Source organism: Nocardia nepalensis, from assembly GCF_048910785.1.
GTDB classification, from domain to species: Bacteria; Actinomycetota; Actinomycetes; order Mycobacteriales; family Mycobacteriaceae; genus Nocardia; species Nocardia nepalensis.
Window position 1 is genome coordinate 287,318 of sequence record NZ_JBKBET010000037.1, and the last position, 115,343, is coordinate 402,660.

The following is a 115,343-nucleotide window of genomic DNA, read 5'->3' on the forward strand; positions in this document are numbered from 1 at the left end:
ATCGCGGCGATGGAGTTGGGAATGGCGGTGGCTTCGACGCTGAGGATTCGATAGCCCTCCAGCTCGAGACCCGTGACTCGCAGGTCGGTGCTGAAGTCGGAGGCGTCGCGAACGATGACCTCCAGGAACAGGATCGGGGCATCCGCGGGAATGTGGCTCTCCAGACGCTGGTCGGCCTCCTTCTCCCGGTACTCCTCGGGCCGACGCTGGTCGATGTCATGGGTGACGATGCGGATCATGCCCTCGGCCGCGGCCTTATCGATCATCGCGGCGGCGGTGTCGTCGAAAGTCACCTCGATGGCACGCAATTCGAAGGAGCGTCGGGCGCGGGAGGCGAAGGACACCGTGATGATCGTGAGGATGAACAGCGATGCCAGCTGCACGCCCTCGGGTCGTTCGAAGATATTGGCGATGGTTGTGTAGACGAAGACCGCCGATATCGCGCCGAAGCCGATCACCTTGTTGCGCTCGCCTTTTCGCGCCGCCGACAGGGTCACCGCGACCGCCGCGGAGGTGATGAGCACGAGCACACCGGTCGCATAGGCACCACCCTGCGCGTCGACGTCGGCGTCGAAGTACCAGGTGATACCGAAGGCGATGACCGCGAATACCAGCACCAGGGGCCGCACCGCGCGCGCCCATTCCGGCGCCATGCCGTACCGAGGTAGGTAGCGCGGCACCAGATTCAACAATCCGGCCATGGCCGACGCACCGGCGAACCAGAGGATCGCGATGGTGCTGATGTCGTAAGCGGTGCCGAATACGTCGCCGAGGTATTGGTGCGCCAGGTAGGCCAGCGCCCGACCGTTCGCGGATCCGCCGGTTTCGAACTCCTGCTCCGGAATCAGCACGACCGTGATGAAGCTGGTCACGATGAGGAAGGTGCTCATGATCAGGGCGGAGGTGGTCAGCAGCTTGCGCGCTCCGGCGATGCGGGTGACCGGATTCTCCTCGGAATCCCCTGGTGCGCCCTTGATTTGCGGCATTACGGCGACACCGGTCTCGAATCCGGACAACCCCAGCGCCAACTTCGGGAAGACCAACAGCGAGACGCCGATCATCGCCGCGACATTGCCGTGCTCGGCGGTCAGCGCATGCGTCCAATCCACGACCAGATCACCGGCGGTGAGTACGTGATACAAACCGACAACGGCGACAACAACATTCAGCGAAAGGTACACCCCGACCAGCGCGACCGCGATCTTGATGGCCTCGGCGAAGCCCTTGAGGAAGATCGCCGCGAGCAGCGCCAGCAGGGCCAGCGTGATGAGCAGATTGTGGTCGTGCAGAGACGAAGGGACATAAGGGTTTTCGACGATATGCGCGGCACCGTCGGCCGCCGAGAGCGTCATGGTGATGACGAAGTCGGTGGCCGCGAATCCCAGCAGCACCAGAATGAAGATCTTGCCGGTCCAGCGCGGCAGATGCTCGCTGAACATGGCCAGCGAACCGCCGCCGTGCGGGCTTTCCCGCGCCACCCGCCGATACACCGGCAGCGCGCCGAACAGGGTCAGTGCGACCAGCACCAGCGTGGCCAGCGGGGACAGTACACCGGCCGCGACCGCCGCGATGCCGGGCTGATAACCCAGGGTCGAGAAGTAATCGACACCGGTCAGGCACATCACCTGCCACCAGGACCGCTCGTGTTCGGCATCGCCCGGCTTGCGCATCGGACCCGCATGCTGGGAATACCGCTCGTCGGTCGCACCCTGCAATAGCCAGGATGCGAAGGGCGAGCGCGTTCGCTCCTCGGTTGTGGTCACTGCGTTTCCCCTGAGAGATTCGTCCGGTTGCGCCGGATTGTCTCCGACGCGCGCAAATCTACGGGAAACCTCCGCCGGACAACGCCCCCGGTCGGGTCCGGCGGGTCGGCACCCAGCGCCGCTGGACACTCATGACGCGCTCGATCAGGAGCAGGAGTCCGACCACGATCATCGCCGCTCCGGAGATTCGCGAGATCGTCCTCGACATGGTGGGCTTGGTCGACAGGATGGTTCGCGCGCCGAGGCCGACGAGTGTGTAGAAGACGCCGCGCTGCCGGGGGTGCAGCGGCTGAACTCCACGCTGGTGATGAAGCAGGTGGTCATCGACCGAGCGATCCCCACGTGATCACCATTCGGCGAAGGAACCGTCCTTTCGATGCCAGATCGGGTTGCGCCAGCGATGGCCCTGCTCGGCGGCGCGGGCGACCGCTTGCTCATCGATCTGGATGCCGAGGCCGGGGGCTTCGAGCAGTTCGACGTAACCGTCGCGGTAAGCGAAGACGGTGGGGTCGACGAGGTAATCGAGGAGATCGGAGCCGGTGTTGTAGTGGATGCCGAGGCTCTGTTCCTGAATGAGCAGGTTGGGGGTGGCGAAGCCGACCTGGAGACTGGCGGCGAGGGCAATGGGGCCGAGCGGGCAGTGCGGGGCCAGGGCGACGTCGCGGCTTTCGGCGAGTGCGGCGATGCGGCGGACCTCGGAGATACCGCCCGCATGCGACAGATCGGGTTGGACGACCGCGATGCCTTGATCGAGCACGGCGTTGAAATCCCAACGCGAATAAAGCCTTTCACCGGTCGCGATGGGAATGCTCGTCGCGCGGGTGATCTCGCCGATCTGAGCGCTGCACTCCGGGACGAGTGGTTCCTCGACGAAGAACGGCAGATACGGCTCGAGCAAGGGCAGCACTCGCCGCGCCATCGGAATGGACAGGCGGCCATGGAAATCGACGGCGATATCGAATTCGTCGCCGGTTGCCTCGCGCACGGCGGCCACCCGATCAACGATGCTCCGGGTGGCACGCGGAGTATCGATCAGCTCCAGCTCGGCCGAGCCGTTCATCTTGATCGCGGTGAAGCCCTGGGCTTTTCGTTCCAGCGCGGCCTGGGCGACATCGTCGGGACGGTCGCCGCCGATCCAGCTGTACACCCGGATCCGATCGCGGACCGCACCGCCGAGCAATTGCCAAACCGGTACGCCCAGCGCCTTTCCGGTGATATCCCACAGCGCCTGGTCGATGCCCGCGACCGCACTCGACAGGATCGGCCCGCCGCGATAGAAACCGCCCTTGGTGAGCACCTGCCAGTGCGCCTCGATGCTCATCGGGTCCTTGCCGATGAGATAGTCCGCCAATTCGTCGACCGCGGCGGCGACGGTGTGCGCGCGGCCCTCGAGTACCGGCTCGCCCCAGCCGGTGATGCCCGCATCGGTCTCGATCTTCAGGAAGCACCAGCGCGGCGCGACCAGGTAGGTGGTGAGTGCGGTGATTTTCACCGGGACTCCTTTCGCACACTCCAGCCGCCGTCGACGACCAGGTTGGCGCCGGTGATGAAGGAGGCGTCGTCGGAGGCGAGGAAGGCGACGGCGGCGGCGACCTCCTCGGGTGCGCCCATCCGGTCCAGGGCGGTGGCCTGGGCCGATAGCCGCCGACCCGCCTCGTCGACGTCATCCCATACGGGGGTGAGGATCGGGCCGGGCAGTACGGCATTGACCCGCACGCGGGCGCGTCCGTACTCGACGGCAAGTTGCCGGACCAATGCGGTCAGCCCGCCCTTCGCCGCGGCGTAGACCGGGTAGCCGGGCAGTCCGAATTGTGCGTGCACGCTGGAGATGGCGACCACATTGCCGCGGCGGTCGCGCAGATCGTCGATGAAGGTGTGCAGACCGAGGAACAGCGGCGTCAGGTTGACCGCGAGGCCGTCGTCCCAAGCCTGGCGGGTCAGCTCGTGTGCGGGGATGGTGGCCTGGTGGGATGCGTTGCTGCACAGGAAGTCCAGCGGTCCGAACAGTTCGTTGACCCGGCGACGCAGTTCGATCCAGGATTGCTCCAAAGATACGTCGCACCAGACGAATTCGGCCCGATGGCCCGCGGCGCGGATCTTCGAGGCGACCTCGCGCCCGGCCGATTCGGCGATATCGGCGATGACGACCGCGGCACCATCGGCGGCGAGCCGGTGGGCGGTGGCCGCACCGATGCCGGATGCGGCCCCGGTGACGACCGCGACCCGGTCTGCCAGACGACTCATGCTCTATCCCTTCATCGATTGATGTCGGCGCCGGTGATCAGGCCGAGTTCGTGCCGGAACGGCAGACCCGCCCAGTCACCGGGTACGGATACGGCGAACGCGCCGCAGGTGGCGGCCATTTGCAGGCTGTGTGTTGCGGACCCGTTGTCGAGCACTCCGGCGAGGTAGCCCGCGACGAACGCATCGCCCGCTCCGACCGGGTCGACGCTGCTGACGTCCAGCGCGGGCTGTCGGATCAGCTCGCCATTGTGCAGTGCGAGTGCGCCGTCGGATCCGAGTTTGATCACGACTTGCGAAGGGCCCAGTGCGGCAAGAGATTCGGCCATCTCGGCAGGGGGTGCGGCCGGTACCAGGATGGCCGCTTCGTCCGTACCGGCGAAGACGATATCGGCGCGGGACGCGAGCTTCGAAAGTTCCACGGCCGCATCGGATTCCGACCACAGCGCGCGGCGGTAGTTGATATCGAGGGAGATGGTCCGCCCGGCATCGACGGCGGCGTCGAGGGCCGTGTGGACGGCGTCGCGGGCGGATGGGCTCAGAGCCGGGGTGATGCCGGTGAGATGCAGGACCCGTGCGGCGGCTATCTGAGTGGGGTCGATATCGGCTGGCGACAGTCGCGAACCTGCGAAACCCTTGCGGTAGTAGGTGACTCGCATGTGGTCGGCGGTGCGCCGCTCGCGCAGCATCAGCCCGCTCGGCAGTTCCGGATCGATACGGCAGCGCGAGATGTCGACCTGTTCGGCGCGGAGTCGATCGAGCACCATGGTGCCGATGGCGTCGGCACCGACGCTACCCACCCACGAGCTTTCGTGGCCGAGCCGGCGCACGCCGATAGCGACGGTTGCTTCCGCGCCCGCGAAATCCATGCGCAGTGCGGCACCGGGAGCCAACGGACCCGGTTCGGTGGTGGCGACGACACCGAGTGCTTCGCCGAGAGTCACCAATCCGCCCATCATCGCAGCGACTTTCGCGCGTTCGGAACCCCGATGAGTGCGATCGGATCCTGCGAATCAGACCTCATAGCAACGCCTTCCGCACCGCGGACGCGCGCTCACGCAGCGCATCCAGATCACCGCCGGTGCACGCATCACCTACGAGCGGCGAGCCCATGCCGAGTGCTCTGGCGCCCGCATCCAAATACGCTCTGACATCCGCGAGCCCGATGCCGCCGGTCGGCACCAGCGGGATCTCGTTCAGCGGGCCCCGAATCGCCTTCAGATAGCCGGGACCGCCGACCGATGCCGGAAAGACCTTGACCATCGTTGCGCCCGCCTGCCACGCACTGTGGATCTCGGTCGGTGTGAACGCGCCGCAGATCACCGGGACACTCATGCGGCGGCCCTCCGCGATCACCTCGGGGCATACGGCCGGCGTGATCAGGTACGCCGCACCCGCATCGACGGCTCGCGCGGCATCGAGGGCGGTCAGAACCGTGCCCGCGCCGACCCGGTGGGCGAAGCCGGAGCAGTCGCGCAATGCGTCCAGTGCGCCGGGACTGTTCAGCGTGAACTCCACCGCCGTGATGCCCGCCTCGTGCAGAGTGGCGGTCACCTCGGCGAACCTGGCGGCCGTTGGGGCGCGCAGAATCGCGATCACCGGCGGATCCAAGGTCAGGCCGTGTTCTGTCGTCATGGGTGGCTCACAAACCTCGCGTCGGAGTAGGTATTCGTCGGGAGTCCGGTCACACCGGGCCTACAGGTGAACAAGCAACCAGCACCGGGCGCGGCGGAACCTTCTGCGGCAGTGGTGATTACGAGGACGTCGAGATCGGGACCGGCGAAGGTACAGCTGGACACCTGCGCCGGGCCGACGTCGATGACCGCATGCGGTCGGCCCGATGGGTCGAATGCGCGGACCTGTCCGGCGCCCCACACCGCGACCCAGACGAAACCCCGCGCGTCTACGGTCAATCCATCGGGCAGACCGTCCGGGAATTGCGCGAAGGTGCGGCCATTGCCGAAAGTGCCGGTGGCCGAGTCGTAGTCGAAGGCCTCGACCCGATGAGTCGGGCTGTCGGCGTAGTACAGGGTGGTGCCGTCCGGGCTCCAGCCGAGACCGTTGGAGATCGTCACCTGCTGACGCACGGTACGCAGCGTCCCGTCGGGGTCGAGTCGATAAAGTGCCGCGCTGCCGGTGATTTCGTCCTCGGACATGGTGCCCGCGAACAGCCGACCCCAAGGATCGGCCTTGGCATCGTTCATGCGTCGCCGCACCCCGTCGTCGGGCAGCGACAGCCCGGCGACCTCGGTGCACGTGCCGTCATCAGCGATATGCAGGAAGGTCTCGACGGCGGTGGCGATCAGCCCGCCCGATGCGCACGGCACCACCGCGCTGACCCGCTTGCCCACCGCCACCGTCGACCGCTGTTCGAGATCGCCGTCGCGCAGTGCCGCGCGGTGGATGCGCCCGGCCGCAATGTCCACCCACAGCACCTCATCGGTGCGGTCATCCCAGACCGGTCCTTCACACAGCCTGCCCGGCCGCGGCGAGCACCGCTCGGCCTTCAGTTCGATCATCATCGGCTCCTGGCGAGTCTAGGTCGGCAGTCCGACCGCACGTTCCCCACTGCGCCGCTGCTGAATAACGACCGCGGCCACCAACAACGAACCCTGAGCGACGTTCTGCCAGAACGTATTCACGCCCACCACGTTCAACCCGTTGTCCAGGGCACCGAGCAGCACGACCGCAAGCAGCGTGCCGCCGATGGTGCCCTTGCCGCCCTTCAACGCACATCCGCCCAGCGCCGCCGCGGTGATCGCCTTCAGCTCGAGCCCTTCACTACCCGACACCGGCTGTCCCGAGCCGGTCCGCGCGGTCAGGATGATCCCGGCGATCGCCGCCACCGCCCCGGCGAGCACGAACACCGCGATCAGGTACTTGTTGATATTGATTCCGGAAAGCCTTGCGGCCGTGTCATTTCCGCCGATGGCATAGATATTGCGGCCGATATCGGTGTATTTGAGCAGCACATGCATGCCGATCGCGACCACCGCGAGAATGACCACCGGCACCGGCAGACCGAGGATCTTGCCGCGCGCGATGAAGATGAACACATCGTTGCCCAGCACGAAACCCTGTGCCTTACCACCGGATATCAACTGCGCGACGCCCTTGAACGCGGCCAGTGTGGCCAGCGTGGCGATCACCGGATTGACCCGGCCGTAGACGATGATCAGCCCGTTGATCGACCCGAGCACCAGCCCGACACCGATCGCGGCCAGAATGCCCAGGAAGGCATTGTCGGCGGTCGCGGTGAACGCCATCGCACTGATCACCGACGCGACACCGGCCTGCGAGCCGACCGAGATATCGAGCGCGCCACAGATGATCACCACGGTCTGTACCACGGCCAGCAGGCCGAAAACCGTTACCGCTTCACCGATTCCGGCCAGATTCGCCGGATCGAGATAGCCGTCGTTGAGCCAGGCGAAGATCGCGACGACCACGGCGAGCGCGCCGATCAGACTGAGATTGCCGGTGCCGATCGCCTGCACCACACGCCGCGGCGTGAGCGAGGCCGCGCCGCGCGCGAGCAACGACGGCGGTGCGGCGACCGCGGTCTCCACGGGGAGTGAGAGTTGTTGGTCTGTCATGGGTTTCCTCGAGATGTATGCGACAGGTCTGCGGCCATGGCCAGCGCGAGAATCGCCTCTTCGCTGGCCTCGCTGCGGTCCAGCTCGCCGGTGACCCGGCCGTGCTGCATGACGACGATCCGATCGGCCAGGCCGAGCACTTCGGGTAGCTCCGAGGAGATCACCAGCACCGCGACACCGGATTCGGCCAGTTCCTCGATGATGTGGTAGATCTCGATCTTCGCGCCGACATCGACACCGCGGGTGGGCTCGTCCAGGATCAGCACCTTGGGTTTGCGGGCCAGCCAGCGGGCCAACACCACCTTCTGCTGATTGCCGCCGGAGAGCTTGCGCACTTCCTGCTCGATCGAAGGCGTTCGCACCCTGAGGGATTCGACGTATTGGCGGGCCAGCCGCCGTTCCGCGCCGCGCCGGACGAACCGCAGTCGCCGCAGCCGGTCGAGCATGGCGAGCGAAATATTGTCGCGCACACCGCGATGCAGCAGCAGCGCCTGCGCCTTACGCTCCTCCGGCGCGTAGCCCAACCCGGCCCGCACCGCATCCCGCGGCTGACGCAGGCGCAGCTTCTTACCGTCCACCCGCACCTCACCCGAGCGGATCGGCAGGTCACCGGCCAGCGCACCGGCCAGTTCCGAGCGGCCCGCGCCGACCAGTCCGGCCAGCGCGACCACCTCACCTGCGCGCACCCGCAGGCTCACCTCCCGCACGTCGTCGGTGGTGACCGCGTCCGCGTCGAGCACGACCCGCCCCGGCGTATTGTGCTTGCGCGCGAACAACGTCGATAGATCCCGGCCGACCATCATCCGGACGATCTCGCGATCGGTGGTCTCGTCGGTCGCGCGTTCGCCGACGAGCGCGCCATCGCGCAGTACCGCGACCCGGTCGGCCAGCCGGAAGATCTCGCGCATCCGGTGCGACACATAGATGACCGCGAGTCCCTGCTCGCGCAACCGACCGATCAGCGCGAACAGCGATTCGGTCTCATGGTCCGACAGCGACGAGGTCGGCTCGTCGAATGCGATCACCTTGGCATCGGTGGTCAGCGCTCGCATGATCTCCACCAATTGCCGTTGTGCGGCAGTAAGTTTCGAACCGAGCGCGCCGGGATCGAGATCGCGGTCGAAGCCGAGCCGAGCGAGGTCGGTGCGCATGCGCGCACGCAGAGCCGCCCGGTCGAGCAGGCGGCCCGCGCGCCGCGGCAGCGATCCCAGGTAGACGTTCTCGGCGACGGAGACATGCGGCACGATCTCCGGCTCCTGGCCGATCACCCGGATCCCGGCCGCCCGCGCGGCGGCCGGGGTGGCCAACTCGAGTCGCACGCCATCCAGCTCGAGGTGGCCACCGTCCGGGCGGTGATCGCCACCGAGGATGCGGATCAGGGTGGATTTCCCCGCCCCGTTCTCACCCATCAGCGCGGTCACCGCACCAGCGGGAAAATCCAGGCTCACCTCGCGCAGGGCCGGCACCCCGGCGAAGTTCTTGCTCAGCCCGGACACCCGCAGTCCGGTCAGCTGCATGTGACGCCCGCCTGCTGCCAGTTGGTCGAGTCGACCATCTTGGTCGGCGCGTACGCCTCGGGCGGCATCTGCTTGCCGTTCTTAAGGTAGTCGTAGATCGTCTGAACCGACAGTGCGCCAACGTCTTTGCCATTGATGAACAGTGCCGCCTTGAAGCCGGTCGGCTTGCCGCCGCGCCATTCCTTGCAGGCCAGGTAGGCGCCGAGGCCGACGCCGAGCACGTTATCGGCGGAGTATCCGGCATTCTGGATCGCCGCGACGCCGCCGCTGACGTTCTCGTCGTTGCAGCCCATGACGATCCAGTTCTTCACCGACCGGTTGCCCGACACCGTTGCCGAGATCTTGTTCTGCGCATCCGACGGGGTGTTGTCGGTACCGACCTCGATCACCTTGACGTCGACACCGGCGGCCTCCTTGAAGGCCTTCTGATTGGCCTTGACCCGGTCGGTGCAGACGGTCACGTCCTGTTTCCAGGCGTCGATGATCGCCGTCTCCTCCGCCTTCCATCCGGCCTTCTTGAAGTCCTGGCCGGCGCGGGTGCCGACCTCGGTGCCCATCTGGGTGCCGCTGAAGCCGACCCGGGGCACGAGATTGTCCTTGGCGCAGGACGATGGATCCGGACCATTCGTGCAGACCTGGTCGTCGGAGGTCAGCAGTGCGACGCCGCCGGCCTTCGCGAGCTGGGCGACCTGCGGGCCGACCGACGGATCGGGCACGACCACGATTACGCCGCTGGCCTTCTGGTTGACCGCGTTCTGCACCTCGGTGACCGCCTTGTTCGCGTCATTGCCGAGGTTCACCACCTTCAGGTCGACGCCCAACTCCTTGGCCTTGGCCTTGGCGCCCTCGGCCTCGCCGATGAAGTACTCCTGATCGCCCTGCTTCTGGGCGTAAACCAGGCTGATCGGGCCGCTGGTGTGTTGCGGCCCGGTCCCCTGCGAGCTGTCGTCCTTGCCGGATGAGCAGGCCGACGCGGCTAGTGCGAGCGACACCCCGCAGAAAACGGCTCTGGTCCAACGGCTTTGGTGGGTCCAGGACATGGGGTGCTCCTTGTGTGATCTGCCGCGCACTCGGCGTCTGGTGGTGACCTGGGTTACAGTAGGACTTCGGATAACTGTTGTAAATACTGTTGTCAGAATCGCTCGGGTAGCGTCTGCGAATATCAATCGGAAGGAGATGGCCCGACCGTGTACCAGCTGACCGCACGCGATATCCGACGGCGGAATCGGTTCTACGTACTGCAGGCGGTCTACGCCGCCGAGGGCCACACCAGCCGTCAGGAGATCGCCCGCGCCACCGGACTCTCGTTCGCGACGGTGGGCAATATGATCGCCGAGCTGCTCGATGTCGGCGTGCTCGCCGAACTCGGCTACGACGCGCCGGGCATCGGGCGGCCGCGGGCCCAGCTCGCGATCAATCCGGCGCGCGGCACGCTCGTCGGGGTCGATATCGCCGAAACCAGCATCCATTTCGACCTTTTCGACCTGGCCATGTCGGTGTTGCGGTCGGTGGAGATTCCGGTGGATCCCGCGGCCACGCAGCCCGATGACGTGACCGAACTGATCATTCGCGGTATCAGCGAGCTGACCGCCGAGGATGCCGAGCGGGTGCTCGGCGTCGGACTGAGTGTGCCGGGCCTGGTCGAGCCCGAGGGCGGTGTGTCGGTGTTCTCGCCGTACTGGCACTGGCACGACGTGTCGTTGAAATCCCTGCTGCAACCGCGCGTGCCGCATCCGCTGTATCTCGACAATCCGCTGAAAGCCAGTACGGCAGCGCATCTCTGGTTCGGCGCCGGACGCGATGTGGACGATCTGATCGTCGTCACGCTGCGGGCCGGTGTCGGCATCGGCGTCGTCATCGACGGCACGCTCTACCGCGGCGTCACCAATAGCGCGGGCGAATGGGGCCACACCAACCTCGTCCTCGACGGGCGCGAATGCCGATGCGGACGCCGCGGCTGCGTCGAGGCGTATGTGAGCGCACGCGGCATCGTGCAGACCCTGCGCGAACTCGCCCCATCCAGCCCACTGCTCGCGGCCGACGACGCCGCCACCATCGCGGCCATAGCCGCCAGCGACGACCCCATCGCTGTCGAGGTCATCGAAAAGACCGGCACCTACCTGGGTGTCGCGGTAGCCAACCTGGTCAATCTCTTCAACCCCCGCACCATGGTCTTCGGCGACCTCGTCGCGAATGTCCTCGGCGAACGCCTCCTCGAAGTAACCCGCCGAGTGGCCGCCCACCACGCCATGTCCGACCCCTACGCCGCCGTAACCCTGCAACTCTGCGCGCTCCCGCACAACCCCTCCAGCCTCGGCGCCGCCACCTTCGCCCTGGAAGGCTTCCTGGCCGACCGCGAAACCTTCGGCTCCATAGCCGCCCGCCGCGCCATCCGCTCTACGACATAGCTCGATCCACCGGCGCGGCGACGTCCCCAACCGCGCGTCTATCGCGCGTCACGTGGCCGTGCTGTCACAAGGATCGGGTCTGCGCCAACAAGCAGGTTCCTACGAGCCCGGCATGTTCGCCGGCCGACATCGCGTCGGGCCATCTGTCCCGAGCGTTCGGATGTTGTGTTGCGCGCCATGCTGTTCGGCATGATCACGCCATTACCCGCCGCAACCACTGCGGACTAGGTCGCGCCCCTGGCCCGACACATCTGGGCCGACCAGAGGGCGCCGCCGACAGCCCCCGGGTATCGCTGCTGTGGGGACAGGAAAAACCCCGCCCGGGGTAAGGATTCGGGCGAGGTCGGGTGTCCCCCAACGAACGCCGTTGGGTTCTTCTTCGACAGCGTCGGAATGTGGTTGCGCGCGAGCATCGCTCGCGACGACCGAATCGTTCGAGGGTCGGTGCGCGATCGCCGAAGCTATTCTTTGAGCCTGGCCTACCGCTGAGGAGGGCATGGTGGCCAAGGTCTTCATCAGTCATGCCAGCCTCGACCGGGAGTGGGCGGGCCGGATACGCGGGTGGCTGGTGGCCGACGGGCACGAAGTCTTCCTAGATCGGGATCCGGACGGCCTGGTACTCGGCGAGGAGTGGGAGCAGCGGCTCTACGAACGGCTGCGGTGGGCCGATGCGGTCGTCTGCGTCGTGAGCACCGACTATCTGAAATCGGTCTGGTGCTTCGCCGAGATCGGGATAGCGAAGACCACCGGCAGCAGATTGCTGCCGATCCGGGTTACCAAGGACGCGAAACATCCACTGCTGAAGGCGATCCAGCAGGCCGACGCCAGCACCGATCCGATGCTCGCGCGGGCGAGTCTGGCCACGTCGTTGCGCGCCGTCGACGCGGGCGGCGGACTCGGCTGGCCCGATGACCGCTCGCCGTATCCGGGACTGCTGGCCTTCGACACCGATCAGCATCGCGTGTTCTTCGGGCGCCGCCGGGAAGCCGTGGAGATCGCCGAGCTGCTGCGGACACCGGCCGCCCGAATGGGGCGCTCGCTGCTGCTGGTCGTCGGGCCGTCGGGATGCGGGAAGTCCTCGCTCGTGCGGGCCGGTGTCATCCCACTCATCGCCGACGAACCGTACTGGCTGCTACTGGATCCGATCGCGCCCGGCACCGATCCGGTCGGTGCGCTGGTCCGGTCACTGGTGGTCGCCGGTCGGCGGGCCGGTCTGGACTGGCTGCCGTCGGGGGTGCGAGATCGGCTGGCCGCGGACGGACTCGGCACCCTCGCCGAGGACATCCTGCTCGCCACCGATCCGAACACACAGCGCAAACTGCTCGTGGTGATCGATCAGTTCGAGGAGCTGCTCGGCCGCACCACGCCGGAGAATCGTACGCAGTTCATCGAGTTGCTCGCACCCGCCGTCGGTCAGCAAGTTCAGGTGCTGGCCACACTACGGCTGGAGTTCCTGGATCAGACCGTGATGGATCCGGCGCTGTCGCGGCTGGCCACCCGCTCATATCCGTTGCTGCCCTTGCGAAGAGAGGCACTGCGCGACGTCATCGCCGAACCTGCCCGGGTAGCCGGGATCGGCGTCGATAACGACCTGGTCGCCGAACTGCTCGCCGACACCGACAGTGGTGCAGCGCTCCCGCTGCTCGCCTTCGCACTCGAGCAACTTGCCGACGGACTGCACCGGGGTGCGGTGCTTTCGCATCAGCGCTACCGCGAAACCGGCGGTGTGCGAGGCGCTTTGGTCAGGCAAGCCGACCTCGCGCTCGACGAAGCGCGCACCGCGACCGGCCGGTCGACCGACGAAATCATCACCATGCTGCTGCGGCTGGTCACCGTTGACGAGCGGGGTCTGCCGACCCGGGATCGGATACCGCGCGACGAACTGTCCGCCGAGGCCACCGCCGCCTTCGACGCGTTCATCGCCCATCGCCTGCTCACGACAGATCGGGAGAACGACCGAATCGTCATCTCGGTGGCACACGAGGCGTTCCTGCAGAACTGGGTGCCGCTGCAAGCCGCCATCGGGGAGCAAGTGAGCGCATTGCGCGCGCGTCGTGCCGTCGAGCACGGCGCGGCGGAATGGGATGACGACGAACGCTCGGTCAAGCGGCTGTGGGAAGGCGGGCGCCTCGACGCGGCGATGTCGGACACCGGGTCGAGATTGCGGCTGATGGCGAAACCACGCTGGCACGGTTGGTCGCCGAGATTGCGGCGGATGGTCGCTGAACGCGTCGAAATCAGTTCCCGCGCACTGGAATTTCTGGAGCAGAGCTATCGGCGGGATCGGTTCCGGCGCCGCCGGGCTACAGTCGTACTGTCCATGCTGTTGGTCGCCGCGTTGGTCGCCGCCGGTGTTGCCATCGTCCAGCAGCGTGCGGCCGTCCAGCAGCAGCACACGGCGGTCGCGCGACAGTTGCTGGCGCAGGCGGACAAACTACTCGATGTCGATCCGCGCAGTGCGATACGACTCGGATTGGCGGCCGACAATATTCACCCGAGTGACGAGACTCGGCACTGGCTGGTGAACAGCCTTTCCACAACGCGGTATATGGCGGCGCTGGACGGCCCGGCGGAAGAGGTGTCCCGGATAGCGTTCTCGCCGGACGAACGACTGCTCGCCGTAGTGCACAACGAGGGAACTCTTGTGTTATGGAACTTGGCGGATCCGGCGGGCCCACGCCGGATGGGTGAACCGATACGAGGCGCGAGTCACCTTGCAGGCCTGGCCTTTACATCGGACAGCAGAAGATTGCTGGCCGGTGCGGGCGCGGATGACGGCGTAGTCGGTGCGAGCAAGCTGGCGGGCCTGCTCGAGGTGGAGCTCGACGACCTACTGCATCCGCGTATCAGCAGGTATGCCATACCGGATCTCGGGGAGGATGCGCACCTGATATTCGGGCCGGGTGCCGCGCTTGCCGTTACCACCGGTACGCAGCAGCCGTTTCAGCTGTGGGATCTGACCGACCTCGGGCGGCTACGTCGAGTCGGCGCGTTGTCGGCTCCCGGTGACGTGTCGGAGTCCGTGGCATTCGCACCGGACGGGCGCTTGCTTGCCGTCGGCAGGTCCGGGGTGATCGCCCTGTGGGATGTGTCCGTGCCTGCCCAGCCCCGTCGAGTCGGCGAACTCGGCACGGAGAGACCGGGATTCCCTGACCGGTTGGCATTCGCCGCAGACGGGCGCACATTGGCGGTCGACAAATGGACTGAAGGAGTTGTGCGGTGGGACATTTCGGATCCCACCCGGCCACGGCAGATCGGCAGCGCCATTGTCGACGACAGCTGGGGCTATGACCTCGTTGCGTTCTCGCTACAGGAGTCGATTCTCGTCACGGCCCCGCAGAACGCCAACCAGGTGATCCTGTACGACTCGACGGATCCAGCGAAGCCCAGCTACATAGCGACGCTGACCGGCCAGCCGAGTCCCGCGACCACCCTCGCATCCTCGGCTGGACTGATTGCCGTCGGAGGCGCGGACGGCCGCACCACGCTGTGGACAACCGGACTGCGCGCCCAGCTGCGGTTGCGAACGCCGCCGCTCGTGGGAAGCATCGACAAGGTGGTCGCGCCGTGCGGCATTGCGACCGACAGCGATATCGTCGCCGTCGGTGGAAACAATGGGAATGTCGATCTGTGGGATATCTCGGCGCAGCGCGCTCCGGTCCGAACCGCGACGTGGAACACCGAGCACATCGACCTAACGAACAACCTCAGAATCTCATGCCTCGCCTTGTCTCCGGACGCAAGGACATTGGCCACCGGAAGTCCGGATCGCACTGTGTCGCTGTGGGACATCAGCGATCGCCAGCACCCCCGGCGGCTGGGACAACCGCTGACCGGCCTGGATGGGGCAGTGCGCGCCATCGCCTTCGCGCCGGACGGAAAACGCCTGGCGGTGGGCAGTGAGCGGAATACCCTGGTATGGGAGATCACAACACCGAGTGCACCGCGCCGGCTCGGGCGGGGACTATATGACGAGACTGTCCAGGGCCTGGCATTTGCCGACGACAACCGCCTGCTGGCCTTTTCGATCACAGGCAAAGAGCTGAGACTCTGGGACATCTCCGACACCGATGCCCCCGAGCAGATGGGCCGTGTGCCCGTCGGCTTCTTTGGGAGCGCCGCATACTCCGCCGCCGTCGATGTCCTGGTCACGGTTGCCGATAACGAGACCGGACAGCTCTGGGACGTACGGGATCTCGCGCATCCGCGACGGGTTGGCGACACGCTGCGCCCGAGGGTCTCGAAATTCACCGCGACATTCGACCCGACCGGAGGTCTGCTCGCAGCGTTAGGGCAAGACCTGGAAGGACAGATCGTCCTGTGGGATATCACCGATCGCGACCATCCTATCCAGATCGGTGAGCGAGTCGACACCGATTCCGATGCGGTGTACGCGGCACAATTCAGCACTGACTCGCACCGCCTCGTCGCCGGATACGACTCTGGCGTGGTAAGGATCTGGGATCTGGGCCCACTGAACGATCTGCGCTCACGACCCGCTGAAACCGCTTGCGCCACTGTAGGATCCGGCCTCGACGAGGCAGGGTGGGGACAGTATGTCCAGGAGATTCCGTATCGCCGGACTTGCCGGTGAGATCGTGGTCAACGCCGCGGCAGTCGCAGCACCCGACTACCCTCGCTATCAGTGATCAGGATGTTGTCGTCCGGGTCGACCGCGATGCCTGCGATCTCACCGAGATCGGTGAACGGCAATCGGGTCGGCGTCGTCGAGGCGGCCGGGATCGTCCACAACCTGCCTTCGGAGGTCCAAGGACGGTCTGTGTCGCCCGGATTGTCATGCGTGATGTTGTCCGCCAGCAACAGATTTCCGCGATGGTCGAAGGCTATCGCGGCGATGCTCCGCAGATCGGGCACCGTCGTTTCGACGAATGCGGTCGTTCCCGTCCGGAGGATGAGAAGTCGGTCACCCGAGCCCACACCACTGGCCGTAACGACCAGATCGCCGTTGTCGGACATTGCAATCGGTGCGCCGAGATGCTCGACGGTCAAAACCACGACCTGACTGTCCGACCCCGTGGAGAGTTTCACAACGCGGGAATTGTCCGGGTCGGTGACGAATACGGAACCGGTGCGGTCGACCGCCACCCCGGCGGCAATCGACCGCACGGTAGCCGCCGGATCCTGCACGCCGAGCCCGGTGAACGGCAGTACGGACGACGCTGTATCGGGGCCCACCCGAAACACCCGCCCATTGGTGTAGTCGCCGACGAATAAATCGCCCGTGGGGCCGACCGCGACACCGTATGTGTGTGACAGGCCAGGGATATTCACACGTTCCGGCGTGAATCGCCCGGCGGGCAATTTCTGAATGTGCTCGTACTCGGCTACGTATACGTCGCCGTTTTTCGAAACGGCTATCCCGGCCGGACTGAACACCGGCATCGGCAGGTCGACCTGCACCTCCCACCCGGCGAGCGCGGGGCCGCTCTGATGCGGTCGTGGCCATAGTCCCCATACCGCGGCAACGACTACGACCGCGACGGCCACCAATACGCCCACTGCCCACCATCTTGTCGGCCGCCGCCTCATGCGCTGATTATCGACCTATCGGGCCGTGCGTGACCAGCATCGCCAGCCGAATCCCCGCCCACCCCAGCCCCATTCGATCCAGAATCGCCCAGCGCAACTCATTCGCGGCGCGTCGCACTCCGTTGCGCCGCCGCCACACACTGGACATGTGATCACGTGGAACTGGTGGCGGCACTCTCTCGGCCGATGCCGCCACCAGTTCCACCTGATCAGTCGACCAATTGGGGGGGGGTTAGAGGTTGGTGGTTTTGTGTAGTAGGTCGGAGAGTTTGTCGAAGTCGGCGTCTATGAATGGGCCCGGGCGGCCGAGTACGATGTGGTCGATGCCGACCTCGGCGAAGCGGGCGAATGAATCTGCCTGCTCCGCAATGGATTTATCGGGGTACCAGTACGCGACCATGGTTTTCTCGATGTCCTCGTATGGTCGGCCGACTGCTTCGCAATGTTCTTGCAGGACGGCGAGTTTGGCTGCCACGGTGTCGACGGATGCACCGAAGAGATTGCAGGCGTCTGCGTACTGCGCGACCAGCCGCAGTGTCTTGCGTTCGCCCTGGCCGCCGATGATAATCGGCGGGTGGGGGCGGGTCAGCGAATTGGGTACGTTTAGCGGGCGTTCGAGCGTGTAGTGCTTTCCGTGGAACGGCTTTTCGGAACCATCCCACATCTGCTTCGCGATACGCAGGGTCTCCTCTAGTCGTTCGTACCGCTCGGAGGTCGGCGGAAAGAACAGGCCCAGGCCCGCGGATTCATCGGCATTCCAGGCCGCGCCGATGCCGAGCCAGGCGCGGCCACCGGAGAGCACGTCGAGGGTCGTAACGCTCTTGACCAGCAGGCCCGGATCCCGGTAGCTGACGGCGGTGACCAACGCGCCGAAGCGAATTCGTTCGGTCCGGGCCGCGATAAACCCGAGCGTGGCGTATGCCTCGAGCATGTCGTTCTCCGCCGGGCCGTTCGGGCCGATCTGGAACAGGTGATCCATGACGAATACCGAGTCGAGCCCGATCTGATCGGCGGCGCGCACGATCCGGTCGACCCGCGGTCCGATCGCGCCCGGCGAATCCGGCCAGGTGAAGTCGGCAAGGGAAATACTCAGTCGCATAACCCGAGCGTGGCACGACCGGCACACGCCGGGGAGGCACCGTCGGTCCTAGGACACCTGCGGCAGTGGCGGCGATTCAGGGAAGACCACTGGTAGCGCGGCCAGTGCCCGGTGGAACGGCCCCGGTCGCCAGGCCAGTTCGGCCGGCGGCACCGCAAGGCGGATCTCGGGCAGCGCGTCGAGCAGTTGATCGATGGCGTCCTGCGCGATCAGATACGCCATCGAACTGGCGGGGCACACATGCGGCCCGGCGCCCCAGGCCAGATGCGAGCGGTTGCCCGCGTATTGGTTCGCGGTGATCGCCGGATCGGTATTGCAGGCGGCGATGCTGATGACGACCGGCTGGTGCGCGGGTAGCCAGACGTCATCGATCAGGATGGGCTGGCGCGGAAAACTGATGCAGAAGTTGGCCATCGGCGGATCGTTGAACAACACCTCGTCGAGCGCGTCCCTGGTGGACAGGGTCCCGCCGAGCACACTGCCGCCGAAGCGCTCGTCGGTCAGGATCAACAGCAGAGTGTTGACGATCAGATTCTGCTGCGGCTCGATCCCCGCGCCGTACAGCGTCCCCAGCTGGTGCACCATCTCGGTATCGCTCAGCCCCGCCGGATGCCGCAGCATCCGCGTGGTGACATCGTCGCCAGGCTCGACGCGCTTGAGCTGGGTCAACTCCAGCATCGCGCCGACGAGCAGCTGGTTCCCGTGGTCGGCGTCGACGCCCTCGAAGATCGCGGCCATTCCGGTCGCGGCCTTCTGCGCGATCTCGGCCGGACAGCCGAGTACGGCGTTCAAAACCGCGAAGGCGAGCGGAAACGCGTACTGGCGCACCAGATCCGCGGATCCGTCGGCACAGAACGAATTGATCAGCGGTACCGCGAGCTTGGCCACCGTATCGTGCAGGCCGTACTGATCGACCTTGTCCAGACCGGCGGTATTGGTCTGCCGATACCTGGCATGCTCGTCACCGGCATTGCGCAGGGCATTCGGCCGCCACTGCATCATCGGCAACACCGGACAGTCGGCCGGCACGCTCTTCTGCCAAGTGCGCGGATCCGCCGGAAAATGGTCCGGATCGTTGAAAATCCGCACCGCCGTGTAATACCCCACCACCAATGTCGCGGGCACCCCCGGCGCCAAGTCCACCGGCACCAAGGCCCCGTACCGCTCCCGCATCTCCCGATACGCTCCGTGCGGATCCGCCGCGAACTCCGGCGTATACAGCGAAACCCGCGGCCCATCCGTATCGATCGGCGAGGTGAGTGGGGCGCGACCGGATCGGCTGTGTGCTGGTAACGGCATCGTCATCGAGAAGACTCCAGGTGATCGAACATACAAGCTCCGTGAGCCTAAGCACCCGCCCGACCACGTGCACATCGAACGCGAAAACCCCTGGGCCGCCGCCCAGTTGATCCGCGGATCTTCCGATACGCAGGAGTGGCCGATGGGCGCGGGCGGGGTTTCGAGTAGTCGTTTACTCGCGAAACCGGAGCGGCGGCCGCGCATACTAATTCGGCGGGCTCGGATATCAGAATTATTCAGAAACAGGGGCGGATATGTCCGAAGAATTCACGCTGCCACCACCCGGAATAGGCCGAGTGGAGATCATGAACCTGGGGCCGGTCATAGACCCGAAGTTCACCGACGCGCGGGACTGGAGCGAATTCCTCCCGCAGATCGAGAAAACTCCGGTGCAGTTCGACGAACACGATATGCGAGCCTTCGACGACGCCGCCGCGGCGGCACCCGAAATCGCCCTCGCCGCAACGGATGTCGGCGAACTGCTGAACGGCAAACGCTATGCGGTGCTCAGCGTCGGGACACGGGCGCTGGCGGACGACTCCGAGCATTCGGTCGTCGTGATCTACAACTACTCCGACGATACGGTCGTCGAAGCCATCACCGACACCACCGAGCGCAACGTCGTATCGGTCACCACCTCCACCACCTCCCAGCCGCCGGTCTCCGCGGCCGAGGAGCAGCGCGCGATCGAGTTGGCCCGGCAGGTCGGTCTCCTGGCCGACAACGGAATTGATGTCGACACCGGCGCGGGTCTGATTGTCGAGGAGGTCGATTCCCGCAGCCCACGGTATGGCCATCGGCTGGTGGACCTGCGGTTCGGACCGGCCGACCGGCGCCTGCCCACCGCCTTCGCCATTGTCGATCTCAGCGCCGAGGAGATCGTCGAATCCGGCCTCGTCCCGAGGGAACGATCATGAGCGCATCAGGAACGGTGAGTTGGCCCCCGGAAGCTCCGGTCTGGAGATTCAATTGGGAAATCATCGACGGCAATAGTGAGGCCATCGCCTTCCGCGATGTCTTCTATCGCGGAATAAAGGTGTTGCACAAGGCGAGTCTGCCGATGATCCGCGTCCAATACGACAGCGGCGACGGTCCGTACAAGGACGCGTTGAGCGCGGGGAATATGCGGCGACCGGTCGCGGTGTACGAGGGATCACCCGCGCCGAATTTCCGATTCCTGGTGGTGGAGAGCTATCACACCATCGGCCGGTATCGCTTGCTCAACCGGTGGATATTCCGCAGCGACGGCATCATCCTGCCGCAGTTGTACAGCGCGGGGCTCCAGCATCCCGCCAACCACCGGCATCACGTGTACTGGCGCTTCGATTTCGATATCGATGGACTCGCGAATAATCTCGCCCTCCAGCACGCGCTGACCAGCCAGAACTGGGGCTACGGTCCGGGTTGGATCCCACGAACGGTGGAACTGTCCACCATCCATATCGGCGACAACCGCTGGGCGGTGTTGAAGAAGGGCACCAACCGGGGCTATCTGATCGATAAGGGACCATTCGACGGCGCCAGCGACTGGTTCTCCAGAATGGACGTGGCGATCACCCTCTACCACGGACCGGAAGACCTTCGCGGGGCACTCGGCACCTCGAACGACGACCAGCTGTGGCAGCACGTCAACGGCGAGAACGTGGACGGGCAGGACGTCGTCATGTGGTACGTCGCGCATCTACGGCACGAGGCGCACGACGGCGGCGACGAATGGCATGTCTGCGGTCCGATCCTCCAGTCCTTCGGCTACTGAGAATCCGATCGTTGCATGGCGGCCATTACCGGAGCCGAGCCGTGCCATCGGTGGTGCTCGGCCCCGGCGGGGTCGGCGGTCCGGATCCTCTGATCAGGCGAGCAGCGCGTGGGTGGTGGTGTAGCCGAACAGAGTTGCCGCGAGGCCGGTCAGGACGCTGGCGGTGACGTTGAGGGCGGCGTAGAGATAGGCGCGTTGTTCGGTCAGGCGGATGGTTTCGTAGCTGAAGGTGCTGTAGGTGGTGAGCGCACCGCAGAGACCGGTGCCCAGTAGCGCGAACAGCGGGGTCGGCAGGGCGGTGCCGGCGCCGGTGAGCGCGCCGAGGAGCAGGCAGCCGATGATGTTGACTGTGAATGTGCCCCAAGGGAATAGGCTGTCGTGGCGGGTCTGCACGGCGCGGTCGGTGAGATAGCGCAGGGGTGCGCCGACTGCCGCGCCGAGGATGACGAACAGGGCGGTCATGCCGAGGTCGCCTCCTGTCGATGGCGGATTCGGTATTCGTAGGCGGCTCGGGTGAGGCGTACCGCGGTCAGCGTCGCCAGCAAGGCGCACAACAGCGTTCCGGCCAGGTACCCGAACGCGATGCCAATGGTGTTGGGCTGCAATAGGTTTCGAGTTTCGCCCAGGTAGGTGGAGAAGGTGGTGAACCCACCGAGAACGCCGACGCCGAGAAAGGGGCGCAGCAGGTGGTGGGCGACCCAGATGTCGGTGATGGCGACCATCAGGATGCCGATAAGGAAGCAGCCGGTCACGTTGGTGATGAAGGTTGCCCAGGGGAAGCCAGCGGGGTGCGTTGGTAAGAGCCGTGCGAGTTCGTAGCGGGCGAAGGCGCCGAGACTACCGCCAGCGGCGATAACGACCAGGACCGCGCCATGGGTGCGCAGAAGTTCGCGGCGTTGTCCTGCCGCGTGCAGGTCGATATCGGAATCGACCGGCTCGGCGAATGCCGGTTCGTCGGTTGTCCGCAGCTCACCGGTCACACACGTCTCCTACTCGAACCACCCCACACGGGGTGCTGGCCGGGTAGGGACTGTTGGCGATCGGTTCCGCGGTTGTTCCGGACTGGTCCGGAAGCGGCGAGCCCCACCGCCGCATCCGCTATAGATTAGCCATCGAGACACTGGTCCCGCGCCTACCGCCGGGGAATGTGTGCGGGATCACCAGCGGTTCTACCGCGCGACCTGCTGCTCGCCCGCGACATAACGGATGACCTCGACCTCGTCGATGATGATCATGCCCTCGCCGACGAGCTCATCGAGTTGCGGCAGAAAGTCCCGGATGCGTTGTTCGTCGTCGACAATGATGATCGCCACCGGCAGATCCTCCGACAACGACAGAATCCGGCTGGTATGGATCCGCGAGGCCGCCCCGAACCCCTCCACACCATGGAACACCGAGGCGCCCGCCAGCCCCGCCCGATGGGCGCGATGCACGATCTCGTGCGACAGCGGTTTGTGATGCCACTGGTCACTGTCACCGATGAAGATCGTCACCCGCAGCGCTTTACCCGCCAGCCGCATGCGGCTCAGCTCTTTCCCTGAATCGGCACCCCTCCAGTGTGCGCCCTCGACATCCGATTCGGTGCGTGCGAACCGCCGAACGCCGCATCGGTCCAGGTCGATGGCGTGGCGCGGGATCGGCTCACCGTCGGCACGGGACCAAGCGATGTACGTCTTCTGCAACCACGCTACGAAGGCACATCGCTCACCAATCGACGCGCCGAGCCCCTATGCGGCCTTCGGCGGCAAACAAGAGCTGTTCTTCGCGGCCGTCGAGCACTACAGCGCCACCCAAGGCAGCTTCATCACGAACTTCCGACCATCCCGCAGGTCCGGTGGACCGGACTTCCGTTCACCCCGCAGTGGATTCCGGGGACCGAGCGAACCGGAGGGTGACGAGCTGGAAAGGCCGCAGCCGCAAGCGAACTCCCGCGTCCTCAGCGATCGCGGCGGTGTCCCCGGGCAGCGGACGCTCCAGCAGATCGCAGACCTCGAACCCGGCGACCGCGAACTCGGCGGCCACCAGCGCCGAGGCCCGACCTCCGTGTGCCTCGTACACTCGCAGCACCACATCGCCGCTTCCGTCGTCCGCGAGTTTGACGGCGCTGGTCACCACGGCGTCGTTGTCGATGATGAACAGCGGCGCAACGGCTTCGGCGACACCCGACGTCGACGGCATGAGGTTGATGCGGTAACCCGCACACACCGCGTCCCCGATCGAAGCACCGGGGACCAGCGCGTGCCGGAAGTGATGTGCACCGTGGTCGGTGTCCGGATCGGGAAATCGCGGCGCCCGCAACAGCGAAAACCGCAGTGTGGTGGTCGTTCCGCCATCGGCACGGACCGCACGGGTGACGTCGTGACCGTAGGTGGAGTCGTTGACGAGCGCCACGCCCCAGCCCGGCTCGGCGAAGTGCACGAACCGGTGGTTGCAGGCCTCGAACTTCGCGTACTCCCAACCGGTGTTGCTGTGGGTAGGTCGGAACAGGTGTCCGAACTGGGTCTCGGCGGCATAGCGGTCGGTGTGGATGTCCAGGGGGAAGGCGAGTTTGAGGAATTTCTCGGTCTCGTACCAGTCGACACTGGTGTCGATGTCCAGGCCGCGCGCGCCCGCGCGCAGCACCAAGGACTGCTCGACTTTGGAGGCCCCGAACGTTCGACCGACGCGCACCACGGCTGTGTCTATCGAATCTCCCTCTGCCACAACGAAATCCGCCTCGACAAGGTCGACGACCCGGTTTCGGTAGAAGAGGTCGACGTCCCAGGCGTCCCAGGCGTTGGGGTGATCCGGGTGCAGCTGCAGCAGGTTCGCGGCCGAATCAGGCGGCAGTGTCTCGCGCTGATGCTCGAGATCGAACACCGACACGACGAGCCCGCGCGCGTCCACTTCGACCCGCAACAGACTGTTGTCCAGGATGAATCCGCCTCCGGCGCGCTCGACCACCGAGCATGGCCGCTCCGGCTGCGCCACCGGAGCCGCGGCACCGGCCGGAACCGATCGCCAGGTGTGCGGTGCGGAGTTGAAGATATTCGGTCCCACCCTCGCACCGCCGAGCACCCATTGCGCCCGCTCGATGATTGTCGCCAACTCCTCGGCCACCGCCCGGTAGGTCTGCTCCGCCTCCCGATGCACCCACGCGATCGACGATCCCGGCAAGATGTCGTGAAATTGGTGCAGTAACACCGTCTTCCAGATTCGATCCAGTGCCGCGTACGGGTACTCGAGGTTCTTTCGCACCGCCGCCGTTGCGGCCCACAGCTCGGCTTCCCGCAGCAGGTGCTCGCTGCGCCGGTTGCCCTGCTTGGTCTTCGCCTGACTGGTCAGCGTGCCGCGATGCAACTCCAGATACAGCTCCCCAACCCACACCGGTGGGTTCTCGTACTCCGCCTCGGCCTTGGCGAAGAAGTCGGCGGGCTTATCCCACAACACCTTCGGCGAGCCCTCGAGGTTTCGCATCCGGGCCGCCTTCGCGACCATCTCCCGCGTCGTCCCGCCGCCGCCGTCGCCCCAGCCGGTCGGTGCCAGTGACATCGAGGCGCGGCCCTTTTCCTTGAAGTTCCTTGCGGCGTGGGCGATCTCGCGGCCTTGCATGGCGCAGTTGTAGGTATCGACCGGCGGGAAGTGGGTGAAGATCCGGGTTCCATCGATGCCCTCCCACAGGAAGCTGTGGTGTGGGAACTGGTTGTGCTGGCTCCAGGAGATCTTTTGTGTCAGTAGCCATTTGGACCCGGCGGCCTTGATGATCTGGGGCAGCCCGGCGGCGAAACCGAAGGTGTCGGGCAGCCACGCCTCCTGGTTCTCGATACCGAACTCCGTCAGGAAGAACCGCTTGCCGTGCACGAACTGCCGCGCCATCGCCTCGGAGCCCGGCATATTCGTATCCGACTCGACCCACATGCCACCGGTCGGCACGAACCGTCCCTGCGCCACCGCCCGCTCGACCCGCTCGTAGACCTCGGGGCGGTACCGCTTGATGAAGTCGTATTGCGCGGCTTGCGACATCGCGTAGATGAACTCGGGCTCCTCGGCCAGCAGTGCGGTCATATTCGCGGTGGTGCGCGCGACCTTGCGCACGGCCTCACGCAGCGGCCACAGCCATGCGGTGTCGATATGCGCATGCCCGACCGCGCAGATCGTATGCGCGGACGGTATCGCCGGCTGGGCCAGCACATCGGCCAAGCACGCGCGCGCCGCCGCGGCGGTGGCGTTCACGTTCTGCAGATCGACGGCGTCGAGCGCGCGTTCGATCGCGCGCACGATGTCGTAGCGGCGAGCGGGATCCTCGGGCATCTCGTGCATCAGCTCGCCGAGCACTTCCAGATCCAGCACCAGCTGCCAGACCTCCTCGTCGAAAACCGCGAGATCCAGCCGCCCCAGCCGGTATTGCGGCTGGTCGCCCGCGGTGGACTTGTCGCCGAGCGCGGTCGGCGGGAAGAAGGGGATGATCGGGTTCGAAGCCGCCTCGACATGCAGCACCACCTGCTCGCCACCTACCGCCGGGGACGCCACCCGCACCCACTGGTTGCGCGGGTGCAGCCCCTTGACCGGCGATCCGTCCGACCGATAAATCAGGCCCTCGCACTGGAAACCCGTCATGTTCTGGTCGAAACCGAGGTCGATGATCGCCTCGACGGTTCTGCCCGCCCACTCGGCCGGAACCGTCCCCTCGACCGTTAGCCAACTGGTCCCCCACGGCGCACCCCACGCGGCGCCGGATCGGATAGGCGTCCGTGGCGCGGCCAAGCCCTCGGCGACCGGCACCGGCTCATCCGGCGCGACCCAAATGGACGCCCGCAGCGGCACCGAATCCGGATAGATCGCCGGAGCGATCCGCTCGGTAAGGACCCGCCCGAGGCGATTTTCGATCAACCGACGGTCATCGTGCACAGCGCTGGCTCCCATCGGACCGGAGGAGTGATCAACGAACCACCCCATTCTCCGACAACGCGATGAATTCTCTGCGGAAAAGCGGCCCCGCCATCAGGCACACCCGCGCAACGCTCGGCCTCGGACACGGACCGGATCGAATTCATCGGAATCGCATGCGGCACAGGACATCATCCCGTGGGCGGGCAGCGATATCCGCTCGCGGCACGACGCGCGCGGCGGCGTTCGGCCGTAGCGTCGCCCGACGTGACCGACGAACTCGACGCTGTGCGCCGCACTGCGATACGCACCGCACACCGGTTGAGCTACACGGTCCCGGTTCGTATGGCGGACGGTCGTCGGCGCGGTGACGCGGGTCGGACTCGAGCGGGCCCGTCGCGACGGGCTGCCGTCATTGCCGCGCCGGATCCCGCACACACGAACTCCCACGTCGGCTACTGCGACGGGGTAGGGCCCTCACGCATCCGGGTCGCCGTAGCGTGCGGCGATTTCTTCGGAGCCGCTCCATCGGCTGTAGGTGGGGTCCTGCGGCCACCCCTCGGGCGAGTCCTGCCACTGCTCCTGCCGCCCGTAAGGCAACAGGTCGATCAGCGCGAAGGTGTGAGTCAGCTGCTCGGTGCCACGGCCGTTGGTGTGCCAGGTGCGGTAGACGGTGTCACCGTCGCGCAGGAATACGTTGACCGCGAACCCTGCGCCGGGCGCAGCGCCGACATCGGCGCCGAAAGGACTGTTCGCCGTGGAATACCAGTCCATTTTGTTCCCGACCCGCCGTTTGTACGCGAGTGCCTCGTCGATCGGCCCCTGGGTGACGATGACGAACCTGGCATCGTAGTTGTCCAGGAACTCCAACCGGGTGAATTGCGAGGTGAATCCGGTGCAACCCCCGCACTGCCACCGCTCACCGGGAAACCACATGTGGTTGTAGACGATCAGCTGTGACATACCGCCGAACAGGTCCACCAGCCGGACCGGTCCGTCCTCGCCCTCGAGGGTGTAGTCGGGCATCTCGACCATCGGCAGGCGCCGGCGCTGGGCGGCGATCGCATCGAGTTCGCGGGTCGCGGCCTTCTCCCGAACACGCAGCTCTTCTAGTTGACGATGCCAGGTCTCGGCGTCCACGACGGGTGGCAGTGCATCAGTGCGCATGAGGTTCCTCACTGGTCATGTTCACAACTTGCGGTCTGCCGGTGTAGACGCTGTCCGGTCGTCGAATTCATCGGTGGTCGGGCACGCCGTTGCGTCTCAACGTGGTGCGCAGCAGATGAGTTGCCGAGTTCAGACGGTTGCGCAAGGGCGTGTGCGCGTGGGGATCGATGTCGTTGAGTGCCTCGGTGAGCAGGCTGATCGGTTCGGTGCACGAGCCGTAGCGGGCGCTCGGATCTTTCGCCAGCGAACGGTGCAGGATCGCGTCCGCCTCGGGCGGGATCCAATGTTGGCGCGCGGAGATTTCCGGGGGCGAATCGTGCAGTTGCGCGTCCGCGGTGGCCATGAGGTTCGGGTGCGGGAACGGCGGGCGGCCGGTGAGCAGTTCGATAGCCGTGCAGGCCAGCGCGTACTGGTCCGTCGCCGGTGACACCGCGCCCGCATGCAGCAGTTCCGGCGCGGCATACGGCACCGATACGACGACGAAACCGTTGGTGGCCAGCGGCGGTTCGGGCCGGTGCAGCCACCGGGCCTGATCGAAGTCCGAGAGTTTCATCGTCGCGGACTCGTCCGCACCGACCAGCAGGTTCGCCGGTTTGACGTCGAGATGAACCACGTCGCTGGCGTGCACGAAATCCAACGCCGCCGCGACACCGGCCAGCACATGCAGCACCCTCGGCAGGTCCGGACGCCGGTGCGGCATCGGCACCAATGCCGAACCTGTTGTGCCCGCCACGTACTCGTGCGCCGACCACAGCCTGCCGTCGGTTTCACCGTGTGTGTACATCCGCACAACATTGGGATGCCGCAGCGCGGACAAGATGTCGAACTCGTGCACAAATCGCGCACGCGCCTCGGGTGACCTGCTGTCCTCGGGCCCCAGAATCTTCAGCGATACCAGCCGCGACCGTTCCCGATCCTCGGCCAGATACACATCGCTGCTACCGCCATGACCAAGCCGGGCCCGCACAACGAATCCAGCAAACTGGTCATCAGGCTCTAGTACCACCGCCTCACCGTAGTTCGCCGCCCTCCGGCATCGGCAGCGCTACCTCTCGCTGCTGGGAAACCATGCCGGGTAGCGCACCACGCGGTTCAGAACTGGACCGAGCGCGCAGAGCTGGTCGCTCGATCCGGACGAGTCGAAATATCGTCTCCCAGCCTGCGACCGAGGCGTTCCACGCCGCGGATGCGGCGGTGCGCGGTGTACAGCGCCAGGGTGTGCGTCGCAATGACGACGACCAGCAGATACAGGCGCACGTTTGTCGGATGCAAGTCGGTGACCACTGTTTCGATGAGCAGCGCGAACCAGAACGCTACGAGTACCGCGTGGAAGCGGCGCTGCCGCCGCGCGGCCAGCTCGCCCTGTGCGAGCCGGGCGGCCCAGTCCGCGGCCTCGGCGCCGGCGGGGAGCTCGCCGATCGTCATGGCATGCGATATTTCGCGACTCGCCTTGATGTCGGCCGCCTCGAATTCCCGCACGGGACGCAGGTATCTGCGGGCCATCAAGCCCGAGGCGAGGGCGATGCCGGCGCAGACGGTCAGCGTGACGATCATGACAAGAACCATGCAAATAGATTCGACTCCGCAGCCATTGCGCGGAACCGACCCATGGGTGGGGATCACACCCCCCACTGCCATCACCGGCGCACCCGGCGGTCAGCAGGACCGCGCACGACTGCCACAGATGCGTCTCGACATGAGCTCCCGCAGCGATTCGGGTTGTGCATCGGGAACGAGTCCGGTAATGCCGTAATCGCAGGACACTCATCACACGCGGACAACGCCCAGGCAGGAGTCCCATGTGTCGCTTGTTCGGTTTGTCGGCCGCACCGCAGCGCGTGCGGGCCACGTTCTGGTTGCTGGACGCGCCGGACAGTCTGTCGATACAGAGCCGACGTGAACCCGACGGCGTCGGCCTTGGCACCTTCGCCGCCAACGGGGTCCCGCTGGTGGAGAAGCAGCCGATCGCCGCATACGAGGACGTCCAATTCGCCCGGGAGGCGCGGGAACGAGAATCGATGACGTTCGTCGCGCACATTCGCTACGCCACCACAGGTGGCCTGCAACCTCTCAACACCCACCCGTTCGAACAGCGTGGTCGCCTGTTCGCGCACAACGGGGTGCTGCACGGCCTCGACGAATTGGATTCCGAACTCGGCGACTACCTCGATCTGGTGCACGGCGATACCGATTCCGAACGGTTCTTCGCCCTGATCACCCAGCGCACCGATCGGCACGGCGGCGACGTCACCGCCGGCATCACCGACGCGGTCGGGTGGATCGCGGACCGGCTGCCGGTCTACGCCCTCAATCTGGTGCTCACCACGGCAACGAACCTGTGGGCGCTCCGATACCCCGAGACGCACAGCCTTTTCGTGCTCGAACGCACGGCAGGCGGCCCGCGGGGCGATCGGCATCTGGACCAGGCCGGGCGGGCGGGAATCCGAGCACGCAGTGGACACCTGCGCGAATACCCCGCGGTCGTCGTGGCCAGCGAGCGCATCGACGAGGACCCGCGCTGGCGGGCACTGGCACCGGGCGAGCTACTGCACGTCGACGACCATCTGCGCGTCCGATCGAGCACGGTCCTGGATTCCGCGCCGCGCCATCCACTGTCGCTGGCCCAGCTCGATAGCCGCGCGGCGGCGGCGCAGTCGGGGCGATGACCGCGCCCGGCCGCGGAGCGGACAGAATCCTCTCGGGTGGCAGCGATTGCCCCCTGCAGACGGCGGCATACCGGGGATACACTGCCGACTAAATGCGCGCGGCTCTCGTCGATCGCTGAAAACACCAGCGGCACAGACCGATCCGACAGGTGGACTTGAATGACCAAGGGACTGTTCGACATCGAGGGAAAGACCGCACTGGTGACAGGCGGGTCCCGCGGCATCGGATTCATGATCGCGCGCGGCCTGCTCACCGCGGGCGCGCGGGTGATCATCGCCTCCCGCAAGAGCGCCGATATCACTGCGGCGGCAAGCGAATTGGCCACCCATGGTGACTGTGTGGCGGTCACGGCCGACCTGTCCGCCCCGGCGGGAGCGCACGCCCTGGCCGACGAGGTCGCCGCCCGGTTCGACCGGCTGGACATCCTGGTGAATAACGCGGGCGCCACCTGGGGCGCACCGCTGGATGAATTCCCGCCCGCCGCATGGGATCGGGTGATACACACCAACGTCGAAGGCGTCTTCCACCTGACCGTCGCCCTGCTGCCGCTGCTGCGCGCCGCCGCCGAACCGGACGACCCGGCCCGTGTCGTCAATATCGGCTCGGTGGACGGAATCCGACCGTCCGGTATGGACAACTACAGCTACGGCGCGAGCAAGGCCGCCGTACACATGCTCACCCGCCACCTTGCCAAACGCCTTGCCGCCGAAGCGATTACCGTCAACGCCATCGCCCCCGGCCCGTTCGAGAGCAAGATGACCGCCTTCCTGCTCGACACGGACGCCGCCCGCATGCACATCGCCCAGACGATCCCCCTGGGCCGCATCGGCAGGCCCGACGATATCGCCGGACTGGTCACCTTCCTCACCTCTCGCGCGGGCAGCTTCCTCACCGGCACCGTCATCCCCCTCGACGGCGGAATCACCGGCTGCACCTAGATCCCCTTCGGCGACGCGTGTCCAACTCCAGCTAGTGCCCCGTCCACATAGATCGCTGCGCAACCCACTCCGGCTACTCGCCGAGCGTAGTGATAGGGCGGCCGAATGCGGCGTGGGTGACGACCGTTCGACGGGACCTCCCGGGAGCAAGGCGCGATACAGCTCGCTTCAGATGTGACCAAAGTGTTCGGTCGGGGTGGGTGTCGGATGCCGATGCGAGACTCGGGGACGTGAGATGGGCGGTGGCGGAAACAGGCGACGGAGGTGCGCGTCTGTGTCCACTCGATCAGGATGGTCGGCCCGCCGGACCAGTCGTACGTGAGCCCTCGCTCGCCGAGGCGGTGCGCTCACGCCCCGAGGTCGAGCGGTGGGTCTGGCGATCCACGGCCGAGATGTACCGATCGTTGCTGGCAGCGGGCGTGCGGGTCGAGCGCTGTTATGACGTGCAGGCCGCGGAGGCGCTGCTGATCGGCCATGAGCAGGGCCAGTCGGGCCAGGCCCGCTCGCTGGCGGCCGCTTGGGCGCGACTGCACAACCTGCCCGTCCCGCCGGACGCACCCGCGCGTGCCGCCGACACCCAGCCGTCGCTATTCGATTCGGGCCCGGTACCGCTGCCACCCGGCACGGACGAGTTCAACGCCCTACTGGAGGTCTACGCGAGCCAGCTCGCCCGCACGGCGAAGACCGAACATCCGCAGCGAATGCGGCTGCTGCTCGCGGCCGAATCGGCGGCCATGCTGGTTGCCACGGAAATGTCGCGATCCGGGATCCCCTGGCGCGCGGACGTCCATCGCGAGTTGCTGGACAAGCTGCTGGGTGAGCGCTTTCCCGGCGGGCTGGAGCCGCGCCGGATGGCGGAGTTGGCCGACGAAGTGTCCCGAGCCTTCGGCGAAGGTGTACGGGTCCGACCAGACCTGCCCAACGACATCATCAGAGCCTTCGCCCGCGTCGGGATCTCGTTGTCCTCCACCCGAAAATGGGAGCTCCAGCGGATCGATCACCCCGCGGTGAAACCATTGCTGGCCTACAAATCGCTTTACCGGCTCTACACCGCCCACGGCTGGTCCTGGCTCGAGCAGTGGGTACACGGCGGCCGCTTTCGTCCCGAATACCTGCCCGGCGGTACGGTTTCCGGCCGCTGGACCACCAACGGCGGCGGCGCCTTGCAGATCCCCAAGGTGATCCGTCAAGCGATACGCGCGGACCCGGGATGGCGTCTGGTGGTCGCCGACGCCGACCAAATGGAGCCGCGAGTACTTGCCGCGGTCTCCCGCGACCCGGGATTGATGGAGGTGGCCGGTCGGGGTGAAGACCTGTACGCGGATCTGGCGGACCGTGCCTTCGGCGGTGACCGCGCCCAGGCCAAAATCGCCCTACTGGGCGCCATTTACGGCCAGACCTCCGGCGATGCCCTGACCCACATGGCCGAACTCCGCCGACGTTATCCGGCCGCGGTGGCGTATGTCGATGACGCGGCTCGCGCCGGTGAAGAGGGCCGCTTGGTGCGCACTTGGCTGGGGCGCACCTGCCCGCCGGTCTCCGTCGCATCACCCGACCAGGCGGACCTATCCCAGGAGGGGCAGCATTTAAGCGGGTATGGCAGCACCTCCGCGACGCGCGCCCGCGGCCGCTTCACACGTAACTTCGTGGTGCAGGGCAGCGCCGCCGACTGGGCCCTGCTGGTACTGGCTGGGGTGCGTCATGCGATGACGCGTGCCGGGCTTCGCGCCGAACTGGTCTTCTTCCAACACGACGAGGTAATCGTGCACTGCCCGGCCGAGGAAGCCGCGACGGTTGCCGAAGTGATCGCGACCGCGGCAGAGACCGCAGGCCGGATCGCCTTCGGGCCGACACCGGTGCGCTTCCCGTTCACGACAGCGGTGGTGGAGTGCTACTGGGACGCCAAATGAGGATGCGCGGTGCGGCGCCCACCCCGACCGACCGGCTCACGCAGGGACTACCTCCCACGCGAACCCGTCCGGGTCGGAAAAGGCTCCGGCACTGCCGCTGATGACGATCCGGTGCGCCCCGGAGCCCTCCGGCGGCACACCGGCATCCTTGGCGGCGGCACGGCGCCCGTAGAGCGCCAGCTTGATCGAGGACGCGGGGGTCTCGAACTCGACGTACTTGCTGCCGAAGCTCTTCGCCACGGTCAGACCGCGATCGACGTAGAACTGCTTGGTCGCCTTGACATCGTCGACCCCGAGCAGGACTACGAAATCATCGATCTCGCGGGTGGCGGGCCCGGTGTCCTTCTTCGACGACGTCGCGATCTTCCAGATCGCCCCGTCCGGGGCCTGGACGACGCCGCCGTAGCCCCAGAAACTCTTCTTGGCGGGCTTCAGTGTCGTGGCGCCGGCGTCGACAGCGGTGCCGATGAGGCTGTCGACGGTGCTCGGCTGAGACACGACGAGCGACAGGATGAAGCCACGAAAGCCGCTCGTCGGCGCCTGCGAGGCGCGGACGCGCAACTTGTCGCCGAGACCGAACGCGGCGCTGTAGAAGGCCGCGGCGGTCGCGGCGTCGGGCACCTCGAGGATGACGGATTCGATGGCGGCTTGGTCAGTGGTGATGTTCATGGCAGCAACGCTATTGCCTGCTCGATGACCTGCGCTTCTCGATTCCTGATCGGTTTGGTCTTGGGTTTCGCCACGTCGGGGCGTCAGATGCTGGCCACGGACCGCGAGCGGACGAGCCGCAGCCGCTCATCCGGGGCGTGACTCGGTCGATCAGGCGATCTTGGGAGGCGCCGGCGATCCGTTGGAAGCGGTACCCGGCCTCCGCCAATTGCAGAACCGCACCGACGAGCGCGATCCCCTTGACCCCGCCGCCCTCGAGTACGAGATCAACCGGCTGGCTTGTTTTCTGCGACATCTCGTCCTCCTCGGCTGCGGTCCGTCGCCAATGGTTCGATGCCAACGCTTCCAGAGCGACAGTGGCGCGACTCGGGTAATGCACTACCCGAACCCCACGCGCAACGCGGCTAGCGGTCGACCCGTATATCGCGTCGACCGGTTCCTCCGCAACGCACGCGATCTCGCAGCCGAGATCGAGTCACTGTGCGCGGACCGGTGACAACCGCCGCGCGGACGGCTGCAAGGCTGTCACCGATATCCGTAAGACTTAAGGAGCAAAGAGTGCAACGCATTGGCGTCATCGGCGGCGGCACGATGGGCGCGGGCATCGCCGAGGTGGCGGCCCGCGCCGGGGGCGAAGTCCTGGTGCTCGAGCGGGACACCGACACGGCCGATGCCGCGGTGGCGCGCATCGAGAAGTCCCTGGCTCGCGCGGTCAAGTCCGGACGACTCGAGCAGACCGCGGCCGATGCCGCGCGGGCGCGCATCATCGTGACCACCAAGATCGAAGAATTCGCCGATCGGGAGCTGGTCATCGAGGCCGCACCGGAGATCGAGTCGCTGAAGACCGACTTCTTCACCAAGCTCGACGCCATCGTCTCCCCCGAGACCATCCTGGCCACCAACACCTCGTCCATCCCGGTGATCCGGCTGGCCAACGCCACCGCCAACCCGGGCCGCGTCATCGGTGTGCACTTCTTCAACCCGGTGCCGGTGCTGCCCTTGGTCGAGATCGTTGTGACGCTGAAGACCGAGGCCGCAGTGACCGAGAAGGTCACCGCTTACGCGCGAGACGTACTGGGCAAGCGCACGATCGAGTCCAAGGATCAGGCGGGCTTCATCGTCAACGCCCTGCTCATCCCCTACCTGTGTGCGGCCATCCGCATGTACGAGACCGGCTTCGCCAAGGCCGAGGACATCGACGAAGGCATGGTCAGCGGCTGCGCCCACCCCATGGGCCCGCTGCGCCTGACCGACACCATCGGCCTGGACGTCACCCTCGCCGTCGCCGAATCGCTCTACCAAGAGTTCGGCGAGGCCCACTATGCGCCCCCGGTCATGCTGCGCCGCATGGTCGAAGCCGGATACCTCGGTCGCAAGACCGGCCGCGGCTTCTACACCTACTGACACCATCGAAGTAGACCTCGGGACGTAGCAGGACCGATCACATGACTTGGTGAAGATTTTGTCGGCGGCGCGTCGATCTTCGACGTTCCCCATTCGACTCAGGGGTGAGAGGGTCCGAAGGGACCCGGATACCCGAGGAGACGGAACCATGAAGTACATGCTGATCTGGCGCGCCACCGACGAGGCCTACGCGGGGATGGCGAATATCGACTTCGACAAGATGCTCGAGACCGTCGGTCGGTACAACGAGGAGATGATCCGGGCGGGCGTGCTGGTCGCCGCGGAGGGCCTCGACGATGCCGCCGATGGCGTGGTCGTCGACTATTCCGCCGAGACGCCCGTGGTCACCGACGGACCATACGGCGAGACCAAGGAGCTGTTCGGCGGGTTCTACGTTCTCAACGTGGCTTCGAAGGAGGAAGCCGTGGAGTGGGCCAAGCGGTCGCCGATCACCGGTCCCGGCTTCAAGACCGAGATCCGCAGGGTCACCACGATCGATGAGTTCCCGCAGGACAACGAGTGGGTCCAGAAGGAGCGGACGTGGCGGGAAGCGACCGGTCAGCTCTGAGCGGATCGAACGGCGATGGCTGATCACACCGGCCGTGCGGCCGTCGCCGCCATCTGGCGGATCGAGTCGGCGCGGATCGTCGGTGCACTCGCGCGGTACACCGGCGATTTCGCGCTGGCCGAGGACCTCGCCCAGGAGGCACTGGCCGAGGCCCTGGTGACTTGGCCGCGTGACGGCACGCCCCGCAACCCGGCGGGGTGGTTGCTCACCGTCGGTCGGCGTCGCGCGATCGACGCGTTCCGTCGGCGCAGCGCCCTCGACGAGAGATACGCCGCCCTCGCCCGTGATCTGGGCGAGGGCGGGGTGGTCTCCGGGCGCGAACCAACCCGCGCGGCCGAGGACATGCCCTGGGATCCGGACCGGATCGATGACGACGTGCTCGCGTTGATGTTCATCTCCTGCCACCCCGTGCTGTCCCGGGAGGCGAGGGTGGCGCTCACCCTACGCGTGGTCGGCGGTCTGACGAGCGATCAAATCGCCAAAGCGTTCCTCGTGCCGACCGCCACCGTGCAGGCCAGGATCACCCGCGCGAAGAAGACCTTGGCGGCGGCGCGGGTGCCGTTCGAGGTGCCGTCGCCCCAGGAGCGGGCCGAGCGCATGGGCTCGGTGCTCAGCGCGATCTATCTGATCTTCACCGAAGGTTCCTCGGCCAGCTCCGGTGACGAGCTGATCCGATTCGAGCTCGCGGGCGAGGCACAGCGACTCGCGCGGGTGCTGGCCCGGCTGGTACCGAACGAGCCCGAGGTCTACGGTCTGCTCGCGCTGCTCGAACTGACCGCGGCGCGCTTCCCGGCCCGTACCGGACCGGACGGCGAGCCGGTGTTATTGGAGCAGCAGGACCGCGGCCGGTGGGACCGCGCCGCGATCCGCCGGGGACGCGCCGCCCTGGCCCGCGCGGAGCAGGTCGGCCGTGGCCTCGGGCCCTACGGCTTGCAGGCGGCGATCGCCGAATGTCATGCCGTCGCAGCCTCGGTCGAGACGACGAACTGGGAGCGCATCGTGCTTATCTACGAGGCGCTCGGCAGATTGGCCCCGTCGCCGGTGGTCGACCTCAACCGGGCGGTGGCCGTCTCGATGGCCCACGGCCCGGCCGCGGCGCTGCCGATCGTGGACCGGTTGGCGGCGGCTGAGGCGCTGTCGAATTCGCATCTGCTGTCGAGCGTCCGCGGTGAGCTGCTCACCCGCCTGGGACGCATCGATGAGGCGCGCACCGAACTGGAGCGAGCGGCAAAGCTCTGCGGCAACGAGCGCGAACGGACGGTGCTGCGGCGCAAACTCGCTGAGCTCGGCTGAGGGGTGGCGATCGAGTTCGCTCACCCGGAGTGCCACACCACCGGCTATTTGTGCATTTTTGCAGACGGTACCTGCGCATTTCGTTCTTGTCCGGACACAAGTGAGACGTCAATACTCGCCAGGCGAGCCTTGTGCGGTGCGTCACATGCATCGGGCAGCCTCGTGCGGAAGAGAGATGAGGAATGACCCGATGACGTCCGCCAGTACAGAAACCAGCCCCGACAAGGTTGAAGCAACCAGCCCGGAAAAGGGCCTTGCCCGGGTTGCGCAGTCGCTCGCCGGTTGGACAGAGAAGTGGTTCCCGGACGCCTACGTCGTCGCGCTGGCGGGCGTATTCATCGTGGGCATCGCCGCACTGGCCAACGGCTCGTCGCCGCGAACGGTCGCGAACGCGTTCGGCGACGGCTTTTGGGATCTGACCGCTTTCACCCTGCAAATGGCCATGGTGGTTCTCACCGGATACGTCATCGCCACCTCCCCACCTGTCGCCCGGCTGATCGACCGGCTGGCCACCTTGCCGCAAACCGCCAGCAGCGCAGTGAGTTTCGTCGCGTTCGTCTCGATGTCGATATCGTTTCTGAACTGGGGACTCAGCCTGGTCTTCGGCGGTCTGCTGGCCCGTTCGATCGCCCGTCGGGCCGATCTACGCGTGGACTATCGCGCGCTGGGCGCGGCGGCGTTCATGGGGTTGGGCGCCGTGTGGGCGCTGGGTATATCCTCCTCGGCCGCCCAGCTACAGGCCACCGCCGCCTCGTTGCCTCCGGCCCTGCTGCGAATCACCGGTGTCCTCGACTTCGGACACACGATCTTCACATGGCAGTCCCTGCTCATGTGCGCCATCATCATGGCGCTCACGGTGGTGATCGCGCACTTCTCGGCGCCGAAGGGCACAGCGATCAAGACCGCAGAGGAACTGGACATCGAACTGGATGACCAGCCCGCGGAAGTGGCTCCGCGCTCCCGCCCCGGGGAATGGCTCGAGTACAGCCGTATCCTGCCGATCCTGGCCGGGGTGATGACGGCGGGCTGGTTGATCTCCCAGCTCACCACCAAACCGGTGCTTACCGTGGTCAGCAGCCTGAATGGTTATCTGCTCGTCTTCCTCATGCTGGGCTTGGTGCTGCACGGAACCCCGCGCAAGTTCTTACAAGCCATCTCCCTCGCCGTGCCCGCCACGGCCGGAATCCTGGTCCAGTTCCCGCTGTACGCCGCCATGGCCGCGATCCTCACCAAAGCCAAGGGCCGGGGCGGCCTGACCGTCTCCGAACACCTCGCGCATTTCTTCACCAGCATCGGCGGCGGCGGAAGCTTCGCCATCGTCATCGCCGTCTACACCGTGGTACTCGGCGTCTTCGTCCCGTCCGGCGGTGGCAAATGGCTGGTCGAAGCCCCCTACGTCATGCAGGCATCGACCGATGTCCACATGAACCTCGGCTGGACGGTGCAGATATACAACGTGGCCGAGGCGCTGCCGAACCTCATCAACCCGTTCTTCATGCTGCCGCTGCTGGCAGTGCTCAAACTGCGGGCGCGCGACCTCGTCGGATTCACATTCCTGCAGTTCCTATTCCACCTGCCGGCGGTACTGCTTCTCGTCTGGCTGCTCGGAATGACATTCGAATACGTCCCCCCGATCCTGCCCGCCACCCCGTGACCCGTCGGTCACCGCGTAGCGATTGGTCCGAGTGAGTAGGCAGGCCGGCCCGCACCTCTTTTGGCACGGGCGGCCTCGTTCAGCCATGGAGCCCACTATTTGCCGAGCATCATCGCGTCCGCGTCAGTCAGATCCGAGCTGCCACCACCCTCGCCGTCGGTGATGGCCGCGGCGAACTGGGCGGTGTAGAGGCGGTAGTAGGCGCCCTGGGCCTGCAACAGCTGCTCGTGCGTGCCCTGCTCGACGATCTTGCCCTTCTCCATCACCACGATGGTGTCCGCGTCGCGGATCGTCGAAAGCCGGTGCGCGATCACGAAACTCGTGCGATCCCGGCGCAGCGCCGCCATGGCGTGCTGCACCAGCAGCTCGGTGCGAGTGTCGACCGAGCTGGTGGCCTCGTCCAGGATCAGGATGGACGGCTTGGCCAGGAAGGCGCGGGCGATGGTGATGAGCTGCTTCTCACCGGCGCTGACGCCGGAGCCCTCCTCGTCGATGACGGTGTCGTAGCCGTGCGGCAGCGCGTGCACGAACCGGTCCACGTAGGCGGCGCGAGCGGCCTCGAGGATCTCCGCCTCGGAGGCATCGGTCTTGCCGTAGGCGATGTTCTCCCGGATGGTCCCGCCGAAGAGCCAGGTGTCCTGCAACACCATCCCCATGCGCGAGCGCAGGTGGTCGCGGGTGATGCCGGTGATGTCCACCCCGTCGATGGTGATGGCGCCATCAGCGACTTCATAGAACCGCATGAGCAGATTGACCAGCGTGGTCTTGCCCGCGCCGGTCGGCCCGACGATGGCCACCACATGCCCGGGTTCGGCCACCAGCGAGAGATTCTCGATGACCGGCGTCGCCGGCTCGTAGCGGAAGGAGACGTTCTCGAACGCCACCCGGCCACGGTCCACCGGCCGCGAGTCCTCGGGATCCGGATCCGACGACTGCTCGTCGGCGTCGAGGATCTCGAAGATGCGTTCGGCCGAGGCCACACCCGACTGCAGCAGGTTCATCATCGAGCCGATCTGGGTGAGCGGCTGGGTAAACCCGCGCGAGTACTGGATGAACGCCTGCACCTCACCCAGCGACAGCTGGCCCGAGGCCACCCGCAGACCGCCGACCACGGCGATCAGCACATAGTTCAGGTTCCCGAGGAACATGATGGCGGGCATGGCCAGGCCGGAGATGAACTGCGACCTGTACGACGAGTTGTACAGCTTCTCGTTCGGCTCGTCGAAGCGCTGACTCACTTCGCGCACCCGGCCGAAGGCGCTGATCACCTCGTGCCCGGTGTACGCCTCCTCGACCTGCGCGTTCACCTCGCCGGTGAACTTCCACTGATCCACGAAGTGCGGCCTGGAGCGCTTGGTGATCTGCGCGGTAACCACGACCGCCAAAGGCACTGTCAGCAGCGCGATCAGCGCGAGAATCCACGAGATCCAGAACATCATGATCAGGATGCCGATCACCGTCAGCACATTGAGGATCATCAGAGACATGGTCTGCTGCAGCGACTGCGCCACATTGTCGACGTCATTGGTGACACGGGAAAGCACATCGCCGCGCGGCATGGAGTCGAAGTAGCGCAGCGGCAGCCGGTGGATCTTCTCCTCGGTCTGCGCGCGCAACCGCTTCACGGTCCGGTTGATCACGATGACCAGCAGCTGCGCCTGCAGCCACTGGAACACCGACGCGCCGATGTAGAGCGCCAGCACCCAGGCCAGCACACGGCCGACCGCGGTGAAATCGATTCCCGTACCGGGAATCACGTCCATGCCGGCCAGCAGGTCGGCAAAGGTGGTGTTGCCGCTCGCGCGCAGCCCCTCGACCAGCTGATCCTTGCTCTGCCCTGCGGGCAGCCGCTTGCCGACCACGCCGTCGAAGATGAGGTTGGTGGCCTTGCCGAGAATCTGCGGGCCCAGGGTATTCAGCACCACCGAACCCGCGGCCAGCAGGAAGACGGCCACCAGGTAGGCCCGCTCGGGGGCGAGCATGCGCAGCAAGCGCTTAAGCGACGGGCCGAAGGACTTCGCCTTGGCGCCCGGCGCACCGGGATTGACGCCTCCGGGCCTCATCGCACCTCCTCCACGCTGAACTGCGATTCCACGATCTCGCGGTATTCCGAGCAGTCCCTGAGTAATTGGTCGTGCGTGCCGATGCCGGCCATCGCGCCGTCCTCCAGCACCACAATCTGATCCGCATCGCGAATGGTCGAGATCCGTTGCGCCACAATGATGACCGAGGCGTTCGCGGTCTCCGGCTCCAGAGCCTCGCGCACCCGCATATCGGTGGCGACGTCGAGGGCGGAGAAGCAGTCGTCGAACAGGTAGACGCGCGGGCGGCGCACCAGCGCGCGGGCAATGGCCAGGCGCTGGCGCTGACCGCCGGAGACGGTCGTACCACCCTGCGCCACAGGCGTTTCCAGGCCCCGCGGCATCTCCCGCACGAAGTCGGCGGCCTGCGCGATCTCCAGCGCGTGCCAGAGTTCCTCGTCGGTGGCGTCGGGCTTGCCGTAGCGCAGGTTGGAGGCGACGGTGCCGGAGAACAGGTACGCCTTCTGCGGCACCAGGCCGATCTCCGAACGCAGCGCCTCCAATCCGAGGTGCCGCACATCGGTGCCGCCCACCGAGACCGCGCCGTCGGTGACGTCGATGAGCCGCGGAATCAGATTGATCAGCGTGGTCTTGCCCGAACCGGTCGCGCCGACGATGGCGGTGGTGGTGCCCGGCGCGGTCTGGAATCGGATGGCCCGCAGCACCGGCTTCTCCGCGCCCGGGAACTTGAACTCCGCCGAAGCCAAATCGACCGTGCCCGGATCACCCTTGAACGGCTGCGGCAGCCGCGGTTCCGCCACCGAGGATTCGGTGTCGAGCACCCCGATGATGCGCTCGGACGAGACCGCCGCGCGCGGGGCCATCACGGCCAGGACGGAGGCCATAATGACCGCCATCAGGATCTGCATGATGTAGGCCAGCATCGCGGTCAGCGAACCGATCTGCATGTCACCGTTATCGATGCTGTGACCCCCGAACCAGATCACGCCGACCGTGGTCACGTTCGAGATCAGCATGACCACCGGGAACATCAGCGACATGTACTTGCCGACATAGAGCGACTGCTCGGTCAGCTCGGTGTTGGCGACCTCGAAGCGCCCGGTCTCCTGCCGCTCCCGCGCGAACGCCCGAACCACGCGGATACCGGTGATCTGTTCGCGCAATACGCGGTTCACCGCGTCGATACGGACCTGCATGCGCCGGAAGCCCGGCACCATGCGGCTGATAATGAAGGCCATGCACAGGCCCAGCGCGGGCACCGCGATGAGCAGCAGCCACGACAGCTGCATACTCTCGCGCAGCGCCATGAAGATGGCGCCGAAGCACGTGATCGGGGCCATGACCAGGATGGTGGCGCTCATGACGATGAGCAGCTGCACCTGGCTGACGTCATTGGTATTGCGTGTGATCAGCGACGGCGCGCCGAACACACCGACCTCGCGCGCGGAGAAGGTGCCAACCCGGCGTAGCAGGGCCGCGCGTATATCGCGGCCCGCACCCATGGCCGCTTGCGCGCCCAGGTACACCGAGGCGGCCTGGGCGAGGATTTGGGCAGCGGCGACCAGCAGCATCCAGCCGCCGGTGGACCAGATGTAGCCGATATCGCCCTTGGTGACGCCGTTGTCGATGATGTCGGCGTTGAGCGTGGGTAGATACAGATTGGCGATGACCGAGATCAGCTGGAGCACAACGACCCCCGCCAACTGGGTGCGGTAGGGGCCGAGGAAGGTGCGTAGAAGTCGGATCAACATAGTCCTCACAGATGTCGCGAGACGTTCGACTGTCGGGTATTTATAGATTTCTCGTATCGGTGAAACCGCGCACCTTCCCGGGACCGCGGCATCCGCGCCAGAGTCGCTGCGACGATCTCCTCGGAAACGTCCTGGATCAGATCGGCACCACCGGGACCATCCAGCGTGAACGCGAGCCCGGAGACGGACTTCTTGTCCCGCTTCATCACACTGATCAGCTCCGCCACCGACACCCCCGCAGGCAGCGCGACCGGCAGCCCATAGGATTCGACGACCTCGCGATGCTCGGACACCCGAGCCGGTCCGATCCGGCCCAGTGCCCCGGCGAGCAGCCCCGCGAAAACCGTTCCCACCGCGACCGCCTCACCGTGCCGCATCGCGAAATCACTGGTGAGTTCCAGCGCATGCCCCAGGGTGTGCCCGAAATTGAGCCGATGCCGTACACCGGTGTCGCGCTCGTCGGCGGCCACGATGCCCGCCTTCAGGGTGACGCTGGCGACAATCTGCTGCTCCAGCGGGAGGCCACGCAAATCCGGCGCACCGATGAAATGGCAGCGTGCGATCTCACCGTATCCGTTGCGTAGCTCACGCGGTGGCAGCGTCGAAAGATAATCGGTGTCGCACAGCACCGCGGCCGGCTGCCAGTACGCGCCGATCAGATTCTTCCCGGACGGCAGATTCACCGCGGTCTTCCCGCCGACACTGGCATCGACCTGTGCCAGCAAGGTCGTCGGCAGGTGCACGACCGGCACACCGCGGTGGTAGAGGGCCGCGGCCAAACCGGCGACATCGGTGGTCGTGCCGCCGCCGCAAGAAACCACCGCGTCCGAACGCGTCAGCCCGAAGCGCGCGAACTCCGCGCACAGGGCTTCGACCGTGCCGAGATTCTTGTCCCGTTCGCCGTCCCGGAACGGGATCGACAGCGTTTCCACGCCCGTGCCGGGAACCCAGTCCGGCGGGCGCGCCGACACCACGGCCACCCGCCGCACGCCGAGGTCACGCAGCACCTCGGGCAGGAGGGAACGGACCCCCGAACCGACCACCACGTCGTATGAGCTGTCGCTACAACGGACCGGAACTCGGACAGTCATTACCGCGATGCCCCGTCCTCCCAAGTCGATTCGACCGCCCACGGACGGCGGGTCGCGCCGGAGTGGCGCGAATCACGACGCTAGACGCCGGTGCGGCCACTGAGATCCCTCAACCTGACAGTATTTTCGGCACCTCGGTGCATCCGTGCTCGGCGTCCGGCTCGAGGCCGGACGCCGAACAGCTGTCCGCAGGCGCGAACCGGGGGATCAGTTACGGATGGGGTACCGGAACACGATCCGGCCGCGCGTCAAGTCATAGGGCGTCAGCTCCACAACCACCCGGTCGCCCAAATAGATCTTGATGTAATGCTTGCGGATCTTGCCACTGATATGCGCGAGAACCTTGTGCCCGTTCTCGAGCTCCACAGTGAACCTCGTGCTGCGCAGACACTCGATGACCGTGCCATCCAGTTCCACTCCCCGCTTGACTCTTGTCATCGAACCAACTCCAAGTTGCTACTCACCGGACGAACCCCGAGACCCTCGAACAACGCCGAGGCCGGTTGATTCGACTCATGGACTTCGGACCAGACCTCGCCGACACCAGAACGGTGCAGCGTTCCCAACGCGTGGGCCACCAACGCCCGCGCGATACCACGACGCTGCTCACCAGCACGCACCGCGACCAACCCGATACGCGGCTGATTCACCGTCTCCACCCGGATCAAACCCAGGTACCGATCCGGCGCCGCAGCCACCGCATACATCGACAAATCACCGATGGTGTCGCCCTCGGGACGAGCAATCACCTCCGCAGGCATCGATAGCCACCCCACGGTAGCCTCGACTTCCGCGCGAATCGCTGCGTCCACCGCTCGCAGCAGACTCTCATCCACCTCACCAGCGGGCAGGATCCGCACATCCGAGGGCGGCAGTACGTCTTCCAGTCCCGTGACCCGAGGGTCGGTCGGCACCAGGTATTCCCATTCACGACGCCGGACCGTGAAACCGGCCCGCCGCCAACAGGCCGTCAAATCGACATCGGCCTCGTCGACCACTGTGTACAACGGCGCCGGCAACCCCGCCACCATCGCTTCGGCCAAAAGATCGAACGTGGCGTCATGCCAAGCGTCGATACTGACGAACAAGCGCCCATCAGAACGACGCTCAGCAAACGTACGCCCGACCACCACCTGTAAGCGGTCATCTATTGCATGCCACTGCCCGTCGGCGACACGCGTGATCGACACGACGTTCTCGCCCGGGCCGGATACGAAAGGTTTCGTATTCATCGGAGTCTCCTAAGAGTGCCTTGATTTCAGGCGCTCCCCGCGACACCGAACGTCAGCCGCCGGACCGTGACGGACTGAGGGAGCACCCATGGGTGACTGTGTTCATGGGTCTCACCTCCTTCAACGACTTCACGGTCGATACCAGCTTAACGACGGTGCGCGTTTCGCGCAAATCTCTTGTGCTGCAGGGGGTTACCACGGTTGCGCCGAGGCGATTACCGAGCAGCGGCAGGCCGGATCGAGCACAGTCCTTGTGCCACTGCTGGATTCGCCGAGGAGCGTCGAACGTGTTGGCGCAGCGCCCTACTGGTCAGATTTGCTTCAGGTGCCGGGCGAAGAATCGAGTCCCCTCGTCCGCCTCGGACGGCGGGATGCCGGTGTGCCCGCCCATATTGGCGTGCAGCGTCTTCTCCTTGGAGCCGAAGGCGTCGAACAGGTCCAGGGCCAGTTGCCGGTCGTTTCCTTCGTCGTCCCACTGCAGCAGGACCTGCAGCGGAATGGTGACCTGCCGGGCCTCTTCGAACATGGTGCGGGGCACGAAAGTCCCGGCGAACAGGCGGGCGGCACGGATGCGCGGCTCGACCGCCGCCAGCCGGATGCCCAGGGAGATAAGCCCTCCCGAGATTCCGACCGGGCCGCCGATCTCGGGCAGCGCGAGCAGGGCGTCCAGGGCTGCCCGCCATGGGGTGACCGCCTCCTCGAGCATCGGGAAGACGAGCTGGTCGACGATCTCGTCGGCGATCGGCTCGCCGGCCCGCATCGCCCGCAGCATTTCGTCGCGGGCCTGCTCGGCGGCGGGGGGACGGGAAAGCTCGATGGTGGCGGTGACGAAGCCCTCCGCCGCGGCGTGCCGGGCCCGGGCCAAAAGCCGGGGGTACACCTTCGGCAGTCCGCCGGGGTGGCCGAGCAGGATCAGCGGGGCTGGTTCGGATGCGGATGCCGATTCGGGCGCCCACACGAAGCCAGGAATCTCGCCGAGAGTGAATTCGCGCTCGAGGATGCCGTCGTCGAGGCGCTGTTCTGAAAGGAATTGCATGGTCGTGCCTTTCGGGAGTGCGGAATGGCGCTCCCGGACGACCTATCGCCCGACCATGACCCCGGAGGAGAGCACCCATGTCGATACTGCGTTCACGGATACCACCTCCTTGTTCTTTAGCACGGCCGTCGAAAAAGGTAGCAGCAGCAGCCGCAGTCGTCAACGGTTTTACGCGGACGCGCCGTGGCCGTACGAGTGTTGATCCGGTGCGATCGTGTCGTATCGGGTCAGTGCCAAGGTGCGCTTCGCCCGGGCCGCCTCGGCTTCGGTGACCTCCATTCGGGCGGTCGCGCGCCGCAGGATCGGAGGGGCCATCAGGGAGGTCACGACCGCGACGAGGATGAGGATCGTGTAGGCCTCGATGCCGAGTACGCCGATCCTGAGGCCGACCATCGCGATGATGACCTCGATGACTCCGCGTGCGTTCATCCCCGCCCCGAGTGCGATCGACTCGGCGCGGCCGAGGCCACAGAGCTTTCCGCCGAGCAACGCCCCCGCGAACTTCCCGAGGATCGCCATCGCCAGGACCGCCGCCGCACCGATGAGCATCGGGGCCGTCACCAGCTTGGACAGGTCCATGCGCAGGCCCGCGGTCGCGAAGAAGATGGGGGCCAGCACGCTGCCAACGACGCTGTTGAGCGGAGCCAGTGACGACAGCTCGACGCCGCTGGAGCCCAGCAGGGCACCGCAGACGAAAGTCCCGAGAATCGCTTCCAACCCCAGTGATTGGGTGGCCGCAGCGGCGGCGAACAGCAGGACGACCACGACGCTCATCACTCGTTGTCCGCCGGCGCGCTGGGCTCGGCGCATGACGATGCGCGCCGCGGGCCGGCCGATCACGACGGCGAAGACGACGACCGCAGCGATGGATCCGAGGGAGTACGCGACGGTCGCCGCGGACAGGCCGTGCGTGGCGACCGCGGCGACGATCGACAGCAGGAACCAGCCGACCGTGTCGTCGATGATGCCCGCGGTCATGATCAACTGGCCGATATCGCGGTGGGTGAGGTTCAGTTCCATCAACGTTTTCGCGATCACCGGGATCGCGGAGACACAGATGGCGATGCCCATGAACATCGCGAAGACCGCCGGGCTGGTGTGCTCGGGGCGCAACGGGGTCGGCGCGAACAGACCCGCCCCGACGCCGACCGCCAACGGGACCAGCAATCCGGCCAGGCTGACCACCGCGGCACTGCCCATCCGCTGGCGAACCGCACCCAGGTCCAGTTGCATACCGGCGAGGCCGACCAGCATCAACACTCCGACCTGACCGATCGCGTCCAGTAGGTGCAGCTGTTCGGCCTGCGGCGGAAACAGCCACCGCGACACCGACGGCAGCACGTGCGGGAGAAGCGATGGGCCGAGAACCACTCCCGCGAGCAGCTCGCCGACCACCGACGGCCACCCGAGTTTGCCCACCCAGCCCGCGAAGGTGCGGGCGAACAGCAGCAGCACAGCCAGCTGAACCAGCAGGACCAGCAGTTGGTGAGCGGGGATCGGCGCGACCGGGCCGACAGCCAGAATCATGACCGGACTTGCTCGGCGACGAGCCCGAAGTAGGCGCAGTACAGCTCGACCTGATGGGTGAGCATCGGTTCCCCGTAGTGAACCGGATGCCCGAGCGTCTCCGCCAGTCGCAGCAACCGAGTCCGCCTGGGTTTCATGACAATATCGGCCACCACCGCACCGGGACGCAGGCCAGCGGGGTCGAACGGCAGTTCGTCAGTTGGGCTCAAACCCAATGGGGTGGCGTTGATTACGATGTCGGCCGAGCCGAAGCGGGCGGCCGCGCCGGGCTCGACGCGCCCCGGCCACCTCGATCCCAGCCGGTCCACGAGCGCGGTCATCCGATCACCGTCACGGTCGTACACCGTCAACTGGGATACCTCCGCGTCCAGCAGGGCCGCCGCGACGGCCGAACCGGCCCCGCCGGCGCCGATCACGGCCACCTGCCGACCGGCCGGCGAAAAGCCGTGCGCCACAAGTCCGGCCACGAATCCCGCGCCGTCGAAATTCTCCGCGTGCCAGGACCCATCCGGCTCACGACGCAACGCGTTGGCGCTGCCGGCGAGCGCCGCGGCCGGGCTGTGTACGGCCGCATGGCGCAAGACGTCGATCTTGTGCGGAATGGTGATCAGCAGGCCCCGCACATTCCCGACCGCCTGTAGGCCGCGGACGACCGAATCGAGGTTCTCGGCCCGCGCATGGACCGGGACGACCACGGTGTCGACACCGTGCCGGGCGAGCAACCCGTTCATCAGCGCCGGCGCGCGCACCTGGGCGATCGGGTCTCCCAGGACCGGGATCAGTTGCGTCTCAGCCCCGATCTCCGGCTGTCGCCACGGATGCGTGGAATTGGGCATGCCCGATTCAAACGCACGCGACGCGGCCAGAACACCGTCAGTTCGGGTAGTTGTCCGGGCCACGGGCACGTTGCGACGATGGCCCACCGAACAATCCGTGGTCGCCGTGGAAGAAGGTGCGCAGATGACCGACATACTGCTCCTGAATGGACCGAACCTCGGAATACTCGGGGATCGAGAACCCGAGATCTACGGCTACGACACGCTGGCCGACATCGTGACAGCGGTGAGCGACGAAGTAGCCGATGCGGGCTGGAAGGTGATCTCGATCCAGGACGAGAGCGAAGCCGAGCTGATCCGCGCCGTACACGCGCATCGATATTCGACAGCCGGGGCGATCGTCAACCCGGGAGCGCTGATGATCGCGGGATGGAGCCTGCGGGACGCCCTCGCCAGCTATCCGCCCCCGTGGATCGAGGTGCATCTGAGCAATGTCTGGGCGCGCGAGCAATTCCGCCACCAGTCGGTGACGGCCCCGCTGGCACAGGGCGCCATCGTCGGCCTCGGCGCCTTCGGTTATCGGCTGGCCGCACGGTCACTGCTGCACCTGCTCGGCGCCGACCGATAGCTGTTCATCGATCGGTGCGGTGACCTTGTCCGCTCGCCGCCGCCGAATCCACTTGGCCACCGCCACCACCAGGAGCACAACGATGATGCTCGCGACGATGGGCCGGGGGTTCCCCAGCAGCAGCGGCCCCGCCAGGTAACCGCCGCCCATGAATACCGTGGTCCACACCGTCGCGCCGACCACGTTGAAGGCCAGGAACCGGCGGAACGGGTATCGGGTGGCACCGGCGAGCATCGGCAAGGTCGCTCGCAACGGCGGGATCCACGAGACCGACACGATCGCCAGGGCACCACGCGGGCGCAGGATATTCTCACCCCGGTCGAGCAGCCGCCGCAGTCTGGATTGCGGGCGGCGCGAAATCCAGCCATCGAATCGCCGCCCTGTGGCGTACGCCAGGCTCATGCTCATTGTCGCTGCCGCCATCATCAGCACGAAGACTCCCGGAAGCGATATCTCCCCATCAGCCGCCAACGAGCCCGCCAGGATCACCAAAGGTTCACCCGGAAACAGCATGCCGATCGGAAACCAGAACAACCCAACGGCGATCAATGCGAATGCCAGATACAGCAGCGGCCCGTGGATGCCGTCCAGGATTTCGGTGATGTCACCCATTTGTGCTAGAGCCCCGATCGTCGACGTTGTGCTGCCCGACGCTAGGTGCCGGCACGGTGACTAGGGATCACTCGGCCTGACAGGATTTCCGGCCTTCGAGCAGCGCTGACGACGACGCGGGCAGCGCAGCGCCGGAAAACTATGAGACCGGGTAGTTGTCGTCGGGACCGAGCGGTGGCCACGATACTGCGGAGTGGCAGCGGGCTTCCCCGATTCCGGACAGCGAAGGAAAGACAATGGGCTTCTGGTTCAGGGAGTATTTCCGCCAGTGGGCCGGGCCCGCCGCGGCGGCGGGATTCACCTTCTATGGCCTTCCGGCGGAGTTCTATTTCCTCACCATGCCGGTTTTCCCCGACAGGGACGATCCGCATCGCCGGATACCCCTCGCTCCGCGGCTCGAGGTGAATATCGACGGGCTGTGGCTCCTCGACGACGCTGCCGAATAGCAGCTGCCGAACTGCTCCAAGAAAGGACAGGGTATCGCCCCATGACCGACAAGCCGTTCAAGTTCGCCGTGATCGCCGAGCCGAAGGATCAGAAGCAGTGGCTGGGCATCGCCCGGCAGGCCGAAGATCTCGGGTACATGAGCCTACTGAGTTCCGACGTGTTGACGGCGCCGTCGCCGTTTCCCGCTCTCGCGCTGGCAGCCGGTGCGACGACGACATTGCGGCTGGGGACATGGGTGATCGCGGGGCCCCTGCGCGGGCCGCGGATGACGGCCTGGGATGCCCACACCCTGTCGATGCTCAGTGGCGGGCGATTCGATCTGGGTATCGGGACCGGGATGCCGTTCGTCCTCGCGGACGCCGCGAAGCTGATCGGTCTCACCCCGGGGTCGGCCGCGCAACGGCTCGCACAGGTGGAGCAGACGATCGATGAGTTGCGTGCCCTCGACGGAGAGGGATACACCCCGGTGCTGATCGCCGCCGGTGGTCCCAAGGCCCGTGCCTTGGCCGCGGCCAAGGCCGACCGGATCACGGTCGCCTCGAGTCCGTTCGCCACCCGGGAGGAGATCGCCGCGCTGGTGGCGCAGATCCGTGAGCAGGCCGGGGAACGAGGCGAGGAGATGGAGTTCGTCGCGCCCATCTACGTCATCGGAGACGAAGCGCCACCGCAAATTTCGCGGCTGCTCAGAACCGATATGAAAACGCTCGTCGAGCGAGACTCGCTGGCCATCCTGCGCGGCACCCCCCAGGACATGGCCGATGAACTGCTGCGTCGCCGCGAAACCCTCGGGATCTCCTCATTCACGATCAACGCCGTATTCGCCGAACAGTTCGCACCGGTACTCGACCTCCTCGACACCTCCCGCGAAGCACGGTAGCGGCGTCTCGCCGACCCGTCCGCCAACCGTCAGGCCTGGGGATGTGGATCCCTGCCAGCGCGCCCTACTACTGGGAGCATGGCACTGAAGATCGGTTACAAGGCATCGGCCGAGCAGTTCGCCCCGCGCGAACTGCTCGAGTACGCGGTCAGCGCGGAAGGCCACGGCCTGGACAGCGTCTGGATCAGCGATCACTTGCAGCCGTGGCGGCACGACGGCGGCCACGCGCCGTTCTCCCTGTCCTGGCTCAGCGCAGTCGGGGAACGCACCGAGCGGATCCAGCTCGGTACCAGCGTGCTGACTGCCACGTTCCGGTACAACCCGGCCGTGGTGGCGCACGCTTTCGCCACTCTCGGGGTGCTGTACCCCGGCCGGGTCGCGCTCGGGGTCGGCACCGGTGAGGCCCTCAACGAGGTCGCGGTCGCACGCATCACCTGGCCCGATTTCAAGGAGCGGTTCGCCCGCCTGCGCGAGGCCGTGGAGCTTATCCGCCAGCTGTGGACGCAAGACCGCGTCACGTTCGAGGGGCAGTACTACCAGACCACCGCCGTGTCCATCTACGACCGGCCCGAGGTGCCCGTCCCCATCTACCTCGCCGCCGGAGGCCCCGTCATGGCCAAATATGTCGGCCGCAAGGGCGACGGCTTCATCTGTACCAGTGGCAAGGGCATGGAGCTGTACACCGAGAAGCTCCTGCCGGCCGTGGAAGCGGGCGCGGACCAGGCGGGCCGGGACCACAACGCGATCGACAAGATGATCGAGATCAAGCTCTCCTATGACCCGGACCCGGACCGGGCGCTGCAGAATTGCAAGTTCTGGGCGCCACTTTCGCTCAGTGCCGAACAGAAGGCCGGCTTCGACGACCCGGTCGAGATGGAGAAGGCCGCCGACGAACTGCCCATCGAGCAGGTCGCCAAGCGTTGGATCGTCGCCTCCACCCCGGAGCAGGCGATCACCCAGATCAAGCAGTACGTCGATGCCGGCTTCAACCACCTGGTCTTCCACGGCCCCGGGCACGACCAGGAGCGGTTCCTCACGAACTTCGCCGAGCAGGTCCTCCCCGGCCTGCGCAGCCTGACTCCCGTCCTTGTCGGGCCATCGGATTCACCGGCCGCACCCGAAGTCCGCTCGGCGTAACACGCCGGCTGGACCGGATTCGCCTGAACCTCGATCAACCAACCTTATGGAGAGACATGTCTGTTCTTGTCATCGGCGCGTACGGCAGCGTGGGCGGCTATGTGGTGGACGGGCTGCTGTCCGCCGGAGCTTCGGTCCGTGGAACGAGCCGGTCGCCGCGGACCGGTGAGTTGCGCGACGCCGTGGAGATGGTTCGTCTTGATCTGGATGTGCCGGAGACCTTGCCGGCGGCGCTGGAGGGCGTCGAGAAGGTCTTCCTCTATGCCAACCCGGAGGGTGTCACCGAGTTCGTGAAGGCGGCACGGAATGCCGGGGTTAAGCATGTGGTGTTGCTGTCGTCGGCTTCGGTGATGGAACCTTCCATGCAGCAGAGTCGGAGTGCGCGGATGCACTCGGCGGTCGAGGAGGCGTTGCAGGAGTCCGGAATCGCGTGGACTTTTCTGCGCCCGACCACGTTTGCGACCAAGCAGCTCAGCTGGGCTTCGGCGATCCGGTCCGGGGAGGAGTTGCGGATTCCGTTTCTGCAGCTGCGCACCGCGTCGATTCACGAGCGTGACATCGCCGATGTGGCGGTCAGTGTGCTGACCGGGGCCGGGCATGAGGGGAAGGGGTACTGGTTGACCGGGCCGCAAGCCCTGACGCAGCAGGAGCACATCGAGGCGATCGGGGCGGCGATCGGGCGGTCGATAGCTGCTGTCGAGCAGGATCCGGAAGACATCGAGCCCAGGCTGGTCCAGACGGTGGCCGAGCTGATGAAGGCTCCGTGTGTGGTGACGTCCATCGTCGAGGAGATCACCGGGGCACCGGCCCGCTCGTTCCGGCAGTGGGCAGACGACCACGTCAAAGACTTCAGCTGATCGAACAGAAACAAACCGGGTTATGAGTACTACGCACGTGCATTACGTTCAGCAATTGTTGACCCATTTCGATGCGGAACCCGACCGTGCCGCGGTGGTCAGCGATGGTGTGGTCCTGACCGCGGGGGAACTGGCCGGTGCGACCCGCCGGGCCGCGGCCGCGATGGGCCGCAGCGGCATCGACCGCGGAGACGTCGTCGGCATCCTGACCGAGCCCAACACCGCCGCCACGCTGATTCTGCAGTGGGCGGCCAACCTGGTGGGGGCGACCGCCGCGCATCTGCGGTGGTTGCACCCGGACGCGCCCGACGATGAGTTGCGGGTGGAGTTGCAGCGCGCCCTAGCCGCGGACGTCGGTACACGAATGCTGGCGGTCGACCCGGCCAACGAGGAGCGGATGCGGAAGCTCTTGGCGCACGTGGCCGATCGGCCGACGCTCGCCGTGCTGGGCGCCGGGCAGCCGGACACCGTGGATCTGACCGCCGGTTCCGGTGACGGCGTGGGTCCGTGTGCGGACATCGCCGACGACGACCTCGCGGTCATCACCCAGGTCAGGCTGTCAAGCGGCCGAAATGGCATTTGCTGGACCTTCGGCGTCAGGAACGAGATGGTCTCGGCGGCACCGTGCCTGCTGCCCACGATCGACGGCCGCGGCGGTCGGAAGAACCTGCTGATCACCACACCGCTCATCCATACCGACGTGTTCGCCGCGGAAGATACGCTCGTCAGCGGTGGCATGGTCGTGCTGCACGCTGGCTTCGACGCGGGGGCGGTGTTGCGCACGATCGCCCATCACCGGATCGGCCAGCTCATTCTCGGCACGCCGCAGGTGTACGCGCTGGCCGAGCATCGGGACCGGCCCGACACCGACCTGTCCAGCCTGACCGAGCTGTACTGTGGCGGCGGCTCCGGTCCCCGGGAAGTCTTCGGTCCGGTGTTGATCCAGGTATACGGCACGACCGAGACCGGGGCACTGGCCATGCTCTTCCCCGACGATCACGACGAGCCGAACTCGTGCGGCACCGTCGGACGCCCGCTCGACCCCGAGGCGTTGAGCATCCAGGACCCCGAAACCGGCGCGGCGCTGCCCACCGGCGAGGTGGGTGAGGTGTGCGCGATTCCGCGCTGGCCGATCGCCGGTTACTGGCACGAGCCCGAGGCGACCGCGGCACTGATGCGTGCGGGTTGGGTACGCACCGGCGACCTGGGATACCTCGACACCGACGGCTATCTGCATCTGGCCGGCCGGCTCGCGGACATGATGAAGGTCAAGGGAATCCGCATCCATCCCGAGGCGGTGGAGAAGGTACTCAGCCAGGCCCCGGGTGTGTCCCAGGCCGCGGTGTGCGGGGTCGAGGACGCCGACCGGGTGGAGCACATCTACGCCGCCGTCGTGCCCAAACCGGGCACCATCGTGGACCCGCAGCAGTTGCGCCGCCATGTCGCCGAGGCACTGTCGGACAACCACGTCCCCACCATGATCGACATTCGCCACGAACTACGGAAGACCGGCTGGGGCAAACCCGATCGGATCCAGCTACGGGCCGACGCCCACGCGTTCTTGACCCGACCCGCCTCCCCGGCTTAGGCGGGTCAACGGCACCGACGAAATCCAATTCCAACTGTCAGGCTGAGGGATATGGATCCCCTCCTCACGCGACCTAGCATCGGCGGATATCCCAGGAGCGTGACAGAAGGGTGGTGGCAGATTTCGTGGCTGATTCAACCGAAACGATGCCGAACAATGGTGACCGGCAGGCGGCGTCGAGCGTAAAACAGGTGCTGACTCTCGAGCAGCGGAAAGAATTCGCCGAGCGCGGTTACGTCGTGATCCCGGATGTCGTGCCGCCGGACCTGATAGCCGCTGCCAATGCGGTGGTCGATGAGCAGATAAACGCGCGGCCGCCGGTGGAAGGGCACGTCGGGGTGGTCTACCGATTCCAGCAGTTGGAGGACGCGCCGGTACTTGCGGCGTTGTTGCGTGACACCTCGGCCTTCTCGCTCGCCGAAAGCCTCATCGGGGCCGGCGAGCTGGAGTTTCCCGACACGGTACAGACCGCACTGACTTACCCGCCTTTCCGAGACGCCCGGCAAAAGCCGCACATCGACGGCGGTAAGGGACGCAAACCCGGTGATCCCCCATGGACATTCTCCATGCTCGCCGGATTTTTCCTGACCGACCAGTCGACCAATGACACCGGAAATCTTTTCGTCTGGCCGGGAACACACCGCGCTCACGCACAATTATTCCGGGAGCGCGGACCGGAGGCCTTCACCACCTATCCCACTGTCGAGCTGCCAGAGGTGGACATGGTGCGCGGTCGTCCGGGCGACATGTTGCTGAAGCACTACCTGCTCGGCCACAACGGTGGCAACAACACCGGCGATTCCGTTCGGCGCACGGTCTATTTCAGGCTCCGGCACCGGCAGCATGAGGCGACGTGGGATCAGGCCCTGCAAGATCCCTGGCACGATTTCGCACCGCTGCGAGAGTTGGTGCCGCCGTCCGCCGAAACCGGTCAGCAGCGGTAGATCCGCTCGCGGAAGCCGATCAATTGGGAACAAGAATCAATCACTATCAGCAAGGTAGGGGCGGAGACTGTTATGCCTGACGTCAGCGATCTAGTGGACGTGGCGACCGGGGACGTTGTTCTGGCCGAGACCGATGTCACGCTGCCCGGCGTTCTACCCCTCGTGCTCGAGCGGACCCACCGGTCGTCGTTGCGCGCCGGCCGGTGGTTCGGGCAGTCCTGGATGTCGAGCTTCGACCAGCGACTGCAGGTGACCGGCGACCGGATCCGCGCACGGTTCGCCGACGGGGAGATCCTCACCTGGATGGTCCCCGGCGGCACCGGCAACCTCCCCGCGGTCCCGATAACCGGCCCCGCATGGCCATTGCGGCAGAACCCGGATGGTTCCTATACCGTCAGCGATCCGCAGCACGGCCGCACCTGGCAGTTCGAACGCCGGGCCGGACATGAGGACGACGAACTACCCCTGACCTCGGTCACGGACCGCGGCGGCCACGAGATCACTTTCGGCTACGATGCGCTCGGCCGCCCGCTCGACATCGTCCACTCCGGTGGCTATCGCATCGTGGTGTCGGTCACCGACGAGCGCGTCACCGCGCTGACCCTCGCCGGCCGCGACGGCCGAGACGATGTCCCCCTGCGCCGCTTCGAATACGACGATTCCGGCAATCTGTCCGGCGTCATCAACTCGTCCGACCTGCCGCGGCGCTTCACTTACGACGACGCGGGCCGGCTGACCGCCTGGACCGACCGCAACGGCTACTCCTACCATTACACCTTCGACTCCGAAGGCCGGTGCGCCAGCGGAGAAGGCCCCCACGGCACCCTGTCCGGCACCTTCGCCTACGAGCCCGGCATCACCCGTTGGACCAATATCGACGGAGATGTCACCACCTACGCGATCACCGAGTCCGCCCAGGTCGCCGCGATCACCGACCCGATCGGAAAGACTTCGCGGACGGAATACGACGAACGTGGCCGGGCCACGGCCCGCATCGATCCGCTCGGCAAGGTCACGCGATATGCATACGACGACCGCGGCAATCTGGTTTCGGTAACCGATCCGGACGGTCGCGAATCCCACATCGAGGCCGATGAGGCCGGCCTCCCGACACGGATCACCGGGCCTGACGGAGGTGTCTGGCTGCGGTCTTTCGACAAGAACGGCAATCTCACCGAAGTGACCGCACCCGACGGCTCGGTGCTCGTGTACGGGTATGACAGCTGCGGGCATCTCGCCCGGATAACCAGTGCCGACGGCGCGGTCACCACGATGGAATGCGATTCCACCGGGATGCCCGTGACCATTACCGAACCCACCGGCGAAACGACCAGGTATGAGCGCGACCAGCTGGGACGAGTCGTGCGTGTCACGAGCTCGGTCGGCGGGACAACGGCCTATACATGGACGACCGATGGCCTGCCCCTGTCCCGGACCCTGCCGGATGGGTCGACCCAGTCCTGGGCCTGGGACGGCGAAGAGAACCTGCTGCAACGGATCTCGGCCACGAAATCGGTCACGGCATACACATATGGGGCGTTCGGTCAGCTGGTGTCGATCACCTGGCCGGGCGGCACACTCACTGAGTTCGAGTATGACCACAGCTGCCGTCTCACCTCGGTAACCCACGGCGGACTCCAGTGGCGATACGAGAACGACTCCGCCGGATGGCTGAGTGCGCAGACTGATTACAACGGCGCTACTACCCAGTACTGGTATGACGCCGCGGGACATCTCGTACACCGCGTGAACGCCAGCGGTCATGAAGCCTCGTACTCCTTCAACCCCCTCGGCAAGGTGGCGTCTTCGCACAACGCCGACGGCACGGTGACCACGTTCGACTACGATCCGGCGGGCCGCCTCGTGCGCGCGAAAAACGACGATGTGGACCTGGTCTTCGTCCGGGACTCGCTCGGCCGGGTGGTCACCGAAAGCTGCAACGGTCGCGCAGTCACCAAGACTTACGACGCGGCCGGAAACGTGACGAGCCGCGTCACTCCGTCCGGGGCCGATACTGCCTGGGTCTACAACGCCGCCGGAATGCCTTCGGCGCTCACGGCCGCCGGCAGGGAACTCCGGTTCGGCTACGACCCCGCCGGACGGGAAATCCAGCGGGACCTGCCCGGAGCCGGCCTCACCCAGGAGTGGGACCAACTCGGTCGCCTCGTGACTCAGGCCCTCACCGGCTCGGCTGTTTCCTCCGGTCAGGAAGGATCCATGGTCGCGGAGCCGCCGCTCCAACGGCGCGCGTATACCTACAGTCCGGACGGATTCGTCACGGGCGTGGACGACCTCCGCACCGGCGACCGGGCGTTCCGTCTCGATTCCGCCGGGCGGGTTACCGCCGTTACCGGCCGAAGTGACGGATGGTTGGAGCAGTACGACTACGACGCCGCGGGCAACATCACGAATGCCGTCTGGCCGGCCTCGGTCGCTGGTACTGCCGCCGGAACCGGGGAGGTGTCAGCGCAAGGGCCCCGCGAGATAGTCGGAACCTTCACCACCCGGGCCGGAAACGTCAGCTACCGCTACGACGCCGCCGGGCGCGTCACAACACGGATCCGAACACGGGCATCCGGCGATCCCGATACTTGGCGCTATACGTGGGACGCCGACAGTCGGCTCTACTCGGTTACCCTCCCCGACGGGAGCAAATGGCTCTATCAATACGATCCCATCGGCCGCCGCATCGGCAAGCGTCATCTTTCCGCTGACGGCGAACTTTTGGAGCGGACGCAGTTCTCGTGGGACGGCGAACTTCTCGCCGAGCAGGAGGACATCGGTAGCGATAGCCATAAGGTCATCACATGGAATTATCGGAACGACTCGGGTATCCCGCTGACTCAGGCCTCGCGAACCGTTATCCGCCTTGACTCCGGCAAGGAGACAATCGACCAGGAATTCCACTCCGTAATCACAGACCCGAGTGGTACACCGACCGAACTGGTTTCCCCCGACGGAGCCATCGTGGACAACCAGCAGCGCACATGGTGGGGACTAGCCTCCTGGCAGCGCGATACCGCAACCACCCCGCTGCGATTCCCCGGTCAATATTACGATCAAGAAACTGGGCTCCATTACGGCAATCGCCGTTATTACGATCCCGAGACCGGCGCTTACCTCACCCCTGATCCCCTGGGTCTGCGGCCTGCGCCGAACCCCCACGCGTACATCCCGAATTCCCTTACCGGTGGCGATCCTCTCGACTGCGCAGAAGCCGTGAGCGCGGTCCTGAACAAGGTGCCCTGGATGGAATTCGGAACGGGCAGCGAACAAAAAGAATTCGGTGGGACCAACTCGGCAGCCTGGGTGCAGACGGCAGATAGATGGATAGATTCTGTGCGAAACCATTGGCTGCCGCCGGAACCCTGTCGTATGTGCACAACTTTTCACCACCGAACCCCGGCTTCCGCCGGCCCGCACGCCTGCCAATAGCCTTATCCGCGCCAATCGCAAACCGGAAAACCCGATCCCCACCCCGAGTCCCAGGGGTGGGGATCGGGTTTTTTCGAGTCGGGACGACCACCGTGGGTTCGCCCCTGGCATCCCTCACACTGCTAGTCAGCTATCCGTCGCGGGTGGACACCGCGCACACTGTCAACCTGTGGGATGGTGTGCCCCCGCCTTCGTCGACGACGCTTCCGACATGGACGGCTACGAACTGTACGAGCTTGCGCGCAAGCTGATGCAAATCGGCGAGGACGCGATCACGGACCCAACGGGCCTGGGACAGCTATCCCCCGGCGAGCGCCACGTCACGACCGACGTGTTCGAACACCCGGACACCGCGATCACCGACCGCGCCGGCTCCCCGGCGGGCCACGTGAAGGCGTCCGTCACCACCCTGAGCGACCGCGACGCCGCGACCATCACCGCCGCCGACCCGAACGCCCCCGAACGCACCATGGCCCGGCTGATCCCCCGGAACCACCCAGCCGCGCTCATCGACCAGCGGCTCGCCGCGGCCGCTGGGATCCAGGACCCCGGCAAGGCCAAGGAAATGATCGGAACGCTCGAGGAACTGGCGCGCCGACTGACCGTGACCTTCTCGACGGAGCACTTCGAAACGTATTACTCCGGGACGCATTACGCCGGAACGCCGCCATGGGACACCGGCGGCCCGCAACCGGCCTTGTCGAGCCTCGCCGAGGCGGGCGCCTTCCGCGGCCGGGTGCTCGAGGTGGGGTGCGGCACCGGCGAGCAGACGCTCATGGTGGCGGCGCTCGGCCTGTCGGCAGTCGGCATCGACACAGCGTCGACGGCGATCGAGATCGCACGGCGCAAAGCCCAGGAGCGGGATCTAGAGGCGCGCTTCCTGGTCGGGAACGCGCTCGAGCTCGACCGGCTGGGCGAGCAGTTCGACACCGTGATCGACTGCGGCCTTTTCCACGCGTTCAGCGACGCCGAGCGGATCCGATACGCCGACAGCCTGGCCGCCGTCATGCCCGCGGACGCACGGTTGTTCCTGCTCAGCTTCAGCGACCGGCATCCACCCGGCATCGGACCACGACGAGTAAGCCAGGACGAGATCCGGGACACCTTCGCCAACGGCTGGCGGATCGACTCCATCGAACCCGCGACGCTGGCGAACACCAGATACGCCGACGGGGTGCCGGCGTGGCTGGCCACGATCACCCGCACCTGAGCGCCGCAAGCCGAGACGACGACGGACCGACATGGCGGTGATCATGCGGTCCGTCGGACGGCCGGATCGCCGACGAGGAACTGCTGGCCGAGATCGTCGAAATGCATACCAATGCCACGTTGCGGCGCCGAGGCATGCACGGAGGCCGCACGCGGGCCGAGCAACTGGAGTGGCCGTTCGCAGCGCTTGGAATACGCGGTCTGGAGCCGCGATGTCCGTGACGGCCAATTGATCCACCAGAGCGACTACGGTTCGACTTTCCCGGCCATTCGGTTCGCTAATTGGTTGGCGGACAATGGGATCGTACATCGATGAGTTCAGTCGACGGCTGCCCCGATCCGGCTGATATCCACTGCTTCCCCTGGTCGAGGGGCGCGCGGCGGGCGGCCCGAACGTGGTGGATCTGGTGGGACTGCACGTGATCCAGGGCTACCTGCTCGTCGAGCGACCCGAATCCGGTTTACAGGAGTTGGCGGATGCGTTGCACGATTTCGGTCATCTCGTCGGGCGAAACCGTGGAATCGAGAGCCAGTTGACGGTTGAAAGTTGTGATGATCGTGGCCGACAGCGGTGTGGTTTGCGGTGGCGGTGGCGTGGTTCGCGGTGGCCTGGACTGCCCCGGGGGTACGACGACGCGGAAGTCGGTGACCGTGACGCCGGTGGGTGTCGGGAGGTCGGGCACAGTCCCCAAGTTGGTCGATATGACGGTCATCGGCGAGGCGGTCGGCATTGCGGGGCCGAGCGCCTCGGCGAGGGCCGCTCGCTGAATCCGGCCGGTGGACAACTCATCTGCCAGTCGATCGACGATTGCGCCAGCAAGTGCGGCCGTGCCCGCGTCGCTGGTGTCCACGGCGGGATCGGCTACGAAGTGAACCATTCCGAAGACACTGGTTCCCTCGGTGAGCCCGATCGGGGGGTCCACCCGTTCGCGCAGGTTGATGGCGTACCGATGGATCAGATCAGAAACATCGAAGCCATGGGTCCGGGCAGCGGTCTGCAACAATGCCGCCGAGACCAATCCATTGATCGTGGTCCCCAGTCGACGTCCCGCACTGTGGAGGGCATCGGTCTCGTCCGCGGTGAACCGAACCCGGGTCCGGGACGGCGGGGTGGTCCGCGGGCGAAGAGGTTCCCTTGTGGGCGGCATCTCCCAGGTCGGGGCCTCGGGCACGAAACCGCGCTCCGACAACAGGGTTTCGAGCGACTCGGGATAGGGATGGGGCACCGGCTGCTGCGGTCGGCCTTCGATGACGCCGGTGTAGTAGGTCCACAGGTCCGCCAGCAGCCGCAGCGAATGCGGACCATCGGCGATCGCGTGGTGGGTCACCAGTGTCACCGAGGATGTGCCGACATCGTGGCGTACCACCGACAGTGCCGAGGTCCGGCCGCAGAGGTCGGGAAAACCGAACAGCGGATCTGTGTCGGCGGTCTCGGGGGCGCTGACGACTCCGGGCGACGCGTCATCGGTTTCGAGGACCGCCTGCCCGGCAGCTGTGTATCCGATCCGCGCGGCCAGTACGGGGTAGGCGCTGCGCAGGATCGCGAATGCTTCCTGCCACGCCGCTAAGTCCACCGGGCCGGCGAGCTGGGTCGAATAGCCGACGTACCGGCCGCCATCGGCGGAGCGCGACTCGGTCGGTGACAGCTGCCGGATCAGGGTATGTGTCGGCGCCATCGCTTGTTCTCCAGAAGAAATAGCCATGAATTCCGAGTATTCGGTCCGTCGAACCCCACTCCGGGTGTCATGACTGCGGGACAATGAGACCGTAACTGATTGCCTCATGTACGAGACGCCGAGCCGGGTCGGGCTGGTGATCGCCTGATTCGATCAGCCTGTCGACCAGATCCGCGCTGCTCGTCGAGCCATCGGCCATCGCGAGCACTGACTCCATGGCCGGGGTGAGTGCTAATGGAACACCGACCGAACCTACGACGGACTGCGCCGCACGTAGATATTCGCCGTCGATCGCGAAATCGTCGTTCACGGCTATGTCCCGATATTTGCAGACCAACTCTCCCGGGTCGACCCCGATACCCGTTGAATTGCCGGCAAAGACGTCTTCGATCGCATCGCGCAGGCTCGATGGAATGTCGAGTTGGTCCAGATATCTGCCGTACCAAGGGCGGTGCGCGAAAGCCCCCGCAATGAGCGAGATGAATGCCTTTTCGGGAGTAATACCGGGTACCTCGAACTTGTTTCTGGCGTGCCAGAAATAGGACTCCTTTCCCCCACCCTGCCCACTGTACAAGACATACACTTGATCTCTGAGTCGCGAGAACTCCGCGCGATAAGTTCGCTCGTAGAAATCCAGCACCTTATGGCGGTCGATCTCGGTCTTGTCCAAAATGGTGTTGATCGTCACCGCGCCGAGAAAGCCGCTGAGCAGCGCGAGATGAACACCCGTGGAGAACAGGGGATCGATGAAGCATGCGGCGTCACCCACGGCGATATATCCATCGCCGGAAAAACGCTCGAACGCATAGGACCAGTCGCGCGCGACCTTGATATCCTCCACCTGTTCCGCATCCTGTAAGCGTGCGGCCAGCTCGGGCGTGGCAGCCAGGCACTTGGCGTAATAAGATTCCATGCCCGAGTCGCGGTACTCCTGTAACACGCTGGTATCGACGACCATGCCGACGCTCGTAATATCGTTGCTCAGCGGAATGAACCACCACCAACCGTCCTCGAACGACGGCAGGAAGGTGTTGCCCGCATCGAGGCCCGTGGGACGTTCCGCGTTCTTCCAGTAGGTCCAGACCGCCATGTTCTTCTTCAGGAATGGGTCCCATTCCCGTTTGTGCAGCCGGTTGGACACAACGCCGCCCTGACCGGAAGCGTCCACGATCCAGCGAGCTCGGGCTCGATGACGCGTCCCGCTCGGGTCGACGAAGTCGACGGTGGATACATCATCCGGGGACAAGTCGAAGTCGACAACTTTATGCTCTTCACGAACATCGGCCCCATGTTCCGCGGCATTGTCGAGCAGCATCTTGTCGAATTGGCCACGCTCAACCTGGTACGTGTGACCGTAGACCATCGTCAGGGCATCTTTGAAATAGACCGTCCACGGTTCCCGGTTTTCACCCCAGACCCATTGAACACCGTACTTCTTTATGAACCCCGCGCTCTCCATGCGGTCCAGCACACCGATACGTCTCAAAAGGTCGACGGTTCCCGCAATAAGCGACTCGCCGATGTGGTAGCGCGGAAAGCGCTCCGACTCCAGCACGAGAACCTGCTTACCGTAATCCGCGAGAAGCGTGGCGGCCATAGCACCGCCCGGGCCGCCACCGATGACTATGACGTCGTACTGCAAAGATGTTTCGAGCAACGTTGGTCCCTCTCGCCTTATGGCCAGTCTTTTTCGGGCAGGGTGTGACTTACGCGGCCGAGATGCCTGGAGAAGAATCGGGTCGCGCTGTCGATCTCGAACCGAGGCAGTTCGTGGTGCGTACCGGCGTTGGCGTGCAACGTCTTCTCCTCGGAGGCGAAGGCGTCGAACAGCGCGAGACCGGCCTCGCGCGGGATGTCCTCGTCGTCCCACTGCAGGTCGAACTGGATCGGGATGGTGATCCGCTCGGCCTTCTCTGCCAGGGTGTCGGGCCAGTGCAGGCCGAAGACGGCGGCGGTGATCCTGGGCTCGACCGCCGCCAGCGGCACCCCGATCGCCGTGCCCAGGTTGATGCCGAAGTAGCCCACCGGCCCATCGGCGCCGATCTCCGCGAGCTCTTGAAGGGCGTCCAGGGTCGCGCGCCACTCGGGCACGGCCTGCTCCGCCAGATACGCGCTGTAGCGGCGGGCAGACGGGCCTTCGGGTTCCCCAGCCGCCTTCGCCGCATGCAGTGCGGCGAGCTCCCGCTCGTCGTGTGCCGTGCGCGGCCGGTCGCCGTGACCGGGCGCGTCGATGACGGCGACATGGAAGCCGCCGTCGGTCACGAAACGCTGTGCCCGGCCCGACATCGACGGATGTTTCTTGTGGTTGCCCCCGGCGTGACTCATCAGCACCAGGGGCGCCCGATCGGCACCGCGGGCGGGCGACCAGAGAACCCCGGGAACCTCGCCCACGATGAAGTCGCGCTCGACCATGCCATCCGAGGACGACTCGGTGGTGAACCGCAGCGAGCACATGCTGTCGGCGCTCACCTCGGGCCGGTGTTGTGAGACGAGTCGGTCGCGAACAGCGCAGGCTTGACAGGCGTTGCCGTCCGCACCCTCGGTGATTCGCGGGAGGTGTCGAGGAGGTCGAGTACCGGAGCGAACTGCTCGGCGAACACGGCGTTGATCGTGAATGAGTCGACGCCGAGGGTCTCGCGGCGACGCAAGAGTTCATCGGCCATATCCCGCGGGGTGCCGCGCAGTATGCCCAGCGAATCACGCTCGATGAGCGTCTTCATGTCGGTCTTCAGCAGCCGCGACACCCACGGTGGCGCTTCGTCTCCGATGACGTAGATCGGGGCGACGAACTCCATCTCCTCACCTCGTTCCCCGGCCTGCTCACGGATCTGCGCCACGAGCGCGGCGATCTCCTCCCGGGTGGCGAACGGGCTCGAGGCGACCGTGATCCGGTCGGCCTTGGCCGCGGCCAGCGCACGGGCCTTGGGACCACCGGCGGCGATCAGCACCGGGGTGTATCCCTCTCCGTCGAGGGCACGCAACTCATCGATCGTCTGCTCCACCTGCGCCAGCCGTTGCGCGCCCGACCCCGGCGTCAGACCGATCAGCTTTGCCGCGTCCTCGAGGACGAACGGCCGGCCCGTCCCGATACCCAGATCGAATCGCCCACCACTGAGCATCGACACGGTGTGGGCATCCCAGGCCGTCATCCGCGGCCCGCGCAACGGGGCCGCGACCACCCAAGTGCCCAGCCGCAATGTTGTCGTCGCACCGGCTGCCAGCGCGAGAGCGGGAAACGGCGACGGCGCAGTCAATACGTCAGCACTGAGCAGGCTCGTATACCCCAGATCTTCGGCCTGTTGGGCGATCCCCAGCCACTGCTTCTGATCCTTCGGCTCGGCGATCACGGCGAACTTGAACGGCTTGTCGGTCATGGGGCGACACCCTGTCCTTTCCTAGAGCGGACCCCATCAGCCAAGACTCGGCAAAGACGAAACCCTTCGGCCCGCACTCAGCAGGCTAAAGGCGGCTGAACCGAGCTGGGATCCCCCAGCTTGACAGACGTCCCACCGCCACCGCCGGGACCACCACGCACCCGCCGGGGTTGTCGTCGTTGATCACGCAGCGCGGCCACGCACGCCGGCAAGGAACCCGGTCGAGGCGTCGAGATCGGTGACGGAGGAGCCGCTGAGGTCGCCGCAGCCGAGTCGGGTTACGCTGCCCCGCAGGAGCTTTCGCGTGCCGGCCGGACCGGTCCAGTTGGTTCCGGTGCCGCCGGTACGACGAAAGACGCATGGCGCCAACCTTGTTCGCGATCGCTGCAACCACTGGGTAGCCATGACGACTACCCGGCACGACGCTGTCCGATCGCGGCTATCCCCTTGCGTTGCATGCGATCTGGTGTCGTGGGGGCTTGATCCGCGGGCCCGGCAACCGGTGAGCTTGCAGGGTCGGCGAACCGGTTGCGCTCACTGTCGAGCAGTTGCTTGCGATGGTGGTCGAACCGGATCGGCAACTCGGCGAGCGGAATCGGTTTTACCACAGCCCTTCTCGCGCCGAGCCCGGAGCGCTCGTCGCGAGTCGGGCCGGGTTCGACCGGGCAGGTCCGCGACCTACCTGCGAAGATCTTCTCGACTCGCCGATCGCCCGAGGAGCGATCCGCCCTGATGCGCGGGCCGGCCGACAATTCCGTCAAGACCAGAAAACCAACGGGAAAACTCGGCAACCTGCCGACCAGATTGACATAACGTGCCGACCGCGTATCACTCTCCACTCGGAACCTTCGCCCCGCGAAAACGCAACTGAAATTCTCCGGATGCCACTGCATCAACCGCAGTACCGAAGCGCAGCAGCGAATTCACGGCGACATTTCACGCATGCGCTAAATGGCTATTCCACCGCAATCAGATCTGCGATCGAGCGTCACCATCGATAGCCACTAACAACTGCTCTACCTGGCAATTTCTTACGAAAGCCAGTCGGCCCACCCCATCAGGCTTGATAGAAGTCATCGACGCCAAATGCAACCCTGGACCCCCTTGACCGTTAGCGGATGCAACGGTACTTTCTACCAGGACGGGGCGGTCACTCAATTTGCGAGACAATCACTTGCAGAGACATAAGGAATCGAAATTGAGTCGCGCACGATAAGCCCAGTGCATTACGAAACTTGAAGCATTATCACACTCGAGCACGCCGGGGGTTTCGATTGGACATTTCGGGTCTAAGCACATCACTTTTTTCCACCCACAGTTGTATCAACCTCGAAATCCTGCGCGCGGCCGGTTCGGTCTGGCTCGAGGGCGACGCTGTCTCCGCCATCTCGCTGGCCGAGGCGGCGGCGACAGCCCGATGCCGACGAGGCAGCGAGTGCTGCACGGCGCTCGCAAGCCTGCAACTCGCGCTGCTGCTGACCAACCTCCGCTGTACTGACGAGGCCCGGCGCGCGGTGCAGCAAGCCACCACGACAGTCGACGACCCTGCGGTCAACGCGGCGACGGCACTGGTCAGAGCCAAGATCGCACTCTGTGACGGCAGCTTCGACGAGGCCGACGACCTGTCCGACACCGGAATGGCCGTGACGGCCGACCCGCGTCTGGCGTCATGGGCCCCGATCGGGAACATGGTCCGCGCGCTCACCGCAATGCGGCGTGGCGCGGTCGCCACGATGATTCGTCATGCCGACCAGCTCAAAGAGGACGTGATTTTCGGTCGGGACACCTTTCCCTGGAACTCGCCCGCATGGCTCGTCGTCCAGATCATCGAGGCGGAGAAGGGCTGGGAGGTCGCCGTACCGCTCGCGCGCAGGGTCCTCGATTCCGAATCGTCGGCCCGGCGTCTGCTGCTTTCGGAGCCCACAGCGGCGTCTTTTCTGGTGCGGATCCTGTTGCGGGCCGAGGACCGGGAACCCGCCCAGCGCGCTCGGCGTTGCGCGGCGACGCTGGCCGCGGACAACCCGGACTTCCGCGTACTCTCGGCCGTCTCCCGGCACCTGGAGGGTCTGCTCGAGAAGGACGTCAGCCTGCTGCAGCAGACCGCCACCTCCGACTGCGACCCGTGGACCCTCGCGGTGATGAACGAGGACATCGGCGATCTCCTGTCCGAGAACTCCAGAGAGTTCCGGCAGGCATGTATGCACTACGAGACGGCCATGCGCTCCTACGCGGAGGCGGGCTCCCCGCGCGACTCGTCCCGGGTGCGCAGCAAGTTACGGCCGCACAACACGTCCATGGCCGCGGCGAGGTTCTGGCCCAACAGCCGGATCCCCGTGTTGACCGACACCGAATACGCGGTGGCCGAACTGGTGGCGGGCGGACTCACGAACGCCGAGGTCGCCAGCAAGATGTTCCTGTCCCGCCACACCGTCGCCTTCCACCTCCGCAAGATTTTCCAGAAGGTGGGCGCCAAGTCGCGCATCGAGCTCGCGGTCATGTGGAAGCAGCTCGTCGTGCGAGAGGGCCTGGACATAGCCGGTGTTCCAGCGGTGTCGTAGCGGGCGACGGGTGCTGTGCGCCCAATGCCACTACCAATGTCGGGGATATCGTCCGGCACTCGCCGGACCTAGTGTTCGAAATCGGTCGAACACATAGTTCTGCGTCCAGCTCGGAGGGTCCGAATGAGTGACAACAAGTCAGTCCTAATGGAGGCCTACCAGCGGTTCCACAAGACGGGACCGGAATGGGGCGGCCATCATCTCAGCAACCACGGTCCGATGGCCGTCGAGGCCATGATCCGACACGGCCACACCGACTCGGTGCATCGCTGGATCGACAACTACGAGAAACGGCTGGAGGATCAGCCGCGCGGGTTCGCCCCGGTCACCGAGAACGACTGGCGGGAGGCCCTCGGCGACTTGAAGCGGGTGGCGGACTGGACGATCCTGTTCCAGCACGAGGTCGCGGAGCGTCCCTGGCGGGAGGTGCTGGCAACGTGGTGGCCGCGGCTGGTGCCCGGCATTGTCGGCGGCACGGCGCACGCCGCGATCCGGGTCGGACACGTGGTCCACGCGTTGATGGCGGCCGAAGCGGATCCAGACTCGGGGCTGGTGGGTTCCACGGATAACCCGTACGTTGTCGAACTCGCCGACGCCCTGGGCTACTGGGCCGCCAGCTGGACGCCGGTGGCCGGTGACCCCTCGCGCCGGTCCGGGACGCTGAGGCCGGCCGACGCCTTGGCCGCCGTGCCGACCGTCGCCGACCAGCAGAAGGGCGTCCCCTACCGGATCGCCCAGCTCCCGACCACCGAAGGCTGGCAATCGGCACTCGGTTCGCTGCGCGCCGCGGATGATCCCGAGCAGGTGCCAACGCTGTTGTCCCAGCTGATCGACGCCTCGGTGCTCTGGTACCTGAGCTACGGCCACGGCCACCCAGTCATGCTGGTCCACGCCTCGACGGCGCCGACCGCGGTCCTGCGGACGCTGCCGGCCCTGCCGCGTGAGCTGTGGGTGCCGGGTTTGGACGCCGTGTGGCAGACGACAGCCGCCTTGACCGCCGCGTGCACGCCCCCGGACGCCGCCGACCGCGTGGACCTCGCAGTCCACATCAACGGCGTCTCGACGACCGAGGACACCATGGCCATGGCTGTCGACCAGGGGGACGAACATGTCATCAAGTTCGCCGACGCCGCCCTGGACGCCTTCACGCGTACCGGGGACCAGGACACGCTCGCGGCGGCGAGCCGGTGCACCGAGCTGATCACCCTCAAAGAGGCCGAGGGACGTGCGCGATTCGATGGCCGTACACCCGCCAAGTAGTAACCGGCCGTCAGCGGATCCTGCGCACGGCCGCCACCGCGTGATGCCGCGCCACAGTCCCCACCTGGTTACTTACGGCGCGGCATCGGGTCCAGAAGAGCTTCGGACAGCTCGCATCCATCAACTGTTGCGGCCGGCGGCGAAGTAGGCGCGCAACGGCGCCACCGCATGTTCGCCCGCGCCGGCGTCGATCGCGGCGGCCAACGCGGTCAGCTGGACCGTGGCGAGGCGCAGGGCGGTCGGGTCGGAAATGGTGGGGACGAACCGGCCCAGTTCGTTCTCGACGTCGACCAGCTTGTTCTGCGCCTCGGTGAGCACCACCCATGGCCCGCTGATCACGTGCGCGTGGCAGTCGTGCAGCACCCGGCCCAGATCGGTCAGCACGTTGCGACCCAGACCTCGCCCGGGAGTGGCCACCATGGTCACCACGCTCTTGCCGTGCAGCGCGGCATCAACGACGGGGCGTGAGACCCAGTCGATGGCATTCTTGACCACGCCCGGAATCGAGCTGTTGTACTCCGGTGTGACGATGATCAGACCGTCCACCTCGCGGACGGCGTCGCGCCACCGGTCCACCGGAGCCGGGACGCCCTCCCGAGAATCGAGATCCCCGTTGTACAGCGGCAGGTCGCCGAGCCCGTCGAAGACGTCGATCGTCATCCCCGCCGGGGCCAGCGACCGAACGGCCGCCAGGAGCCGGGTGTTGAGCGACTCTCTACGAAGCGATCCCGAAACGCCGAGAATCCGCACCTCACCACACTCGCCTTCGTGTCGTCACGGTCTGCTGGCCCGATGGCAGGAATCGCCGCTCAGGGAGCTGACTCACCGATGTCGACAAGGACCTTGCCGACGATGCCACCCTGCACGGCGTCCTGCGCCTCGCCGCTGCGGTGCAGCGGGAACCGGTGCAGCGGCAGCCCGGCCTCCTCCCCGACGGTGATCGCTCCCGCGGCCGCCGCTTCGGTGATATCGGCCGATGCGAGGTCCTTGTCGGCCTCGGGCATCGTCATCACCATGACGAACTGGAAGCGCAGGTTCCGCCCGATCGCCTGCCGCGTCGGAAACGTCAGCGTGCTGGTGCCCTCGGTACCGTACGAGGCGACGGTGCCATTGGGGGCGAGGACCTCCATGGCGGTGCCGATGTTCACGGTCGACGCCACCTCGACGATCAAGTCCACCCCGCTCGGGGCCAGCGCGCGGATGTCCGCCACCGCCGTGTCCGACCGGTAGTCAACGGTGTACGCCGCACCAGCGGCGAGGGCCAGCTTCGCCTTCTCCGGACTGCTGACCGTAGCGATCACCGACGCCCCGGCCCAGGTTCCGAGCTGAACCGCGGCCTGCCCGACCCCTCCGGCACCTCCGGTGACGAGTACGGTGCACCCCGCAAGCGCGCCAGGGCCCAGACGGCTCGGACCGTCCTGGCCGGCGAGCAGACAGCGGTGCGCGGCCACCGACCGCAGACCCAAACTCGCGCCGACCTCGAAAGACAGGCTGTCGGGCAACGGCACCGCGTTACGGGACGGAACGATGGTGTATTCCGCGGCCGTGCCATGGGGGCGCTTGTACGCCGCCTCCCAGACCCACACCCGCTGCCCGACTCTTCCCGGATCGACACCCTCCCCCACGGCGTCGACAACACCGCCGCCATCGTGATGCGGCACCACTTCGGGGTACATCAAGGCACCGCCCCGGTGACCGAACTCCCGGGCCTTCCAGTCGGAATGATTGACCCCGGATATCGCGATGCGAACCCGGACCTCACCGGGACCCGGCTCCGGCACCGGCCGATCGACGAATTCCAGAACATCACTGCTACCGGTGGACGAATACACAATCGCCTTCATGCCGGGAACGTATCCGCCGCCCGCGCGGGCCGGCAATAGGCCCGGCACCAATCCGTCAACGTGACGGATACGCCGAGCCGGACCCACCGCGAGACCGCTCAATACTGGCGAACCTCGTTGGGCGGCTTGTCGACGCCGATCATCGTCCAAGGATTGCGCAGGTCGACCGGGACGTCGTCGCGCACGCGGTGCCCGGTAGCGCGAAAGTCACCGAACACGGTAGATCCGGACCGCGCGACCCTGACATCCCACACACTGCTAGTCCGCCGGTCGCCGCGGGTGAACGCACTGTCAACCTGTGGGATACCGTGCCCCGCCCCACGTCGGTCACGCTTCCGACAGGACGGCGTCGAGCTGTACGACCGGGTCTGTCGATTCAGCCGTTCCTACCGTCCCGGACGCCCTCGCGCGCATGTTCATGCAGATCGGCGAGGACGCCGTCGCTTGCGTCGAAGGGGATCCAGGATGACAGTCGCGATTCGGTTGGCGGCGCGGGACGATACTCGGTTGCCGGTGCGGTTGGCGCGTTCGCGGCAGGCTGTGGTGTCCGGTGCGCCCGGTGTGGGTATGCGGACCAAGGATTTCGACGCGTGGTTGGCCGGGCGCCGTCAGGCGCATCGTTTCGTGGTGGATCGAGTGCCGTTGGCGAAGATCGACGGTTGGTCGTTCGAGCGGGGCAGTGGCAACCTGGTGCATCGCAGTGGGCGGTTCTTCAGTGTGGAAGGGCTGCATGCGGTGATCGACGGGTACGAGTGGCAGCAGCCGATCATCGTGCAGCCGGAGGTGGGGATCTTGGGGATCCTGGCCAAGGAGTTCGATGGCGTGCTGCATTTCTTGATGCAGGCCAAGATGGAGCCGGGTAATCCCGGCCTATTGCAACTTTCGCCGACGGTGCAGGCCACGCACAGCAATTACACCGGTGTGCATCAGGGTGCCGAGGTGCGGTATGTGGAGTATTTCAACGGGCCGGGCCGGGGCCGGGTGCTTGCCGACGTGCTGCAGTCCGAGCACGGATCCTGGTTTCTGTGCAAGACCAACCGCAACATGATCATCGAGACTTTCGACGAGGTGGTGGCCGGTGAGGATTTCTGCTGGCTGACGTTGGGGCAGATCGGCACATTGCTGCACCGCGACAATGTGGTGAACATGGATGCGCGCAGTGTGCTCGCCTGTGCCCCGACGGCGTCGGCGGAGGCGGCCGCGGTGCGTTCGGATACGGACATGTTGTCGTGGTTCACCAATGAGCGGGCCCGGCACGATGTGCGGGTCCGGCGCATCCCGTTGGCCGAGGTGAACGACTGGGTGCGGACCGAGCACAACATCCAGCATGTCGGGAACCGGTATTTCCGGGTCGGCGGGGTGCGTGTGGAGGCAGGTAACCGTGAGGTGACCTCGTGGATGCAGCCGCTGTTCGAGCCGGTGGGTGTGGGTTTGTGCGCGTTCCTGGTCCGCCGATTCAGCGGCGTGCCGCACCTGCTCGTCCATGCCCGGGCCGAGGGCGGTCTGCTCGACACCGTGGAACTCGGGCCGACAGTGCAGTGCATCCCGGACAATTACGCTCATCTGCCCGCGGCCGAGCAGCCGCCGTTCCTGGATATGGTGCGCCGCGCGGGAGCCGACCGGATCCGCTACGCCGCAATGCATTCCGACGAGGGTGGCCGTTTCCTCAACGCTGTCAGCCGCTACCTGCTCGTGGATGCCGGGGAGATCGAGGCGGAAACCGAGCCTCCGTCCGGGTTCGCCTGGGTGACCCCCGGTCAGCTCAATTCGCTTGCCCGGCATGGGCACTACCTCAATATGCAGACCCGAACATTGCTCGCCGTCGTCGGACTGCTCAACGGGCCCCTGTAGCACAAGGCCCCGCGGGTCTGCGCCGCTATCGGATGTGGCGGGCGTAGGCGTCGACGCAACGTTGCAGGGCGGTGTGCAGCGGTACCCGGGGGCGCCAGCCGGTGGCCGCCCGGAACCTGGAGGAATCGATCACGACGCTGTGCATGTCGGTGACCGTGGCCAGATCGGGTGGCGGTACGCAGACCACGGGTACCGGCGGGCGTCCCAAGTGGGCGGCGACCAGGTCGGCGATCGTGTGCAGCACCTGGCCCAGGGGCACCCCGTGCCCGGTGCCCAGCAGCCAGTGCCGACCCGCGAGCCCGTCCGCGTGGTCGATCCCGGCCAGGAACGCGTCGGCAGCGTCGTGCACATACAACAGGTCGCGTTCCACGGTGCCGTCGTTCCACAGGGTGAGCTCCTCGCCCGCGAAGGCCTTGCGCACCATGGTGGAGACCACGCCGCGGCCGGTCAGCTGCCCCCGCGGGCTGTCGCCGTACACGGTGGGCAGCCGCAAGGACACCCCGCGGACCAGCCCTGCGGCGGTGGCCGCCCCGAGCACCTGCTCGGCGGTGTGCTTGTGCCGGTCGTAGGCGGTCGTTGGCCGGTCGGGTTCGCTGCCGTCCAGGGGTATCCGCTCGGGCAGACCGGCCTGTGAGGTGGACCCGGCGAATACGACCACGGGCGGGCGCCGGCTCTGCCCGACCAACCCGACCAGATCACTCATTACCCCGACGTTCACCCGCTCGGCGGCCGGGTTATCGGCGGCCTCACGCCAGCCGCCGGTGTGCATCAACAGGTGCACTACCGTGTCCGCGTCGGCCACCGCGGCTTTCAGGCCCGCGGCGGTGGTCAGGTCGGTGCACAGTGCCTCGACCTCGGCCACCGGGTCGGTCGGCACCATCGGCGGCCGCCGACCGACCGTGCGCAACCGGATCGGCCGCCGCGCAAGTGCTTCCACGACCGCGGCGCCGACAAAACCCGAACCACCCAGCACCACGACCGACGGCCGATCCCCGCCAGCGACGTTCCCGGCACCGGCGGCGTTCACTGCCCCGCCGGATCGGCGCGGTACAGGGCCTGCCAGTAGTAGCTCCACGACACCGCGCGATCGTTCGCCACGCACTGCCACCGCTCGCCGGGCCGGTACGCGGACAGGAAGGCGGGCACCTGCTCGAGCACCGCCTCGCTGTCGTGGATATCGATGACCTCACGCAGCAGCCCGCTGCTCAGCGCCAGCTCCACCACCGCCGTGCCCTGCGAGTGGCCGTCCAGCGTCTTGTCCAGGTACTTGCCGACCGGGTTGTTGACATAGAAATGCGCGCAGGTCGCATCGATGAGCGCCAAGTAGTCCCGCACGGTATCGGGATCCATCTCGGCGAACGAGTCGACGTTCACGCACAGATCGAAACGGGCACCGCGTACCTGTTCGTCTATCTCGTCGATGCCCACGAAACGGATCTTCTCGAACTGCTCGGGCTCGAGCACCGTCCGCAGATACCGGCGCGAGAGCGCCAGCGTGTTCGGCAGATCCACGATCGTGTACGCCGCGACTTCGTGGTTGGACAACAGGGTGTGGCAGGTCCGTCCGTACCCCGCACCGATCTCCATGATCTGGGCACCGTCCAGCGGCACATTCGCCGCCATGAACTCGACCTCGTGCACCGCCTGCAAGTAATCCAGGCACATCGGCTCACCGTGGCAACGCACCGAATACGGATCACCGACCTCACGGTGACGCGTGCGGCGCAACCTGTCCCTGTTCGCCGGACTCAATCCCATACCCAAGGCGAAGGTCAGCGCCTTCAGATACCGCACGCCGTTGGGCTGCGGATTCCACAACGCCAACTTGAAATTGACCCCGTTCGACTTGAACCCGGCCAGATCGGCCACAGCCTCCTGGGTGATATGCGCTTCGTTGATATGCAACCACTGCGCGCTCGGCCCGTACCGCCGATGCACCGACGACCCCTGCGACACCGGCGACGCCGGCGACACCTGATCAGTCATAACTGCGCCTCCCACGCGTCCGCCAGCCGGGGCGAGCCCGGGTAGCTACTTTTTCTACACCCGCCACCGCGCGACCGGCAGCCGGTCGAATGAGTAGTCCTGCGCCCACACCGACCACACGCAGTCAAGGTGAGGGATCCAAACCACCACACCCCTTGATTACCGTTAGCGCCATCTCGCGGGGTAGTGCTCCGCGGCTTTGCTGCCGACCCGCCGCCCGTGCCGCGGGCGGAACGGCCCGCCACTGTCGCGGCACGCAATGCGGCAGACGTATCCGCCGCCGCGCGACGCCTCAACTCCTATAGGGGAATCCGCTGTGACAGGAAACTTCAGTCGTCGCACCTTCCTGGGGCTGACCGTCGCGACCGCGGCCGGTGCGGTGACCAGCGCCTCGAGGCCGATCGGATTCGCCACGGCCCTCCCCGACCAAGGCGGCGACGGCACGGTCGACTGGAGCTCGCTGAGCCGTCACTTCGATGGTGAGGTCATCCTGCCGTCGGACTCGCGCTACGGGCAGGCCAGCCAGCAGTCGCTCGCCATGTTCGACAAGACCGATCCGATGGCGATCGCCTACTGCGAGAGCGCGAAGGACGTGCAGGCCGCCATAGCGTTCGCCCAGGACAATGCCGTGCATGCCGTTCCACGCAGCGGGGGGCACAGTTTCGGTGGCTATTCGACGACAAACGGCATGATCCTGGACGTCTCCAGGATGAACCGGGTCAGCATCGACGGACCGCACGTCACCATCGGCGCGGGCATCCAGCAGGTCGACGCGCTGGACGCCCTGACCCCACATGGGCTGGCCCTGGCCAGTGGCCTCTGTCCCACGGTGGGCGCCGGCGGCTTCATCCAGGGCGGCGGTATCGGTTATCAGACTCGCAAGTACGGCATGGCCTGCGACCGGCTGGTCTCGGCCGACGTGGTGCTGGCGGACCGGCGTCTCGTGCGGGCCTCGGCCCAGGAGAATCCCGATCTGTACTGGGCGCTACGCGGCAACGGCGGCGGCAACTATGGCGTCATCACCAGCTACACGCTGGAACCGGTGCAGCGCGACACCGTGGGTGGCTACCTGCTGATGTGGTCGGGAAGTGACACGGCCACCGTGATCGAGCACTGGCAGCAGTGGATGTTGGCGGCACCCAACGATCTTTCCTCGGTCCTGCTGTGCAGCATCCAGAAACCGCCCGCACCCGACACGATGGCGCTCATCGCGGGCACCTGGTACGGGACCGCGGAGGAGCTCGAGCGCCGCCTCGACGAACTGGTCGGAGCGATCGGCGTGGCGCCGTCCAGACGGGCCGCCCAGGATAGTTCGGTGCGGGACGCCATGATGCAGATCTATGGGTGCTCGAATCTCACCACCGCGCAGTGCCACCGTGCCGGCACCACTCCCGACGCGCGGGTAGCGCCTTACAACTACTACCGCACCCGGTGCCGGATGTTCGACTCGGCGATGCCGAGCGCAGACGTCGCGGACCTCCTGGCAGTTCTGACCGATCCGCGGAATTACCGGGACAAGCACGCCCGGAAGCTGTACTTCGAAGCACTCGGGGGCGCCGCGAACGAACCGGCCCGCACGGACACCGCGTATGTGCACCGGACCACGAAGTTTGTCGTCGGTCTCACCGCGCAATTGCCCGACCTCACCTACACCGACGAGGACACGACGTCGTGTGAGCGCTGGCTCGCGGACGGCTTCGCGGTACTCGACCGGAATTCCCTGCACGAGAGCTACCAGAACTACATGGACCCGGCGCTCGAGGACTGGCAGAACTCCTATTACGCCGAGAACTACCCCCGGCTGGTGAGTATCAAGCGGGACTACGATCCGGACGGGTTCTTCCGATTCGACCGCGGCATCGGCTGACGCGGGCCGCTCCTCGCTACCGGCCCTCCACCGGCCGGGTCGCCCGCAGGCTCACGTAGTTGTTGTCCCTTTCCAGGCCCAGCACCTGCGCGCTCAGATAGTCGACCCCGTCGGCGTATGTGTACGGCTGCATGAACCGGCCCGCACGCACGTCCCGATACAGCCGGGCCAGCGGATGGCCTTCGGTATACGTGGCCCCGCCCACGACGGTGAGGCAGTCGTCGACCACCTCGGCCGCCAGGTGGTTGACCATGAGCTTGGCGCACTGGAACGGGGTCATCATCCGTCGGCCACGCTCATCCGGATCCATGTCGTGACGGGGGGACAGTTCGTCGATGTTGACGAGCGCGGCCGACGCGGCGGCACGCAGCGTGTACAGCCGCGCCTCGATCTCGGCGATCAGAGTGCGCGATGCCGCGGGCGGTGCTGCCAGCCGCCGGGTGACCGCGTCCACCGCGAGGTCGCGGGCAGCCTGGGCGACACCGGCGTAGATGCCGAGCATGGCGACCGAGCTGATCGCCTGCCCGGCGAGGCTCGCATCGCTGTGGGCGCCGACGCTGCCACGCTCCAGCACGTCGCCAGCGGGCACCGGGCAGTCGTCGAACGCCAGGTCCAGCGTGCCGGACGCGCGCATGCCCAGACCGCTCCAACCGTCGATGACGGAGAGTCCCGGAGTGTCCCGGGCCACGATCGGGGCGTACAGCAGCGTTGGTCCCCCGGCGACCGGTGCCTGGGCGGAGACGACGAAATGCGTCGCGATCGGCGCCATCGTCACCAGGGTCTTGCGGCCGGACAGCAGCCAACCACCAGAACCGTCGGGGCGCAGCCGGGTGACCTCTCGCCCGTGGTCCTTCACCGCGCCGCAGATCACCGCCTCGCCGCGGGCCATCGCGCGCAGCAGCCGCTCCGCAAGCTCCTGGGTCTGCGGTGGGCCGTATCGCCACTCGTATGTGAGGGTGATCCCTCGGCTGAACTGGGCGTGCAGAGCCAGCGCGGTCGAGGCGTCCGCCTCGGCGACGCGCAGCAGCGCGACCGCCACATCGTGCAGCCCGCTGACACCAATGCCGCCCAGCTCGGCGGGCACGGTCGCGCCCAGCACGCCGTCACGCGCGAAGTCGCGGAACGTCTCGGCGGGGAATGTGCCGTCCTGGTCGTTCGGCGCCGCCGCGGCCCGTATCCGGGGCAGGTGCCGAGCCAAGACGGTCAGCAATTCTCGACCCGGCTCGGTGATCGCGGTAGCCAGGTCGCCCGGTGGCACGGCCGGCCGTGGCTTGTCCGGTTCCGTCCCCATCAACGCGGTACCGACGGGGGACGGTGACGCGGTGTCCTGTTCCTGCATAGCCTCTTCGATCCCTCAGAGCACCCGGACGTTTGGCACGTAGCTGATCCATCGCCCGCCGGAGCGGCGGAATTCCTGTTCGTTCGCCATGATTTCTTCGGCGTGGTTCCACGCGAACAGCAACGCGTAGTCCGGGTACGGATCCCGGAACGCCGTCGGCGGGCGTACCGGGATGTGCTTGCCGGGCGTCATCCGGTGCTGCTTGGCGGGCGTGCTGTCACACACGTAGGAGATGAGCTCGGGCCCGATATCGCAGAAGTTGGTGACTGTGGCGCTTTTCGCCGTGGCGCCGTAGGCGACCACGCGGGATCCGTCGGCGCGCAGCTGTCGCAGCAGTTGCACCAGATCGTCGCGCACGCGCATCACGCTGTCGGCAAAGCCACGCAGGGTGGCCGTGCGGGACAGCCCGCGGGCGTCCTCCTCGGCGAGCAATGCGGCGACAGCGTCACTGGGCGTGCGCTTTCCGGCCCGGGCGAGTGTGTACCGGACTTCGCCGCCGTGCACCGGCAGCCGCTCCACGTCGACCAACTCGAATCCGTAGTGCTCGGCCATGGCCCGCACCGAGTGCGCGCTGAACAGGAAGAAATGCTCGTCGTAGATCTGGTCGAAGGACGTCTTGGCCACCACGTCACCGAGGTACGGATCCTCGAACACGAACACGCCGTCCGGCGCCAGCAGCGCGTCGACGCCACGGAAGATCGAAGCCGGGTACGGGATGTGACACATGGTGTTCGCCGCGAAGATGACCTGGGCCGGTCCTTCCTCCGCACGGACCTGCGCCGCCGTCGAGTCCTCGAAGAACGCGGTGCGTACCCGGATGCCCTGGGCGCGGGCCGCATCGGCCACGCGCCCGGAGGGCTCGAAGCCCAGATGGCGTACGCCGGCCCGGTGGATCGTGCTCAGCATGACGCCGTCGTTGCAGCCCATCTCGACGATCAACGGGTCCGGGCCGGCCAGCTCGGTATCGAGGAACCGTCGTGCGACGCTCGCGAAGTGCTCGCGCATCACCGCCGACCCGGACGAGTGATACGGGTAATCCTCGTGGAACATCTTCTCCCGCGGCACCGACTCGGTGAGCTGCACCATCGTGCACGACTCGCATCGCCCGACGGCGAGCCGGAAGAAGAATTCCGTTGCGGCGCTGTCCGGTTCACGGAATGCGTCCGACAGCGGCTGACGGCCGAGGTCGAGGAACTCCTCGACAGTCCCGTCGCACACTCTGCAGGTTGCGGTCGCAAGTTCTTGCGGCATGGTGTTCCTCCGTACCGGATAGTTGTCTCAGAGTCCGGCCAGCACCTCGCGGAGGGCCCGGATCACCGCCTGCTGCCTGTCGAGCGGTAGCGACGGGTACATCGGCAGCGAGAACACCTCGCCAGCCAGTTTCTCGGTGACCGGCAGTGCGCCCTTGGCATAGCCCAGGTGCGCGAATCCGGTCATCGTGTGCACCGGCCAGGGGTAGCTGATGTTCAGCGCGATGTCGTATGCGCGCAGCCGCTCGATGATGTCGTCCCGCCTGGGGTGCCGAACCGCGTACAGGTAGTAAACGTGCTCATTGCCGGGCGACACCGCCGGCAGTACGAGCCCGCCCGGCTCGGCGAGATCGCCCAGTGCCTCGGTGTAGCGCTGCGCGACCATGCGCCGCCCGGTGATGTAGGCGTCGAGACGGCGCAGCTTGCCCCGCAGGATCTCGGCCTGTACCTCGTCGAGGCGGCTGTTGTGCCCGGGAGTCCGCTCCACGTAGTAGCGGTCCTCCATGCCGTAATAGCGCAGCCGCCGGACGTTCTGGTCGATGTACTCGTCGCCGGTGATCACGGCACCGCCGTCGCCGTACGCGCCGAGAACCTTCGTGGGATAGAACGAGAACGCGGCGGCATCACCCATCGCGCCGGCCACGCGGCCGTGGTGGCGCGCGCCGTGCGCTTGGGCGCAGTCCTCCAGGACGGCCAGGCCGTGCCGGGCGGCCAACCGGCCCAGCGCAGCCATATCGACGCACTGACCGTAGAGGTGCACGGGGACCAGCGCCCGGGTTCGCGGGCCGATCGCGGCCTCGACCTGGTCGGTGTCCATGAGGAAGTCGTCCTCGCGCACATCCACGAAGACCGGCGTGGCACCCGTCCCGTCGATGGCCACCACGGTCGGCGCGGCGGTGTTGGCGACCGTGATCACTTCGTCGCCGGGGCCAACGCCGAGCGCCTGCAACCCCAGCTTGATCGCGTTGGTGCCGTTGTCCACGCCAGCGCAGTGCGCGACACCGTGATACGCCGCGAACTCCGCCTCGAATCCCGCCACGCTCGGACCCAGTATCAACTGGCCGGACTCGAATACCTTCGCTACCGCGGCGAGCACTTCCTCGCGTTCGTCCTGGTACTCCGGCAGATAGTCCCACACCCGGATCGTCACCGTTGCCCTCCCTCGTGTGCGAACGCTGCATCGACCGTGCGACCCACCACTCCCGCTCCCCGAGTCACACTCATAACGCTCACTTCTTTCATCCGGCCCGGTCGCGCGATGCTCACCGGAAACGGTAGGTCCGGGCCACCCGACCTGGATCCCTCACCTTGCTAGTCGTCCAGCCGTCGCGGAAGAACCGCCGAGCGCACTGTCGATCTCTGGCATACGCCGCCCCGCGTCGGCCGCGCTTTCTTACGAGATGGAGAGCTTGGCGAGCGATAAATACGCCAACGAAATGCCCGCCAGGTGCTGTCAGATCGAGGGATATAGATCCATCCGCATTCGAAATAGCATCGGCACCACGTCCCAGACATCAGATGCGACAGGAAGGGTGGCAAGTTCGTGGCTGAAAACAACACGATCACCATTCGCGTTGACGACCGGATCGAGCAAGCGATCGCCGCCCTGACCCGTGGTGGCGCGTCCGCGACGGTGGCGATCGAGCGAGCGATCCTGGAATCGGCCAGGCGCGCCGCACCCGCCCCTCCCACCGCGGCCAAGCCGGGCAGCATCGACTCGCAGACGTTGAGCGTGCAGCGGAAGTTGACCCGCGAACAGCTGCTGGAGTTCGCCGAACGCGGCTACATCGTGATCCCGGACGTCGTGCCCCCGGACATCCTGGCCGCGGCCAACGCGGCGGTGGACAAGCAGCTGCGCACGCACTCGCCAGAAGAAGGGCACGCCGGACCGCACTTCATGTTCCCGATGTGGGAGGAGGAGCCAGACCTCGCGGCGCTGCTGCGAGACACCGAGGCATTCTCGCTCGCCGAGGAACTCACCGGTGACGGTGCCATGGAATACCCGTGGCAGACGCAGATCGCGATGACTTACCCGCCCTACATCGATGACCGGGGAATGCCGCACATCGACGGCGGCATGCGTCGCAAGGCCGATGAGCCGCCGCGGACCTTCACCATGCTCGCCGGCTTCTTCCTCACCGACCAGGACGGCGACGACACCGGAAACCTCTATGTCTGGCCGGGAACGCACCGCCAGCACGCCAAGTACTTCCGTGAGCACGGGCCCGACGCGTTCACCTCCTATCCGGACATCAAGCTGCCCGAACGGGAGCAGGTGCGCGCCCGCGCGGGGGACCTGCTGCTGAAGCACTACATGGTCGGCCACAACGTCGGCAGCAACACCTCCGACGCCGTCCGGCGCACGGTCTACTTCCGGCTGAAGGTCCGCGGGCACGACGCGACGTGGCGTCAGATCATCCAAGACCCCTGGCACGACTTCACCCCGCTGCGGCCGCTGGTGTCTTCGTTCGAGGACAACGACGAATAGCGGTTCACGGTCGGATCCGACAGGCGGCAGGCCTTCCGGCCTGCCGCCTGTCTGCGTTAGGACGCCCCGGAGAGAGACAGACGATGTACGACTGCGATACGTACTTGCGGCGGTTGGGGTACGACCCGGCCGCCGGCCGGCCGGCGGCTGATCTGGCGGCCCTGGTCGCACTGCACAAGCGGCACATGGAGAACATTCCGTTCAACAGCGCGGGTTCGTTTGCGGTGCCGGCGCCCAGCGGTCGGCTCGTCGATCTGGTCGATTTCGACGAGGACGCGACGTTCGACTCGGTGGTCGCGGCGGGCCGGGGCGGCGGCTGCGTCCAGATGACCCGGCTGTTCCTGCGGCTGCTGCGCGACCTCGGGTTCGATGCCGACCTGATCGCCGGCACTACGGCGGAGGGCCGTCAGTCGTACGGGGTCGAGGTCGAGCACATGCTCATACTGGTCCGCGTGCACGGCGGGTCCTGGCTGGCCGATATCGGTTACGCCGGGCCGTCTTTCATCGAGCCGCTGCGTCTCGACGGCGACGCCGGCGAGCAGCGCCAGTACGGCTGCCGGTACCGGCTCACCTCCGGCGCCGACGGCATATCGCTGCAGCGCCGCCCCAGACTCGGCCAGTGGAGCACGGTCTACGAGTTCACCGCGAAGGTCCGCGACCGGTCGGACTGGGCGCCGGCGGAAAAGGCGATCAACGCCGCGCTCGCGGCCGCCGGTGACGGCACCGAGCTCTACAGCCGAGCGGTCCGCGACGGCCAGGTGGTGTTGAAGGGCCGTCGTTACCTGACCGTCCGGGCGGGCATCGAGAAGACCCGCACCGTCACCGACGACGGTGATTGGTACGCGCATCGCAGCGCGATCCTGGCCGGCGAAGCCGGCTGAATTTCGACAACGAGGAGGACTTCATGCGCCGACGAATTGCCCGGTCGGAAATGATGTACGTCAGCGAGATCAGGACGCAGGCGCTGCAGATCTGCGTGGTGCGCGGCGGCGTCGACGCGGAGCTTCTGGACGCGGCGTTCACCGCCGTTCTCGCGGAGGCGCCGGGTCCGCGCAGCCGTCTGGAGAAGGACGGTGACGACTACTATCTCAGCCTGCTGGAGCCGGACGAGTTGCCGCGCCTGCACGTCCGGCGTAACGAGCCCGGCGCTCAGATTCAGGAATACAACAAGCCGTTGTACTTCGGTGGCCCGCTCGCACGCGCCGTCCTGCTGACCGGCTCCGACGAGGACGTCGTGATGTTCGGCGTCGACCACGCGATATGCGACGGCCGCAGCGCGACCGAGTTCTGCCGCCGGATCTGGCAGCGTTACATCGACATTCAATCCGGCAACTACTCGGCCCCCCTACCGCAGCCGCAGGAGTGGCCGGGGCCGCTCGATGATGTGCTCCCACCGCGCACTGAGGCCGAGCTCGACAGCTACGTCCAGGAGCGGCTCGAGCGGGCCGAGGGCGCACCGGTTGCCGCGCTGCCGTTCCGGGCGGCCGGGTCCGCCCCAGTACCGGCCGAGAGCCTGATGACCTCGCGTCGGCTCTGGCTGACCGAAGCGGAGACCACCGGTCTGCTGGCCTTCGCCAAGAACGCCGGAGTGTCGGTGAACGGACTGGTCGCCGCGGCACTGCTGGCGGCCGTACGCGCCGGTCTGCCCGAGGAACTGGACGGCCATCGGCTGTCCAGTTTCTGCACGGTCGACCTGCGCGACCAAGTAGCGCCGGGCCTGAGCCACGCGGCGATGGTGCCGATGGTCTCCTGGTATCGCGATCTGCTCGAGGTGCCCGCCGCGGTCGATCTGGTCGAGCTCGGCCAGCGGTTCACCACCGGGTTGCGCGCCGGCGTCGCGCGTGGTGACGCGGCGATGGAGATGCAGGCCCTGGACCGGCTGCTCCCGCACCCTCAGCTCTGGCCGACCAGTCTGGTGCTCACCAATGTCGGGAAAATCGACGGGCCGCCGTCGCCGAAGGGACTCGAGATCGTCGACATGACCAAATTCCCGCTGTCCAGCCGGTGGGATCCGGAGCGCGGCGCGGGCCCGTTGCTTGCGTCGCCGACGACGATCTACGGCCGGTTCAGCATCGAAATGCCGTACAGCACACAGTGTTTCACGACCGAGCAGATGGACTCGATCCACGACCACATCCGCGGTTCGCTACTGGCATGCGCTGATCGGGCGCCGCGGCGATAGCGCGTCCCGAGCGGCCGGATGCGAACCGGCCGCTCGGGAAAATCGAGATCAGTAGCGAACGGGCAGGCGAAGTACGCTCAGCACCGGAGTCTTCAGACGGACCGGCACCTCCTGCAGCGGCACGTCCAGAGCGAGTCCGGGCAGGTCGAGCACCAGCGCGGTCAGCGCCTCGGCCAGAACCAGCCGCGCCAGCCGCTGCCCGACGCAGGCGTGGACGCCATACCCGAAGGCCAGGTGGGCGGACGCGTCCTGGCTCAGATCCAACCTGTCGGGACAACTGAACTTGGCCGGATCACGGTTGGCCGCCGGCAAGGCGACCGTCACCGTCTCCCCCTCGCGGATCAGCTCCCCAGCGAGCTCTACATCGGACAGTGCGGTCCGGAAGATCTGGAACTGGTTGACCGAGGTGTGCCGTAGCAGCTCCTCGACCATTCCCCCGATACCGCTCGAACCGCCGCTCCGGGCGGCCGAACGCAGCGCGTCGAGCTGGTCGCGATGGTGCAGTAGCGCCAGCAACGACGACGCGAGCGCGCCCTCGCAGCTGGCGAAGCCCGCCGCGAAGACGATCAGCAGCATGTTGGTGATCTCACGGTCGGTCAGCTCGGGATCGGCGGCCAGTCGCCCGATGACGTTCTTGCCCGGCTCCACCCGTGCCTTGCCCACGAGATCCATCAGGTGGTGGTACGCCCGCGTCCCGGCCTCCCGCTCCCCCTCGAGGCCGACCTCGTCATCGGTGGCGCTGTCACTCAGGGCGGACAGTACCGAGCTGCCGGCGAACGGGACGCCCATCACCTCGCACAACACCCGCAGCGAGAGCGGCCGAATGAAGGTCGGGAGGAGGTCGACCGGCGAGCCGTGCTCGCGCACCTCGGCGACCTGCGCGGTGGCCAGCTCGGCCACCCCTGGGGCGTATGCCTCCGTGGCGCGGGCGCTGAACTCGCCGCTGAGCAGGTTCCGATAACGGGTGTGCTCCGGCGGATCCATATGGATGAACCCGCCCGGCACGATCGGTACGGACGGGAAGATCTCGCCCTTCTTCGTCACGGGGGCGTGGGTGTCGTAGAACCGGTGGCTGAACGCCTGACCGCTGAGCACCTCACGGGCGAGGTCGTGGCTGGTGGCCAGCCAGCCGACGTGACCGTCCGGATACACCATCCTGGTCAGTGGCCGGGTCCGGACCAGATCACCGAGCACCGCCGGCGGATCGAACGGTTCGGTGCGATCCCAGTGTCGGAGATACGAGATCGGCTCCGGGATTTCCTCAGTCATGCGGTGACATCCTCTGTTCCGGACCGGGCCGTGCCGGATCCCTGGTTCGCAGCCTGCATCCGAAGCGCTTGCCGGTCCACCTTTCCCGCGGCGCTCAGCGGCAGGGCGGCCAGCAACAACAAGTGTTCCGGGAACTTTCGTGGTTCCATCCCGGCTGCGGCGAGGTGGGTGGTGACATCGGCCAGACTCAGCTCGGCCGAGGTGGCGACGCAGGCGCAGACGCGCTCGCCGTACAGCGGGTCCGCCACCGCGACGCAGGCCACGTCACGGATCGCGGGATGGGTGATCAGCACCGACTCGATCTCTGCCGGGCTGATGTTGAGGCCGCCGCGGATAACCACATCCTTGCGGCGCCCGACGAGCCGCAGCCGCCCCTGGTCGTCGATCAACCCGAGATCCCCGGTACGTGTCCAACCGTCCGGAGTGCGCAGAACACCGTCCAGCTCGGGCGAATTCACATAGCTCATCGGCGACATCGGGCCGCGCGCGACAACCTCGCCGGTCTCTCCGGCCGGGAGTTCGAGCCCGTCCGGGTCGACGATGCGAATGTCCGCGACAGCCGGGTCGGGACGGCCGACCGTACCGTTGTACCGGCCGAGACCGCTGTTGCACGAGACACCGTCGGCTGAGCCGTACAGCGAGACGACCGTGCAGCCCAGCAGTTCCTCGGCGCGCCGTGCCGTGTCCAGGTCGAGCGCGGACCCACCGACCACGGCGGCTTGCAGAGAGCTGAGGTCGGTGTCCCGGAGCTCCGGACGGTCCAGCAGCATGCGCAACATCGTCGGCACACCCAGCAGGTGGGTGGGGCGGGTGTCGGCGATGGTCCGCAGCGTCGCAGCGGCGTCGAAGGCCGACCTCAGCACGAGGGTGCCGCCCAGGGTCGCGAGGGTGACCGGCGTACCGCTGGAACCGAAGGCCGACGCCAGCGGGACGAGGAAGAGGTTGCGCATCGTGGTCGCAGACCCGCGGTGCAGGCCGGTCATCATGGCACCCCGCCCGCCGGCCAGCGCGTTGTGCGAGTACAGGACCATTTTCGGTTCCGCCTCGGAACCGGAGGTGACCAGGATCCGCGCCGGACCGTCGGGGTCGAATTCCCGCGGCACGAACTCGTCCGCGGTCGCGGCGAACAGGGTCTCGATCGGCACACAACCCGGCGTCTCGGCGGCACCGTCCCCGGCGACGATGACGGTACGCAGCATCGGCAGGGCGTCCAGATGTTTCCGGATGCGCTCGGCGCAGGGATAGCCGTGATGATCGGCGACCGTGATCACCGTGACCGCCTCGGAGCGACGCAACAGGCTCACCGCGTCGCGGTCGCCGCGGCCGAGCGGAAACGGCAGCACAATGGCGCCCACCGCCGCGACGGCGAGGTCGACGGCACACGCGAGGCGGGCGTTGGGCAACTGGACCGCCACCACGTCGCCGGGGCCGATGCCGAGCCGCACCAGCCCCGCCGCCAGGCGTCGGACTGTCCGGTCCAGTTCGTCGTAGCGGACCGGCCCCCCGGCGTCCAGTACGGCGGGCGCATCAGGCGCGCGCTGGACGTGGCCACGGAACAGGGAGTACAGGTCCCGACCCGGGTAGTGGCCCGCGTCGGCCCAGGCCCTGCGCAGGTCGGCGGAAAGGTGATCGGCGTAGCGAGTGGAGGTGTGGTTCACGAGACTCTTCCTGGGCTGCGCCTGACGGAGATCCATCTGGTCCCCCTAGACCTGGGAAACGGGCCGGGCCGACGCCGCACGGACATCGGCCCGCAGCTGGACCCGATCGGGCTTGCCCGGGCCGGTCACCGGCAGTTCGTGGCGAATATCGATCATGGTGGGGACGTGGTTGTCCGACAGTGCCTCGGCGATATGGCGGCGCAACTGCTGCGGGTCCACGATCGTGCCCGGTTTGGGCACGACGGCGGCGTAGATGTGCTCCACCCGGTCGGCGTCCTCGACCCCGCAGACCGCGGCCTGGGACACACCCGGGGCCTGGCTGAGTACCTTCTCCACCGCCTCGGGATGGATGCGGATTCCCTTGACCTTCATCATGTCCGCGAGCCGGCCGGCCAGATGCAGATAGCCGTCGGTGTCGAGGTATCCCAGGTCGCCGGTGCGTACCCAACCCGCACGCACCAATGCCGCGGTCGCCTCGGGCTCGTGCCAGTAACCGGCGATCGGCCAGCGCGGTATCGCGCACACCTCACCCACCTCGCCGGTAGGCAGCGCCACGCCGGATTCGGGGTGCCGGATGCTCAACGCTTCGGGGTCGAGCGGGCGTCCGACGGTGCCGCAGGAGTTCAGCTCGTCGTGGTCGTGCGGCAAGAGCATGGTCAGTACCCCGGTCTCGGTCGTGCCGTATACCTGGATCAACACCGGACCGAAGATCTCCCGGGCCTCGCGCAGCCGCAGCGGTGCCGCGGGGCTGCCGGTGTAGATCAGCTCGGTCAGGGTGGACAGGTCGGTGTCGGGCCGGTCCGGATGCTCGGCGAGCGCGTACACCTGCGGCGTGCCGAGAATGAGTCGGCCGATCCGGTAATGGGCGACCGCCCGCAACACCGCTCCCGCGTCGAAGCCGGTGTGCAGCACGACCATGCCACCGCTGACGAGCGTGTCGTCCGCACCGAATCCGCTGGAATGGGTGAGCGGCGCGGTGATCAGGAGGTTCATCGGGCCGCTGCGGCCGACGGCCGATGTGGCCATCTCGTTCTTGACCCCGAAGGGCCAGCAGACACCCTTCGACAGGCCACTCGACCCGCTGGTCTGAGTGATGACCGCGAGGTCGCCGTCGGCGATGTCCGCACACGGACCCACGCCGTCACCGGAACCGGCGGTCAGATCCACGGTGTCCGGCTGCCCGGCGCCCAGCACGGCGAGCATCGGCCGATTACTCGCATTTCCCAACAGCTCCCGCGCCCGCCCCTCGTTGGCCGGGTCGACCGCCAGCATTCGTGCACCGACATCCGCGACGACGGCGCGCTGCAGCTCAACCCGCAACTCATCGTCGGGCACGACCGCGTTCATCCCGCGCACATGCGCGGCCGTCGCGCCCACCAGGTTGGCCGCCCATCGCAGAATCAGCGTGCCGGCGGTGTTGGGCTCGGTCAGAATGCCGACGACGTCTCCGCGGTCGATGCCGCTGCGGCCCATCGCGGCCGCGGCCCGGCGGGTCGCACCGGCCAGCTCCCCCGCCGTCAGGACCACACCATCGCTGACCACCGCGGCACGGTCGGGATCCGCATCGAAATGGGTCAACAATTGCTGAACATAATGCACATGCGTAGTACTCATAACCCGGTTTCCTTTCTTTCCAGGAAATGCGACGACCAGTGGCCGAACGGGGATAAGCGCAGGTTAACCGGCGGGTACCGGTGCTCCCATCCCTCACATTGACGGCACATGCTCGCCGCGAATTACCTGCCGGCATTTCCCGGGAAGGCCGAAATTGGTCAGGCCGAGGGCCGCAGCCAACGGTCGACCCGGGCGCGCAATTCGGCCGGGAAGACGTCTTTGCGCAACAGGCAGTGCACGCCCTTGGGCGGCAGGGGGACGTCGACGTGGTGGATCTCGCTCTGGTCCGCGTACTGGGTGATCCGGAAGCTCGCCGCCATGCTGCACAATGCGTGGGCCTCGGCGCGGGTGACGCCGGATGCCGCGCTGAACCAGCTGATCATTCCGCGCAGGCAGTCGACCAGCGCGGTCTCCAGGTTGTCGGCCAGTCCGATGCCGATCCAGTGTGTGTCGGTCTCGGCCAGGGGCTGGGTCAGGCCGACGTTCTTGTGGAGGTCGTACCGCATCCGCAGCCGTTCGGCCGTGGATTTCAGGGCGGTCTGGTCGACCAGACCGTCGCCCTGCAGCGCGTGTATGTCGCCGATCCAGATCCGGGCCCCCGGCTTGGCCACGGGAAGGAACAGCGAGGAACCCACCGTGAGTTCGGGAAGCGCCAGGTTGCCGCCGTGGTCGCCGCCGATGAGCGCGCTCACCTGTTCGTCGCCCGGCGGTTCGACCGCGATGATGCCGGCGAACGGGTCGAGCGGCAGCGAGATCCCATGAACGTAGTCGGCTCGGGTGCGGGTCGGGTCGAACCGGAAGTCGTGGAAGTAGGGCTCGTCGAAGTCGTACGGCAGCGCGCCGGCCCTGGTGGGGAAGGCGTTGCCGCCCCAGTCGGCCAGCCGCAGTTCCATCAGCCGACACTCGACGATGTCGCCCGGTTCGGCACCGGTCACCTCGACCGGGCCGATGATCTGGAACGGGCAGCCCGGATATTCCTTGCGCAGCCGCGCACGGTCCGCCGAGGACATGCCGTACCGCAGCTGGTTCTGCCAGTTCGTCCAGGTGTCCGGGTAGAGAACCTCGTCACCGGGCTCGATCTTGGCGGCCGGCGCCGCTGCGGAATCGAGAACTCCCGGCCGGACAGTGGCCAATGTGGACCGAACCGTATGCATCGTCACGGCTCTCACGCTAGACAGGCCGGCCAGGCAAGTGCGGGCATCACGAGCAAGACTGTCAACCTGACTGAAGGGCGCGGATCCCTTGGAAGGATCCGCTCTGCGTGGCGTCTACCAGGCTGAGGGATGCCCCGGTCAGCTCGGCCGCTTCTACTCTCCTAACGCGGGCCGAAGGGTTACGCCCATCTGGTGCCGGACCGGGTCCGCTCTACGAGAGGACGTGGGACCCGTGCGTGCCGAACTGATCAGAGCCCTCCCCCTGGTGTTGCGGGAGCACGCGGGCAGCTTCGCTGAAAAGGTCGCCTTCGAGGACGACAAGCGGGCGGTCACCTACGGCGATCTGGAGGCGCGGACCCGGCGGCTGGCGGGGCACCTGGCGGGCCTCGGCGTGCGGCGCGGCGACCGCGTGATGATCTGCCTGCGCAACAGCGTGGAGATGCTCGAGAGCTACCTCGCCATCGTTCGCGCCGGCGCGGTCGGGGTGCCGGTCAACCCCGCGTCCACCGACTCCGAACTGGACTATCTCCTGGCCGACAGCCGCGCGGCCGTCGTCATCACCGACCCCGTGCACGTCGCGGGCTTCCTGCGCTCGCCGTCCCTGGCCCCCGACGCCTCGATGCTCGTGACCGGCGACGCACCCGCGCACCCGTCGGTCCACGCCTACCAGGAGCTCATCCGGACCGAGCCAACACAACCCGCCCGGGACGATCTCGGCCTGGACGAGGTGGCGTGGATGTTCTATACCTCTGGGACCACCGGACAGCCGAAGGGAGTGCTGTCCACTCAGCGCAACTGCTTGTACTCGGTGGCAGCGAGCTATGTACCGATCCCGGGGCTGTCGGCCGACGATCGCGTGCTGTGGCCGCTGCCCTTGTTCCACAGCCTTTCCCATATCGCGTGCGTGCTGGCGGTGACTGTGGTCGGCGCGACCGCCCGGATCATGGACAGCCCATCCGGGGAGGAGTTCCTGGCGGCCGCCCGGGAAACCCGGGCCACCTTCGTGGCGGGTGCGCCGACCACCTACCACTATCTGCTGCAGGCGCGCGGGCAGCGCCGAATCGCCCTGCCGGATCTGCGGATCGGGCTGGTCGGGGGCGCGGTCACCGGTCCCGAGCTGTGCCGGTCGTTCCGCGAGGTTTTCGGGGTGCCGCTGGTCGACGCGTACGGCAGTACCGAGACGTGCGGGGCGATCACCATGAACCCACCGGACGGCGTCCGCGTCGACGGGTCGTGCGGGCTTCCGGTGCCCGGCGTCGACGTCCGTATCGTCGACCCGGAGACCGGCCGTGACATGCCGGTCGACGTCGAGGGCGAGGTGTGGGTGCGCGGCCCGAACGTGACGTCGGGCTACCACAACAAACCGGAGGCGACCGCGGCGGCGTTCCGGGACGGCTGGTATCGCACGGGTGACCTCGCTCGCCGGGACGCCGCCGGGTACTTCACCCTCTGCGGCCGGATCAGCGATCTGATCATCAGGGGCGGGGAGAACGTCCATCCGGAGGAGATCGAGGCGGTTCTTCGCGGCGCTGCGGGGATCGCCGACGTCGGCGTGGCCGCCCTGCCGCACGAGGTGCTGGGTGAAGTGCCCGTCGCCTACGTGGTCGCGGACCCCGCGGGCGTCGAGATCGGTGCCGTGATCGAACGGTGCCGCCGGGAGCTGTCCACGTTCAAGGTGCCCACAGAGATCTACGAGGTTGTCAGCGTTGCGCGGACCGCATCGGGGAAGATCCAGCGCCGCCGACTGGCCGATCAGCCCGCCGTGCTGCGGTACACGGCCAGCGGATGGCATGACGGAGTCATGCGCATGGAATGGGTGCCCGCGCCGTCACCCGGCACCGCCCGCCCCGCGCCGACGACCTGCGTGTTCGTGGGCTCGGACCTTGCCGCCGTCGCGGGTCGGTCCTCCTGTTACGCCGATCTGGCCACGGCCGACGCCGCCGAGATGACGGTGCTGCTCGCGCCCGATACGTCCGGCACCTGGGCGGAACACTGCGCCCGGACCCGGGAGCTGGTCGACGAGGTGACCGCGTGGGCCGCTCGAGTCGAATCGGGGCACCTGGTCCTGCTGACCCGGCGCGCGGTGGCGGTGTCGGACCGGGACGAGCCGACCGATCCCGCTCAGGCCATGCTGGCGGCCGCGACGGCCCGAGTTCTGGGGAGCCGCGCAATCCTGGTCGACGTGGACGGTGAATCACCGATCGACGCCGTGCCATACGCGATCCTGCGTGACGAACCGCGCTGGGCGGTGCGTTCCGGCGAACTCTTGGTGGCCCGGCTGACCCGCCAGGCCGTCCCGGACCGTTCGATGCGGGATTCGTGGTCGGGCGCCGACGGCATCGTCGTGCTGACCGGTGCGGACACCGCGCGCGGTGCCGCGGTGGCACGCCACCTGGCCGCCGTCCACCCGAACGAGCAACTGCTGCTGATCGGCGACGGGGACACCGCGTGGGAGTCAGCGATCGCGGCGGGCCCCGTCGCCGCGGTGATCCTCGCCGACGGCGACCCGGAACTGGCCCGAAGGCTGAGCATCGTTGCGGACTCCGATCGGACCCCGTTCATCGCGATCGCCGACCCGCACGACGTCACCGGGGCGGACCCCGGCCGGGCGGTCGCGGCGGCCATGGTGGAAGCCGTGGTCCACGATCGCCGTCGGCGCGGTCTGGCCGGCTCACTGCTGACCTGGTGCGAACCGGACACTCCGGGTTCGCCCTGGATGCGAGACGGGTTGTTCGCACTCGGCACGCTCCTCGCCACCTCGGATCCCGCGCCGCTGTTCGCCCTGGGTGCGCGCCGGCGGGAGCCGGGGGTCGGCGTGCCCGTTCTGCTGCCCGACGCCGTCGGGCAGCCGCTCGCCCAGGACGGACTCGACGACACGGGGTCCGCGCTCCGAGAAGAACTGGCACTCCTGGACCGGCACGCGCAACACGCGCTGCTGCAAGCCATGGTCCGAGGCGAGACCGCGGCGACCCGGCCCCGGCCCGGTGCGGTCGGCGTCCCGGCGGACCGGACGTTCCGGGATCTCGGGTACACCTCGGCCGAGATCGTCGAACTGCGTACGCGACTGATGGCCAGGACCGGTCTGAAGCTGCCGACCGGAGTGGCGTTCGACCATCCGACGCCGCGCGCGCTGGCCGAGTACCTGCACGCCGAACTGGTCGGTCACACGGCCACCGGCCCCGCCGTCGGCACTGGGTCCGGGATCGACGAGCCGGTGGTTATCGTTGGGATGTCCTGCCGGTTGCCGGGTGGTATCACCGGACCGGACGAGCTGTGGCGTCTGGTCAGCGAGGGCCGGGAGGCGTCCGGGCCGTTTCCGACCGACCGCGGCTGGGACCTGGCGGAACTGTTCGATGCCGACCCGGGCCGCGCCGGGACCTCGTATGTCGACCGCGGCGGATTCCTCGACGGCGCGGCGGAGTTCGACGCCGACTTCTTCGGCATCTCCCCGCGCGAGGCGCTTGCCATGGACCCGCAGCAGCGGGTGCTGTTGGAGGTCGCGTGGGAGGGGTTGGAGCACGCGGGAATCGACGCGGCGTCGTTGCAGGGCACCGACACCGGGGTCTTCGTCGGCCTGATGGAGCAGGGCTACGGCACCGGCGGACCGGTGCCCGAGGAGCTCGAAGCCTTTCAGACGACCGGAACCGCGGGCAGCGTCGCGTCGGGCCGGATCTCCTATCTGCTCGGCTTGCGGGGACCGGCGATCACCGTGGACACGGCGTGCTCATCCTCACTGGTCGCCTTGCATCTGGCCGCCCACGCACTGCGGCGGGGCGAGTGCTCGCTGGCATTGGCCGGTGGTGCGACGGTGATGGCCACCCCCCAGTCCTTCGTCGAGTTCTCCCGGCAGCGGGCATTGGCCGCGGACGGCCGGTGCAAGTCCTATGCCTCGGCCGCCGACGGCACCGCATGGGCGGAAGGCGCCGGGATGCTGGTCCTGGAACGGCTCGGCGACGCGCGCCGCAACGGGCACCGGATCCTGGCCGTGCTGCGCGGTTCCGCGGTGAACTCCGACGGCGCGTCGAACGGCCTCACCGCACCGAATGGCGCCGCGCAGCAACGGGTCATCCGGCAGGCACTGGCATCGGCGGGCCTGAGTCCGGCGGATGTCGACACGGTGGAGGGGCACGGCACCGGGACCGTGCTGGGCGACCCGATCGAGGCCGAGGCATTGCTGGCCACCTACGGCCGGGACCGGGACGCCGACCAGCTGCTGTGGCTGGGCTCGCTCAAATCGAATGTCGGCCATACGCAGGCCGCGGCCGGTGTCGCCGGCGTGATCAAAATGGTCGAGGCGCTTCGCCACGGTGTCCTGCCGTCGACACTCAACGTGGACGAGCCCACATCGCGTGTCGACTGGTCGGCCGGCGCGGTCGCGCTGCTGACGGAAAGCCGACCCTGGCCGCACCGTGGTCGTCCGCGTCGCGCGGGAGTCTCCAGCTTCGGCCTGAGCGGAACCAACGCCCACGTGATCCTGGAGGAAGCACCCCCGCGTCCAGCCGTCCCGCAGCCCGCACCGCCGGCGCAGCCGATCATGCCGCTGATCCTGTCGGCCCGCGGAGCACGGGCGCTGCGCCGGCAGGCGGACCGGCTCATCCCGCTCATCCAATCCGCCGACGAGTCGTCGTGGGTCGACGTCGCCGTGGCGCTGGCGGCTCGACGAAAGACCATGGACGAGCGCGCCGTCGTGCTGGCCGGTTCCCGGGACGAGGCGCTGGCGGGCCTGCGCGCGCTGGCCGGGGACGAGGCCGGTCCCCTCGTGCTGCGTGGCAGCGCCACCTCCGACGCGTCGTCCGGCGTCGTGCTGATCTTTCCGGGGCAGGGCGCGCAGTGGGCCGGAATGGGCCGTGAGCTGCTGGATACCTCCCCGGCGTTCGCCGCGGTCGTCCAGGAGTGCGCTCAGCTGCTGACCGAATGGGCGGACTGGTCGCTGATCGACGTACTGCGCGGCGAGGCCGATCAGGAACTACTGGAACGCGTCGACGTCATCCAGGTGGCGAGCTTCGCGATGATGGCCGGATTGGCCGCGCTGTGGACGTCGGCGGGGGTCCGGCCCGATGCGGTAGTGGGCCACTCGCAAGGCGAGATCGCCGCGGCATACGTCGCCGGGGCGCTCTCCCTGCGCGATGCCATGCGGGTCGTCGCGGTCCGGAGCCAGACGATCGCCGAGGCCTTGTCCGGCCGAGGCGGCATGGCATCGGTACGCCTCGACGCCTCCGACGCGACGGCGCGGCTGGCGAAATGGGACGGCCGGGTCCAGATCGCCGCGGTGAACGGCCCGTCCTCGGTGGTCATCTCCGGTGACTCGGAGGTGCTGACCGAAGCGTTGCGCGAACTGGCCGAATCCGGTGTCGAGGTCCGGCGGGTGGAAGTCGACTACGCATCGCACAGCGACCAGGTCGAGGCCATCCGGGAGCGCTTGGCGGTCGCGCTGGCCGGTCTGTCTCCCGCCGAGCCAACAGTGCCCCTCCACTCGACCGTGACCACATATCGGGCCGAGGGTGCGCTGGACGGCGACTACTGGTACCGCAACCTGCGGCAACAGGTCCGTTTCGGTCCGACGATCGACCGCCTGCTCGAGCAGGGTTTCGGCACATTCGTCGAGGTCAGCCCCCACCCGGTGCTCGTACAGCCGGTCGCCGAGGCCATACACGAGGCAGGCGTGGAAGCGGTCGTCGCCGGTTCGTTGCGCCGGGACAACGGAGGGATCGGCCGTCTGCTTCGATCGATGGCCGAACTGTTCGTCCGCGGCGTCCCGGTCGATTGGCGCAGTCTGCTCCCGGCGGCCGACCAGGCCGCATGGATCGACCTGCCAACCTACCCGTTCGAGCGGCGACGATTCTGGCGACGTCCGGTGGTTGCCGCCGGTGCGTCCGGCCTGGGCCTGGACGACGCCGGGCACCCCCTGCTCGGCGCGCTCGTCCGGCTGCCCGATTCCGGCGGCCTGATCGCGACCGGGCGCTGGTCCGCGTCGATTCTGCCCTGGTCGGCCGGCGACCAGGTACCCGAGGCGGCCCTCGTCGAGCTGGCACTGTGGGCGGGTGACCTGGTCGGCGCCCCGGTCGTCGAGGAGATGACCATCGACCGGGCCGTCGCGTTGCCACGCCACGGCGGCCGCAACGTACGGATCGTCGTGGGGCCGCCGGACACTACCCACCGGCGATCGCTGACGATCCATTCGGCTTCGGCGGGAGCCCCCGAGGAGTGGACGCCGCACGCCACCGGCACCGTGGCACCGGCGGCCCGATCCGCCGCCGAGCCCGCCGGCGGCCCCGCGGTCGAGGCCGCTCTCGACGACGCTGAGCGGCTGGACGCGCACCGCTACGGCATCCACCCGGCACTGCTCGACGCGGCAGTCCGGTCCGTGCTGTCCCCCGATCAGCGGCCGAAGACCTGGCGAGGCGTCCGGCTCCTGGCCTCCGGCGCCGACACTGTCGGCGTCCGGTCCACACCCGTCGGCGACCGACCGGCCTTCCGCGTCGAGCTGGCCGATCCGGCCGGGCAGCCGGTGCTGGCGGTGGCCGAGCTGGTCGCCGAGCAGCACGCGTCCACCGCGACCCTCTTCCACCTGGATTGGGTCGACTACCCGATGCCCCGTGACACCCCTGCGTCCGGCCGCGCCGCCCAGCACGTCACCAATGCCGCCGATGTCGCCGACGCCGCGGCGACACTGCTGATCCACGAGGCCGACGTCTCGGCCGGCGACCCGCGCGCGGCGGTCGTCAAGGTGCTCGAGCTGATCCAGGCGTTTCTCGCCCAGGGTGCGGACAACGCCCGGCTGGTGATCGTCACGCCGGACGAGGACGGGATCGCCACCAGCGCCGTCTGGGGGCTCGTCCGCTCCGCCCAGTCGGAGCACCCCGGCCGACTGGTGCTGGTGGCCACCGACGGGGCGGCCCAGGCGACCGCCTCCGTCCTCGCGGCCGCGGACAGCGGTGAACCGCAGCTCAGGCTCCGGGACGGCCGGGTGCAAGTGCCCCGGTTGGCGCGGCTGGACCCGGTCGCACCTGCACCCGCAACCCGGCCGCTCGATCCCGACGGCACCGTGCTGATCACCGGTGGTACCGGAACGCTCGCGGCGGTCACCGCGCGGCACCTCGTCGCCGAGCACGGCATCCGTCACCTGATCCTGGCCGGTCGGCGCGGCCCTGCGGCCGACGGAGCGGCGGCCCTGCACGACGAACTGGTCGGGCTCGGCGCGACCGTTCGGCTCGTGGCCGCCGATGTAGCGGACCGCGAGCAGGTGGCGGCGCTGCTGGCCACCGTCCCCGAGCGGCACCCGCTGACCGCGGTCGTGCACACCGCCGGGGTATTGGACGACGCGGTGATCACCGAGCTCGACCCACAACGCGTCGACGCCGTGTTCGGTGCGAAGGTGGACGCGGCCCGCCACCTGGACGACCTCACCCGTGACCTCGACCTCGCCGCCTTCGTTCTCTACTCCTCGGCCGCGGGTGTGCTCGGCAACCCGGGACAGGGAAACTACGCCGCGGCCAACGCGGCACTGGACGCCGTGGCGCGGGACCGCCGGCGCACCGGGCTGGCGGCGGTCTCGATCGCGTGGGGTTACTGGGACCGAGCCAGTGGCCTGACCCGCCATCTCGGCCACGCCGACCACCGGCGGAACCGGGACATCGGCATGATCGGCCTGTCCGACGGCGACGGGATGGCGTTGTTCGACCAGTCCTTGCGGATCGGCGACGACGTCGACGCGGCCGTGGTCGCGGCCGGATTCGCCCCGGCCACGTTCCAGGCGGTCGATGAAACGCGGGTGCCGTTCGTGCTGCGCGGCCTGGCACCGGCCGGGCGGCCGGTCAACCGGGCCGGTGCGACCGTGCGGCCGGCTCCAGCGGTGCCGGCCGCCCCGTCCGGCGGGATCAGCGCGCTACCCGCGGCGGAGCAGTTCGACGCCCTGGTCGACCTGATCCGCCGGCAGTGCTCCCTCGTCCTCGGCCATGCGAGCACGGACGAGGTCCGGCTCGACCGGACGTTCAAGGACTCGGGCTTCGACTCGCTCACCGCGCTCGAATTGCGCAATCGGCTCGCCACCGCGACCGGGCTGACCCTGTCCCCCGCGATGATCTTCGACTATCCGCGGCCGCGGTCCCTGGCGGCCCATCTGCAGGCCAAGCTCCTCGACGACACGCAGGCTCGGCCGGCGACCGGGGAGCCGAGGGCGGCGACCGGGGAGCCGATCGCCATTGTCGCGATGGCCTGCCGGTTCCCCGGCGGCGTGCGCAGCCCCGAGGACCTGTGGCGGCTGCTCACCGCGGAGACCGACACGGTCACCGAGTTTCCCGCCGACCGCGGCTGGGACACCGACCGGCTGTTCGATCCCGATCCGGACCACCTCGGCACCACCTACGTCCGCCACGGCAGCTTCCTCGACGAGCCCGGCGCGTTCGACGCCGCCTTCTTCGGCATCTCGCCGCATGAGGCGCTGGCGATGGACCCGCAGCAGCGGCTGGTCATGGAGACCTCGTGGGAGCTGCTCGAACGGGCCGGCATCGACCCGAGCAGTCTGGCCGGCCGAGACGTCGGCGTATTCGTCGGGGTCAACAGCCACGACTGGACCCTACGCACGCATCACGCATCCGACGTGGAGGGCTTCCGCCTGACCGGCGGCTCCGGCAGTGTCCTGTCCGGACGGGTGGCCTACCACCTGGGCCTGGAGGGACCCGCGATCACCGTGGACACCGCTTGCTCTTCCTCACTGGTGGCCCTGCACCTGGCCGTGCAGGCCATCCGGAACAACGAGTGCTCGATGGCGCTGGCGGGCGGCGTGATGGTGATGAGCAGCGTGGAGACCTTCGTCGAGTTCTCGCGGCAGCGCGGGCTCGCCCCCGACGGCCGCTGCAAGGCGTTCGCCGACGCGGCGGACGGTACCGGCTGGTCGGAGGGAGTCGGGTTCCTACTGGTCGAGCCGCTCTCGCGCGCCCGTGCGCAGGGCCACCAGGTGCTGGCCCTGGTCAGCGGGACGGCGGTGAACTCCGACGGCGCCTCCAATGGACTCACCGCACCGAACGGCCCGTCGCAGCAGCGCGTGATCCGCAAGGCGCTCGCCGCGGCCGGACTGCGGGGCGATGAGGTCGACGCCGTCGAAGGGCACGGAACCGGGACCACGCTCGGCGACCCGATCGAGGCGCAGGCGCTGCTGGAGACCTACGGCCGCGGCCGACCGGCCGAGCGGCCGCTCTGGCTCGGGTCGGTGAAGTCGAATATCGGCCACACCCAGGCCGCGGCCGGTGTCGCGGGCGTGATCAAGATGGTGATGGCGATGCGCAACGGCGTCCTGCCCCGGACACTGCATGTCGACCGGCCGTCGACCCATGTGGACTGGGCGGCGGGCGCGGTCCGGCTGCTCACCGAGCGCCGCGACTGGCCTCGTGCCGGGCAGCCACGCCGGGTCGGGGTGTCGTCGTTCGGCATCGGCGGGACCAATGCTCACGTCATCCTGGAGGAGACCGCCGAGCACGACACCGACGAGATGACCGCGGCCCCTGCCCTGGATCGGCCCTCGGACGAGTTCTGCGTGCCGGTTCCGGTCTCCGGTCACACAGCGGTCGCGCTGCGGGCCCAGGCCGGCAGGCTGGCGGACTTCGTGGCATCGCGACCGGAGCTCGAGCCCGCCGACCTCGCCCTCGCGCTGGCCACCGGCCGGGCGCAGCTCGACCGGCGGGCGGTCCTGGTGGTCCGGCATCGTGACACGTTGGTCAGCGATCTGCGCAGTCTGGCCGAGGGTTCGGCTCCGGCCATCGGTGGTGCCCCGGTCGACGGCAAGCTGGCGGTCCTGTTCACCGGGCAGGGAAGTCAGTGGCCCGGCATGGGCCGGGACCTCGCGGCCGGTTTCCCGGTCTTCGCCGAGGCGTTCACCGACGCCTGCCGAGCCGTCGAGAAGCACTGGGCCGGTCATGCCACGGCACCGCTGCCCGAGGTCGTCTTCGCCGCCCCCGATGCGCAGGCCGACAGGCTGATCGATCAGACGATCTATACCCAAGCTGGTCTGTTCGCCCTGGAAACCGCGCTGTATCGGCTCTACGAGTCGTGGGGACTGCACCCGGACCTGCTCGCCGGACACTCCGTCGGTGAGATCGCCGCCGCCCACGTCAGCGGGGTACTCGACCTTGCCGACGCGGGAAAGCTGGTCGCCGCGCGTGCCCGGCTGATGCAGGCGCTGCCGACCAGCGGAGCCATGGTCGCCGTCCAGGCGAGGGAGGCCGAGGTGATACCGCTGCTGGTGGAGGCGCCCGGCGTCGTCGACCTCGCGGCGGTCAACAGCGCCCGGTCGGTGGTGCTGTCCGGAGATGAGGTCGGCGTGCTCTGGGTGGCGAGCACACTCGCCGAGCTCGGCCACAAGACCCGCCGGTTGCCGGTGAGTCATGCCTTCCACTCGCCGTTGATGCGACCGATGCTCGCCGAGTTCCGGGAGGTCGCCGAGTCGCTCACCTACCGGCCGAACCGGGTGCCCGTCGTGTCGACGGTCACCGGCCGACTGGATGCCGGACAGCAGTTCGCAACGGCCGACTACTGGGTCGACCAGGTGTGCGCCACGGTCCGGTTCGGGGATGCGGTGACCTCGCTGCGCGATCAGGGCGTGACGACCTTCCTGGAGCTCGGGCCGGGCGGTGTGCTCACCACGATGGCCTCGGAGTGCTTGGACTCCTCGGCGGCGTCCTGCGTTGCGACGCTGCGCGCGGACGGCGCGGAAGTTGCCGACGTGGTGGCGGCCCTAGGCGAACTGCACGTCCGCGGCGTGGCCCTGGATTGGCCCGCGGTCGTCGGCCGACCGGCCGGTACCGCCAGCGTCCTGGCCACCGAGTTGCCGACCTACGCGTTCCAGAGCCGGCGGTACTGGCTCGACCAGGAGTCGCTCGGCGACGCGGTCCTCGCGGTCACCGACAAGGCGGCCGACGGCGAGGAGGACGCTCAGGAGAGCGTCGCCACCCTGTTGGCGGGCCGGTCCCGCGGCGAACGCGAGCGGATCGCACTCGAGGTGATCTGGGAGTCGGTGGCGGTCGTGCTGGGCTATCAGCGGGGCGATCTCGCCGCGATGGAGGACGACCAGTCGTTCAACAGCCTGGGCTTCGATTCGCTGGGCGGAGTACGGCTACGCAACCGGCTGTATGACCTCACTGGCGTCGACCTGCCCGTGACGGCGGTCTTCGACTATCCGACGCCGAAGATCCTCGCGGCGCGCCTACTGGGCGGCGAGGTCGCCGAGCTGACCGATCGGGTTTCGGCGCCCCCGGCCGACCCCGACGAGCCCATCGCGATCATCGGCATGGGCGTGCGACTGCCCGGCGGCGTGGAGACCCCCGACGACCTGTGGCGGCTGGTCATCGAGGGACGCGACGCGATCTCCGGATTTCCCGCCGACCGGGGTTGGGACATCGACGGGCTCTACCATCCGGATCCCGCGCACCCCGGGACCACATACACCCGGTCGGGTGGCTTCCTCTACGACGCCGCCCAGTTCGACCCCGGGCTGTTCGGGATATCCCCACGCGAGGCGCTGGCCATGGACCCGCAACAACGGCTGCTCCTGGAGGCATCCTGGGAGGCCATGGAGCGGGCCGGTATCGACCCGCTGTCCGCCCGAGGCCAAGCGATCGGTGTGTTCACCGGCATCGTGCACCACGACTACGCGACACGGCTGAACCGGATTCCCGAGGATGTCCGGGGATACATCATGACCGGCACGTCAGCGAGTGTTGCGTCGGGCCGGATCGCGTACGTCTTCGGCTTCGAGGGGCCCGCGGTGACCCTGGACACCGCGTGCTCGTCCTCTCTGGTCGCGATCCATCAGGCCGCGCACGCACTCCGGCACGGCGAGTGCACGATGGCGCTGGCCGGCGGGGCCACGGTGATGTCCAGCCCAGAGGCGTTCGTCGAGTTCTCCACCCAGCGCGGGCTCTCCGCCGACGGCCGGTGCAAGTCGTTCTCGTCCTCCGCGGACGGCACCGGCTGGTCCGAGGGCGTCGGCGTGGTGCTGCTGGAGCGGCTCTCGGTGGCACAGCAGCGTGGCCACCGCGTGCTGGCCACGCTGCGCGGGTCGGCGGTGAACTCCGACGGTATGTCCAACGGGTTGACCGCGCCGAACGGGGCGGCGCAGCAACGGGTGATCCGGCAGGCCCTCGCCGCGGCCGGCCTGGGTCCGGCCGACGTGGACGCGGTGGAGGCCCACGGAACCGGCACGGTACTCGGCGACCCGATCGAGGCGGGGGCATTGCTCGCTACGTACGGGAAAGCCCGGGATGCCCAGCAGCCGCTGTGGCTCGGGTCGTTGAAATCCAACATCGGGCACACCCAAGCGGCCGCCGGCGTGGCCGGCGTGATCAAGATGGTCGAGGCGCTGCGGCACGGTGTGCTGCCGCCGACCATCAATGTCGAGGAACCGACCGAACAGGTGGACTGGTCGGCCGGCACCCTTGCGCTGCTGACCGAGCCACAGCAATGGCCGTCGACCAGCCGGCCCCGGCGAGTCGGCGTATCCGCGTTCGGCGCCAGCGGAACCAACGCGCATCTGATCCTCGAGCAGGCCCCGTCCGAGGAAGAGGCTGCGACCGCCCTGTCCGAGGATTCGGAACCGTCGCGGCGGCTCGCGACGAACGTCGTGCCGCTGGTGGTGTCCGCCAAGAGCATCCGGTCGCTCGGCGCGCAGGCCGCCCGGCTGCGGACGATTGTGGACAGCCCCGTTCAATCCGGCGAACCGGCGCTGCCGGCAATAGCCGACGCCCTCGTGCGCGGCAGGGCGATGCTGCCGGAGCGAGCGGTCGTGCTGGCCGGATCGCGAGATGAGGCGCTGGCGGGTCTCGACGCGCTCGCCCGCGGCGCGGCGGCGCCCAACCTGACCACGGGCAGTGTCGTCGGCTCCGGAGCACCCGGCCGACTGGTTCTCGTCTTCCCCGGCCAGGGATCGCAATGGGTGGGCATGGGGCGCACGTTGCTGGACGGTTCCGCGGTCTTCCGAGCGCGGATCGACGAGTGCGCGCGGGCGCTCGAACCCTGGGTGGACTGGTCGCTGACCGATGTCCTGCGCGGCGAGGTCGACGAACAGACCCTCGAACGCGTGGACGTCGTCCAGCCTGCGAGCTTCGCGATGATGGTCGGTCTGGCCGCGCTCTGGGCCTCGGTGGGCGTGCGGCCCGACGCGGTGGTGGGCCATTCTCAGGGAGAGATCGCGGCGGCATGCGTCGCCGGTGCCTTGTCGCTGGCCGATGCGGCCCGCGTCGTCGCGGTGCGCAGCCAGGCGATCGCGACCCTACTTTCCGGCAGCGGCGGCATGGCCTCGGTGATGCTCAGCGCGGGCGAGGCGAACGACCGCCTGGCCGCCTGGTCCGGCAAGCTCGAGGTGGCCGTGGTGAACGGCCCGTCCTCGGTGGTCATCGCCGGTGACGAGCAGTCGCTGACCGAGGCTCTGGAGTCCTTCCAGCGGGCCGGCGTACCGACCCGCACGGTGCCGGTGGACTACGCCTCGCATACCCGCCACGTCGAGCGCATCGAGGACGTCCTGGCGACGGCCTTGCGCGGGATCGGCACCCAACCTCTGCGCATTCCGTTCTACTCGACGGTGACCGGTGGCTGGGTCGACAGTGGCGATTCGCTCGGCGCGGACTACTGGTATCAGAACCTGCGGCGGCCGGTCGGTTTCGGCCCGGCCGCGGCGAGCCTGCTGAGCCAGGGTTTCGGAGTGTTCCTGGAAGTCAGCGCGCATCCGGTCCTGGTACAGCCGATGACCGACGTCATCGACGATCCGGACTCGCCCGCCCAGCCCGGCGGCGCCGGGCGACCGATCGTCTGCGGCACGCTGCGGCGGGACGCCGACGGTCCGGCAGCCTTCCTCGCCGCGGCCGCGCGGCTCTTCGTCGGCGGTGTGCCACTCGACTGGGGCGCGACATTGCCGCCGCAACGGCCCCGGTGCGCAGCCGAGTTGCCCACCTATGCCTTCGACCACCAGCACTTCTGGCTGACCGAAGCCGCTGCGGATCATGACGGATCGACCGGCACCACGCCGGATGCCGACTTCTGGAACGCGATCGACGACGCCGACCCGGCGGCTCTGGCCGCCATGCTCGAGCTGTCCGCCGATCAGCGCGAGGCCTTGGACGCGGTACTGCCGGCCATCGCCGACTGGCGGCAGGCACGCGAAAGCTGGTCGGCCTCGGCGAGTCTGCGGTACACGATCGGCTGGGTCCCGCCCCGGCGCGAAGCCCTGGGGGTGCCCGACGGTCGCTGGCTGGTGATCACCCCCGCAGCCGCGGACCTCTCGCGCGCGGATGTGCTCGACCAACTGCGGGCCAACGGCCTCGCCGTGGTGCCCTGGGCGGTAGAAACCGGCCTGTCCGGGGATGAACTCGCCCGTCGGCTCGGCGAAGTCGTGGCCGATGACGGAGTGGCCGGAGTCCTGTCCCTGCTCGCGCTCCCGGACCCGACCGAGAACGACCGGCCGGACCCGGTGGCGCTCACCACCTCCACGCTGACCCTGATCCAGGCGCTCGACGCGGCCGGTGTCACCGCGCCGCTGTGGTGCCTGACCCAGGGCGCGGTCAGCGTCGGTGTCCGCGACGCCGACGTGCGGGCGGCCCACGTCGCCCAGGCGGCGGTGTGGGGCCTGGGCCGGGCGGCCGCACTCGAGCGCCTGGACCGCTGGGGTGGCTTGATCGATCTGCCCGCCGAACTGGACGGCCGTGCCGTCCGGCACCTGCTCGGCGTGCTGACCGGGGTCACAGGTGAGGACCAAGTGGCCATTCGACGGTCCGGCGTCCACGTCCGGCGGCTGCGCCATGCCACCGGTCCGGCGGCGACCGGGGGTGAACGGCGTTGGCGGCCTCGGGGGACGGTCCTGGTCACCGGTGGTGCGGAGGGCCTCGGACGGCACGTCTCGCTGTGGCTGGCGCAGGCCGGAACCGACCGATTGGTGGTCACGACCAGCGGGTCCGAGCCCGGCGAGCGGGTCGAGTCACTGCGCGAGGAGCTGGCGAAGCTGGGCAACGGTACCGTCGTCGAGTCGTGCGCGGACGGCGACCGGCACGCGCTCGCCGACCTCGTCCACGCCCCGGGCTGCCCGTTGACCGCAGTCATCCACGCCGCCGACATGTCGCTGACCAGCCCGATCGACCAGACCGGTGACGTGGAGGTCGCCGCGGTCTTCCAGGCCAAGGTGGACACCGCGCTCTGGCTGAGCGAGCTGACGGCCGAGCTTCCGCTCGACGCGTTCGTCGTCTTCTCCTCGATCGCCGGTGTCTGGGGCGGTGGCGGTCAGGCGGCCGCCGGCGCGGCGAACGCGGTCCTCGATGCGCTGGTGCGGCGCCTGCGGGCAGACGGCGTCCCGGCGCAGGCGATCGCATGGGGTGCGCTGACCGTGACCGGGGCGGGAATGGACGAGGAGACTCTGGCCCAGCTCCGGCGGCGCGGAGTCATCCCGATGGCACCCGATACGGCGCTGGCCGCACTGGACATGGCGATCCAGACGGCCACAGAATCGGTGGTCGTCGCCGACATGGACTGGCGCGCCTTCATCGTGCCGTTCACCTCGGCCCGCACCAGCCCGCTCTTCGACGATCTGCCGGAGGCCGAGGCGGCGATCGACGCGGCACAGCCGTCCACCGAGTCCACGGAGGGCGCGTCAGCGCTGATCACCTCGCTGCGCGCGGCCGGGGCGGCCGAGCAGGAGCGGATCCTGCTCCGGCTGGTGCGCAGCCAGGCGTCCACGGTCCTCGGTCACAGTGGTGCCGACGGGATCGGTCCGGCCCAGGCGTTCCAGGATGTCGGTTTCGACTCGCTGGCGGCAGTCAACTTCCGCAACAGTCTGATCACCGCCACCGGCCTGAGGCTGCCGGCCACACTGATTTTCGACTATCCGACGCCGCAGGCGGTGGTCGAATACCTACGCTCGGAACTGCTCGGGGCCGAGGACGACGTGGATGCCCGCGAGGAGGACGTGCGCCGGATCCTGGCCTCGGTGCCGTTCGAGCGGTTCAAGCAGGCCGGCGTCCTCGAGGCGTTGCTCGGCCTAGCCGACGCCGAGGCGGGCGGGGAGGCGGACGAGGGCCCCGGGTCAGCGCAGACGGCCGACGACGAGCTCATCGACGCCATGGATATCGACAGTCTGATCGAGCGGGCACTCGGCTCCGGCAGCTGAACGAAAACCGGCCCGGCGGAGGGGCAGCGCACTTCGGCTGCTCCACCGCCGGGCCGGTGCCCGGGTCTGCTCAGAACCGGCGGACCTCGACGGGCAGCCGGTTGACACCGATCATCACCCAGGGATTACGCAGGTTGACCGCCACGTCGTCGCGCACCCGGATATCGCTGTAGCGCTCCATCAGAACGCCTATCGTGATCCTCGCCATGAGCCGCGCCAGCGGCGCGGCCAGGCAGAAGTGGATGCCCCTGCCGAACGTCAGGTGGGGGTTGGACTCCCGGTGGATATCGAACCGGTCCGGGTTGGTGAAGACACGCTCATCGCGGTTCGCGGTGGTCAGCCACGCCATCACGAACGAACCCGCCGGAATCGTCTGCCCGCCGATCACGGCATCTTTCGTCGCCTGCCGCCCCAAACGGGGGAACGGCGGGCGGAAACGCATCGATTCCTCGATCGCAGCCGGAATCAGCGTGGGATCGGCTCGCAGTTCGGTCCAGACCTCGGGGTTCTCGTGCAACGCGAGAACCGTATTGCCCAGGGCACAGGTCGCGGTGACGTGCCCCGCGAGCAGCAGCAGGCCGAGGAAGCCGACGGTCTCCTCGTCGTCCAGCCGCGAACCGTCATCCTCGACCGCCAGCAGCTTGCTGGTCAGGTCCTCGCGCGGGTTCTCGCGACGGTCACGGACGAACTCCAGCAGATGAGTGTTCAACTCCCGCAACAACGGCCCGACACTCTCGATCGCGCTGTCCCGCAGGGAATCCAGCGATTCCTCCGGATCGACATAGCTCACCTCGAAGTAGGTGTCGGACAGCCGCCGGACGAAATCACGATCGGTGACCGGGATGCCGAGCATCTCGGCGATGACCATGAACGGCAACGGATAAGCCAGCTGCGCGACGAAGTCCCACTGATTGCCGCCGGCATCCGCGTGCTCGAACAGCTGCGTGGTCATCTCGACGATGCGCGACTCCAGGTCGGCGATCATCTTCGGGGTGAACGCCCGGCTGACCAGACCGCGCAGCCGCCGATGCACCGGATCGTCCGCCCGCACGAAGTTGCCCCTGTTGAACAGGTCGAACTCCTCCTGCTCGGGATCTTCCTGCTTGGGGGCCCGCGAGGGGGCGACGTCGGAGGAGAAGGTCACCGGGTCGGTCAGCACCTGCAGGGTGTCGTCGTACCCGAGCACATGCCACGCCTTGATCCTCTCGTCGAAATGCACGCCTCCGCGTTCGTGCAACTCGTCGAGATAAGTAAGGAAGTTGGGCAGTGTCCGTTCGGACTGCTTCACGCTCATGAAGGCCTTGCGCAGCCCCTCGAGATACGCAAGAAAGTTGGACCGTGTCCGTTCCGACTGCTTCACGCTCATGAAAGCTCACTTCTCTCGTATAGCCCGATTACGCGATATCCGTCGGCCACGGTAGGTCCGGGGCGAACCCGCCGGACATCCTTCACACTGCTAGTTGTTGCGGTCCTGAGGTTGGTGCCGCGGGTAGTGGGGTGCGAGGACGGGGGCCTCCGGCGGTAGATGAGTCAGGCCATTGGCGGGCACGCCGGCTGGTCCGGCGGCCCTGACGTATTGGACGAGTTCACTGTGCGTGGGTGAGTCGGGGATGGTCTGACGCCATCCGCCCGCGAAGACCGCGCGGGCTCGTTCTCGGACGGAGTCCAAGGGCGCGGACGTTGTCGCCATCAGGTTGTAGGGACCGACGACCTGCATGATCAGCGGGTCCGCCTGCGCGGTCGCGGCGACCAGGTCGACGGGTAGCCGGCCGGTGAGGTCGATCGGCTCACCGGCCCATCGCCGCAGCATGGCCGCGTCGGATTCGACTTGGTCGTCGAACCAGGGGCGAACGTTGCTTTCGCACCACTGTTCCAGCTCCGGCGCCCAGCGATGCCGGTCGAGCTCGGTGGTGATATCGGCGAGCGCGGCCGCGGTGGAGATGCCGAGGGAGATGCCACGGGCGCCCATGGGGTTGGTGGTACAGACCGCATCCCCGATCGCGAGCAGTCCGGTCACCGCCGTGGCCTGGTGGCGGTAGGTGTTTCGGCCCGAATTTCCGGCGCTGGGTAGCCCCGTCGCACGGGAGCGCGCCGGGTCGATCCACTCGGCCACCGAGGGGATTTCGGGGATGACGGCGTCCCAGACCGCCTCGTGGCGTAGTTCGGCGAGATCGTTGTCGGTGGTGGCGCGCACGAGTTGGACCTGGAACCAGCCCTTCTCCTGGACGAAGACGATGCAGAAGTAGCCGTCCTGGAAGACCGCGAAGCCGGGCGGGACATTGATCGGTCCGGGATCGGCCCCATCGTGCAGTCGATAGGTGCGCGAGACATAGGAAAAGCCGCAGCTGCTGTCGCCCGCCGGCTCGCGCAGAGCTGTGGTGAGGCCGGAGCGGCCGGTGGCGTCGATGACGAGATCGGCGGGGAGCACCCGGTCGAGCAACCGGACTCCGTGCACCGTGATGCCGTCGATCTCGACGCCGAGAGCGCGAGCGGTTATGTGCCGCACACCGGGCTCGGCCGACAACGCCGCATGCAGGGCTCTGTCGAAGGTCATGCGTCGAACCCGCATCCCGATGACGTAGCCGGGCTCTCCCCGGCGGCATACCGTCTGTGCTCCGGCGTCGAGCAGCTGAGCCAGGACGTCCGGGAGCAGCCGCTGCAACTGGGTCACGGTCGGGGCACGCATCAGATGTGGTTGGCGGAACTGGTAGACCCCGGGCCGCGCCCATTCCCCCGATTCATCGGGACCGGGGTCGGAATCGATCACGGAGACCGAATGGCCGCGACGTGCCAGCAATAGCGCGGCAGTAATGCCGGTCGGGCCAGCTCCGATTATGGCGACGTCCATGGCGATCCCGTGTTTCCGATCAGGTAAGCGAGGGTCCGATTCCCCGCAGTGGTGGACATCTCCGTATGAAGGTGGTCAGGTACGGGCGATCGTCGCCAGCCAGCCCGGCGCCCCGTCGATGTCTCTGTTGTTCTCCAACGTCGTGGCTTCGATCGAGTCGATCCGCCAGCCGATGGCGAAGGTGTCGCGGATCCCGTCCTGGCTCACCCGTCTGGCGCGCATCCCACCCTGGCTGGGCCGGATCCCGCCCTGGCCCACCGGTCCCGGTCCGCCGCCGGGTTGATGGCCGTCGCTGAGGCAGAGCAGGAACAATCGTGCGTCCGCGGGCATGACGGTGGCCAGGCTGTCGGCGTACCGGATTCGCTCGGCGTCGCTGAACGCGTGGAACAGGGCGCAGTCGAGCACGGTGTCGAACTGCTCGCCCAGCCGGTCGAGTTCCAGCGCGTTCCCGACGTGGAAGCGCGCGTCCAGGTTGCGCTCACGGGCTTTGCGTTGCGCGGTCCGAATCGCTGTCGGCGCCGAATCGATGCCGACCGCCGGGAGGCCGAGGGCCGCTGCCATGAGCGCGACCTCGCCTGTGCCGCAGCCTATCTCGAGTACCCGGCCGCGGAAGGCGCCCGCCTCGGCGAGTGTGCGCATGGCCTTTTGCGGGCGGCCGATGTCCCAGAGCGGTGTGCCCGCGTAATACACGTCGAAGCTTCCGACCTCGCTACCACCCATGCCTGCCCGGTTCCCTTCAGATCGATTGAACTCACGTTAGGAAGTCCGCGCCGGTGCCACTATCCCTCAACCTGGCAGCATCAACAGAACTCGGGAAGCCGGGCCGCGACTTCCCTGGGGCTCGGCATGGCGGCGATCTCCTCGGCCAGAGCCTTGGCCGCCTGTCCGGCGCCGGGATCGGTCAGCAGTCGGTCGGCTGCCTCGGCGATGGCCGCGGCGGAGACGACATCAGCGGGGAGGCGGTTGTCCCCCTGCGCAAATCCCTCGGGCAGTTTGCCGAGGTCGTCGCCGTGTTCGAAGCTGCCGGACAGTAATCGCATCCCGGCACCGGAAGCGGACACGGCACCGGCATTGAGGAACCCGTCGATCGCGGCGGGCAGGAAAAGCTGCGGCACCCCGGCGCCGGCCGCGCCGAGAGTGGTGCCGGAGCCGCCGTGGTGGACGACGAGGTCGACGTGGGGCAGCAGGTCCGCTTGCGGCACCCAGAACCCGAAGTGCACGTTGGCGGGAAGCGCATCGAACTCGACCCCCCAGAGTTTCGGCCCGGCGGCCGCCACCACGACCTCGATGTCCAGGGTCGACAATCCCTCGATGGCAGCGCGCAGGACGGCGGCGGAGCCGACCACGGTACCCAACGTCAGGTAGACCAGCGGTCGCTTCCGCTCGGCCAGGACGATCTCCGGCAGCTCGCCGGATTCGCAGAATGCCACCGGGCGCAGCAGCGACCGCTCCGGACGAGCCAAGAACGACGTCTCCTGCAGCGAGGGCGGATAGATGTCCAGGTATCGGTCACCCAGGAGGTAGTGCCCCTCGGGCAGCTCCACACCGATCTCGGCGGCCACCGCGCGAAGGATCTCCATGCCTCGCTGCCGCGACCGGTCGACCGCCTCCGCTCGGGTGTTGGCGTGGCATACGGCGGGAATGCCCAGGCGGTGCGCTGCCAGCCCGGCTCCCGGGTTGAGCGCTTCGTACACCACCATGTCGGGCCGTTCGGCCCGCAGCACGGGCAGCAGATCGGCGGCAAACCTGTGGGGTAGCACCTCGTTCCACGCCCGGATCGGGTCGGCGGAACCAACGGCGTCCCGGATCGGAATTCCGGCCGGCACAACAGGAAATCCGAGCCCTCGTAACAACGAGTGGAATCTGTCGCCGGTGGCGTAAATGACGTCATGGCCGACCTCACGGGCAGCGAGGGCCAGCGGCAGCAAAGGGTAGACGTGAGCATAACCGGAAAGACTGGAGAAAACGATCTTCATTTCCCGGCCTCCGCCTTCCTGATCTGGGAAGAATGGTAATGGTGTCGGTCGAGCGAGATGGCGCTGAGAATAACCAGAGGGTGTCGGGGCTCGTATCCCTCACATTGACCGAGTCCGGGCAATAAATATGATCGGCGTCCGACTCGAGGCCGGACGCCGAATACTTGTTTCCGGTTGTGAGAGGGCTGGGATCAGCTATTGCGGAGGGGATACCGGAATACGATCCGGCCGCGCGACAGATCGTAAGGCGTGAGCTCCACAACCACCTTGTCGCCCAAATAGATCTTGATGTAGTGCTTGCGCATCTTGCCGCTGATATGCGCCAGCACCGTGTGCCCGTTCTCGAGCTCCACGGTGAACCTCGTGCTGCGCAGACACTCGATGACCGTGCCGTCGAGTTCGACGCCCCGCTTGACTCTAGTCATCGGACCAACTCCACATTGCTACTGCCCGAACGGACCCCCAGGCCCTCCAACAAGGCCAGAGCCGGTTGGTTCGACTCGTGGACCTCCAGCCAAACCTCGGCGACACCGGACCGGTGCAATGTCCCCAACGCATGCGCCAGCAACGCCCGCGCGATACCACGACGCTGCTCACCAGCACGCACCGCGACCAACCCGATACGCGGCTGATTCACCGCCTCCACCCGGATCAAACCCAGATATCGATCCGGCGCCGCAGCCACCGCATACATCGACAAATCGCCGATGACACCATCCTCGGAACGGGCAATAACCTCCGCGGGCATCGACTGCCACCCCAGGGTCGCCTCGACCTCCGCACGGACAGCCCGATCCACCGCCCGCAACAGGCCCTCGTCCACCTCACCGGCGGGCACGATCGCCACACCCGAAGGCGGCAATGCTTCCCCGAGTCCGGTGACCCGCAAGTCGGTCGGCACGAGGTATTCCAACTCACGACGCCCGACCGTGAAACCGGCTCGACGCCAGCACTCGGTCAGATCGGCATCGGCCTCGTCGACCACCGTGTACAACGGCGCCGGCAGTTCCGCCACCAGCACCTCGGCCAGCCGATCGAAAACCGCGTCATGCCAGGCGTCGATACTGACGAACAAGCGCCCGTCGGGACGGTGCTCCGCATCCGTGCGGCCGACCACTCTCCCCAGATCCTCATCCACGGCATGCCACTGCCCGTCCGCGACACGCGTGATCGACACCGCGGCCGCACTCGGGCCGGATGCGGAAGGCTTCGCGTTCTCGTTGGTACTTATTTGGACCCTCCAAGCTGCACGCATGACTATGTGTTCGACCGATTTCGGACGCTAGCGTCCAGCGGCCGCCGGACACCATCCTCAATGTTGGTAGTGACATTCCTCGCGCACGTCGCGGCTCTGTCAAGGTAGGGGATGTCCAGGGCCCCGCTCGAAGCAATTAAATGTTGCCGAGAGGGTCAACGGACGGGGTGGTGTCGCGGAAGTGTTGCTGGTTGTCGTTCGCCGATGACATTTGTCTCGGCGGCGATTCGCACCAGCGTCGCAAACCTTTGGAGGAGAAGCTATGTCCGTTCTTGTAATCGGCGCGTACGGCAACGTGGGTAGCCATGTGGTGGGTGGGCTTCGGTCCGCCGGAATCCCGGTTCGGGGAACCAGCCGGGCACCGGGAACCAGTGAGTTGCCGGACGCCGTCGAGATGGTCAGCCTCGATCTCGATAAGCCGGAGACCCTGCCCGCGGCGCTCGACGGCGTCGACAAGGTCTTTCTCTACGCCAGCCCGGACCGCATCGCCGAGTTCGTCAGCGCGGCACGGAAGGCCGGAGTGGAACACATCGTGTTGCTGTCGTCGTGTGCCGTGGTCGACCCCGCGGCCCGGCACAGCCGGGCCGCGCAGATGCACTCGGTGGTGGAGGAGGCGCTGCAGGAGTCGGCAATCGCGTGGACCTTCCTCCGCCCGACCACTTTCTCCGCGACGAAGCTGCGGTGGGTTCCGGCAATCCGGTCCCGGGAAGTGTTGCGGGTTCCGTTCCTGCAGATGAAGACCGCCTCGATCCACGAACGCGATATCGCCGACGTCGCGGTCCACGCCCTGACCGGCACCGGGCACGAGGGGCAGGGGTACTGGCTGACCGGTCCGCAGGCCATGACGCAGCAGGAGCACGCCGAGGCGATCGCAGCCGCGATCGGGCGGCCGGTCGATGTCGTCGATATGGCTCCGGAGGACCTCGAGAAGCTCCCGGCCCCCTACGTCCGAACCCAGTCCGAGCTCATGAAGGCTCCGTGCGTCGTGACATCCACCGTCGAGGAGATCACCGGCATCCCGCCCCGTTCGTTCCAGCAGTGGACCGAGGACCACATCGAAGAGTTCAACTGAGCCCAGGACATCGCGCGCGACCTGGGATCGCATCCACGCGGAGCTCTTGCCGCCGGCCATCAAGGGCGAAGCCGCACCGGCAGACCGGTCAGACCTCGCACGTTCAGGCTCTTGCGCCAGCTCAATTCGGCGCCCGCGGCCAGTTCCAGGTCCGGGTAGGCCGCCAGCAGGCGGGCGAGCGCGATACCGCCCTCCATGCGCGCCAGCGACGCGCCGACACAGCGGTGGATGCCGTATCCGAAGGCGAGGTGGTTCTTGTCGGCGCGATCCAGGTCGAACGTCTGCGGATCGGCGAAGCGGGCCGGATCGCGGTCGGCCGCGGCCATCGACACCAGAACGCGCTGCCCGGCGGGGATTTCGACGCTGCCCACGGTGACCGGGACCGTGGTGTAGCGGAAGCCGGCCTCGCTCGCCGGTGACTCGTAGCGCAGCACCTCTTCGACGAAATCCCGAACCCGCCCGGGGTCCTGCACCAGCGCGGCGCGAATGCCGTTGTCGGACACCAGGATCGCGACCGCATTCGAGATGAGGTTGACCGTGGTCGCGAAACCGGCGAACAGCAGCTGGAACACCATGCCGATCAGTTCGCGGTAGGAAAGCTTGTCGCCGTCCTCGCTGACGGTGATGAGCTCGGAGAGCAGATCGCCGGCGGGATCCTCGCGCTTGGCGCCGATCAGCTGATCGATGTAGGCGACGAACTGCTGTAGGGCCGCTCCCCGAGCCTCGGCCGTCTCGTCATTGGAGACCAGGGTGGTCGACCAGGCGCGGAAATTGTCGCGTTCCTCGTTCGGCACTCCGAGCAACTCGCAGATGACCAGCATGGGCAGTGGAAACGCGTAGCGGTCCAACAGGTCCAGATCCGTCGCCGCGTCCCCGGCCAGGTCGGCGAGCAGGGCATCGGCCAGCTCGGTGATGCGGGGCGCCAGCTCGCGGACCGCGCGGCTGCTGAAGGCCCGGTTCACCAGGGTGCGCAGCCGAGTGTGCTCCGGCGGGTCGTGGAAGACCAGCATGTCGCCGAACCTGCCGCCGGCGCCCCGTGCACCCACGCCGGCGTTCGCCAGCGCGGCCCGCGCGCCCTCGGACTTGAGAGCCTTGCTGATGGTGGGGTCGAGGAAGACCGCCTTGGCCGCCTCGTAATCGGTGATCAGCCAGCCGGTGCCGCCATCGGGGAACCGCACGAAATGCGCCGGGCCCCGCCCGCGCAACTCGTCGTAGGCGGCGTGCGGATGCTGGTAGAAGTCATCGGTCAACTCGAACGGCTCGATGGCCGATTCGGTTGCCGGAACAGCGTTTTCGTCTCCCATGATCAGCGACTCCAATGGCGCCCCGCCGGACCCGCCGGGACGCCGCCCATCTCCGCTCGCACTCCGGTCCGTCATGCCCTGCGGACCTCGACGGGCAACTGGTTGACGCCGATCATCGTCCACGGATTTCGCAGGTTGATCGGCACATCGTCACGCACCCGGATATCGCGGTAACGCTGCATCAGCACACGCATCGCGATCGGCACCTCGAGCCGCGCCAGCGGCGCACCCAAGCAGAAATGGATACCCTTACCGAATGCCAGGTGGGGGTTGGACTCCCGGTGAATGTCGAACCGATCCGGGTCGGTGAACACGCTGTCATCGCGGTTCGCGGTGGTGAGCCATACCAGCACGAACGAACCTGCCGGAATCTCCTGCCCGCCGATCACGGTATCGTCCGTCACCTGCCGCCCGGAGACGCGAGAAAACGGCGGGCGCAAACGCATCGACTCCTCGATCGCGGCCGGAATCAACGCGGGATCGGCCCGCAGTTCGGTCCAGACCTCGGGGTTCTCGTGCAACGCGAGAACCGTATTGCCCAGAGCACAGGTCACGGTGACGTGCCCCGCGAGCAGCAAATTGCCGAGAAGGCCTGCCGTCTCCTCGTCGTCCAGCCGCACACCGTCATCCACGACCGTCAGCAGCTTGCTGGTCAGGTCCTCACCCGGGTTCTTGCGACGGTCGCGGACGAACTCCAGCAGGTGAGTGGTCAACTCGCGCCGCGGCGCCGGATCGGCGCCGTGCACCGCGAGGAAGGTGTCGGACAGCCGCCGGACGAACTCACGATCGGCGACCGGGATGCCGATCATCTCGGCGATCACCATGAACGGCAGCGGGTGGCCCAGCTGCTCGATCAGATCCCACTGGTCGCCGACGGCGTCCGCGTCGTCGAGTAACTGCATGGTCACCTCGGTGATCCGTGGCTCCAGGTCGGCGATCACCTTCGGGGCGAACGCCCAGCTGACCAGACCGCGCAGCCGCTTGTGCACCGGATCGTCCGCCCGAACGAAGTTGCCCTTCTTGAACAGATCGAAGTCGTCCTTCTTGGGGGCCAGCGGGGCGACGGAGGAGAAGGTCACCGGATCGGTCAGCACCTGGAGGGCGTCGTCGTAACCGAGCACGTGCCATACCTTGATCTTCTCGTCGAAATGCACGGGCCCGCGCTCACGCAGCTCGTCGAAATCGGCAAGAAAGTCAGAAAACGCAGGCTCCGACCATTTCACATTCATGAATTCCCCCTTCTCCGGTGCGTACCGCTCCCCGCGATACCTGCCAGCCACGGTAGATCTGGGCCGAACCGCCCGGACATCCCCCACGCCGCTAGTTGTCACCGCCCGAGAATGCGCAAATCTGGACCGCATCAACAAAATTCGGACAGGCGGGCCGCGACTTCCGTGGGGCTCGGCATGACGGCGATCTCCTCGGCAAGAGCCTTGGCCGCCTGTCCGGCGCCGGGATCGGTCAGCAGTCGGTCGGCTGCCTCGGCGATGGCCGCGGCGGAGACGACACGACGGACGTCCGCGTGTTCGACTTCCTCGGGCAGCAGCCGCCTCCCGGCGCCGACGGCGGACACCGCGCCCGCGTTGCGGAAACCGTCGAACCGGATGGGCAGGAACAGCTGCGGCACCCCGGCACCGGCCGCGCCGAGAGTGGTCGCGGAGCCGCCGTGGTGGACGACGAGGTCGACGTGGGGCAGCAGGTCCGCCTGCGGCACCCAGCGCTCGAGGTGCACGTTGCCGGGCAGCACACCGAACTCGGCCAGCGGGATCCTCGGCCCGGCCGCCACCACCACCTCGATGTCCAGGGTCGACACCCCTTCGATG

At 67.2% G+C, this 115,343-nt stretch carries 83 protein-coding genes (2 of these 83 running past the window's edge); 29 read left to right on the plus strand and 54 right to left on the minus strand.

The window, feature by feature from the left end; genetic code table 11:
- From ACHQ4I_RS32955 to ACHQ4I_RS33000, 10 genes are all read right to left on the minus strand, one after another.
- Window positions 1-1,670, minus strand: partial view of an APC family permease gene (locus ACHQ4I_RS32955; RefSeq protein WP_420776074.1) — the 5' portion only. 193 nt of this gene lie to the left of the window's left edge; only the first 1,670 of its 1,863 coding nucleotides appear in the window; it begins with the start codon at window positions 1,668-1,670; the stop codon falls past the left edge of the window.
- A 151-nt stretch (window positions 1,671-1,821) separates the two neighbouring features.
- Window positions 1,822-1,971 (minus strand): hypothetical protein, encoded by a 150-nt coding sequence (locus ACHQ4I_RS32960; RefSeq protein WP_420775786.1) that lies wholly within the window; start codon window positions 1,969-1,971, stop codon window positions 1,822-1,824.
- 138 nt (window positions 1,972-2,109) lie between these two features.
- Window positions 2,110-3,255, minus strand: a complete 1,146-nt coding sequence (gene dgoD, locus ACHQ4I_RS32965; RefSeq protein WP_420775787.1) for a galactonate dehydratase — start codon at window positions 3,253-3,255, stop codon at window positions 2,110-2,112.
- Window positions 3,252-4,007, minus strand: coding sequence for an SDR family NAD(P)-dependent oxidoreductase (locus ACHQ4I_RS32970; protein ID WP_420775788.1), 756 nt, complete (start codon window positions 4,005-4,007; stop codon window positions 3,252-3,254). Before ACHQ4I_RS32970 ends, dgoD begins: the two co-directional genes overlap by 4 nt.
- An 11-nt stretch (window positions 4,008-4,018) precedes the next feature.
- Complete coding sequence (locus tag ACHQ4I_RS32975; protein WP_420775789.1) at window positions 4,019-4,963, minus strand: sugar kinase; 945 nt, start codon at window positions 4,961-4,963, stop codon at window positions 4,019-4,021.
- 61 nt (window positions 4,964-5,024) lie between these two features.
- Complete coding sequence (locus tag ACHQ4I_RS32980; protein WP_420775790.1) at window positions 5,025-5,639, minus strand: bifunctional 4-hydroxy-2-oxoglutarate aldolase/2-dehydro-3-deoxy-phosphogluconate aldolase; 615 nt, start codon at window positions 5,637-5,639, stop codon at window positions 5,025-5,027.
- The gene (locus ACHQ4I_RS32985) at window positions 5,636-6,523 is read right to left on the minus strand and encodes an SMP-30/gluconolactonase/LRE family protein (RefSeq protein ID WP_420775791.1); all 888 of its coding nucleotides are present in this window, start codon (window positions 6,521-6,523) and stop codon (window positions 5,636-5,638) included. Before ACHQ4I_RS32985 ends, ACHQ4I_RS32980 begins: the two co-directional genes overlap by 4 nt.
- Before the next feature lie 18 nt (window positions 6,524-6,541).
- Window positions 6,542-7,600, minus strand: a complete 1,059-nt coding sequence (locus ACHQ4I_RS32990) for an ABC transporter permease (protein ID WP_420775792.1) — start codon at window positions 7,598-7,600, stop codon at window positions 6,542-6,544.
- Window positions 7,597-9,117, minus strand: a complete 1,521-nt coding sequence (locus ACHQ4I_RS32995) for a sugar ABC transporter ATP-binding protein (RefSeq protein ID WP_420775793.1) — start codon at window positions 9,115-9,117, stop codon at window positions 7,597-7,599. Before ACHQ4I_RS32995 ends, ACHQ4I_RS32990 begins: the two co-directional genes overlap by 4 nt.
- Window positions 9,108-10,157, minus strand: coding sequence for a substrate-binding domain-containing protein (locus ACHQ4I_RS33000; protein ID WP_420775794.1), 1,050 nt, complete (start codon window positions 10,155-10,157; stop codon window positions 9,108-9,110). The genes ACHQ4I_RS32995 and ACHQ4I_RS33000 overlap by 10 nt, the downstream gene beginning before the upstream one ends.
- 147 nt (window positions 10,158-10,304) lie before the next feature.
- Here ACHQ4I_RS33000 and ACHQ4I_RS33005 point away from each other — a divergent pair, with 147 nt between their 5' ends.
- The gene (locus tag ACHQ4I_RS33005; RefSeq protein ID WP_420775795.1) at window positions 10,305-11,525 is read left to right on the plus strand and encodes an ROK family protein; all 1,221 of its coding nucleotides are present in this window, start codon (window positions 10,305-10,307) and stop codon (window positions 11,523-11,525) included.
- A gap of 499 nt (window positions 11,526-12,024) precedes the next feature.
- Window positions 12,025-16,119: an nSTAND1 domain-containing NTPase gene (locus ACHQ4I_RS33010; protein ID WP_420775796.1), complete on the plus strand. Its 4,095-nt coding sequence runs from the start codon at window positions 12,025-12,027 to the stop codon at window positions 16,117-16,119.
- A gap of 8 nt (window positions 16,120-16,127) precedes the next feature.
- Here ACHQ4I_RS33010 and ACHQ4I_RS33015 read toward each other — a convergent pair whose 3' ends face one another.
- From ACHQ4I_RS33015 to ACHQ4I_RS33025, 3 genes are all read right to left on the minus strand, one after another.
- The gene (locus ACHQ4I_RS33015; RefSeq protein ID WP_420775797.1) at window positions 16,128-17,045 is read right to left on the minus strand and encodes an NHL repeat-containing protein; all 918 of its coding nucleotides are present in this window, start codon (window positions 17,043-17,045) and stop codon (window positions 16,128-16,130) included.
- 262 nt (window positions 17,046-17,307) lie between these two features.
- Window positions 17,308-18,174: an LLM class F420-dependent oxidoreductase gene (locus ACHQ4I_RS33020; RefSeq protein WP_420775798.1), complete on the minus strand. Its 867-nt coding sequence runs from the start codon at window positions 18,172-18,174 to the stop codon at window positions 17,308-17,310.
- Between the two features lie 48 nt (window positions 18,175-18,222).
- Window positions 18,223-19,479, minus strand: a complete 1,257-nt coding sequence (locus tag ACHQ4I_RS33025) for a cytochrome P450 (RefSeq protein WP_420775799.1) — start codon at window positions 19,477-19,479, stop codon at window positions 18,223-18,225.
- A gap of 248 nt (window positions 19,480-19,727) precedes the next feature.
- Here ACHQ4I_RS33025 and ACHQ4I_RS33030 point away from each other — a divergent pair, with 248 nt between their 5' ends.
- Both ACHQ4I_RS33030 and ACHQ4I_RS33035 read left to right on the plus strand, forming a co-directional pair.
- Window positions 19,728-20,390, plus strand: coding sequence for a hypothetical protein (locus ACHQ4I_RS33030; RefSeq protein ID WP_420775800.1), 663 nt, complete (start codon window positions 19,728-19,730; stop codon window positions 20,388-20,390).
- Window positions 20,387-21,229 carry a hypothetical protein gene (locus ACHQ4I_RS33035; protein ID WP_420775801.1) on the plus strand — a complete coding sequence of 281 codons (843 nt, stop codon included), beginning with the start codon at window positions 20,387-20,389 and terminating at the stop codon, window positions 21,227-21,229. The genes ACHQ4I_RS33030 and ACHQ4I_RS33035 overlap by 4 nt, the downstream gene beginning before the upstream one ends.
- Before the next feature lie 93 nt (window positions 21,230-21,322).
- On the opposite strand, the gene crcB is transcribed toward ACHQ4I_RS33035, so the two are convergent.
- From crcB to ACHQ4I_RS33070, 7 genes are all read right to left on the minus strand, one after another.
- On the minus strand, window positions 21,323-21,691 hold the full coding sequence (crcB, locus tag ACHQ4I_RS33040; RefSeq protein ID WP_420775802.1) for a fluoride efflux transporter CrcB: 369 nt from the start codon (window positions 21,689-21,691) through the stop codon (window positions 21,323-21,325).
- The gene (locus tag ACHQ4I_RS33045) at window positions 21,688-22,209 is read right to left on the minus strand and encodes a fluoride efflux transporter FluC (protein ID WP_420775803.1); all 522 of its coding nucleotides are present in this window, start codon (window positions 22,207-22,209) and stop codon (window positions 21,688-21,690) included. The genes crcB and ACHQ4I_RS33045 overlap by 4 nt, the downstream gene beginning before the upstream one ends.
- Before the next feature lie 189 nt (window positions 22,210-22,398).
- A complete protein-coding gene (locus tag ACHQ4I_RS33050; protein ID WP_420775804.1) occupies window positions 22,399-22,911 on the minus strand; it encodes a DUF190 domain-containing protein in 513 nt (170 codons plus the stop codon).
- A gap of 169 nt (window positions 22,912-23,080) precedes the next feature.
- A complete protein-coding gene (locus tag ACHQ4I_RS33055; RefSeq protein WP_420775805.1) occupies window positions 23,081-26,116 on the minus strand; it encodes an alpha-mannosidase in 3,036 nt (1,011 codons plus the stop codon).
- Between the two features lie 456 nt (window positions 26,117-26,572).
- Entirely contained in the window at window positions 26,573-27,262 is a 690-nt protein-coding gene (locus ACHQ4I_RS33060; RefSeq protein WP_420775806.1) for a DUF899 domain-containing protein, read from the minus strand.
- A gap of 67 nt (window positions 27,263-27,329) precedes the next feature.
- On the minus strand, window positions 27,330-28,229 hold the full coding sequence (locus ACHQ4I_RS33065) for a serine/threonine-protein kinase (protein WP_420775807.1): 900 nt from the start codon (window positions 28,227-28,229) through the stop codon (window positions 27,330-27,332).
- Between the two features lie 125 nt (window positions 28,230-28,354).
- Window positions 28,355-28,828, minus strand: a complete 474-nt coding sequence (locus ACHQ4I_RS33070; RefSeq protein WP_420775808.1) for a hypothetical protein — start codon at window positions 28,826-28,828, stop codon at window positions 28,355-28,357.
- Window positions 28,829-29,061: 233 nt separating this feature from the next.
- Between ACHQ4I_RS33070 and ACHQ4I_RS33075 the strand changes: the two genes are divergently transcribed.
- The 3 genes from ACHQ4I_RS33075 (at window position 29,062) to ACHQ4I_RS33085 (ending at window position 32,777) form a co-directional block, all read left to right on the plus strand.
- Window positions 29,062-29,928 carry a class II glutamine amidotransferase gene (locus tag ACHQ4I_RS33075; protein ID WP_420775809.1) on the plus strand — a complete coding sequence of 289 codons (867 nt, stop codon included), beginning with the start codon at window positions 29,062-29,064 and terminating at the stop codon, window positions 29,926-29,928.
- Between the two features lie 159 nt (window positions 29,929-30,087).
- Entirely contained in the window at window positions 30,088-30,867 is a 780-nt protein-coding gene (locus ACHQ4I_RS33080) for a glucose 1-dehydrogenase (protein ID WP_420775810.1), read from the plus strand.
- 230 nt (window positions 30,868-31,097) lie between these two features.
- Window positions 31,098-32,777 carry a bifunctional 3'-5' exonuclease/DNA polymerase gene (locus ACHQ4I_RS33085; RefSeq protein WP_420775811.1) on the plus strand — a complete coding sequence of 560 codons (1,680 nt, stop codon included), beginning with the start codon at window positions 31,098-31,100 and terminating at the stop codon, window positions 32,775-32,777.
- Between the two features lie 36 nt (window positions 32,778-32,813).
- Here the strand turns inward: ACHQ4I_RS33085 and ACHQ4I_RS33090 are convergent, their stop codons facing one another.
- Window positions 32,814-33,446 carry a VOC family protein gene (locus tag ACHQ4I_RS33090; RefSeq protein WP_420775812.1) on the minus strand — a complete coding sequence of 211 codons (633 nt, stop codon included), beginning with the start codon at window positions 33,444-33,446 and terminating at the stop codon, window positions 32,814-32,816.
- A 558-nt stretch (window positions 33,447-34,004) separates the two neighbouring features.
- On the opposite strand from ACHQ4I_RS33090, the gene ACHQ4I_RS33095 reads away from it, so the two are divergent.
- The 4 genes from ACHQ4I_RS33095 to ACHQ4I_RS33110 all read left to right on the plus strand — a co-directional run bounded on the left by ACHQ4I_RS33095 (window position 34,005) and on the right by ACHQ4I_RS33110 (window position 38,365).
- Window positions 34,005-34,850: a 3-hydroxybutyryl-CoA dehydrogenase gene (locus tag ACHQ4I_RS33095; RefSeq protein WP_420775813.1), complete on the plus strand. Its 846-nt coding sequence runs from the start codon at window positions 34,005-34,007 to the stop codon at window positions 34,848-34,850.
- 148 nt (window positions 34,851-34,998) lie between these two features.
- Window positions 34,999-35,418 (plus strand): YciI family protein, encoded by a 420-nt coding sequence (locus tag ACHQ4I_RS33100; protein WP_420775814.1) that lies wholly within the window; start codon window positions 34,999-35,001, stop codon window positions 35,416-35,418.
- Window positions 35,419-35,433: 15 nt separating this feature from the next.
- Window positions 35,434-36,711, plus strand: a complete 1,278-nt coding sequence (locus ACHQ4I_RS33105) for an RNA polymerase sigma factor (RefSeq protein WP_420775815.1) — start codon at window positions 35,434-35,436, stop codon at window positions 36,709-36,711.
- A 190-nt stretch (window positions 36,712-36,901) separates the two neighbouring features.
- Window positions 36,902-38,365, plus strand: coding sequence for a short-chain fatty acid transporter (locus tag ACHQ4I_RS33110; RefSeq protein WP_420775816.1), 1,464 nt, complete (start codon window positions 36,902-36,904; stop codon window positions 38,363-38,365).
- Between the two features lie 95 nt (window positions 38,366-38,460).
- Here the strand turns inward: ACHQ4I_RS33110 and ACHQ4I_RS33115 are convergent, their stop codons facing one another.
- The 8 genes from ACHQ4I_RS33115 to ACHQ4I_RS33150 all read right to left on the minus strand — a co-directional run bounded on the left by ACHQ4I_RS33115 (window position 38,461) and on the right by ACHQ4I_RS33150 (window position 47,880).
- Window positions 38,461-40,428: an ABC transporter ATP-binding protein gene (locus ACHQ4I_RS33115; RefSeq protein ID WP_420775817.1), complete on the minus strand. Its 1,968-nt coding sequence runs from the start codon at window positions 40,426-40,428 to the stop codon at window positions 38,461-38,463.
- Window positions 40,425-42,158 (minus strand): ABC transporter ATP-binding protein, encoded by a 1,734-nt coding sequence (locus ACHQ4I_RS33120; protein ID WP_420775818.1) that lies wholly within the window; start codon window positions 42,156-42,158, stop codon window positions 40,425-40,427. Before ACHQ4I_RS33120 ends, ACHQ4I_RS33115 begins: the two co-directional genes overlap by 4 nt.
- Window positions 42,159-42,163: 5 nt before the next feature.
- The gene (locus tag ACHQ4I_RS33125; RefSeq protein WP_420775819.1) at window positions 42,164-43,249 is read right to left on the minus strand and encodes a 3-dehydroquinate synthase family protein; all 1,086 of its coding nucleotides are present in this window, start codon (window positions 43,247-43,249) and stop codon (window positions 42,164-42,166) included.
- Between the two features lie 207 nt (window positions 43,250-43,456).
- Window positions 43,457-43,687: a translation initiation factor IF-1 gene (gene infA, locus ACHQ4I_RS33130; protein WP_420775820.1), complete on the minus strand. Its 231-nt coding sequence runs from the start codon at window positions 43,685-43,687 to the stop codon at window positions 43,457-43,459.
- Window positions 43,684-44,481, minus strand: a complete 798-nt coding sequence (locus ACHQ4I_RS33135) for a GNAT family N-acetyltransferase (protein WP_420775821.1) — start codon at window positions 44,479-44,481, stop codon at window positions 43,684-43,686. Before ACHQ4I_RS33135 ends, infA (ACHQ4I_RS33130) begins: the two co-directional genes overlap by 4 nt.
- 310 nt (window positions 44,482-44,791) lie before the next feature.
- A complete protein-coding gene (locus ACHQ4I_RS33140; protein WP_420775822.1) occupies window positions 44,792-45,517 on the minus strand; it encodes an alpha/beta hydrolase in 726 nt (241 codons plus the stop codon).
- A gap of 168 nt (window positions 45,518-45,685) precedes the next feature.
- A complete protein-coding gene (locus tag ACHQ4I_RS33145; RefSeq protein ID WP_420775823.1) occupies window positions 45,686-47,044 on the minus strand; it encodes a cation:proton antiporter in 1,359 nt (452 codons plus the stop codon).
- Window positions 47,041-47,880 (minus strand): shikimate dehydrogenase family protein, encoded by an 840-nt coding sequence (locus tag ACHQ4I_RS33150; protein ID WP_420775824.1) that lies wholly within the window; start codon window positions 47,878-47,880, stop codon window positions 47,041-47,043. Before ACHQ4I_RS33150 ends, ACHQ4I_RS33145 begins: the two co-directional genes overlap by 4 nt.
- A 124-nt stretch (window positions 47,881-48,004) precedes the next feature.
- Between ACHQ4I_RS33150 and ACHQ4I_RS33155 the strand changes: the two genes are divergently transcribed.
- Window positions 48,005-48,448 (plus strand): type II 3-dehydroquinate dehydratase, encoded by a 444-nt coding sequence (locus ACHQ4I_RS33155; RefSeq protein ID WP_420775825.1) that lies wholly within the window; start codon window positions 48,005-48,007, stop codon window positions 48,446-48,448.
- Here ACHQ4I_RS33155 and ACHQ4I_RS33160 read toward each other — a convergent pair.
- A complete protein-coding gene (locus ACHQ4I_RS33160) occupies window positions 48,416-49,060 on the minus strand; it encodes a DedA family protein (RefSeq protein WP_420775826.1) in 645 nt (214 codons plus the stop codon). The genes ACHQ4I_RS33155 and ACHQ4I_RS33160 overlap by 33 nt on opposite strands.
- 236 nt (window positions 49,061-49,296) lie before the next feature.
- Between ACHQ4I_RS33160 and ACHQ4I_RS33165 the strand changes: the two genes are divergently transcribed.
- The 8 genes from ACHQ4I_RS33165 (at window position 49,297) to ACHQ4I_RS33200 (ending at window position 59,555) form a co-directional block, all read left to right on the plus strand.
- Complete coding sequence (locus tag ACHQ4I_RS33165) at window positions 49,297-49,506, plus strand: hypothetical protein (protein WP_420775827.1); 210 nt, start codon at window positions 49,297-49,299, stop codon at window positions 49,504-49,506.
- Between the two features lie 41 nt (window positions 49,507-49,547).
- Window positions 49,548-50,384 (plus strand): LLM class flavin-dependent oxidoreductase, encoded by an 837-nt coding sequence (locus ACHQ4I_RS33170; protein ID WP_420775828.1) that lies wholly within the window; start codon window positions 49,548-49,550, stop codon window positions 50,382-50,384.
- Between the two features lie 78 nt (window positions 50,385-50,462).
- Window positions 50,463-51,521, plus strand: a complete 1,059-nt coding sequence (gene fgd, locus ACHQ4I_RS33175) for a glucose-6-phosphate dehydrogenase (coenzyme-F420) (protein WP_420775829.1) — start codon at window positions 50,463-50,465, stop codon at window positions 51,519-51,521.
- Window positions 51,522-51,577: 56 nt separating this feature from the next.
- The gene (locus tag ACHQ4I_RS33180) at window positions 51,578-52,378 is read left to right on the plus strand and encodes an SDR family oxidoreductase (RefSeq protein ID WP_420775830.1); all 801 of its coding nucleotides are present in this window, start codon (window positions 51,578-51,580) and stop codon (window positions 52,376-52,378) included.
- 22 nt (window positions 52,379-52,400) lie between these two features.
- On the plus strand, window positions 52,401-53,966 hold the full coding sequence (locus tag ACHQ4I_RS33185; protein ID WP_420775831.1) for an ANL family adenylate-forming protein: 1,566 nt from the start codon (window positions 52,401-52,403) through the stop codon (window positions 53,964-53,966).
- Between the two features lie 125 nt (window positions 53,967-54,091).
- Entirely contained in the window at window positions 54,092-54,910 is an 819-nt protein-coding gene (locus ACHQ4I_RS33190; RefSeq protein ID WP_420775832.1) for a phytanoyl-CoA dioxygenase family protein, read from the plus strand.
- 72 nt (window positions 54,911-54,982) lie between these two features.
- Entirely contained in the window at window positions 54,983-58,345 is a 3,363-nt protein-coding gene (locus ACHQ4I_RS33195) for a DUF6531 domain-containing protein (protein WP_420775833.1), read from the plus strand.
- Window positions 58,346-58,556: 211 nt separating this feature from the next.
- Window positions 58,557-59,555, plus strand: a complete 999-nt coding sequence (locus ACHQ4I_RS33200) for a class I SAM-dependent methyltransferase (RefSeq protein WP_420775834.1) — start codon at window positions 58,557-58,559, stop codon at window positions 59,553-59,555.
- Window positions 59,556-60,015: 460 nt separating this feature from the next.
- On the opposite strand, the gene ACHQ4I_RS33205 is transcribed toward ACHQ4I_RS33200, so the two are convergent.
- The 4 genes from ACHQ4I_RS33205 to ACHQ4I_RS33220 all read right to left on the minus strand — a co-directional run bounded on the left by ACHQ4I_RS33205 (window position 60,016) and on the right by ACHQ4I_RS33220 (window position 64,604).
- On the minus strand, window positions 60,016-61,230 hold the full coding sequence (locus tag ACHQ4I_RS33205; RefSeq protein ID WP_420775835.1) for a phthiocerol/phthiodiolone dimycocerosyl transferase family protein: 1,215 nt from the start codon (window positions 61,228-61,230) through the stop codon (window positions 60,016-60,018).
- A 67-nt stretch (window positions 61,231-61,297) separates the two neighbouring features.
- Window positions 61,298-62,887 carry an NAD(P)/FAD-dependent oxidoreductase gene (locus tag ACHQ4I_RS33210; protein WP_420775836.1) on the minus strand — a complete coding sequence of 530 codons (1,590 nt, stop codon included), beginning with the start codon at window positions 62,885-62,887 and terminating at the stop codon, window positions 61,298-61,300.
- A gap of 17 nt (window positions 62,888-62,904) precedes the next feature.
- Window positions 62,905-63,699, minus strand: coding sequence for an alpha/beta hydrolase family protein (locus ACHQ4I_RS33215; RefSeq protein ID WP_420775837.1), 795 nt, complete (start codon window positions 63,697-63,699; stop codon window positions 62,905-62,907).
- A complete protein-coding gene (locus ACHQ4I_RS33220; RefSeq protein ID WP_420775838.1) occupies window positions 63,696-64,604 on the minus strand; it encodes an LLM class flavin-dependent oxidoreductase in 909 nt (302 codons plus the stop codon). The genes ACHQ4I_RS33215 and ACHQ4I_RS33220 overlap by 4 nt, the downstream gene beginning before the upstream one ends.
- A 1,514-nt stretch (window positions 64,605-66,118) precedes the next feature.
- Between ACHQ4I_RS33220 and ACHQ4I_RS33225 the strand changes: the two genes are divergently transcribed.
- A complete protein-coding gene (locus ACHQ4I_RS33225; RefSeq protein WP_420775839.1) occupies window positions 66,119-67,162 on the plus strand; it encodes a helix-turn-helix domain-containing protein in 1,044 nt (347 codons plus the stop codon).
- Window positions 67,163-67,285: 123 nt separating this feature from the next.
- Entirely contained in the window at window positions 67,286-68,422 is a 1,137-nt protein-coding gene (locus ACHQ4I_RS33230) for a questin oxidase family protein (protein ID WP_420775840.1), read from the plus strand.
- 120 nt (window positions 68,423-68,542) lie between these two features.
- Here the strand turns inward: ACHQ4I_RS33230 and ACHQ4I_RS33235 are convergent, their stop codons facing one another.
- Window positions 68,543-69,172, minus strand: a complete 630-nt coding sequence (locus ACHQ4I_RS33235) for an NAD(P)H-dependent oxidoreductase (protein WP_420775841.1) — start codon at window positions 69,170-69,172, stop codon at window positions 68,543-68,545.
- Window positions 69,173-69,231: 59 nt separating this feature from the next.
- Entirely contained in the window at window positions 69,232-70,266 is a 1,035-nt protein-coding gene (locus ACHQ4I_RS33240) for an NADPH:quinone reductase (protein ID WP_420775842.1), read from the minus strand.
- A gap of 465 nt (window positions 70,267-70,731) precedes the next feature.
- On the opposite strand from ACHQ4I_RS33240, the gene ACHQ4I_RS33245 reads away from it, so the two are divergent.
- Window positions 70,732-72,117: an NDP-hexose 2,3-dehydratase family protein gene (locus tag ACHQ4I_RS33245; RefSeq protein WP_420775843.1), complete on the plus strand. Its 1,386-nt coding sequence runs from the start codon at window positions 70,732-70,734 to the stop codon at window positions 72,115-72,117.
- A 25-nt stretch (window positions 72,118-72,142) separates the two neighbouring features.
- On the opposite strand, the gene ACHQ4I_RS33250 is transcribed toward ACHQ4I_RS33245, so the two are convergent.
- Window positions 72,143-73,144 carry an NAD-dependent epimerase/dehydratase family protein gene (locus tag ACHQ4I_RS33250; RefSeq protein ID WP_420775844.1) on the minus strand — a complete coding sequence of 334 codons (1,002 nt, stop codon included), beginning with the start codon at window positions 73,142-73,144 and terminating at the stop codon, window positions 72,143-72,145.
- A complete protein-coding gene (locus ACHQ4I_RS33255) occupies window positions 73,141-74,103 on the minus strand; it encodes a putative sugar O-methyltransferase (RefSeq protein WP_420775845.1) in 963 nt (320 codons plus the stop codon). The genes ACHQ4I_RS33250 and ACHQ4I_RS33255 overlap by 4 nt, the downstream gene beginning before the upstream one ends.
- Window positions 74,104-74,419: 316 nt before the next feature.
- Here ACHQ4I_RS33255 and ACHQ4I_RS33260 point away from each other — a divergent pair, with 316 nt between their 5' ends.
- Window positions 74,420-75,970, plus strand: a complete 1,551-nt coding sequence (locus ACHQ4I_RS33260; protein ID WP_420775846.1) for an FAD-binding oxidoreductase — start codon at window positions 74,420-74,422, stop codon at window positions 75,968-75,970.
- 16 nt (window positions 75,971-75,986) lie between these two features.
- Here ACHQ4I_RS33260 and rubN8 read toward each other — a convergent pair whose 3' ends face one another.
- From rubN8 to ACHQ4I_RS33275, 3 genes are all read right to left on the minus strand, one after another.
- Window positions 75,987-77,261 (minus strand): amino sugar nitrososynthase RubN8, encoded by a 1,275-nt coding sequence (gene rubN8, locus ACHQ4I_RS33265; RefSeq protein WP_476445413.1) that lies wholly within the window; start codon window positions 77,259-77,261, stop codon window positions 75,987-75,989.
- A gap of 63 nt (window positions 77,262-77,324) precedes the next feature.
- The gene (locus ACHQ4I_RS33270) at window positions 77,325-78,560 is read right to left on the minus strand and encodes a methyltransferase domain-containing protein (RefSeq protein ID WP_420775848.1); all 1,236 of its coding nucleotides are present in this window, start codon (window positions 78,558-78,560) and stop codon (window positions 77,325-77,327) included.
- Window positions 78,561-78,587: 27 nt separating this feature from the next.
- Entirely contained in the window at window positions 78,588-79,709 is a 1,122-nt protein-coding gene (locus ACHQ4I_RS33275; RefSeq protein ID WP_420775849.1) for a DegT/DnrJ/EryC1/StrS family aminotransferase, read from the minus strand.
- Window positions 79,710-80,102: 393 nt separating this feature from the next.
- Here ACHQ4I_RS33275 and ACHQ4I_RS33280 point away from each other — a divergent pair, with 393 nt between their 5' ends.
- The 3 genes from ACHQ4I_RS33280 (at window position 80,103) to ACHQ4I_RS33290 (ending at window position 83,229) form a co-directional block, all read left to right on the plus strand.
- Window positions 80,103-81,047, plus strand: coding sequence for a phytanoyl-CoA dioxygenase family protein (locus tag ACHQ4I_RS33280; protein ID WP_420775850.1), 945 nt, complete (start codon window positions 80,103-80,105; stop codon window positions 81,045-81,047).
- 83 nt (window positions 81,048-81,130) lie between these two features.
- Window positions 81,131-81,928, plus strand: coding sequence for an arylamine N-acetyltransferase family protein (locus ACHQ4I_RS33285; protein ID WP_420775851.1), 798 nt, complete (start codon window positions 81,131-81,133; stop codon window positions 81,926-81,928).
- A 23-nt stretch (window positions 81,929-81,951) separates the two neighbouring features.
- The gene (locus ACHQ4I_RS33290) at window positions 81,952-83,229 is read left to right on the plus strand and encodes a phthiocerol/phthiodiolone dimycocerosyl transferase family protein (protein ID WP_420775852.1); all 1,278 of its coding nucleotides are present in this window, start codon (window positions 81,952-81,954) and stop codon (window positions 83,227-83,229) included.
- A 48-nt stretch (window positions 83,230-83,277) separates the two neighbouring features.
- On the opposite strand, the gene ACHQ4I_RS33295 is transcribed toward ACHQ4I_RS33290, so the two are convergent.
- From ACHQ4I_RS33295 to ACHQ4I_RS33310, 4 genes are all read right to left on the minus strand, one after another.
- Window positions 83,278-84,498: a cytochrome P450 gene (locus ACHQ4I_RS33295; RefSeq protein WP_420775853.1), complete on the minus strand. Its 1,221-nt coding sequence runs from the start codon at window positions 84,496-84,498 to the stop codon at window positions 83,278-83,280.
- On the minus strand, window positions 84,495-86,156 hold the full coding sequence (locus ACHQ4I_RS33300; protein WP_420775854.1) for a class I adenylate-forming enzyme family protein: 1,662 nt from the start codon (window positions 86,154-86,156) through the stop codon (window positions 84,495-84,497). The genes ACHQ4I_RS33295 and ACHQ4I_RS33300 overlap by 4 nt, the downstream gene beginning before the upstream one ends.
- 45 nt (window positions 86,157-86,201) lie before the next feature.
- Window positions 86,202-87,770 (minus strand): ANL family adenylate-forming protein, encoded by a 1,569-nt coding sequence (locus ACHQ4I_RS33305; protein ID WP_420775855.1) that lies wholly within the window; start codon window positions 87,768-87,770, stop codon window positions 86,202-86,204.
- Between the two features lie 158 nt (window positions 87,771-87,928).
- The gene (locus tag ACHQ4I_RS33310) at window positions 87,929-88,924 is read right to left on the minus strand and encodes an acetamidase/formamidase family protein (RefSeq protein WP_420776075.1); all 996 of its coding nucleotides are present in this window, start codon (window positions 88,922-88,924) and stop codon (window positions 87,929-87,931) included.
- Window positions 88,925-89,147: 223 nt separating this feature from the next.
- On the opposite strand from ACHQ4I_RS33310, the gene ACHQ4I_RS33315 reads away from it, so the two are divergent.
- Window positions 89,148-105,065, plus strand: coding sequence for a type I polyketide synthase (locus tag ACHQ4I_RS33315; protein WP_420775856.1), 15,918 nt, complete (start codon window positions 89,148-89,150; stop codon window positions 105,063-105,065).
- A 70-nt stretch (window positions 105,066-105,135) separates the two neighbouring features.
- Here the strand turns inward: ACHQ4I_RS33315 and ACHQ4I_RS33320 are convergent, their stop codons facing one another.
- From ACHQ4I_RS33320 to ACHQ4I_RS33345, 6 genes are all read right to left on the minus strand, one after another.
- Window positions 105,136-106,431 carry a cytochrome P450 gene (locus ACHQ4I_RS33320; protein WP_420775857.1) on the minus strand — a complete coding sequence of 432 codons (1,296 nt, stop codon included), beginning with the start codon at window positions 106,429-106,431 and terminating at the stop codon, window positions 105,136-105,138.
- Between the two features lie 90 nt (window positions 106,432-106,521).
- Complete coding sequence (locus tag ACHQ4I_RS33325; RefSeq protein ID WP_420775858.1) at window positions 106,522-107,913, minus strand: FAD-dependent oxidoreductase; 1,392 nt, start codon at window positions 107,911-107,913, stop codon at window positions 106,522-106,524.
- 75 nt (window positions 107,914-107,988) lie between these two features.
- On the minus strand, window positions 107,989-108,633 hold the full coding sequence (locus ACHQ4I_RS33330) for a class I SAM-dependent methyltransferase (RefSeq protein ID WP_420775859.1): 645 nt from the start codon (window positions 108,631-108,633) through the stop codon (window positions 107,989-107,991).
- 80 nt (window positions 108,634-108,713) lie between these two features.
- On the minus strand, window positions 108,714-109,889 hold the full coding sequence (locus ACHQ4I_RS33335; protein ID WP_420775860.1) for a glycosyltransferase: 1,176 nt from the start codon (window positions 109,887-109,889) through the stop codon (window positions 108,714-108,716).
- A gap of 191 nt (window positions 109,890-110,080) precedes the next feature.
- A complete protein-coding gene (gene infA / locus ACHQ4I_RS33340) occupies window positions 110,081-110,314 on the minus strand; it encodes a translation initiation factor IF-1 (RefSeq protein WP_420775861.1) in 234 nt (77 codons plus the stop codon).
- Entirely contained in the window at window positions 110,311-111,066 is a 756-nt protein-coding gene (locus ACHQ4I_RS33345) for a GNAT family N-acetyltransferase (protein ID WP_420775862.1), read from the minus strand. Before ACHQ4I_RS33345 ends, infA (ACHQ4I_RS33340) begins: the two co-directional genes overlap by 4 nt.
- Before the next feature lie 340 nt (window positions 111,067-111,406).
- Here ACHQ4I_RS33345 and ACHQ4I_RS33350 point away from each other — a divergent pair, with 340 nt between their 5' ends.
- Window positions 111,407-112,216, plus strand: a complete 810-nt coding sequence (locus tag ACHQ4I_RS33350) for an NAD(P)H-binding protein (protein ID WP_420775863.1) — start codon at window positions 111,407-111,409, stop codon at window positions 112,214-112,216.
- A gap of 59 nt (window positions 112,217-112,275) precedes the next feature.
- Here the strand turns inward: ACHQ4I_RS33350 and ACHQ4I_RS33355 are convergent, their stop codons facing one another.
- From ACHQ4I_RS33355 to ACHQ4I_RS33365, 3 genes are all read right to left on the minus strand, one after another.
- Entirely contained in the window at window positions 112,276-113,595 is a 1,320-nt protein-coding gene (locus tag ACHQ4I_RS33355; protein WP_420775864.1) for a cytochrome P450 family protein, read from the minus strand.
- The gene (locus ACHQ4I_RS33360) at window positions 113,592-114,749 is read right to left on the minus strand and encodes a cytochrome P450 (RefSeq protein ID WP_420775865.1); all 1,158 of its coding nucleotides are present in this window, start codon (window positions 114,747-114,749) and stop codon (window positions 113,592-113,594) included. Before ACHQ4I_RS33360 ends, ACHQ4I_RS33355 begins: the two co-directional genes overlap by 4 nt.
- 131 nt (window positions 114,750-114,880) lie before the next feature.
- Window positions 114,881-115,343, minus strand: partial view of a glycosyltransferase gene (locus tag ACHQ4I_RS33365; protein ID WP_420775866.1) — the 3' end only. Its footprint extends 824 nt past the window's final position; the window shows 463 of its 1,287 coding nt (coding positions 825-1,287); the start codon falls outside the window, past its right edge; it ends in the stop codon at window positions 114,881-114,883.

Excerpts from the sequence above, each read along its gene's own strand:
- ACHQ4I_RS32960 (WP_420775786.1), bottom strand. The coding sequence starts at position 1,971 with ATGTCGAGGACGATCTCGCGAATCTCCGGAGCGGCGATGATCGTGGTC.
- ACHQ4I_RS32970 (WP_420775788.1), bottom strand. The coding sequence starts at position 4,007 with ATGAGTCGTCTGGCAGACCGGGTCGCGGTCGTCACCGGGGCCGCATCC.
- ACHQ4I_RS32975 (WP_420775789.1), bottom strand. The coding sequence starts at position 4,963 with ATGATGGGCGGATTGGTGACTCTCGGCGAAGCACTCGGTGTCGTCGCC.
- ACHQ4I_RS32980 (WP_420775790.1), bottom strand. The coding sequence starts at position 5,639 with ATGACGACAGAACACGGCCTGACCTTGGATCCGCCGGTGATCGCGATT.
- ACHQ4I_RS32985 (WP_420775791.1), bottom strand. The coding sequence starts at position 6,523 with ATGATCGAACTGAAGGCCGAGCGGTGCTCGCCGCGGCCGGGCAGGCTG.
- ACHQ4I_RS32990 (WP_420775792.1), bottom strand. The coding sequence starts at position 7,600 with ATGACAGACCAACAACTCTCACTCCCCGTGGAGACCGCGGTCGCCGCA.
- ACHQ4I_RS32995 (WP_420775793.1), bottom strand. The coding sequence starts at position 9,117 with ATGCAGCTGACCGGACTGCGGGTGTCCGGGCTGAGCAAGAACTTCGCC.
- ACHQ4I_RS33000 (WP_420775794.1), bottom strand. The coding sequence starts at position 10,157 with ATGTCCTGGACCCACCAAAGCCGTTGGACCAGAGCCGTTTTCTGCGGG.
- ACHQ4I_RS33020 (WP_420775798.1), bottom strand. The coding sequence starts at position 18,174 with ATGCGACTGAGTATTTCCCTTGCCGACTTCACCTGGCCGGATTCGCCG.
- ACHQ4I_RS33025 (WP_420775799.1), bottom strand. The coding sequence starts at position 19,479 with ATGACGATGCCGTTACCAGCACACAGCCGATCCGGTCGCGCCCCACTC.
- ACHQ4I_RS33030 (WP_420775800.1), top strand. The coding sequence starts at position 19,728 with ATGTCCGAAGAATTCACGCTGCCACCACCCGGAATAGGCCGAGTGGAG.
- ACHQ4I_RS33035 (WP_420775801.1), top strand. The coding sequence starts at position 20,387 with ATGAGCGCATCAGGAACGGTGAGTTGGCCCCCGGAAGCTCCGGTCTGG.
- crcB (WP_420775802.1), bottom strand. The coding sequence starts at position 21,691 with ATGACCGCCCTGTTCGTCATCCTCGGCGCGGCAGTCGGCGCACCCCTG.
- ACHQ4I_RS33060 (WP_420775806.1), bottom strand. The coding sequence starts at position 27,262 with ATGCGCACTGATGCACTGCCACCCGTCGTGGACGCCGAGACCTGGCAT.
- ACHQ4I_RS33070 (WP_420775808.1), bottom strand. The coding sequence starts at position 28,828 with ATGGTTCTTGTCATGATCGTCACGCTGACCGTCTGCGCCGGCATCGCC.
- ACHQ4I_RS33075 (WP_420775809.1), top strand. The coding sequence starts at position 29,062 with ATGTGTCGCTTGTTCGGTTTGTCGGCCGCACCGCAGCGCGTGCGGGCC.
- ACHQ4I_RS33080 (WP_420775810.1), top strand. The coding sequence starts at position 30,088 with ATGACCAAGGGACTGTTCGACATCGAGGGAAAGACCGCACTGGTGACA.
- ACHQ4I_RS33090 (WP_420775812.1), bottom strand. The coding sequence starts at position 33,446 with ATGAACATCACCACTGACCAAGCCGCCATCGAATCCGTCATCCTCGAG.
- ACHQ4I_RS33100 (WP_420775814.1), top strand. The coding sequence starts at position 34,999 with ATGAAGTACATGCTGATCTGGCGCGCCACCGACGAGGCCTACGCGGGG.
- ACHQ4I_RS33105 (WP_420775815.1), top strand. The coding sequence starts at position 35,434 with ATGGCTGATCACACCGGCCGTGCGGCCGTCGCCGCCATCTGGCGGATC.
- ACHQ4I_RS33110 (WP_420775816.1), top strand. The coding sequence starts at position 36,902 with ATGACGTCCGCCAGTACAGAAACCAGCCCCGACAAGGTTGAAGCAACC.
- ACHQ4I_RS33115 (WP_420775817.1), bottom strand. The coding sequence starts at position 40,428 with ATGAGGCCCGGAGGCGTCAATCCCGGTGCGCCGGGCGCCAAGGCGAAG.
- ACHQ4I_RS33120 (WP_420775818.1), bottom strand. The coding sequence starts at position 42,158 with ATGTTGATCCGACTTCTACGCACCTTCCTCGGCCCCTACCGCACCCAG.
- ACHQ4I_RS33125 (WP_420775819.1), bottom strand. The coding sequence starts at position 43,249 with ATGACTGTCCGAGTTCCGGTCCGTTGTAGCGACAGCTCATACGACGTG.
- infA (WP_420775820.1), bottom strand. The coding sequence starts at position 43,687 with ATGACAAGAGTCAAGCGGGGAGTGGAACTGGATGGCACGGTCATCGAG.
- ACHQ4I_RS33135 (WP_420775821.1), bottom strand. The coding sequence starts at position 44,481 with ATGAATACGAAACCTTTCGTATCCGGCCCGGGCGAGAACGTCGTGTCG.
- ACHQ4I_RS33140 (WP_420775822.1), bottom strand. The coding sequence starts at position 45,517 with ATGCAATTCCTTTCAGAACAGCGCCTCGACGACGGCATCCTCGAGCGC.
- ACHQ4I_RS33145 (WP_420775823.1), bottom strand. The coding sequence starts at position 47,044 with ATGATTCTGGCTGTCGGCCCGGTCGCGCCGATCCCCGCTCACCAACTG.
- ACHQ4I_RS33150 (WP_420775824.1), bottom strand. The coding sequence starts at position 47,880 with ATGCCCAATTCCACGCATCCGTGGCGACAGCCGGAGATCGGGGCTGAG.
- ACHQ4I_RS33155 (WP_420775825.1), top strand. The coding sequence starts at position 48,005 with ATGACCGACATACTGCTCCTGAATGGACCGAACCTCGGAATACTCGGG.
- ACHQ4I_RS33160 (WP_420775826.1), bottom strand. The coding sequence starts at position 49,060 with ATGGGTGACATCACCGAAATCCTGGACGGCATCCACGGGCCGCTGCTG.
- ACHQ4I_RS33165 (WP_420775827.1), top strand. The coding sequence starts at position 49,297 with ATGGGCTTCTGGTTCAGGGAGTATTTCCGCCAGTGGGCCGGGCCCGCC.
- ACHQ4I_RS33170 (WP_420775828.1), top strand. The coding sequence starts at position 49,548 with ATGACCGACAAGCCGTTCAAGTTCGCCGTGATCGCCGAGCCGAAGGAT.
- fgd (WP_420775829.1), top strand. The coding sequence starts at position 50,463 with ATGGCACTGAAGATCGGTTACAAGGCATCGGCCGAGCAGTTCGCCCCG.
- ACHQ4I_RS33180 (WP_420775830.1), top strand. The coding sequence starts at position 51,578 with ATGTCTGTTCTTGTCATCGGCGCGTACGGCAGCGTGGGCGGCTATGTG.
- ACHQ4I_RS33185 (WP_420775831.1), top strand. The coding sequence starts at position 52,401 with ATGAGTACTACGCACGTGCATTACGTTCAGCAATTGTTGACCCATTTC.
- ACHQ4I_RS33195 (WP_420775833.1), top strand. The coding sequence starts at position 54,983 with ATGCCTGACGTCAGCGATCTAGTGGACGTGGCGACCGGGGACGTTGTT.
- ACHQ4I_RS33200 (WP_420775834.1), top strand. The coding sequence starts at position 58,557 with ATGGACGGCTACGAACTGTACGAGCTTGCGCGCAAGCTGATGCAAATC.
- ACHQ4I_RS33205 (WP_420775835.1), bottom strand. The coding sequence starts at position 61,230 with ATGGCGCCGACACATACCCTGATCCGGCAGCTGTCACCGACCGAGTCG.
- ACHQ4I_RS33220 (WP_420775838.1), bottom strand. The coding sequence starts at position 64,604 with ATGACCGACAAGCCGTTCAAGTTCGCCGTGATCGCCGAGCCGAAGGAT.
- ACHQ4I_RS33230 (WP_420775840.1), top strand. The coding sequence starts at position 67,286 with ATGAGTGACAACAAGTCAGTCCTAATGGAGGCCTACCAGCGGTTCCAC.
- ACHQ4I_RS33240 (WP_420775842.1), bottom strand. The coding sequence starts at position 70,266 with ATGAAGGCGATTGTGTATTCGTCCACCGGTAGCAGTGATGTTCTGGAA.
- ACHQ4I_RS33245 (WP_420775843.1), top strand. The coding sequence starts at position 70,732 with ATGACAGTCGCGATTCGGTTGGCGGCGCGGGACGATACTCGGTTGCCG.
- ACHQ4I_RS33255 (WP_420775845.1), bottom strand. The coding sequence starts at position 74,103 with ATGACTGATCAGGTGTCGCCGGCGTCGCCGGTGTCGCAGGGGTCGTCG.
- rubN8 (WP_476445413.1), bottom strand. The coding sequence starts at position 77,261 with ATGGGGACGGAACCGGACAAGCCACGGCCGGCCGTGCCACCGGGCGAC.
- ACHQ4I_RS33270 (WP_420775848.1), bottom strand. The coding sequence starts at position 78,560 with ATGCCGCAAGAACTTGCGACCGCAACCTGCAGAGTGTGCGACGGGACT.
- ACHQ4I_RS33285 (WP_420775851.1), top strand. The coding sequence starts at position 81,131 with ATGTACGACTGCGATACGTACTTGCGGCGGTTGGGGTACGACCCGGCC.
- ACHQ4I_RS33290 (WP_420775852.1), top strand. The coding sequence starts at position 81,952 with ATGCGCCGACGAATTGCCCGGTCGGAAATGATGTACGTCAGCGAGATC.
- ACHQ4I_RS33295 (WP_420775853.1), bottom strand. The coding sequence starts at position 84,498 with ATGACTGAGGAAATCCCGGAGCCGATCTCGTATCTCCGACACTGGGAT.
- ACHQ4I_RS33305 (WP_420775855.1), bottom strand. The coding sequence starts at position 87,770 with ATGAGTACTACGCATGTGCATTATGTTCAGCAATTGTTGACCCATTTC.
- ACHQ4I_RS33310 (WP_420776075.1), bottom strand. The coding sequence starts at position 88,924 with ATGCATACGGTTCGGTCCACATTGGCCACTGTCCGGCCGGGAGTTCTC.
- ACHQ4I_RS33320 (WP_420775857.1), bottom strand. The coding sequence starts at position 106,431 with ATGAGCGTGAAGCAGTCGGAACGGACACGGTCCAACTTTCTTGCGTAT.
- ACHQ4I_RS33325 (WP_420775858.1), bottom strand. The coding sequence starts at position 107,913 with ATGGACGTCGCCATAATCGGAGCTGGCCCGACCGGCATTACTGCCGCG.
- ACHQ4I_RS33330 (WP_420775859.1), bottom strand. The coding sequence starts at position 108,633 with ATGGGTGGTAGCGAGGTCGGAAGCTTCGACGTGTATTACGCGGGCACA.
- ACHQ4I_RS33335 (WP_420775860.1), bottom strand. The coding sequence starts at position 109,889 with ATGAAGATCGTTTTCTCCAGTCTTTCCGGTTATGCTCACGTCTACCCT.
- infA (WP_420775861.1), bottom strand. The coding sequence starts at position 110,314 with ATGACTAGAGTCAAGCGGGGCGTCGAACTCGACGGCACGGTCATCGAG.
- ACHQ4I_RS33350 (WP_420775863.1), top strand. The coding sequence starts at position 111,407 with ATGTCCGTTCTTGTAATCGGCGCGTACGGCAACGTGGGTAGCCATGTG.
- ACHQ4I_RS33355 (WP_420775864.1), bottom strand. The coding sequence starts at position 113,595 with ATGACGGACCGGAGTGCGAGCGGAGATGGGCGGCGTCCCGGCGGGTCC.
- ACHQ4I_RS33360 (WP_420775865.1), bottom strand. The coding sequence starts at position 114,749 with ATGAATGTGAAATGGTCGGAGCCTGCGTTTTCTGACTTTCTTGCCGAT.